Source organism: Nonomuraea dietziae (genome assembly GCF_014195505.1).
Taxonomy (GTDB): domain Bacteria; phylum Actinomycetota; class Actinomycetes; order Streptosporangiales; family Streptosporangiaceae; genus Nonomuraea; species Nonomuraea roseola.
On the sequence record NZ_JACIBV010000001.1, the window covers coordinates 1,565,879 to 1,674,228 of the forward strand.

Below are 108,350 nucleotides of genomic sequence, written 5' to 3' on the forward strand. Positions count from 1 at the left end.
GCTCGCCGTGACGCCGAACCGCTCCACCCAGGTGTGCTCGTCCGGCGGCACCGCCTGACTGGTCAGCTGGCCGCCCAGCCAGTCGTACTCCTCGGTGAGCACCACCGAGCGGCCCGCCCGCAGCAATGCGAGCGCGGCGGCCACGCCGCCCAGCCCGCCGCCGACGACGAGCGCGTCTGCCGATATCTCAACCACGTGAGGGTTACCTCTCATCATGTACGGGTGCCAGCGTCGAGCCCTCGACCAGCTCGCACGCCAGCAGTTCCTGCGGGACGCCGCCGTGCTCCAGCACCTGGGTGAGCAGCTCGACGGCCCTGCGGCCCATCTCCCGCCGGGGGATGCGGAAGCCGGCGAAGTCGATGTCGGTGGACACCGGCCTGGTGCGGGCGCCCAGCGCGACGATGGAAAGGTCGCGCGGCACGTCCAGGCCGCGGGTCCTGGCGATCTCGGCGATGGCCGCGCCGTCGGCCAGCTCCTCGGCGAACACGACGGTGGCGCCGGAGCCGAACAGCCCGTCAGCCTGCTCCAGGTGCACGCCTTCGACGCCGGTCGCGGCCACCCCTTCGGTGAAACCGCGCAGCCGGTCGGCGTAGGACTCCGCACCCTGCCCAGTCCCGACGTAGACCATGCGCCGGTGCCCGAGCGCCGCCGCCCGCTGCACCAGGGCCCGCACTGCGGGCGGGTAGTCCGCCCCGACGTACGGCACCGGCCCGCCGGCGTCGTCGCGGCGGCCGACCGAGACGAACGGAATGCCCTCGGTCAGCAGCCTGGACAGATCGTCCCTGTCGATCGTCCGGCCGAGCAGGACGCAGCCGTCCGCCAGCCGGATCCGGCTCTCCGCGCTGAAGATCCGTCGCCACTCGCCCTGCTCCACCTTGGCGCTGGTGAACAGCAGCAGGTCACAGCCCGCCTCCTCTGCGCACTCCTCGATCCCGACCAGGAAGGGGTGGTAGAAGTCGGCGCTCTCCGCGGGGAAGACGGCCTCGTAGGTGAACACGCCGTAGATGCGGTTGCGGCGTTCGACGAGGCGGCGCGCCGCGGGGTCGGCCACGTATCCGGTCTCCCTGATCACCTGAAGCACCCGGTCGCGGGTTTCGGGCGAGATCCGCACCTCGCCCTCGGCCCTCCCATTGAGCACCAGGGACACCGTCGTCTGGCTCACGCCTGCCATGCGCGCGATGTCCTGCTGCGTCAGACGCCGCCCTGAAGGAGTCACTGTGCGTATCACCCGTCGTCTTGATAATGCGTATTAGTGCGGTCATTGTGTAACCGGGCACAACGGGGCGTCAAGGGGTAATCGCTCAAGTAATTCGTATTAGCAGCGGGCTGCCCGCCGACGACGATCGCCTCCGGCGCCGTTCGTTCGGAGAACACCGCATGGCGATCGTGAGGCCTGCCGCTACGCCTGGTCGACGATGATCACGGCGCCGGGGGAGACGAGATCCGTTACCGCCGGCAGAACCGAAGACGTGGTTCCTCCTGGTTTGTCTGTTGGGCATAAGGTAAGGCGGCATGGCACTGACTCTTGTTCAGGTGAATGTCAAAGCTCGGGATGACTCGGCGCTCGGCCGGTTCTGGGCGGAGGCGCTCGGTTGGGGCGTTTCCAGCGAGGGACCCGGCGTGACCAACCTCGAGCCCGAGGGCTTCGTCTGGCCGGACCCCGCCGCCTTCTACGTCGATGTCGTCAAGGTCCCGGACCCCGAAACGGTGAAGTACCGCGTGCACCTCGATCTCGCCACCACCTCCGCGGCCCATCAGGCCGAGTTGGTCGCGCGTCTGAAGGAGCTCGGTGCGACGCCCGCCGATGTGGGCCAGGGCGACGTCCCGTGGACGGTCCTGGCCGACCCGGAGGGCAACGTGTTCTGCGTGCTGGAGCCTCGGGAGATCTACCGGGATACCGGGCCGATCGCCGCGGTGGTGGTCGACTGCGCGGACCCGCGGGCCATGGCCAGGTTCTGGGGCGAAGCGATCGACTGGACCCTGCACGAGGTGACCGACGATCACGCGACGCTGCGCTCCGCCAAGGGCGTCGGGCCGTATCTTGAATTCCTCCGCACAACGCCAGGCGCGAAGACCGTGTCGACCCGCGTCCATCTCGACCTGCTGCCGAACCCCGTTGACGATCAAGCCGCGGAGGTGGCCAGGCTGCAGACCCTCGGCGCGACGCCCGCCGACGTCGGCCAGGGCGACGTCTCGTGGATGGTCCTCGCCGACCCCGAGGGCAACCAGTTCTGCGTCCTCGGCCGGGCCTGACGCGGAGCCTTCCGTCACGGACGGCCAGGCCGGTGTTGGCCTCGGCGCGATCCCAGCGGGCCGGGATCTCGAAGGCGAGGCACGGCGCGCCCACGCCCCGGCGGGCAGGCGCGGGGGTGGCGCGGTCAGGCCTGCAGGTAGTGCAGAACGGCGAGCACCCTGCGGTGGTCACCGTCCGAGGGAGGCAGGCCGAGTTTGGTGAAGATCTGCGTGACGTGCTTCTCCACCGAGCCGTAGGAGAGGAACAACGCTTCGGCGATGGCGCTGTTGGAGCGGCCCTCCGCCATCAGCGCCAGGACCTCCCGTTCCCTGGCGGTGAGCGCGCCCAGGGCGTCGCCGCGTCTGCTGGCGCCCATGAGCTGGGTGACGACCTCAGGGTCGAGGACGGTCTCCCCCGCCGCGATCCTGTCAAGGGCGGCGAGGAAGTCCCTGACGTCGGCCACGCGCTCCTTCAGCAGGTAGCCCACCCCGCGGGCGCCGCCCGCGAGCAGCTGGGCGGCGTAACGCGTCTCGATGTACTGGGAGAAGACCAGCACGCCCAGGTCAGGGTGGTCCCGGCGGACCTGGATGGCGGCGCGCAGTCCTTCGTCGGTGTGCGAGGGCGGCATGCGCACGTCGACCACCGCGATGTCGGGACGGTGCTCGTCCACGCAGGCTCGCAGCGCCTCGCCGTCGCCCACGGCGGCGACCACCTCGTGGCCCCTGGAGGCGAGCAGCAGGCGGAGTCCGTCTCTGAGCACCACGGCGTCCTCGGCGATCACGATGCGCATGCGGCCTCCGTTTCAGATGTGCAGGGGCAGCTCGACGGTGACCACCGTAGGTCCTCCGGCCGGGCTGCGGATGCCGAGCCTGCCGTCCACCATCCGTACCCGGTCGGCGAGGCCACGCAGACCGGATCCGGCGTCCATCATCGCGCCGCCCTTGCCGTCGTCGCGCACGAGCAGGGCGAGCAGGCCTGCCCGGGTCCGTAACTCGACCGCGGCCCGCCGGGCGCCGCTGTGCTTGGCCACGTTGGCCAGCAGTTCGGCCGTGCAGAAGAAGGCGATGCTCTCGACGGCCGGCGACGGCCGCTCGGGCAGGTCGGCCTCGAGCGCCACGGGGATCGGGCTGCGCGCGGCGAGCGTTTCCAGGGCGATCTCCAGCCCCTTGTCGAGGGCGGGCGGGTGGATGCCGCGGGTCAGGACACGCAGCTCGGCCAGCGTCTCCTTGGCCTCGCGATGCGCGCCGTCGACGAGGCCGCGAGCGCGTTCGAGCCGCTCGGGGCGGTCCGCTTCGGCCAGTTCCTCCTGCGCCATGCCCAGGCGCATCGCCAGCGCCACCAGGCGGGCCGCCGTCCCGTCGTGCAGGTCGCGCTCGATCCGGCGGAGCGCGGCGGCGGCGTCGTCCACCGCCAGCGCCCGGGTCTGCTCCAGCGTGCGGATCCGAGCCGCGCCAGGGGCGGGTCCGAGCAGGGTCCTGGCGAGCCACCGCTCGGGAACCAGCGCCAGGCGCACGCCCCAGGGGGCCAGGAGCAGCAGCGCCACTCCCGCCGCACTCAGCAGCAGGGCGTCCGGCCAGGTGGTGGGGGCGATGGCGGGAAGGGCAGCGGTCCGCCACCACAGCGGGCAGCTGAGAAGGAGCAGGCCATACCCCCACAACCCCGCGGCGACCGCGAAGGCGAGGACCGCCGCCGGCAGCCGGACCAGGCCATGGATGACGGCGCGCCATCCCACGACGTCACCCAGCGCCGCCGCGAGCCGGTTGAGCGGTCCAGGCCGGGAGCGGAAAGGAGCGGGAGCCGCCACCTGTTCCCCTGCCAGCGCGCGCGCCAGCCCGCGGTTGGCGGCGCCCAGCCCCCTCGCCCCCACCACGCACAGCGCGAGGAACGGGACGCCGACGATGTTGGCCGTCGCGATGACGCCCAACAGCACGACGAGCAGGTAGAGGAGGCCGAGACCTGCCATCAGCGGCATCAGCAGCGCGTACGCCAGCTCGCGACCCGCCCGTCCCCGCACGGGAGCGGTGATCGGCACCCGCCACGACCTGAAGCCGCCTAACGCTCGCCTGTCCACGCGTACAGCTTGACCGACACCGAGCCGGGCGGACCAGCCGGTCATCCCCCGGGGGACAACCCGAAGAGGGTACGGCGGGCCTCCCGGTGGTATCGGCCGACCGGTTTCGCGAGCGTGGATACGACACGGCGAAGAAGTCGCCATCGAGACAGAGGAGTCGCGCATGCCCGGCAGGACCGGATGGCTGGTCGTCGGTGTGACCATGGCGGCGCTGGCGGGGATGACGCCATCGGCGGCCTCCGCCGCTCAGGGGGAGGCGTCAGGGAACGGCCGGCCGAGGTGGCAGGCGTGCACGGGCCAGGATCTGCCCGCAGGCATGGAATGCGCCGCCATCGAGGTGCCCGTGGACTGGGCCCGACCAGCAGGGCGGCGGATCAGGCTGGACCTGGCCCGGCTGCCCGCCACCGAGCCGGCGCGCAGGATCGGCAGTGTGCTCGGTGTCCCCGGCGGCCCGGGGGCCAAGGGCATCGAGGACCTGAAACGCGCGGCGGGCGACCTCACCGAGCTGCGCCGACGGTTCGACCTCGTCGCCTACAACCCTCGCAACACGGTGTGGATGGATCAGCTGCCGCAGGTGTGCAGGCGGCCGGGGGCCTCCCTGCACGAGCCCAGGAACCGCGGGCAGTACGAGGCGCTGTCCACGACGATGGCCAAGGCCTTCACGGCATGCGCGAACCAGGACAGGAGCGGGTTGTCCGCCCACCTCGACTCCCTGTCGGTGGCCAGGGACATGGAGGCGGTCCGCAAGGCTCTGGGCGAGGAGCGGCTGAGCTTCATGGCCAACTCCTACGGCGGGGTGCCCGCGGCCGCCTATGCCCGGCTGTTCCCGCAGCGCATCCGGGCCATGTACCTCGACGGCGTGATCAACCAGACCACGGGCTGGCCCGAGCAGGGACTGCTGGCCCTGCGTCGCATGGAGCAGGTGTTCGGCAGGTTCACCCGCTGGTGCGCGGACACCCCCGCCTGCGCGCTGCACGGCGAGGACGCGGGAGCGGTCTGGCGCGAGCTCGTCAGGGACGCCGATCGCGCGCCGATCCCGGTCACGTCCTCGCAGTTCGGAAAGGCGAAGCTGACCGGATGGCACCTGAGGAGCTTCGGCTTCTTCCCTGACCCGGGGAAGGGGAACTCCCGGTGGCTGACCTTCGCCGACGCCGTGGACAAGGGTAGGCGTGGGGACGGCTCCGGATTCGCCGACTTCGCTCTCGGCAACGCGCGCGTCTGGAGCATGCCGGGGATACTCGCGATGACGTGCGGGGACGAACGCGGCTACACCGGATACGCCCGGTTCCAGCAGGCCCGTCGGCAGGCGAGGAAGACCTCGCCGAACTTCGGAGGAGCCGCGTTCGACGCGCTGGGCTGCGCGGGGTGGCCGCTGCGGGTGGCCAACCCGTCGCGCCCGCTGCCGGTTGGCGGCCTGCCGCCGTTCCTGGGGGTGGGCAGCACCTGGGGCGACTACGCGTGGACCGAGAGCTTCACCGCGATGATCCCCGGCTCGGTCACCGTCGGCTACGACGGCCCCGGGCATGTGATGTACCTGTCGGGCAAGAAGTGCCCCATCGAGCACGCCACCAGGTACCTCACCACGCTGAGGCTGCCGGGGCCCGGCACCGTCTGCCCCGCAGAGTGAACGGGGCCGCCACAGGCGGCCGATATGTACAAGACCGCAGGTCGGGGCTGAGGAAGGATGGCGGCATGGATATCGACAAGGTCGCCTCCTTCATGGCCGGTCACGCGCGACTGCTCGACAGGCGCCGCTTCGAGTTGCTGATGGGCGAGGGCGACCCCGCCGGCGCGCTGGCCGCGCTCGAGGGTTACCGCAACGCCGACGGCGGATACGGCTGGGGCCTGGAGCCGGACCTGCGCTCGCCCGAGAGCCAGCCTGGCTCCGCGCTGCACGCCTTCGAGGTGTTCGAGCAGGCGCCGAGCCCCCGTGCGGCCGAGCTGTGCGACTGGTTGCAGACGGTGACGCGGCCCGACGGCGGCCTGCCGTTCGCCCTGCCGCTGACGGTCACGCAGGCGACGGCGCCGTGGTGGCAGGGCGCGGACCGTTCGGAGTCGTCGCTGCAGATCACCGCGGTGACGGCGGCGGCGGCCTGGCGGGTGGCCGCCCAAGACCCCGCCGTCGCCGCGCACCCGTGGCTGGCGCGGGCGAGCGCCTACTGCCTGGAAGCCATCTCCTCGCTGAAGGAACGGCCCCACGCCTACGTCCTGGCCTTCGCCGTGCGCTTCCTCGACACCCAGCCTTCGGCCTCCGACCTGCTCGACCGCCTGGGCGCGTTCGTGCCGCCCGACGGGGAGATGCACGTGGAGGGCGGCACCGAGCACGAGATGCTGCGCCCGCTGGACTTCTCCCCCGCTCCCGGTCTGCCTTCACGCCGGCTGTTCACGGCCGAGGCGGTGGCCGCCGACCTCGACCGGCTGGAGAGCCTGCAGCGGGAGGACGGCGGGTGGACCGTCGACTACGCGACGATCTCGCAGGCGGGGGCGCTGGACTGGCGCGGCGCCGTCACCGTCGACGCCCTGCGGATCCTGCGCGACAACGGCAGGCTGGGCCGGACGCCGGGGCGCGGCGCCTGACCGCCCACGCCCTCACGACATCAACGCTTCCAGGCGCGGTCGAGGAAGTCCGCGACGAGCGGGGCGATCTCGGGCAGGTTCTCCTCCAGGGCGAAGTGCCCGGTGTCGAAGACGTGCAGCTCGGCCTCCGGCAGGTCGCGCAGGTAGGCGCGGGCGCCGGGCTCGGGGAAGAACGGGTCGTTGCGGCCCCACACGACGAGCGCGGGCGGCGTGTGCTCACGCAGCCACGCCTGCCAGCGCGGATAGCTCTCGACGTTCGACTTGTAGTCGAAGGCGAGGGCGACCTGCGCCTCGGCCCGTCCCGGCTGGTCGAGGAAGTGCTGGTCGAGGGTCCAGCCGTCGGGGGCGACGAGTTCGGGGTCGCTGGTGCCGCCCTCGTACTGGCCGCGCGTGCCCTGCAGGGTCAGCAGCTCCCTGATGGTCTGCTCGGCGCCGGGCTGCTCGGGCCGCAGCGCCACGAAGGAGCGGGCGCCGTCCGACAGGCCTTCCTCGTAGGCGTTGCCGTTCTGGACCACCAGGCCCGCGATCCACTCGGGGTGACGCTCGGCCAGCCTGAAGCCGACAGGCGCGCCGAAGTCGAAGACGTACATCACGAACCTGGCCAGCCCGAGCCGCTCGAGGAAGCCCTCGGTGATGTCGGCGAGCCTGTCGAAGGTGTAGGAGAACCCCTCGGGGGCCTCGGTGTGGCCGAAGCCGGGATAGTCGGGGGCGATCACCCTGTACCTGGTGCCGAGCGCGTCGATCAGCCTGCGGTACTGGTGCGAGGCCGAGGGGAAGCCGTGCAGGAGCAGCAGGACCGGCGCGTCCAGCGGCCCCGCCTCCCTGTAGAAGACGCGCACCCCTTCGACCTCGACGAACCTGTGCGCAACGCGGGGAATGTCCATGGCAGAGATCGTACGGTCAGCCGGTCTGCACTTTTTCGGCGGCCTCGGCGAGGTCGTCGGGGGTGGGGCGTCGTCCTGGGTGAGCCTGAGCGGCCAGTAGCCGGCGAAGTCGCGCGGCGTCGCGGCCACGCGCCCCTAGAGTGAGGGGCCATGGAATCCAGTGAGCTGCTGGGCACGCGGCTGCGCCTGCTCCTCGACCTTCTCGACGACGGGGTCACGGCGCTCTATCCCAGCCTCGGGCTGGAGGGCTTCCGCCCCCGCTTCACCCCGATCCTGCGCCAGCTCGCCGCCGAGGGCCCCGCCTCCATCCGCGACCTGGCCCGCGCCATCGGCGTGACGCACTCGGCCGCCAGTCAGACCGTCGCGCAGATGGCCAAGGAGGAGCTGGTCACCCTCTCCCCCGGCGCCGACGCCCGCCAGCGCATCGTGCGGCTGACCAGCAGAGCCGAGGCGCTGCTGCCGGCCCTGGACAGGGAGTGGGCCGCCACCAGCGCCGCCGCGGCCGAGCTCGACGCCGAGCTGCCCTACCCGCTCAGCCGCCTGGTCGACGAGGCGCTGGAGGCCCTGCGCCGCCGGCCCATGCGCGACAGGATCAGCGAATCCGCCAGACGCCTGTAGCGCGGCAGGCCGGCGCCGCCGTCTGGGTGGTGTCCTCGATCAAGGCGATGGGGTGAGTGTCGCACCTCCCGATCGGGCGGGTCCCGACAGCTCGGCGATGTCCTCGGCCCCGTCACCGAGGAGTTTTTCGGCCAGATCCATCAGGGCGCGCCCTGCCGCCAGCTCGTCGCCGATCTCGGGGACGGGACGGTCCTCGGGGTTGCGGCGCGCGTGGCCGACGCTCTCGTGTCTCCTGTTGCCGAGGGCGTAGAGCACGGCGGTGGCCTCGGTGCGCTTGTCCTCGTCGTCCTCGCTGATGAGGATCTTGACGGTCCATTCCTGGGTCTTCATGACGACTCCAAATGTCACAAACGTGACGATGCGGTCATATCTCTAGCATCCACCCAGAAGCGTGATGAGCGCGAGGAGGTTCGCCGCGGGTGTGATCGGGTAGCAGCGGCGCCATGCCTACGTACGGATTCCACGCCTCGCACGAGCAGGTCTCGCCCAGGGCGCTTCTCGACGCGGTCGCGGCCGCCGAGGAGGCCGGCTTCGGCGCCGCCATGTCGTCGGACCACTTCTCGCCGTGGAGCGAGCGGCAGGGTGAGTCGGGGTTCGCCTGGTCCTGGCTGGGCGCCGCCCTCGAGCGGACGTCGCTGCCCTTCGGCATCGTCAACGCCCCCGGGCAGCGCTACCACCCCGCGATCATCGCGCAGGCCATCGCCACGCTCGCCTCGATGTATCCCGGCAGGTTCTGGGCCGCGCTCGGCAGCGGCGAGGCGTCCAACGAGCACATCACCGGCGCCCCCTGGCCGCGCAAGCAGGTACGCAACGCCCGCCTGCGCGAGTGCGTGGAGGTGATCAGGGCGCTGCTCGCCGGCGAGGAGGTCACGCACGAGGGACTGGTCACGGTGGACAGGGCCAGGCTGTGGACGCTCCCCGCCGAGGCGCCCCACCTCGTCGGGGCGGCCGTGAGCGAGGAGACCGCGCGCTGGTGCGCCGAGTGGGCCGACGGCCTGATCACCGTGGGCGGGCCGCAGGCCGAGAGTGTGGCGCGCGCCTACAGGGAGGCGGGCGGACGTGGCCCGCTGCGCGTGCAGGTGCACCTGAGCTGGGCGCCCACCGAGGAGGAGGCGCTGCGGCTGGCCCACGAACAGTGGCGCTCCAACGTGTTCGCGCCGCCGGTCTGCTGGGACCTGGACCGCGTGGAGCTGTTCGACATCGTCTCCCGAGACGTCCCGCCGGAGAAGGTGGCCGAGGTCGTGCACGTCTCCGCCGACGTGGGCCGCCACGCCGAGCTGCTGCACTCCTACGCCGAGCAGGGCTTCGACGAGATCTTCCTGCACCATGTCGGTCAGGAGCAGCGCCCGTTCATCGAGGCCTTCGCCGAGATCGTCAAGTGAGCGGCCGCCCGGTCACGGCGGCGACCCGGGCAGCCCGAGCGTTCGATGGATCATCTGGTGCATGTGTGCGCGGAAGCGGCGCATGGCGCGCGGGTCGTCGGGACCGCGCCGCTGCGCCGCCGCGTCGAACACACCGCTGAGGACGAACCCGTGCACGCACCAGATCATCGAGTTGATCGTGTAGTGCACGTCGGCGTGCTCCACGTTCGAGGCCGGGATGATGTTCTCGATGGCGAACTCGGCCAGCGGCTGGACATACTGCGCCTCGAGGCTGCTGACGTCGCTGGCGTCCGACAGCCACCGGTGCATCCACAGTGACGGCACCTCGGGATGCTCGGCGGCGAAGTCGATGTAGGCGTCGATGAACCTGTGCACCGCGGCCACCTTGTCCTCGGGCGGCGCGACCTGAAGGTCCCTGATCCGCTCCTTCACGACGGCCGCGTGCAGGGTGTGGGCGCGTTCCATGACGGCTATGTACAGGTCGCGCTTGGCGCCGAAGTGGGAGCTCACGGCCTTCGCGCTCAACCCGGCGGTCTCAGCGATCTGCCCGATGTCGGTCGCGTCGTAGCCGAGCGCGGCGAACAGCTTGGTCGCAGCGTTGAGGATGCGCTCCCGCTCACCCCCTTTTACTGACGTCATACTGGTGACCCTAGAATCCGCCGTCGTCCAGGCCAATCACGTGATCGACAAATACCGGTCAAATCGCTCCTGTAGGGCCGGTGGCCGCACAGGAGCGTGAACCGGGCTCAGAGCACGATGCGCACCAGGTTGCGGCCGCGCAGGGCGTAGAGCGCGGCCCCGTCGGGAGCGGCCGCGAGCAGCGGCTGCGAGCCGTAGGCCTGCGCGGCGAGCCCGTCGACCACGGTGGAGATCGTCATGGTCAGCGGGTCGATCCGGTAGACGCTCTCCCCGTCGGTGCCGTAGAGACGGCCGCTCGCCCGCACGATCGTGCCGGTGCGAGACTTGCTGAGCGGCACCTCCACCGTCCTGGTGACCTTCTTGCGGCGCGGGTCGAACTCGAACAGCACGCCGGTGTCGGCGATGCCGTACAGCATGGCGCCGTGGGAGACCAGCTCAGAGATCACGGTCGCGCCCTCCACCGGGACCACCGACCAGCGGACCCGCTTGGTGCGCAGGTCGAAGGCGGCCAGCTCGGCCTGCTTGGCCACCGGGGTGGTGCCGAGGCCGCCGCTGATCTCGCTGGCGACGTATGCGGTGCCAGACCTGGCGGTGACCGAGCGGATCGACTGGTTCGCGATGATGTTCCTGAACGTCTCGATCCTGTCGCCGCGCGGGTCGTAGAGGGCCAGCGCGCCGCCGTGCAGGCCGTACTCGGGCTGGGTGCCCACCAGCAGCCGCCTGCTGACGGGGTCGTAGTGGGCGTCGAGCGGGCGGTTCTGCTCCTCGCCGACGCGGGCCAGCCTGCGCAGGTCGGAGCCGTCGGGCCGCATGCCGAACAGGTAGGCGAGGGTGTAGACCGACAGGTAGACCTGCTTGCCGACGACCGTCATCGCCTTGGCCTCGCCGGGCAGGAACGTGCGGGTGCTGCCGCCGGTGGCCAGGTCGTGCACCTGCACGCCCGCCTTGCCGCTGACCAGCACCTGGTCGCGCGTCGCCGTGACCGCCATCGCCAGCTCGGGTGCGGGCGGCATGCCCGCCTGCGTGAGGTCCACGCCGGTGAGCTCGCCGGTGGCCAGGTCGTACTCCACGACCGAGCTGGTCAGCACGCCCGTCACCTTGCCGCCGCCGACGAAGATCCGGTTGAACGACGCCCCGTCGTACGGCACCGCCAGCCTGTCGAGCTTCGCGCTGTCGCGGTCGTAGCGGTAGAGCGTGCCCGAGGGCCTGGTGCCGAAGTAGACGTCGTTGTTGGGCGCGTCGATGCCGATCGCGGTGACGTAGGAGTCGCCGGGCGCGTCGACCAGCACGTGGCGCGAGGGGTCGGCGGTCTCCATGAGCATCAGGTCGCCCGTCGCCGACAGCCCCGCCGCCAGCAGCCCGCCCTCCAGCGCCAGGGTGGCCACGAAGGTGCGGTCGGCGAGCTCGGCGGGCAGGAGCTTGCGCTTGGCGCCGGTGACCCTGTCGATGGCGATCAGGTGGGCCTTGGCGCCCACTCCCGCGTAGATCGTGGTGTCGTCGACGGCGATGCTGCGCACGTACTGCTCACCCGCGACGGCCTGGCCGAAGTCGCGGGTCTGGCCTGTGGCGGGGTCGTACTCGACGACGCGGCCCCTGGGATAGGTGCCGGCGTAGATCTTGCCGTCGGGGGCGGCGTCGATGGACCAGATGAAGTTGTCAGGCCGTACGTCGGCGACCTTCGTGGCCGTGCCGGTGCGGGTGTCGACCTTGTGGATGTCGCCAGGGGTGTAGGTGCCGACGTACAGGTCGGTGCCGACCGCCGCGGCCGCCCACGTGCCGTCGCCGCTGGGCAGCTCGGTGATCGAGGTCACCTTGCGCTGCGCGGGGTCGTAGGCGCCGATCCTGGTCGGCTTGATGCCGCCGGTGCCCAGGTAGAGGCGGTCGCCGACGAACTCGGCCGCGCTGATCGAGGTCACCTGCGAGGCCGGGCCGAGGTCCTCGACGACGGGCGTCGCGCCTGCCGCGACGGGCGCGACGCCCGTCAGGCCCAGAGCCATGGCCAGGGTCAACGCCGGGACGAACCGTATCCTTCTCATCCACTTGCCTCTCGGGGGCTTATTACGGACCGGGCCGATATTGGGCCATTCGTACCATGCATGGAAACGATCGAGCAAGACCCCTGGCGCGCACATTCGCGCACGCGCCCGAGGCCCGCCATTCGCCCTATTACCGACAGTGATGGTTGCGTCACCAGAGGGGAAGGAGATGGAGCCGTTGGGGCAGGAGTCATCCGCCGTTACAGAGGGGACGATCCGCGCATGGCGAGCACTTTTCAGCGGGGCAAGGTGGAACTCGTGTTCAGCGCGATGGACGCCGACGGAGACGGCATCCTGCGCGAGAGCGATTTCGAGGCTCTCGCGCGGCGCTGGGCGTCCGTCCGCGCGGCGGGCGACGAGGAGCGCCTGAGGTCGATCATGCACGGCTGGTGGGGAACGCTCGCCGCGAGCTCCCGCGACCCCGACTCGGTCGCGGTCGAGGACGTCCTCACCGTCGTGGATCTGCTCGGCCGGATGCCTGACGCCGTCGCCGCCACCGCCGAGGTCATGTTCGAAGCCGTCGACGAGGACGGCGACGGCCGGATCTCCCCGGCCGAGTACCGGCGGATGATCGAGGCATGGAATGGCCGCTCCACCGACACCGCCGCCGTGTTCTCGCGCCTTGACGCCGACGGCGACGGCACCATCTCTCGCGCGGAGTTCGTCCTGCACTGGAGCGAGTTCTGGTCGGGCGACGACCCCGAGGCACCCGGCGCCCACGTTTTCGGCGCGCCCCCTGCCCTCTGACCCTGCCCTCTGACCGTGCCCTCCGACCGTGTCCGGTGACCGGAAGCACGGTGACCGGTGATCGGAAGCACGGTGACCGGGAAGGCCCCGCACCTAGGCGCCTCCCACTCCGGCCTTCGTCGGTCACCTCGGTGAGGGCTCAGTGTTCCCGGTAGAAGTCGGCGAGGGCGGCGAACGCGGCCTTGGGCTCCCAGGGCATGTCGGGGTAGGTCACTCCGAGGCGGTCCTCGTAGACCTTGACGATGCCGTAGCTGGCCAGGTCCAGGTCATCGCGGGGATCGCCGTCGGGGCGGTGGAGGTGGTCGCGGAGCGCGAAGGTGAACACGAAGGCGCTGTCGACGCCTCCGGCGTCGAAGACCTCCAGCAGCTCGCGCAGGTACGCGGCCTGACCGGCCTCGTCGCGGGCGTACACACCGTCCAGCCGAACAGGTGCACGGGTGTCCTTGTCGTATTCGACGATCGCCAGCCCGAGAGCGCCCCTGTCACCCGCGCCCTGGTAGCCGGCCGCGCCGAACTCGGTGATCGCGACCGGCTTCCCCTGCGCGACGAGGTCATGGACGCCTGCGGCGAAGCGGTCGGCGACCTCGGCCGACCGGTAGAGATCCATGGAGACGATGTCGAAGGGCTCCCAGTCGACGCGCTCAAGCGGTACGGAGGCGTAGGTCACCTTGCCGCCGAAGCGCTCTCGGACGAGCGCCACGGCCCTGCCGAGGAAGTCGTTGACCCGGGTGCCGACCTCCGCGACGTGCTCGCGCACGCGATGCGGCTGGCGCAGCAGCTCGATCCGCTCGTCGATGTCGCCGCCCGGCAGGAACCCCTTGTTCATCAGGCTGAGCTCGGCGCCGGCGACGAACACGACCTCGGCTCCCCGCCGCCTGAGCCGCTCCGCGCGCTCAGCGCAGTCGGCGAACAGCGACAGCATCTCGTCGTCGGTCAGTTCGAGCGGGTAGGGGGAGAACCAGACCTCGAGGCCGAGGTCGGCGGCGTGCGCCGCCGCGAGCTCGATCCTTTCCGGATCGCCTCCCATGACGCGGACCGCGGTGCAGTGCAGGTCGTCACGGATGACGCGCATCTCGCGCCTGACCGTCTCCGAGTCGAAACGCGTGTGGCCGATCACTCCGTTGTAGACGAAGCCGGTGTCGTAGCTGATGCCTTTGGCTCGCATGCCGCGCCCTCTTTCAGGCTGTTGTTACGGTACTCGACGTACCTTAGTTGCCTGTAGACAGGGATGGCAAGCAGAATGCGGGGGTACGGCCGGTACCGATCGCGGGAAGGGGCCATGACAGCGGATCCGACGAGGCAGCCAGGTGCCGGGCAGACGCGGCGACGAGGAGCCGCCCTGGAGGAGGTGATCCTGCGCGCCGCGGCGGATGAACTCACCGCGTCGGGATACGCCGCTTTCACCATGGACAAGGTCGCCGCCCGCGCAGGCACCAACAAGAACGCCATCTACCGCCGCTGGCCGAACCGCCTCACGCTCGGCATCGCCGCCTACCGGCGACTGGCCACGGCGGTCCCTCCCCCTGACACCGGTGAGCTGCGCGGCGACGTCCTCGAGTGGCTACGCCAGGCCAACCGCTACTGGAGCTCCCCCCTCGGCGCGCTCCTGCGCGAACTGCTCTCCGCGGCGGGCGGCACGTCGGAACTCCTGGCGCAACTGCAGGACCAGTCCGGCGACGCCGCAGCCGCCCCCTGGTTGACCATCCTGGGCCGCGCGGTCGCTCGCGGTGAAGCCAGCCCCGAGGCGCTCCATCCCCGGGTCGCCACCGTGGCCGGTGTCCTGCTGCGCAACGAGTTCGTCGTGCGCGGGGCGCCTACCGTGCCCGACGACGTCCTCGTCGAGATCGTCGACGAGGTGTACCTGCCCCTTGTGCGGCGACGAGGCCCGAACCCGAGCTGACCCTCCGCCGGCGCCGTGCCCCCTATCCCTCCCTCGGGCCGGTCTCAGGGACGGCTGGCGACCATCTGCTGGCGCAGCCGCCACGTCCTGCCGTCGTCCGATGACTCGACGGCGCGCCAGTGGAAGGAGCCGGGCTTGACGTCGGAGAAGATCCAACGGGTCAGCACGCCGTCGAAGGTCCCCTCCAGAACCATCTCCTCACCCTGCTGACGAGCGATGAACGGAAGGACCCAACCTCGCGCGGGGCCGATCCACGTGGAACGGATGGCCTTGATCCGCGGATCGTAGAAGCGCAGCGTCGCCCCCCATTCCCCGCTGTCGTCCCCGGTCCTGGCCCGTTCGGCCCGGCTGGGAGCCAGCCACACGTCCTGGATGGCGCGGCCGTCCAGCACCCACCCGAAGTGCCACTCCCCCAGCAGCTCCTCGCCGGCGCCGTCAGGATGGTGGTTCGTCACCGCCACGTCCCAGGAGCCGACGAGCCGGCCGAAGAAGGCCAGCTCGACAGCGGCCTCGGACCGCGGCCCGGCGCTGAGCAGCACATCAGCGAGACTCATACCCGATCACACCCTTCATCGGCAGGAGGCGGCGGGGCGGTATCCGGCCGATCACCCATGCTGGCACGCACGGCCGAGAACACGAGTCGTATGACTGTCAGAATCCGTCGTCTTCCTGCCACGCCCCGCACCGCGTCCCCGGGACGGTCCGGCAGGTCAGCCAGGAGGGGCCTGCGCGATCTGCGTCACGCGGGAGGGTCGGCGGCCGCGCGGCGTGCGAGCGCGGCGGTGGCCAGCCTGTGCAGGTCGGCGGCCTCCTGCACGGCGCGCTCTGGGTCGCGCTCGGCCAGTTCGGCCTTCAGCGCGATCACCGACAGATCGCGGCCGAGGAGGTCGTACACCTCGCCGGCCAGGCGCAGCCGCTCCTCGGCCGCCTCGAGCCTGGCCTGCGCCGTACGGCCGGATTCCGCCTCGAGCAGCAGCGTCCACAGCCACACGTGAAGGCCGTTGACGGCTACCACGCACAGCGCCGTGACCAGCGTGATGACCGCATAGGCGACAGGCGCGCCCTGCCACCAGCCGACCGCCAGCGAAACGGCGACGGCGGCGCAGCCCGTCCCGATCCGCAGCCACCTGCCGCCCAGGAAGGGAGCGGTGGCCAGCACCGAGCCGCCCACCCAGGCCCAGGTGTGCCAGCGGGTGCCGGCCAGCGGGGCCACCAGGGGCACCGATGCGGCCGCGGCGAGCAGGAAGACAGTCACCAGGCGCGCCAGGGCCCGGCTGGAGGCCTGCGGGGTGACGGCGGCGTACAGCACGCCCGCCTGCGCGGCGGTGATCGCCAGGATGCCGATCGCGGCCAGGGCCTGACGGGTCGTGCCGCCGTCCCTGAGCAGTCCGGCCCCCGGCATCACGAGCGTCGTCAGGATCGCCATGCTCAGGGTGGCGAGTGTGGCGATCCTGGCCACGCGCAGGTGCCGGGGATGCGGCACCTGCGTCCTTCTAGGCACCGGCGGCGGCGGGGAGGACGAGAACGGACGCGGCGACCAGCAGATCGACCGAGATGCACCATTCGGCGTACCAGCGCGGCACCACGCGGCCGGAGCGGTGGTGGACGTAGTCCCACGCCGCGTGCGCGGCCCACCCGGCGGCCACCAGGTAGCGGCCCAGGTCGGGGGCGAGCGCGAAGGCCGCCCCCGCGAGCAGGGCGTAGACCGCCAGGGCGCCGCCCTGCAGGGTGAGCACGCCGCGCCCGCGCAGCTCCCCGCGGAAGGCCCCGAAGATCAGGTACGCCAGGGCCAGCATCGGCAGGCCCCAGGTCACGAAGTCGGCGGCCTGCCAGGGTTCGGCGGTGAACAGGATGAAGCCGCCGCAGGCCAGGCCCACCAGGGTCGGCCAGCGGCGCAGGAGGGGATGGCCCCTGCGGGGCGTCGTGGTGGTCGCTTCCCGGATGAGCGTCGTGGTTTCCATGACCCAAGGCTCGGGCGGACGGCGCGCAAAAGGCAGATGCGGAACGCACGAATGGTTCATGCGTTTCCCATGGCGGATGCCTCGGATCATGCTCGGTCGGAGCGGTGTACCGTGATTCCTGCCATGCGTAACCACGTCGTCGCCGTCGCCGTGACCAGCGGCATGCCGACGTTCGAACTCGCTGTGCCGTGCGAGGTCTTCGGCCTCGACCGCAGCGACATCGTCGATCCGTGGTACGAGCTGCGCCTGTGCGCCGCCGAGCCAGGCCCGCTGCTGACCTCCGGCGGGCTGCAGATCCACACCCCTCACACCCTGGACGATCTTCTTGAGGCGGACACGGTCGTGGTGCCCGCATGTGCGCGGGCCGTCCAGACCAGCCCGCCGCCGTCCCTGGTGGAGGCGGTGCGCAAGGCGCACGAGCTCGGCCGCCGCATCGTCTCGCTGTGCACGGGCGCCTACATCCTCGCCGCCGCCGGCGTGCTGGCAGGGCGTCCTGCCACGACACACTGGATGAACGCCGGCGACTTCACCCACCGCTTCCCCGAGGTCCGCTTCGAACCGGCCGTGCTCTACACCGACGACGGGGACATCCTCACCTCGGCAGGCACGGGCGCCGCCGTCGACCTGTGCCTCCACCTGCTGCGCCGCGACCACGGGGCCGCGGTCGCCAACGAGGTGGCCCGCCGCATGGTCGTGCCGCCGCACCGGGAGGGCGGGCAGGCCCAGCACGCTCCGCTGCTGGTCCAGCCCGAGAACAGCGACGACCTGGCACCGGTGCTGCAGTGGGCGCGCGACCACCTGGACCAGCCGCTGACCGTCTCGCAGTTCGCCAGGACGGCGAAGCTGAGCGAGCGCACCCTCGCTCGCCGCTTCCACGACAAGCTGGGGACCACTCCCCTGCGGTGGCTCCTCCAGCAGAGGGTGCGGCTGGCCCAGGAACTGCTGGAGACCTCCGACGAGCCGGTCGAGAGGATCGCGCGCCGCACCGGTTTCAGTACCGCCGCCAACCTCCGGCTTCACTTCGGACGTGTCACCGGCATGACCCCTCAGACCTACCGGCACGTCTTCCGCGCTCGGGCCCCGGCGAGCGGCAGGGCCCCCGCCCGGCACCTGAGCGTGAAGGCCGCGGCGGGCGCGATCACGGAGAGGTCCTGCCCAGCACGTCGACGGCCAGCCGCTGCAACTGGTCCGCGAGGCGGTCGGGCGGGAACAGCCACAGGCCGAGCGAGTCGGCACCGGAGTCGAGCAGCCCCCGCAGTCGGTCTCTCACCTGGCCAGGACTGCCTGCGGCCGCGAACTCGTCGATCCAGGCGTCCTCGACGGCGAGCGGTTCGTCCTCTTCGAGAGCCGCCACGCGCCGACGGATCTCGCTGCCGTACCGGGACTGTCCCACCAGCGCCGTGTGCGCCTCCGCCTTCAGGAAGAAGCCGACCGCGTCCCGTACCGCGTCCCTCGCCGCCCGTTCGTCGTCGCTGACGGAGGCCAGGACGAAGGCCGTGATCGGCGGCGCTGCCCGTCCCGCGTCGGTGGCCACCCGCCTGGCCCAGTTCACATAGGCGGGGCTCGCGAGAACCGACAGCAGGATCCCGTCCGCCCTGCCTCCTGCGGCGCGGAGCGCCCGCTCGTTGACCGCCCCGATCCACAGCTCAGGTGGCTGCTTCGGCGGGAAGTCCAGCCGGATGCCCTCCAGATGGTGTGCGGCGCTCCCGCGGTCGACGGTGGCGCCGTTGAGCAGCTCGCGCACGACGTCGAAGGTCTCGGTGACCGCGCTCAGCGGGCGCGGGGGCAGCAGCCCCATCTGCCGCAGCCAGTGAGTGTTGCCGAGGCCCACGGCCGCCTTGACCCGCCCCGGGTAGGTCCTGGCCAGTCCTGCCAGCTCCATCGCCAGGACGGCGGGGTGCCTCGTCATCACGCTGGCCAGCCCCAGTCCCGCGGGCATGGCGCGGGTCGCGGCGAGCAGCTGCGTCAGCCCGGACATGCCGCCGGTGAAGAAGCAGTCCTCGGAGAACCACAGCTCGCCGAAGCCCAGCCGCTCCGCCAGCGCGGCTCCCTCTCTCAGCTCCTCCGGTGGCGTGAGGCTACCGAAGACGATCCCGATCGTGCCGGTGTCCATCATGCGTCCCTTTCTGGCTCCTTCTGGGGGACGGTGGCCGCGCCCTCGACGGGAGCGAGCCCCCACGACACCGGAGCCAACCGGACACCTTGTCCGCTTATTCCTCTGAGCCCGCGTCAGCGCCAAATCGGCCCTCCGGCGCCCTGGGAGAGGGCAGCGCCACGACCGGGTCGCGCCGGGGACGTGGTGTCGAGGCGCCTCTGGTGCAAGGGCAGCCAGACGCGGCAGCCGTCAGCCGGTGAAGGACTCGGGGCCGAAGCGGCCCCACGCCACGAAGCCGGCCAGGGCGAGATAGGCCAGGTTCGCCACGATCACCTTGGCCTCGCGACGGCGGAGGTGCGTGATCATCGCGCCCACCATCAGCAGCATCACACCCACGGCGGCCAACGGCACCAGAACCGGCGCGACGCCGAGCACGGCCGGCAGGATCAGGCCTACCGCGGCCAGGACCTCGAGAACCCCGATGGCCTTGACGGCGCCGGCGCTGAAGTCCTCGACCCATCCCCCGCCGGGCGCGGCGGCCAGCTTCTCCTTGGACAGGCTCAGCTTGATGGTGCCGCCGGCCAGGAAGGCGACGGCCAGCAGTCCGGCGATGATCCACAGAGCGAGGTCCATGGGGTTCTCCTTGCAGGGGTCGTAGGCGACTCCGGTTCAGCGGCCGGAGTGGGGACGGGGACTCCTCCCAGCAGTACGACGACACAGCCCCGCCGTATGTGAGGCGGCGTCGCGAGCCTCAGCCCTGCCGGCCATTCACCTGTAGGCGGCGAAGAACTCGCGGATGTCGGCGAGCAGCAGGTCGGGCGCCTCCATCGCGGCGAAGTGACCACCGCGGTCGAAGTCGGACCAGCGCACGACATTGTTGACCTTGTCCTCATCTCGGCGCAGGGCGATGTCCTGCACGGTGAACAGCGCCACGGCCATCGGCACGGGGGACGCCTCCTGCTCGCCCCATGCGTGTCCGTCCTCGTTGTAGAGCGCCGCGGAGGAGCCCGCCGTGCCGGTCAGCCAGTAGATCGTGACGTGGCCAACTCCCTCGACGAGCTGGCCCTGTGGGTGGCACTGACCGGGGTGCCCTTCACCGTCCACGACCCGCCTGAGCTGATCGAACATGTCCGCGCGCTCACCGCCCGACTCGCCGACGGGGCCGGCCTGCGGATGGCCTAACCCGGCTGGATCCGATCCAGTCGGCGCCACTGGTCGACGCTCAGCCGCAGACTCGCCGCGGCGACGTTCTCCTGCAGGTGGTCGATCGAGGCGGTGCCCGGAATCGGCAGCACGACCGGCGAGCGGTCGAGGAGCCACGCGAGCGAGACCTGCGCCGCCGTGGCACCGAGTTCGGCCGCCACGGCGGCGACCTCGGCCGTCGCCTTCGTCACCGTGGGGTGGACGGGGCGCCAGGGCAGGAAGGCGATCCCAGCGGCGGCGCAGGCGTCGAGCACGGCCTCGTGCTCGCGATCGAGCAGGTTGTAGCGGTTCTGCACGCTCGCGACGTCGATGATCTGCCGCGCCTGCTCGAGCTCGGCGACGGTGACCTCGGACAGCCCGATGTGGCCGATCTTGCCCTGGACCTGGAGCTCGCGCAGCGTTCCCAGCTGGTCGGCGAGCGGCACCGCGGGATCGATGCGATGCAGTTGGAGCAGCTCGAGCCGGTCGACCCTGAGCCTGCGCAGTCCCTGCTCGACCTGATCGCGCAGGAAGTCCGGCCGTCCGCAGAGCGTCGCCTCGTGCGGCGGGTCCGGCGGCGCGACCCCGACCTTCGTCGCGACGAGCAGGTCGTCAGGGTAGGGGTACAGCGCCTCGGCCAGGAGCTCCTCGTTGGCGCCCCACCCGTACATGTGCGCGGTGTCGATCAGCGTGACGCCCAGCTCGACGGCGCGCCGGGCCACGGCGATGGCGGCTTGCCGGTCCGGCCCTGGATCGGTCGGCAGCCGCATGGCCCCGAACCCGAGCCGCCGTACGCCGAGCTCACCCCCGATGCGGAACGTGCTCGATGTCATTGTCGGTTTCGCCCTCTCATTTACAGTTGATCACGATGACAGCGTCGCTGATCGTCATGGTCCTACGTGTCCGCGTGGCGGCGGACGTGACCGAACTGGCCACGCATCTTCGAGATGCCGAGGTGGCGGATCGTGAAACCGACCGCCGAGTGGAACGGATCGAGGGTCCGGTGCCCGGCTGCGAGCGGCAGGGCGGTCGTGGTCGTCATGGTCTCAGCAGTCATGCCCCCAATCTGGCCCGGACGGCGGCGCTCAGGGAGGCCGGGCTGAGACGGGCCCTGACAGGGCGACGATGAGCGCGCCGGAGGCCGGTAGGTTGCGGGTGTGAGCGACAACGAGTTGGGCGCGTTCCTGCGCAGCCGCCGGGAGGCCCTCAGCCCTGAAGAGGTAGGGCTTCCCCACGGGTCCCGGCGCAGGACCCCCGGGCTGCGCCGCGCCGAGCTGGCCATGATCTCGGGGATCAGCGTCGAGTACTTGGCACGGCTGGAGCAGGGCCGCGACCGTCGTCCGTCCCCGCAGGTGCTCGGCGCGCTCGCCGACGCCCTGCGGATGTCCACCGACGAGCGTTTCCACCTCAGGCTCCTGGCGAAGGCGATCGAAGGCGGCAGCTCGTACGTCTGCCCTTCGGCGCGGCCGCCGGTCGTGTCCATCCGGCCGACGGTGCGGGCGCTGCTCGACAAGCTGGAGCCGTCCCCGGCGGTGCTGATCAACCGGATGACACAGGTGCTCGCCTATACCACGGGCTTCGAGCGCCTGGCCCGCCCCAGCGGCCTCCTGGACGCGGCCGAGCCCAGCTTCCTCCGGTTCGTGTTCACCGACCCGCGCGCCCGCGACGTCTACCCCGACTGGGACGCCGTCGCGACCCAGCAGGTCGCCACCCTCAAGCACGCGGCCGGTCTCGCCGACCCGCACGTGGCCGCGCTCGTCGACGAGCTCACCATCACGGCCGGCGGACCTTTCAGCGGGCGGCTCACGACGCCGGGCGTCCCCGAGCGAGCCGGTGTCCAGCGCTGGACGCATCCGGAGGCCGGGGAGCTGCGCCTCGCGTACGAGGCTCTCGAACTCGCCGACGATCAGCGTCTGATCGCCTACCTGCCGGCGGACGAGACGTCCTCGGCCGCGCTCGATCGTCTGGCCGGCCGCCACCCCGGCACGCTCCGCGTCGTCAACGGCTGACCCACGCCGCTTCCCGGTGGACGTGCGCGTCCCCGGCTTCCACAGCCCCTCAAGCCGGCAGGGGGCCCACGCCTGGCCTTGCGGGTGATCGCCCGGCCAGACCGGGCGTTGGCGAACGGCCCGGGTGTACGGCCGCGGTCGCTCCCGGTTGCCTTATGGGGCTCCCATCTCCTATCTTGGACTAGTCGTTCCAAGATAGGAGTTCGGGAATGCCGGACGTCAAGCATTTCGATCCCGACGTTGCACTGGATCAGGTCGTGTCCTTGTTCTGGGAGCACGGCGCCGACACCACAGGGGTCGCCGACGTGGTGAAGGCGACCGGGCTGAGCCGATCGAGCCTGTATGCGACCTTCGGCGGCAAGGGGCAGCTGTACGCGGCCGCACTGCGCCGCTACCTGGAGCGACAGTCCCGCCCGGTGTTCGACGCCCTGGCCGCCGACGAGCGGGGCATGCCCGCCATCGCCGGCTTCTTCGAGCGGCTGGTGTCCGCGCGTTGCACGGGCGAGCACGCCCGCTGGGGCTGCCTGGTCACCAACGCGCACGCCGCGGCCGGACGCGAGCTCCCCGAGGTACAGCACGTGCTGGCGGCCCACCACCGGGCGTTGCGCTCGGCGATGCGTGCCGCGCTGGAGGCGGCCCGCCGGCACGGCCACCTGCGATCCGGCCTCGATACGGAGGCGAGCGCCGAGACGCTCGCACTGCTGGCCTACGCGGTCAACCTCCGCTCACGATCCGGAGCCGAGGCGGCCGAACTCCTGGCCGGCGTGCGCGCGGTCCTGGACGGCTTCACCGATGTCACCACCACCGAGGAGAACCGATGATCGATTTTCGCGTCTACGACGAGACCGACGCCCCTGAGGCCGCGCGCCCGCAGCTGGAGGCGGCCAAGAAGCGGATGGGGTTCGTGACCACGTTGAACGGGGTGATGGCCGAGTCGCCGGAGTTGCTGGCCGGATACAACGCGTTGGCCGAGCAGTTCGGCAGGTCTTCCCTGCCAGGACCGGCCAAACACGTCGTGTGGATCACCGCCAGCGTGGAGAACGGCTGCGAGTACTGCGTGGCCGCCCACTCCACCCTCGCCTTGCGCTCGCGGGTCCCCGCCGAGGTGGTCGAGGCCCTGCGAGCGGAAAAGCCGCTGCAGGACGAGGCGCTGGAGGCGGCCCGCCTGCTCACCCATGCCATGGTCGTCCAGCGCGGCTGGGTGGACGAAGCGCAGATCGAGGCCTTCATGGCGGCCGGCTACACCCGCCGCCACGTCCTCGACATCGTGCTCGGCGTCGGGATGAAGACGCTGTCGAACTACACCAACCACATCGCGCACACCCCGCTGGACCCGGCGTGGCAGGGCCAGGAGTGGAGCCGCGAGCCCGCCGGCGCCTGAGTCCCGCCCCTGGGCGATCCGACCACGGCTCGGGGTGAGTAGTGCTCGGTCTACCTGTCTTTCTCTCCTCAGCGCCCATGTGCCACGATCCTCGCGCCGGTTGGATCGAGGCATGACATCGACAGATATGGTCCAGTTGTGGTCGGTGAGCAGGGTGTACGGCTCAGGAGACCATGCGGTGACCGCGCTGGACGCGGTGACCACCGCATTCGCGCCGGGCACCTTTACCGCGGTGATGGGCCCCTCCGGCTCGGGAAAGTCCACGCTGCTGCACTGCGCCGCCGGGCGGGACCGGCCCGGCGACGGCAGAGTCGTCATTGACGGTCTGCGGGGCAGCAGGACGATGGGCGTGGCCGAGTGGGCCGCGCGGGAGCGCGGCTGGCGGATCGGCACCGTCGCGCCGGTCACGTTCGAGGACGGGCGCAGCTCGCGGCTGACCGTGGTCGCCCTGCTCAGGAACTCCCCTGCTGACATCCTGCTGACCCGTCAGGCCGTACGCGACCACGATCCATCGGCACTGGCAGGGCCCGTCTACCTCGCCACCTCCGCTGCTGTCCCGGCGGACACCGGAGCCGTCGTCGAGAAGGTCACCGACCGAATGGCCGGCATCGAGGCACATGAGGACGAGCTGGTCTGGGTCTTCGTGCTCTTCCTGGTCGGACTGTCGGTCGGCTACAGCGCCATCGCCAACACCCTGCTGATGGCCACGGCCGACCGGACAGCCGATCTGCGTGTGCTGCGGATGTCGGGCGCGAGCACCGGCCAGGTGCTGCGAACCGTCGCCCTCGAGTCGACCCTGGTGGTCGCGATCGGCGCGCTGCCCGGCATCGTGGTGGCCGTGACGGCTCTGGTCGGCATCACCGCGGGCTGACCGACATGATCGGCATGACCGTCGGCATGATCCTTCCCTGGCCCGTCATCGGCGCGGTCATCGGCATCTGCCTCCTGCTCGCCGTCGCCGCCTCGCTCGTCCCGGCCAGAGCCGCGCTCCGGCCGGCCGATCCGGCCCGACCTTCGCCCCTCGCCGACGTCGAGATCCCTGCAGGTCAGCCTGACGGATTCAGGGGATTGCCCGGCGAGTAGTCGCCGAGGCTGGTGAGCAGCTTGCGCAGCAGACCGGCGAGATCTTCCTGGTCACGGCCGCTGAGTTCGCTGAGAAGCTTCGCCTCCAGGTCGACATGGTGGACGACGACCCGGTCGATCAGCTCCCTGCCGCCCTCGGTCAACGAGATCAACACGCTGCGCCGATTGAGGGGATCGACCTCGCGGGTCACCAGCTTCCTGGCGACGAGCCGGTCGATCCGGTTGGTGATCGCTCCGGACGTGACCATCGACGACTCGACCAACTGCCCCGCGGTGAGCTGATACGGGGGCCCTGACCTGCGCAGCGTCCCCAGGATGTCGAACTCCCACAGCTGCAGGTCGTGCGTGGCGAAGTGGTCGCGAAGCTCGCGTTCGAGCAGTCGGCAGGCGCGCTGGATCCGGGCCACCACGCCCATCGGCGTGGGGTCGATGTCGGGCCGCTCGGTCCGCCACTGGTCCATCCGCCAGTCGACGTTGTCCTCCACGGGCCTGCCGCCTCCAGAACGTCTCAACGTGAAACTGTTTGACGCCATGCTAACAGACGGCTACATTCGCCAACGTTAAACATTTCAATGTTAAGGAGATGGGATGACGCAGGCTCTGAGCCGGTCCGACGTGGGCAGCGCGCCCCCGCCCGGCGGCACCCTGGGAATGACCGCGCTGACCGCGCTCGCTCCGGCCAGCTGGGGCACCACATACCTGGTCACCACCGAGTTCCTCCCGACCGGCTACCCGTTGGTGTCCGGTGTGATCCGCGCGCTGCCGGCCGGGCTGATCCTGCTCGCCGTCACGCGCAGGCTGCCACACGGCACGTGGCTGTGGCGCTCGCTGCTGCTCGGCACACTCAACATCGGCGCGCTCTTCGCGCTGCTGTTCGTCGCCGCCTATCGACTGCCGGGCGGCATCGCGGCGACCCTCACCGCCGTCCAGCCGTTGCTCGTCGTCGGCCTGGCGTTCCTGCTGCTCGGCGAGAAGCCCACACGCTGGCGGCTCGGCTGGGGCCTGGTCGGCGTGGTGGGCGTCGGGTTGATCGTGCTGCGCGGCCGGCTCTCCTTCGACCTGCTCGGCATCCTGGCCGGCATCGCGGCCGCCGGCGTGATGGCCGGCGGGATCGTCCTGACCAAACGCTGGGGGCGTCCTGAGGGCGCCGGCGCGGCGACCATCGCCGGCTGGCAGCTCACCGCCGGCGGTCTCGTGCTCGTTCCGCTCGCCCTCGCCTTCGAGGGGCTTCCGTCCGGACTGGATCTTCGGGCGGTCGGCGGCTACGCGTGGCTGTCCGTCGTAGGCGCCCTGCTTTCCTTCCTGGTCTGGTTCCACGGCATCGGCCGGCTGCCCGTGGTCGCCGTGTCGTTCCTCGCCCTGCTCTCGCCCATGGTCGCCACGGTCCTGGGCTGGCTGTTCCTCGGGGAAGCCCTCACGGCATGGCAGGGCGTCGGGTTCGTGCTCGCGCTGGCCGCGATCGCCGCCGCGCAGCTGACCCCCGAGGTCGTCCGCAACCTGGTCCGTTTCCCCGCCACCACCGAAGGAGAATGAGCGTGTCGCGCACCGTGCTGATCACCGGAGCCACCGGAACCGTGTCCACCGCGCTGATGAATGCGCTGGAAGGGGCCGATGTGCGCCTTCGTGCGCTCGTCCGCGACAAGTCCGGAGCGGACGGCCCGCGCGAGCGGGGCGCCGAGGTCGTCGTCGGCGACCTCGATGAGCCCCGCTCCCTGCCGCCCGCCTTCGAGGGCGTGCAGGACGTGTGGCTGCTCACCCCGAACAGCCCGCGCGCCCCTGAGAACAACATGAACGCCGTGTGGGCCGCACGCCAGGCCGGCGTGGAGCGCATCGTGCGCCTGTCCGCCGTCGGCGCCGCGCATGACGCGCCGAACCGCAGCGGCAGGCTGCACGCGCTGTCCGACAGGGAAACCGAACGGTGCGGCATGCGCTGGACGATCCTGCGTCCGCTCTGGTTCATGCAGAACCTGCTGAACGAGGCGGGCGACATCGCCGCCACCGGCTCGTTCTCGCTGAACATGGCCTCGGCGCGGCTCAGCATGATCGACGTGCGCGACATCGCCGCGTGCGCCGCCCGCGTGCTCCTCGACGACCCGGATCGCCACCACGGCCGGACGTACACCCTCACAGGTCCGCGCTCGCTGACGTTCGACGAGGTCGCCGGCCAGTTGGGCCTCGCTCTCGGCAGGCCCGTCACGTATCTGCCGGTCAGCGACGACGCCAAGCGCCGGACACTGCTCGGCTACGGCGTTCCGCGATGGATCGTCGACATGGTCGAGGAGTACGCGCAGGCGTACGTCTCCGGCTGGGGGGACTTCACCACCGACACGGTCGCCGACCTTCTCGGCCGCCCCCCGCGCGACATCGCCGACTTCGCCCGCGACCACGCCGCGGCGTTCACCTCGGCCGACGGCCGCTGACCCGCGCATCGGCGACGGTGTGAGCGGGCCGTCCCGGAGCCGATTCACGGAAGGAATTGAATGTTCATGCGCCAACGTGCATACTTCTGCACATGTCCAAAGTGCTCACCTCCCTGCCAGTCGGCACACGTGTCGGGATCGCCTTCTCCGGAGGCCTCGACACCTCGGTAGCGGTCGCGTGGATGCGGGAGAAGGGTGCCGTGCCGTGCACCTACACCGCTGACATCGGCCAGTACGACGAGCCGGACGTCGCATCGGTGCCCGGACGCGCCACGGCGTACGGCGCGGAGGTCGCCCGGCTGGTCGACTGCCGGGCGGCCCTCGTGGAGGAGGGGCTGGCGGCCCTCGCGTGCGGGGCGTTCCACATCCGGTCCGGTGGCCGCGTGTACTTCAACACCACGCCGCTGGCGCGGGCCGTCACGGGAACCTTGCTGGTGCGCGCGATGCTCGAGGACGACGTCCAGGTCTGGGGTGACGGCTCCACCTTCAAGGGCAACGACATCGAGCGGTTCTACCGGTACGGCCTGCTGGCCAACCCGTCCCTGCGGATCTACAAGCCGTGGCTGGACGCGGACTTCGTCAGCGAGCTCGGCGGCCGCAAGGAGATGTCGGAGTGGCTGCTCGAGCGCGGCCTGCCCTATCGCGACAGCGTGGAGAAGGCCTACTCCACCGACGCGAACATCTGGGGCGCGACCCACGAGGCCAAGGCGCTCGAGCACCTCGACGCGGGCATCGAGACCGTCGAGCCGATCATGGGCGTGCGGTTCTGGGACGAAGCCACGCAGATCGCCGCCGAGGACGTCACGATCGGCTTCGAGCAGGGACGCCCGGTGACGATCAACGGCAAGGGATTCGCCTCCGACGTCGACCTGGTGCTAGAGGCCAACGCCATCGGCGGCCGGCACGGCATGGGCATGTCCGACCAGATCGAGAACCGGGTCATCGAGGCCAAGAGCCGGGGCGTCTACGAGGCGCCCGGGATGGCGTTGCTGCACGTGGCGTACGAGCGGCTGGTCAACGCCATCCACAACGAGGAGACCCTCTCGATCTACTACAGCGAGGGACGGCGGCTGGGCAGGCTCCTTTACGAGGGCCGCTGGCTCGACCCGCAGGCGCTGATGCTGCGCGAGTCGCTGCAACGCTGGATCGGGACGGCGGTCACCGGCGAGGTGACCCTCCGCCTGCGCCGCGGCGAGGACTACTCCATCCTGAACACGTCAGGGCCCGCGTTCAGCTACCACCCGGACAAGCTCTCCATGGAGCGGACCGAGGATTCCGCCTTCGGGCCGGTCGACCGCATCGGCCAGCTGACCATGCGCAATCTCGACATCGCCGACTCCCGCGCCAAGCTCGAGCTGTACGCCGGACTCGGCATGGTCGGCACCCCGCACCCGGCGCTGATCGGTGCCGCCCCGACGACCAGCCTGGTCGGCGTGCTGCCCGAAGGCGGGGCCGAGGCGATCGCGTCCCGCGGGGAGAACCCTGACCACGACGAGCTGCTCGACCAGGCCGCGATGGAGTTCGGGACCGACTGACGGCACCGGGCTCGGCCGCCGATCGATTCGGCCAAGAGCCCGGCATGACGGCGACCAGGCCGGGCGCGCCGCCGCACGCGCGAGCGCCTCGGCGTGGCGCCGCCGGCCACCGCGCCGGCTTGCGTTCGAGCGCGCTCGAAGCCATAGCGTCGCCGCCATGACGACACAGACCTGGATGGGGATCCGCGTGATGACCGTCAAGCGGTGCCTACCGGCGTGGCCCGGACGATTCGAGCGGTGGGCCGAGATGGCCCGCAGCGCCGACTTCGAGGGCGTGCCGGCCTCGGCCCGGCCGATTTAGGCTGGCAGGCATGGCCACCGAAGATCTGATGACCAGGGCGCTCGACATGCTGGGAGACGACGGTCCGCTGTCGGTCGAGGCGATCCACCGCCTCACCGAGCCGGCCGACGTGCCCGAGTCGATGGTGATCGCCGAGGTCGCCGAGCTCCTCGACGTCTCGCCCCACACGCTGCGCTACTACGAGCGGGCCGGGCTGGTCGAGGTGGCCCGCGACGGCAACGGCCATCGCGTCTACGACGCCCAAGCGGTGCGGCGCCTGGTGTTCATCACCAGGATGCGGCTGTCCGGTATGGCGATGCGCGACCTGCAGCACTACGTCTCGCTCGTCGACGCGGGCGAGCACACCGAGCCCGAGCGGCTCGACATGCTGCTCGAACAGCGCGACACCATCCGCCGCCGACTCCGCGAGCTGACCCTTTCCCTCTCGGCGGTCGAGTACAAGATCGCCACGTACGGGGGCTCGACCGGACCGGACGTCCAGGCGTCCGGCTCCGGAACCGGCACCGGCCGTACGGCGGCGCCGCACGAGCCGTAGCGACGGGCAGAGTGAGGGACACCGCTCGGTGTCGCGCCTGCCACGGCAAGGCAGCCGACGGCACCCCTAGGCGGGTGGCTCCAGCCAGACGTAGCCGGCGGCGGCCACCAGCGAGACGAGCACGAGGGCGGCTCCGCCCGCCACCTTCTGCCATCGCGGCCGCTCCACCGAAGGGTCGCGGGCGAAGACCTGCTCCCTGACCAGGACGGCGTGGCAGGTCCCGCCGAACCACAGGCTGATCAACGCCAGCATCGGGATGATGTCCAGCTTGTTCAGCCCGTCGTCGTCGGTGAACGGCATCACCAGGAAGATGGCGCCCAACCCGAGGTAGGCCAGGGCCCACAGGCCCAGTCCGAGCGAGCGCCGCGTGACGGCGGCGTACACGAACGCCCACGGTGTGCCGTATCCGCAGCTCAGCAGCGGGATGGCCGCCCACACCCAGCTGCCCCACACCGGGCCGCCTCCCGGGGCTTGGGCCTGAGGACGCGGCGGGGTGACACCGAGGTCGGGGCCGGGGTCGGAGTCGGGGTCGGGGTCGGGGTCGGGGTCGCCGTTGAGGATGCGCATCTCCAGCGCGCGCATGGCGGGGCCAGGCTCGATGCCCAGTTCGTCGACGAGCACCTTACGCGTCTCCTGGTAGACCGCGAGCGCCTCGACCTGGCGGCCCGAGCGGTACAGGGCGAGCATCAGCTGCGCGCGCAGCCGCTCGCGCAGCGGGTACTCCTGGACCAGGCCGCGCAGCTCGGCGACGGCCTCCGCGTCGCGGCCCAGCGCGAGGTCGGCCTCGACGGCGTCCTCTGCGGCGGCGGCCCGCCGCTCCTCCAGGCGCAGGGCGGTCGCCGCGATCGGGTCGACATGCTCGACGTCGGCCAAGGCCCTGCCCCGCCACAGGGCGAGCGCCTGGCGCAGGAACACACCGGCCATCACCGGATCGCCACAGCCGCGGGCGGCGGTGAGGAGCTCCTCGAAACGGCCGGCGTCGAGCTCTCCAGGTCCGATCGTCAGGGCGTAGCCGTGCGGCCCCCTGACGATCCTGCCGGCGTCGCCCAGAAGCTTGCGGAGCTGCGACACGTACACGCGTAGGTTGTCCCCCGCCGATTTGGGGGGTTCCTCGCCCCAGAGGACGTCGACGAGGCGATCGGTGGAGACCGGCTCGTTGGGGTGGCACAGCAGCACGGCCAGCAGGAGGCGCGGCTTGCCTGCGGGAACCCGAAGCTCGATCCCGTTCTTGGTGATGCCGAGCGGACCGAGGATGCGGAATTCCATGCCCTGTTTTCCGTGGGGGAAAATGCCCTGGTGGACAGCCCTTTATACGGTCCGTTATACGGCCCGCGCAACCCTCTGCTCCTACGTTTGCGCCCAACGACGACAACTCCCGAAAGAGGTTTCGTGATGAAGCGCACGCAGGTGCTGGTTGCCACGCTCGCCACCGGTCTGATGTTCACAGCGCTCCCCGCCGCGGCCATGGCGGAGCGGGTGGATGACAGGGCGGTGTTCGCCCTGACTCAGCTCTCCGGCCCCAAGGTCGGAAAGCTCGTCGTCGGTTACGCCGTCGTCTCCGTGAAGGACCTGGAGGACACCGCGACCGTGGAGAAGGCGACCAAGGCGGTCAAGGCCCGCGTTCCGTTCAGGAAGAGCTTCAGGGTGAAGCAGAACACCTGCGCGATCGTGGCCGTGGCCGAAGGCAGGAAGGGAGCCAGGCTCCGTCTGAGCGTCACCGTCGGCGGGGCCGTGGTCAGCGCCAAGAAGGGCAAGGCGCCCTACGACGTCTACTGCAACGTCTAGTACTCCGGTGACGATTTGAGATCATGATCGGGGTCTGCGCTGGTAGTGGCAGCGTCGGGCGGTCGCCAGGCGGCGGCGCCAGCCGGCCAGCGCAGCATCTCCTCGGACGCGCCCGCACGGGTCAGCGCCCCGCTCCCGGGCCCCGGCCATCACACCGGGCACGGGGGCGAGGTGTCCGAAAGCTGACGGGCTATGGAAACGGGCGGGGATCGAGCTGATAATCCACGCGTACGGCGATGCAAACCCCCGCCTCACCTCGCCCCAAGGCACCCGGACACGTCATGACGGCTACGTCGAAAGGCAGAAGATGCGTTCGTCGAAACGTGCTGCGGCGGTGCTGTCCGCCGCAGCCCTGCTGTTCCTCCCCGCCCCGCCCGCCGCGGCCAGCACGACCTTCACCTTCAGCAACCTGCACAGCGGCAAGTGCCTGGAGGTGGCGTACGCCAGCACCGCCAACCTCGCGGACGTCGGCCAGTACACGTGCCACAGCCTGAACAACCAGAAGTGGTACATACAGTCGGCCGGCGGAGGGCGGCAGACCCTGGTCAACGTCAACAGCGGGAAGTGCCTGGACGTACTCGACTGGAGCACCGCCGACTTCGCGACCGTCACCCAGGACACCTGCGACGGTGGAGCCAACCAGAAGTGGGAGCTCGTCCAGGTCGAGATCGGCCCTGGGCAGCCGAGCAACAGGATGATGCTGCGCAACCAGAACAGCGGCAAGTGCCTGGAGATCCTCAACTACAGCACCGCGGACTTCGGTGAGGCAGTCCAGTACAGCTGCTACGAGGGCGCCAACCAGGTGTGGGCATCGCCGCAGTGGTGGTGGCCCACCTGATCCCCACCACTCCCCGACCGCAGCCCGGGTGGTAACGAGAGCTGTCGGGAACCCGGCCGGCCGCTCATGAGTTCCGGTAGTGATCGTCGCCGTGCCGAGGAGGCGAGCAGTGGCATTCAGGCGAGAGGACGAACCTCCCCCCTGGCTGTCGTCCGCGGACGAGCACGGGCTGATCGGCCCGGCCGAACGCAGATGGATCGACTCCTCGATGGCCTGGTTCGTGCGCCAGTTCGGCAAGGACATCGCCCTTGGCGACGTCGCCCTGCCGACTCCGGAGTTCTTCCACTTCCTCTCCGTGCCGACGGGGGCCGAGGAGGCGCTCAACGCCCTGGTGAGCAGGGCGCGCCGGCTGATGGCCGTCGACGTGTCCGACATCAGGGTGAGGCTCTTCACCGCCGAGGAGCACACATCCGAAGCGACAACGGTCGGGCACTACGACACAGAAGACGGCCATCACGTCATCGGGATCGATCGGCGACAGCTCGCCGATCGCACCGTCCTGACGGCCATCGTGGCGCACGAACTCTGCCATGTGCGCCTCCTCGGGGAGGGGCGCATCTCGTGGGAACGGGAGGACCACGAGCGCCTGACCGACCTGCTCACGGTCTACCTCGGGTTCGGCGTCTTCACCGCGAACGCCGCGATGAGGTTCGCGCGGGCCGCGCGCGGCTGGCAGATCATGCCCAGGGGCTACCTGAGCGACGAACTGCTCAACGGCGCGTCCAGCGACTTGAGCAGCCGGCGCCTCGGCTACCTCACCCAGCAGGAGTTCGGCTACGCGCTCGCCCGCTACTGCTGGCTGCGCGGGGAGAGGCGGCCGAGCTGGGCCGCCTACCTGGGCCCCGGCGCCCGCGCCGCCCTGACGCGGGCTCTGTCCCACCTCGCTCACGACGCGGACGATCAGGAGTTCCGCAAGCCGGCCCCTGAGATTGCTTTGAACAACGGCTGGTTCCTGCCCTTCAAGTGATGCTCCGCGTAGCGCCTGGCCCATGATCTGCCCCGCACTCCTCATGGTGACTACACAGAGTGATCGAACGAACACTATTGTGTGACTTAGCGCCCTACGGCTGTAGCGCTTGATCACTCTCTCGACAAGGAACCTTCGATGAAGATCACCGTTGCCACGCTGAGCTTGGCTCTCTTCGCCCTCGTCGGCCTGGCCTCGCCTGCCCACGCGGGCTCGACCCCTGCCTACGTCTGCATGGTCGTGAACCTGGCGGAGGACGGCACGCTGGACGGCACCTACTGCCACGAGAACGACGGCGCCCCCGCCCGCGGCACGGTCAAGGGGCCGTTCGCCGTCTGGTCGCCCTTCCAGCTGACCCGCGTCATCATCTGCAGGTCAGGTCAGGCCGACACGCCTTCCCGGATCACCGCATCCGGCTGTCACCGTCTCTTCTGAGCCGTCCTTCGCGGCGCGCCACGTCCTTGTCGAGGACGCGGCGCGCCTTCTTCGTCCGGCTGAGCCGCCGGCCGAAGCCTTGGCGTCAGCTGACGACGTGGAGAACGCCTTCATGACCATGTGCGCCGCGTGCGCGGTCGGCAAGGACAAGGACTTCGGCGGGAAGGTGGTCGGCGTCCGGGCCGCCGACGTCTCCTTCGTGCTCGACGAGCTGACGGGGACACGCCCGAGGTGGAAGGGCTCGGCTCTGATCGACCCGTCCAGGATCGCGATGGCCGGCCAGTGCGTAGGAGGCGCGAGCGCCCTGGGAACGATGGCGAAGGACTCCCGGGTGCGGGCCGGGATCGACATGGACGGCTCCACGTTCGCCGCGCTGCCGTCGGGCGGGCTGTCGCGGCCGTTCCTGTTCCTGGGTTCGCAGGCGGTGCACAGCCCGGCAGGCAAGGACCCCTCGTGGGCGCGGGACTGGAGGCACCTGACCGGGTGGAAGCGCTGGCTCGTGGTGTCGGAGGCGCAGCACGCCTCCTTCACCGACATCCCGGTGCTGGCCGACCAGCTCGGCCTCGAACACGGCGCCCGGCTGTCAGGGGCCCGCGCGCTGGAGATCACCCGGCGGTACGCCGGGGCCTTCTTCGACCTGCACCTGCGCAAGAAGGCGCAGCCCCTGCTGGACAAACCGTCGAAGCGTTACCCCGAGGTCAAGCACTGCTCACCGGAGAGGAAGACCTGCGTGTAGGACCAGACGCGTCCGGGCGGCCTCGCCGGTCATGCGACTCCTCCCTGCGTCGGTCATGAAGGGTCCGCAGGCGAGCCGGCGCGCGAGACGAGGGTGATCGCTCCCGACGGGCACACGTCGAGCGCCCGGCGCGCCTTCGCCTGGTGCCCGGGGGGCGGCGACGAATCCAGCAGCATCACCCTGCCGTCGTCGAGGTCCTGGTCGAAGACCTCGGGGGCGGTCAGCGCGCACATGCCCGCCCCGATGCAGCGCTCGCGATCCACTTCGAGTTCCATCGGCTACTCCTTGTCCCACGCGACCGGGAGCCGGTGCACGCCGTAGATGTCGGAATTGGTGCGCAGCGGCACCTCTGCTGAGGATATGGCCAGCCGCAGCGTCGGGAAACGGGTGACCAGCGCGGGAAGGGCGACGCGCATCTCCACGCGGGCCAGCTGCTGGCCGAGGCACTGGTGGACGCCGTGACCGAAGCTCAGATGTCCGGTGGCCTGACGGTGCAGGTCGAGAGTGTCGGGGTCGGCGAAGCGCTCAGGGTCGCGGTTGGCCGCCTGCGCCGAGAGGGCGACGCTCTCCCCCGCTTTGATCACGTGACCGTTCAGCTCGACATCCTCCAGTGCGGCCCGTATCCCGGTGTGGGTGATGCTCAGGTAGCGCAGCAGCTCCTCGACGGCCTGGTCGGCGAGGCCCGGGTCGGCGCGCAGGGCGGCGAGCTGGCCGGGGTGGCTCAGCAGGGCGAAGGTGCCCAGCGCGAGCATGTTGGCGGTGGTGTCGAGCCCGGCGCCCAGCAGCAGAACCCCGATGTTGGTGAGCTCCTCGTCGGTGAGCTCCTCGCGCGCGAGATCGCCGAGCAGGTCGTCGGTGGGGGTGGCGCGTTTGGCCAGGACCAGCGCGTGCAGGTACTCCTGCAGCGCGACGTAGGCGGCGTACTGCTCCTCGGGGACGGCGTCGAAGTTGTTCAGCGCCAGCGCGTGACGCTGGAAGAACTCCCTGTCGGCGTAGGGAACGCCGAGCAGCTCGCAGATCATCAGCGCGGGGACGGGCTGGGCGTAGGCCTGCACCAGGTCCACAGGCGGGCCCTGCCGCTCCATGGCGTCCAGGTGCTCGGCGGTGATCTCCTCGACGCGGGCGGCGAGACTGCGCATCCTGCGGACGGTGAACTTCCCCGTGAGCAGCTTGCGGTAGCGGGTGTGCTCGGGCGGATCGACGCCGATGAACATGCCGGGCGCGGCCGGCGGCGGCCTCTCCGCCGAGATGGCCCCAGGGAACGGCGAGTGCATGAGCTCGTGCCGCGAGCTGAAGCGGGGGTCGGCCACGACCGCGCGAGCCAGGGCGTGACTGGTCACCAGCCAGCCGACGTGCCCGTCGGGGAAGACCATCCTGCTGAGTGGGTGCTGCTCGCGCAGCTGCGCCAACTCCTCGGGCGGGTCGAACGGGCAGCCGGGAGGGCGCATGGTGGGCAGCGCGGTCACGGTGTACGGGGGCTCCGTCACGTCAGCTCCTTAGTCGCGATATTACGCGTTCCGCTCCCAGCAAAAGCTATGTTGCGTTCAATAGTTGTGTCAATCCTTGAACCTCAAGTTTCGGCATCACTCCAGATGAAAGCGCTGAGGATTGCAGTGAGCTTGTCGATGAACGCAACGCGGCATTGCAATGGACTGCCTGTGAACGCAATACCGTTCGCGCAGTCGAGCGACTGGGAGTCCGTCAGCAGGCGTCGGCCCAGCAGACCCCGGCGTGGCCTCCGACGGAGCGGTCCTGATCCGCCCTGACGGGCTCATCGCGTGGCGGGCGAGCAGCCGACGCCCCGCCGACGCCCTCCGCCGCGTCCTGGCCGGACCCGCGCCCCGGAATTCCGCTCCGACCGGTCCTGCCTCAGCCGCTGGCGGCGCGCACCAGTCTGCGCAGCGTCCAGCGCATGAAGAGCTTGGCCGCCGGGCGTACCAGTGATCCGAGCGGCAGCGACAGCTCCTCGGCCCAGATGAGCCGTCCGCCACCGATCCTGAAGATTCCGACGCCACGCACCAGCCATCCAGTGTGGGCCACCGCGACCACCGTCGGGGGCTCCCACCGGGTGACGGTCATCGTGTCGAGGAAGCCCAGCCTGCCGACCCCCGTGAAGGCGGCCAGCTCGCTGCCCACTCCGCGCCCGTCGCCCGCCACGACGCGCGCCGTGGTGAGGAACATCCACTCGGGATGACGCGGCCAGTCGGTCAGCACCTCGAACAGCCGTGCCGGAGGAAGGTCGGTCTCCACGGCCACGGCCAGGCGGGTCGGCATGATCCCCAGCCTACGCCCGCGTCCCTGATCAGCCTTCCCGCCGGCCCGGCCGGCGCCGAAGGCGGCTCCGGCGGCTCGTGCACCTCGAACTCCGCGCCGAGCATGCCGACCAGGGAGGGCATGTCTGAAGCGAGTCGGCCCCCACCTCCAGCAGGCAGGAGGGGCCGCCGATGGGTGTGAGGACGCCCGCCGTGGGGCTCACGTGCGGCCGTACGAGCGAGATCGGGGCGTAGCCGGGCTCCGCCGCGCGGCTGGAGGCGCCCACGGGCGTCGCGGTCTTCCCCGCGGAGGGCGGCAAGCCCGTGCGGGCGCCGGCCGAGGAGACCGACAACATCGTGCACTGGAGCGAGTTCGACAGGGGCGGCCACTTCGCCGCGATGGAGGAGCCCTGCCGGCCGCCGACATCAGGGCCTTCTTCAGTCGAATCTGACGACCGGCTTGCTGCCGGGCTCGGCGAAGGCGAGGAGCGCGAGGGCCTCGGCCTCGATCTCCTCGCGCGGGCCTGGGCCGAACAGCGTGACCGTCACCGTGGCGGCGGTGCGCTTCCAGATGCCGCGCACGTAGCCGTCGACCAGGACGGTGCCGTGGACCTGGCCGTTGACGGTGATGACGCGCTTGCGGTGCTCGTCGGAGATGACTCTGGTGCGGTCGTCGTGGCTGAGCACGAGGTTGTCGAACGGGGCGATCAGCCGTACGGGAGCGGGGGTGTCCTCGTCGGGGCGGGGCGCGTCGGGCAGGTCGAGCAGGCCCCCGCCGAGATCGACCAGGTCCATGCGGGCCACGGACGCGCGCAGGCCGGTCAGGCCGGACCAGGCCTGCATGTCGGCGACCGTGGCGGGGCCGAAGGCGGCGAGGTAGCGGGTCAGCAGCGCCTGAGGGTCGGGCGAGGGGTCGAGGTCGCGGCCCAGCCAGGCCTCCACGGGGGTGAGGACGGCATCGCCCGCCTTGCCCCAGACCGCGCGCGGTGGCACCTGGACCATCGGCAGCAGCCAGCGCAGGATCACCGGCGGGGCGGCGGGGTCGGCGTCGGGGAAGCGCTCGGCCAGCAGCGGCGTCATGGCCTTGACCGACAGCGGACGCTCGGTGAGCAGCGCCCTGCCCTCGGCCACCACGGCCTCGTGGTCGAGCCCCTCGAGCCTCCTGGCCGTCAGCGCGCGGGTGAGCATCGGCTGGATGAGCGGCCTGATGGCCAGGCAGTCGGCGGCGCTGACCAGGTGGACGGTGCCGCGCATGAGCGTGATGCGCACCACCTCGCGGCCGAGCAGCAGGTCGGCCAGCTCCTTCGGCTCGAAGCTCTCCAGACGCGACCACAGGCCGAAGTAGGGTGCGAAGGGCGCCTGGGCCTGCAGCCCGACCAGATGCTCGATCGCCCGCAAGGGGCTCATGGCGTGGCGGCGCAGGAGCAGCTGCCTGGCGAGAGTGGCGCGGTTGAGGGCACGCTTGCTGATCACGGGTCCACCCTAGACAGGGTCGCCGACATTCCCGATGGCGGCGGCCATGCCGTCCAGCAGGTAGGTCAGCCCGTGCTCGAAAGTGAGGTCCCAGTCGTTGTCGAGGTGGCCTCCTTCAGCTCTAGGACAGGAAGCGCAGCACCGCCAAAACGCGACGGCTGTAGCCGGCCGTGTGCGACAGGCCCAGCTTGTCGAAGACCGAGTTGACGTGCTTCTCCACCGCGCTCTGCGAGATGAACAGCGCCTCGGCGACGGAGGCGTTGGTGTACCCCTGCGCCATGTGTTCCAGCACCTCGCGCTCGCGCGGCGTGAGTTTGGCCAGCGGATCGACCTGCGGGCTGCGGGCCAGCAGCTGCCGTACGACCTCGGGGTCGAAGGCGGCCCCGCCCGCGCCCACCCGCTCCAGCGCGTCGAGGAAGTCGCCGACCTGCGCCACTCTGTCCTTCAGCAGGTAGCCGACGCCGTCGACGTCGCCCGACATCAGCTCGGTGGCGTATTTCTTCTCGACGTACTGCGACAGCACCAGGACCCTGACGTGTGGCCAGCGGCGCCTGATCTCCAGCGCGGCGCGCAGCCCCTCGTCGGTGTGGGTGGGCGGCATCCGCACGTCGACCACCACGATGTCGGGCCGCTCGGCCTCCACCGCCTCGACCAGCGCCGTGCCGTCGCCGACGGCGGCGAGCACCTCGTGGCCCTCCTCGGCCAGCAGTCTGACCAGGCCCTCGCGCAGCAGCGTCGAGTCTTCGGCAAGGATCACCCGCACGGCAGCTCCGCTCTCACCACGGTCGGCCCGCCTGAGGGGCTCGACACCGCGAACACGCCGTCGAGCGCGGCGACCCTGCGGGCCAGGCCGGACAGGCCGCCTCCCGAGGGGTCGGCCCCGCCCCTGCCGTCGTCTCGCACGCTCACGACGACCATCGTCCCATCGACGGCGACCTCCACGGTGATCAGGCCCGCCTCTGCGTGCTTGGCCGCGTTCGTCACCGCCTCGCAGACCAGGAAGTACGCGGCCGTCTCCACCTCTCGCGGCGGCCGCGACGGCAGCTCGCAGCTCACCTTCACCGGTACGGCGGAGCGCTCGGCGACGGCGGCCAGCGCCTCGCCGAGGCCGAGGCTGTCCAGGCCGCTCGGGTAGGCCCGCCACGCGACCTCGCGCAGCTCGGCGAGGGCCTGCTGGGCCTCCTCGTGCGCCTGGTCGAGCAGCTCGACGCGGCCTCGTTTCGCTCTGCCGATCACCATGGCCAGCGCCACGAGGCGCTGCTGGAGCCCGTCGTGCAGGTCGCGCTCGATGCGGCGGCGTTCGGCGTCGACGGCGGCGAGCACGCCCGCGCGGGTCTGCGCGAGCTCGGCGATCCTGCGTTCGAGCGCCTCGGTGGAGTGCGGGCCGAGCGTGCGCAGGGCCAGGCGGCGCTCGAGCGCCTGCACGCCCACGATGCCGGTCAGGTCCATGAACAGCAGCACGACGCCCACGACCGTCAGGTAGACCAGGATGGGAGGGGTCATGTACATGCCGTCGAAGGACTCTCCGCGAGCCCACCTCCACGCGATGAGCAGCGCCGTGACCGCACCGATGACAAGGAGGGCGACCACCAGGCCGCCCAGCACACCCACCGGCACCCGCAGCGCCAGATACCGCAGCGCCTGGCCCCGGGAGAAGTCGCCCACCCGCACGCCCAGCCGCCGGGTCTCCAGCCGCGCCACCCGCGAGGCGTGCTCCGCCAGGCGTGGATGGGCCAGGAAAGGGAGCGCGATCAGCTCGGCCAGGGCGCTCAGCGCTCCAAGGGTGACGCTAAGAACGACCCGCATGCCTGCCCTTGCGCCGCTCGGTCAGCCGTACGCCGACGAAGACGAGGATCGCGAGCACCACGATGCCGATCACCACGTTGGTGCCGATGCCGACGTAGCCCTCGACGAGCTGCCAGTTCTCGCCGAGGTAGTAGCCCGCCATGACAAAGATGGTGTTCCAGATCGCGCTGCCGAGCGTGGTGAAGAGAAGGAACACCCAGATCGGCATGCGCTCCACCCCTGCGGGGATCGAGATCATGCTGCGGAAGATGGGGATCATCCGGCCGAAGAACACGGTCTTCACGCCGTGCTTGGCGAAGAAGGCCTCGGTCTTCTCGATGTCGGAGATTTTGATCAGCGGCAGCCGTCGCGCGATGGCCACCACCCTGTCCCTGCCCAGCAGGGCCCCGACCAGGTAGAGGGCGAGCGCTCCGACGACCGAGCCCGCGGTGGTCCACACCAGGGCCTCGACCAGTCCCATGCGGCCCTGGCCCGCGGTGAATCCGGCCAGGGGGAGGATCACTTCGCTCGGTAGCGGCGGGAAGAGATTCTCGAGCGCGATGGCCAGCCCCGCGCCAGGCGCGCCAAGGGTCTCCATCAGGCCGGTGGCCCACCCGGCGATCCCGTCGTTAGATGTCATGCCCTGAGCCTACGAGCGATCACATGATGTGCGAATGCGGTCACCTGCCGAATTCTGAGTGTGGTAAACCACAGCTACAGCGTACGGTACGCTGTACGGCTATGCGGGAACTCCTTCGGCACGCGGCCATCTTCGAACCGGGCGACCCGCCCAGGACCGGCACCATGGCCTTCCTCGACCCCGAAGGCGGCGAGCGTGTGACCATAGCCGAGCCCGAGGGGCTGCGCGAGGCGCGCGTCACCCGCGTTCCCGTCAACGAGGCAATCGCGCAGCTCAGCAGGGCTCGCGCCGACGACAACGCCCATCCTGCCACCCGATTCTGGGGCACGGTGGCGCTGCTTGCGCTCCAGCTGGTCGCCAGGGGCCGCATCAGGCCCGGCGTCACCTCGGGCGACTACGCCGCCTGGCGGGCGGGCCCGCTCGACGCCGCCGACGTGGCCAAGATGAAGGAGCTGGCCGACGCCATGCCCGCCGCGGCCAGGGCCATCCCCCTCGAAGGGGTGCTGCTGCTGCCTGACGCCGAGGGGCTGGTCCGCGCCTTCCTCGACGCCGTCGCCGACGGGATGCCGCGCTCCCCCGGCGCGCTGCGGGCCGTCGGCGTGCCCGCCTTCTCCGCCGCCAAGCCGGTGAAGGCGCCCCAGCTGCGCGAGTGGGCCGCCGACCCCGGCGTACGGCTGTCGCTGCGTGTGGAGAGCGACGGCGACGGCCACGAGAGGTTCCGCGCGGTCGTCCAGCTGCACAGCCTCTCCGACCCCACGCTGGTCGTCGACGCCGCCGACCTGTGGGAGGGCCGCGACCCCGGTCTCGGCGCGAGGGCGAAGGTCGAGGCCCTCGTCGAGCTGCGCAGGGCGGTCAGGCGATGGCCGCCGCTCGAACGGCTGCTCGACGCCGAGGTGCCCGACGAGCTGGAGCTGACCGACGAGGAGGTCTCCGCCCTGTTGTCGGGCGCGGCCGCGGGGATCGACGTGCACTGGCCGCGCGAGCTGGTGCGCGGCGTGAGCGCGCGAGCGATGATCGACGGAGAGTCCAGCGGGCTGTTCAGCTTCAACTGGCACCTGTCGCTCGGCGACGACCCGCTGACCGCCGCCGAGATGGACCGGCTGGCCGAGGCGCACCGCCCCGTCGTACGGCTGCGCGACCAGTGGGTGCTGATCGACCCCGCGATGGCCCGCAAGGCCGCCAACCGCGAGATGAAGCCGCTGACCGGCATCGAGGCCATCGGCGCCGCCCTCACGGGCACGGCGCTGGTCGAGGAGGAGGAGATCGAGGTCTCCCCCGGCCCCGTCCTCGACGAGCTGCGCGGCAGGCTGCTGGCCGAACCGGTGGAGCAGCCGCCCGCCCTGGCCGCCACGCTGCGCGACTACCAGCTGGCGGGGCTGCGCTGGCTGGCCCAGATGACCGCGCTCGGGCTCGGTGGGTGCCTGGCCGACGACATGGGGCTCGGCAAGACGATCACGCTCATCGCCCTCCATCTGCATCGCGGCGGCGGCCCCACGCTCGTCGTCTGCCCCGCCTCGCTGCTGGGCAACTGGGAGAGGGAGATCGCCAGGTTCGCACCGGGCGTGCCCGTACGGCGCTACCACGGCACCCAGCGCACCCTGCCCGAGAGCGGATTCGTGCTCACCACCTACGGCACCATGCGCGTCGACGCGGCCAAGCTGGCCGAGCACCCCTGGGACCTGGTGGTCGCCGACGAGGCCCAGCACGTCAAGAACCACCGCTCAGGCACCGCCAAGGCGCTGCGCGAGATCCCCTCTGCCGCCCGCGTCGCCCTGACCGGCACCCCCGTCGAGAACACGCTGTCGGAGCTGTGGGCGATCCTCGACTGGACCACCCCCGGCCTGCTGGGCTCGCTGGCGCGCTTCCGCGCCAGGTGGGAGCCGCAGCCCGACAAGCTCGGCCGCCTCATCGCGCCCTTCCTGCTGCGCCGCAAGAAGTCCGACCCCGGCATCGCGCCCGAGCTGCCCCCCAAGACCGAGACCGACAGGCCCGTCTCCCTCACCAGGGAGCAGACCGTGCTGTACGAGGCCACGGTGCGCGAGCTGATGTCGGCGATCTCCGACGCGGACGGCATGGCCAGGCGCGGCCTGATCGTGAAGCTGCTCACCGGGCTCAAGCAGATCTGCAACCATCCCGCCCAGTTCCTGCACGAGAAGGACCCCGCGCTGGAGGGCCGCTCGGGCAAGCTCGAACTGCTGGACGAGCTGCTCGACACCATCCTCGCCGAGGACGGCGCCGTGCTGGTCTTCACCCAGTACGTCACGATGGCCCGTCTGCTGGAGCGGCACCTGGCCGCCAGGGGCGTGGCCACCCAGTTCCTGCACGGCGGCACCCCCGTCCCCAGGCGCGAGGAGATGGTCAGGCGCTTCCAGGACGGCGAGAGCCCGGTCTTCCTGCTCTCGCTCAAGGCGGCCGGAACCGGCCTCAACCTCACCCGCGCCGACCACGTGATCCACTTCGACCGGTGGTGGAACCCCGCCGTCGAGGACCAGGCGACCGACCGCGCCTACCGCATCGGCCAGACCAAACCCGTCCAGGTGCACAGGCTGATCGCCGAGGGCACGGTCGAGGACCGCATCGCCGCGATGCTCGAGACCAAACGGTCGCTCGCCGAGGCCGTGCTCTCCAACAACTTCACCGAACTCACCGACGCGGACCTGCTCAACCTCGTGGAGCTGCGATGACCGCCGCCAAGGGCTTCCCCGCCTTCCCTCCGCAGCGCGCCGGCGCCCGCTTCGCCACCTCGTGGTGGGGCAGGGCCTGGCTCAAAGCGCTGGAGGACACCTCCCTCGACCACACGCTGCTCGCCAAGGGCCGCGCCTTCGCCAAGACAGGCCAGCTGGGCCCCATTACGGTCAGTGAGGGCCGCATCGCCGCGGTGGCCTCGGCCGAGTACTCGGCGGTGGTGCACATCAGCCCGCTGCCCGACTGGGACCGCTTCCTCGAGCAGGTCGCCGCCAAGGCGGGCCACCTGGCCGCGCTGCTCGACGGTGACATGCCGTACGACCTGGTCGAGCTGCTGCCCGGAGTGGGCGACCTCGAGCCCGACTGCGAATGCCCCGACTGGGGTCACCCCTGCAAGCACGCCGCGGCCCTGTGCTACCAGGCCTCATGGCTGCTCGACCGCGACCCGTTCCTGCTCATGCTCATGCGCGGAATGGACAAGGACGACCTGCTCGCGGCGCTCCAGCAGGCCGCCGCCCCCTCCGGCACGCCGGTCGAGGAGGCCTACGCCCACGGGGTGCCGCCGCTGCCCCGCCTGTCGTCGGCGGAGCTTCCCGCCGCCGAGCCGCTGGAGGTGGAGCCGGCGCCAGGCGTCGATCCCGCCGCGATGCGGGTGCTGGCCGCCGACGCCGCGCTGCGCGCCCGCGAGCTGCTGACCTCGGGCGCCGCCGCAGTGCTCACCGAGTACCACGACAGGGTGCGGCTGGCCGCCGTCCACGACCTCGACATCGGGCTGCCCGCCGCCGTCCAGTCCTGGCGGTACGGCGGTGCGCACGCCCTCGACACGCTGACCACCGCCTGGACCCCGCCCAAGCAGGCCGTCGCCCGCGCCGCCTGGCAGCTGCCGGGCTTCGAGGCCGCGCGCAACCGGTGGACTCTCGGCGAGGTCCAGCTCCGTTACGGCAAGGACGGCCGGTGGTATCCCTTCGTGGCCGGGGACGGCGACTGGCACCCTGCGGGACCGGCCGAGTCCGACCCCGCCGCCGCGCTGGCCGTCGCCAGGGGAGCCGACTGAGCTGCTTTTCGCGGAGGTAGACTCGAAGACACCGAGGTCTCTTCGCGCGTTGGCATTCAGGTCGGCGTCGCCCACGGCGATTCACTGCATCGGCCCCTGAGCGGGCCTGGACAGGCGACAATGACCGATTCTCCTTCTCTCGCGACGCGAGCGACGCCCTCTTCCCAGGGCTATGACGGAAGCGCACCCTTCCCCGAGCAGGACGCGCCGGCCGAGGCCGGCCCCCTGCAGATCTCCCTGACCACCGCGATCGTGGTCGCCCCCTTCCTCGCCCTGGCCGCCGGTGTCTGGCTGGCGTGGGGCAGCGGGATCTCCCTCACCGACGTGGTGCTGTTCGCGGTGCTCTACGTCGTGACGGGGCTCGGCGTCACGGTCGGCTTCCACCGGCTGCTCACCCACCGCTCCTTCGTCGCCCGCCCGTGGCTGCGCGTCACGCTGGCCGTCGCGGGCTCGATGGGCTTCCAGGGCAACGTCGTCGACTGGGTGGCCGTGCACCGCCGCCACCACGCCTTCACCGACCGACCCGGCGACCCGCACTCTCCCTACCGCTACGGCACCCACCTGCGTGGGCAGCTGCGCGGGCTGGCCCACGCCCATCTGGGCTGGATGTTCAGCGCCGACCCGACGCCCGCCGAACGCTACGCGCCCGACCTGCTCGACGACCCCGCCATGGTGCGCGTCGCGCGCGCCTTTCCCGCGCTGTGCGCGATCTCGCTGGCGCTGCCGTTCGTGGCGGGATGGGCGATCAGCGGCACCCTGTACGGCGGGCTGACCGCCTTCCTGTGGGCAGGGCTGGTCAGGGTCGCCCTGCTCCAGCACGTGACGTGGAGCGTCAACTCGCTCTGCCACATGATCGGCGACCGGCCGCACGCCACCCGTCGCCACGACCGCTCGACCAACCTGTGGCCGTTGGCCCTGCTGTCGTTCGGCGAGAGCTGGCACAACGGCCACCACAGCCAGCCCAGCTGCGCCCGCCACGGTCTCGGCCGCAACCAGATCGACCCGTCGGCCGCCCTCATCCGCCTGTTCGAGCGCCTGCGCTGGGCCGCCGACGTGCACTGGCAGAGGGAGAGCAGACGCGGGGCCGATCGCGCCGCCTAGGGATTCGCGCCCCCGGCCTCGGGGGCCCGGAGCCGGCGTCTGTCCGGGGGGTTCGGACCTCCCCGTGCGGAAATCGGGTTGCAGATCAAGATCGGGACGCGGGACGCTCCCCCGTGTGAAGATGCACGCCGACCAGCTGACGGTGTCGATCGAGATGGTGCGCACGCTGGTGGACGAGCAGTTCCCGCAGTGGCGGCGCCTGCCTGTCAGGAGCGTCACCGGCCAGGGGACGGTCAACGCCATCTTCCGCATCGGCGACCTGTTCGCGGCTCGGTTCCCTCTCCAGCCAGGGGACATCGAGTCGACGCGGCGCCGGCTGGAGTCGGAGGCGCGGGCAGCCCGTGAGCTGGTGGGCCGCACGCGCTTTCGCACGCCCGAGCCGGTCGCGCTCGGCGAGCCGGGGGCGGGCTACCCGCTTGCCTGGTCGGTGCAGACGTGGCTGCCTGGTGTCGTGGCCACCCACGAGGACCCTGGGGAGTCGGTCGCGTTCGCCCACGACCTGGCCGGCCTCATCACCGACCTGCGCGCCATCGACACGTGCGGCCGCACGTTCGCCGGAACAGGCAGGGGAGGCGACCTGGCATCCCACGACGGGTGGATGGAGACCTGCTTCAGGCACAGCGAGGCGCTCCTGGACGTCCCCCGGCTTCGCCGCGTGTGGGCCTTCATGCGGAGTCTGCCGCGCGACGCCGTCGACGTGATGAGCCACAGTGATCTGATCCCCGGCAACGTGCTCGTGTCCGCCGGGCGGGTGGCCGGGATCCTCGACGTCGGCGGCCTCGGACCGGCTGACCCCGCTCTGGATCTCGTGAGCGCCTGGCATCTGCTGGAGGCGGGGCCGCGGCAGGTGCTGCGCGAGGAGCTCGGCTGCGACGACCTCGAATGGGAGCGCGGCAAGGCGTGGGCCTTCGAGCAGGCGATGGGTGTGGTCTGGTACTACGTCGAAAGCAACCCCGGCATGAGCCGGATGGGCCGACGCACCCTGGACCGCATCCTCGCGGACTGAGCGTCGAGCCGTCCCATCCCTTCGAGGAACGGTCGGTGTGCGTCAGGCCGTCGTCCAGGGCCGGAGCTTCTCGGGGTTCCGTACTGCCCAGATGTGCTTGATCCGGTCGCCTGCGACGTCGATCGCCAGCACCACCACGGTGACGCCGTCCAACTGCGCCACCAAGCCGGGCTGACCGTTGACCGTACGCTCCAGGATCGTCAGGCCGGGCGCCCTGGTGGCGATCTCGACGAAGACGCGCGCGATCTGCTCGCCACCCGCGATCGGCTGCAGCACGGCGCTGACGAGACCGCCGCCGTCGGCGATCCCCGTGGCGTCGGGGGCGAGGAGGCCGATGAGCGCGCCGATGTCCTTGGCCTCCCATGCCTGCTTGAAGGCTCTGACGAGGTCGGCGCGCTGGGCCGCGGGGGTCGCGGGAGCCTGCGAGGCGCGGATGCGACGGCGGGCTGAGGAGGCCAGCTGGCGGCAGGCCGCCGGCGTGCGGCCGACGATCTCGGCCACCTCGGTGAAGGAGTAGCGGAAGACGTCGTGCAGGATGAACGCGACGCGCTCGGCCGGGGTCATCGAATCGAGCACGACGAGGAAGGCCATGTTGATCGACTCATCGAGGGTCACCCGGTCGGCCGGGTCGGCCGTGGTGCCGCCCGGCAGACCGTTCGTCCACTCCGTTCGGTCGGGCAGCGGCTCCGGGATCCATTCGCCCACGTAGCTCTCGCGCCGGGCCCGTGCCGAGCCGAGCAGGTCGAGGCAGATGCGACTGGCGACCCTCGTCAGCCAGGCGCCGGGGGATTCGATGGCCTCCTGCTGCCGCCGGGACATGGCGTACCAGCGGGCGTAGGTCTCCTGAACGACGTCCTCGGCGTCGGCCAGGGAGCCGAGGAGCCGGTAGGCGAGATTGATCAGCTGACGCCGCTCGCTCATGATCGCGCTCAGGCCCGGATCGAGCCGGCCGTCTCCTGGCCCGGATGGGGTGGTCATGGTGTGGCCGGCCTTCCTTGTCGCGTCTGCCCTCACCAGATCGACGAGGCAGCCCCTCGGATTGTGAGGTCGAGGCGTCGCCTCACATTTCCGAGGGGCCGCGGGTACTGCGTCGATCACGGCCTGCCGTGGCCACTCCTGTCGAGCAGGTCGCGGACGGCTTCGATGACGGCGTCAGGCTGTTCCACGTGGAGGTGGTTGTGCGCGGCGTCCTTGAGCACGCGCTGCTCCCCCCGTGGAACGGCCGCCGCCATCGCCGCGTGCATGGCGCGCACACCCTCGAGCCCCTGACGCATCTCCTCGGGGGACATGAACTGCGCCCAGTAGGGGTTGTCGCCTCCGGCGGTGATCACGATCAGCGGGACGTCAGGCAGCCCTCCCCCGTGCCTGAGCTCGTCGTAGATCTCGGTCTCGAAATTCTCCGTCTCCCGCAGACCCGTCCGCCACGACGCGAGGTGGTGATCGATCAGCGACTCGCGCGCAGCGTCGGGCCACTGCGCGTAGATCTGCGCGTACTGTCCGCGGGCGGCCTCGATCTGCTCGGCGGTCAGGTCAGGCATGTCGGCCTCGTTCAGCTTCATCTGCTCGCTCAGCTCGGCCATCTGCTCCGGCATGAAGGCCAGGATGTCCTCGTGGCCGGGGTCCACCAGCAGCAGGCCGGCCACCTCGGCGGGGAACAGCTGCGCGTAGCGTCGCGCGTAGAAGGCGCCCAGTGAGTGGCCGACCAGCAGGTAGGGGCCTGGCACCTCGGCGGCGCGCAGGAGGCGGCGCAGCTCGTCGGCGACCTCCTCCGCCCTGCGGGGCAGCTCGACCCGGTCGCTCCAGCCCGTCCCCGCACGGTCGTAGAACACGCTCGTGGCGAACTCGGCGGCCCGCTCCTGGACGTTCAGGAAGTCCAGGCCGACCAGCCCCGCCCCCGGCAGGAACACCACGCTCGGCGCCCCCTCGCCGGAGCGGTGCAGCAGCAGGCGCCGGCCTTCCACGTCGTGCAGCCGCCCCACGGGCGGCCCCTCGAATGACTGCTCTGACATGGCTGTTCCTCCGCATCATCATTCTCAACGTGAGAACAGTATCATCTTGCGAAAGGTTGCAGTGTGAGATGATGACGCCGTGGACACGTGGGAACTGCTGACGCACCCGGTACGGCTGCGCGTCGTGCACGCCATGTCAGGCGGGCGGACGCTCACGACCTCCCAGTTGTGCGCGCGGATGCCCGATATCTCCAAGGCCACCGTCTACCGCCAGGTCGGCCTGCTCGCCGAGGGAGGCGTGCTCGAGATCGACGGCGAGCAGCGGGTGCGCGGCGCCGTCGAGCGCAGGTACCGGCTGCGCGGGGAACTGGCGCTGATCGACGCCGAGACGGCCGCGTCGGCGTCGCTGGAGGACCACCGCCGCGTGTTCGCCACCGCGATGGCCGCTCTCATCGCCGAGTTCAACGTCTTCCTCGACAGGGAGCACGACGGCTCGATCGCCGAGTCGGTCGGCTACCGCCAGCACGCGCTCTGGCTCAGCAGGGAGGAGCTCGCCGACATGATCAGCGAGCTGCGCCGGACGATCGTGGCCCGCATGGCCAACGAACCCACGCCCGAGCGCGCGCAGTACCTGCTCAGCCCGATCCTCTTCCCGCTCGAGGAGCCGGCGGCGCGGGCAGAGCAGGGGCCAGGAGTCACTCCCTGACGCTGAGGCCCAGGTTGGCGGCGATGGTGATGGCCTGGACGGGGTCGATGATCGCGCCGGCGATCTCGCAGGTGACGGGGTCGAGCGAGGTGAGGTCACTGCCCCGCAGGTCGCACCGGCTGAGATCGGCCTTGCTCAGCCACGCGCCCGACAGGTCGACGCCCCTGAGCTTCGCCCCGGCGAAGCGGGCGCCCGTCAGGTCGGCCTCCCGCATGCGCACGTCGGCGAACGTGGCGTTGCGCAGGTCGGCGCCGGGCAGCCCCACGAACGACCAGTCGCCGCCCGCGACCTTCATCAGGTCGTAGGTCGAGCCGTCGAACATGCTGCCCACGAACTTGCACCTGGTGAAGGTCGCGTCGAAGAACGACGTCCTGGTGAAGGTGCAGTTGATGAAGCCGCTCTCCTCGTGCGTGGAGGCGTTGAAGCGGCAGTTGCGGAACGTGCACTCGAAGAACTCCGCGCCCCTGCTGACCGCCTCGGTGAGATCCACGTCGACGAAGGCGACCCGCCGGTGCTGCTCGCCCGACAGGTCCTTGCTGTCCCAGTCGGCGGAGCGAACGGTGGTGTCGGTCGGCGGCGCGGGTGCGCCGTGCTTGCGGTCAGCCATCATGGGCGGAGAGCCTAGAGGGCGGCGGCGACAGTTTCTGCAGCGCCCTGAGCGTCGTGGCCAGTTCCTCCTGCACGATGCGGCTGGCCGCCTCCCTGTCGAACTTCTCGATCGCGGTGACCAGCCCCGCGTGTGAGGCGTCGCCGTGGTTGGCGTCGCCGGCGCGCAGCTTGAGCAGGTCGACCAGGTCGATCAACCCCTGTCGCAGCGCGGGCACGAACTCGGCGAACAGGTCGGTGAGCACCGGGTTGCGCGCCGCGGCCACCACCGCCGCGTGCAGCGCGATGTCGGCGTCGACGAAGGCGGCGTCGTCGCCCGCGGAGGCGGCGCGTCTGTCCGCGAGAGCCGCCTTCAACGCCTCGAGGTCGGCGGGCCTCCTGCGCTCAGCGGCCAGCCTGGCGGCCTGCACCTCGACCAGCATCCTGACCTCGTACACGTCCGCCACGGCCGCCCGCCGCAGCCGCGCGGACCACTCCTCGGCCGCCTCGGTCGCGATGACGAACACCCCGGCGCCCTGGCGGGCCTGCAGCAGCCCCGCCCCCGCCAGCGCGCGCAGCGCCTCGCGGACGGTCGACCTTCCCACGCCGAGCGTCTGGGCGAGTGTCGTCTCTCCGGGCAGTTTCGTGCCGACCGGGTAGCGCCCCGCGGCTATCTCCTCGCGGAGGTGCTGGGCGGCCTGGTCGACGAGCGGACTGGGACGGAGCATCGAAACCTCTCAGGTTGTCTGAGGAGCTGAGGTGTGCTTAATCTACCGCACATGACCTGGAATCCCCAGCGCCCGAGCCCCATGTCCTACCACCGTTACCAGTCCTTTGACCAGCGCGTCGAGGTGCCGCTCACCGAGCGGGCCTGGCCGGGAAGGCGGCTCGGACGGGCGCCGCTCTGGGTGTCGGTGGACCTCCGCGACGGCAACCAGGCGCTGGCCGAGCCCATGGACACCCCGCGCAAGCGCCGCCTGTTCGACCTGCTGGTCAGGATGGGCTTCAAGGAGATCGAGGTCGGCTACCCCTCGGCCAGCCAGACCGACTTCGACTTCGTCAGACACCTGGCCGAGAGCGACGCCGTGCCCGACGACGTGACGCTGGTCGTCTTCACCGCCGCCCGCCGCGACCTGATCGAGCGGACCTTCGCCTCCATCGAGGGGCTGCCGCGCACGGTCGTGCACCTGTACACCGCGACCGCGCCGGTGTGGCGGGAGGTGGTGCTGGGCCGTACCAGGCAGGAGGTCCGCGCGCTGATCACGGACGCGGCCGAGCACATGGCCAGGCTGGGCACGGCCGCCACCCGCTTCCAGTTCTCGCCCGAGGTGTTCAACCTCACCGAGCCCGACTTCGTCCTGGAGGTCTGCGACGGCCTCACCGAGCTGTGGGACGCCTCCCCGGGCCGTCCGGTGATCCACAACCTGCCCGCCACCGTCGAGATCGCCACCCCCAACGTCTACGCCGACCAGATCGAGTACATGCACAGGCACCTGGCCAGGCGCGAGTCGGTCATCCTGTCGGTCCACCCCCACAACGACAGGGGCACCGGCGTGGCCTGCGCGGAGCTGGCCGTACTTGCGGGGGCGCAGCGGGTGGAGGGCTGCCTGTTCGGCAACGGCGAGCGCACCGGCAACGTCGACCTGGTCACCCTGGCCATGAACCTCTACGCCCAGGGCGTGGACCCGATGCTGGACTTCTCCGACATCGACGCCGTCCGCGAGACCGTGGAGGCGTGCAACAGGCTGCCGGTGCACCCGCGCCATCCCTACGGCGGCGAGCTGGTCTACACCGCCTTCTCCGGCACCCACCAGGACGCCATCAGCAAGGGCCTGGCCCACCAGAAGCCGGACGAGCCGTGGCGGGTGCCGTACCTGCCGATCGATCCGGCCGACGTCGGCCGCAGCTACGAGGCGGTCATCAGGGTCAACAGCCAGTCGGGCAAGGGCGGCATCGCGCACCTGCTGCACACCCACTACGGCCTCGACCTGCCCGTACGGCTGCGCGCCGACTTCGCCGCCGTCGTGCAGGCCGCCACCGACGGCAGCGGCCACGAGGCCACGCCGCAGGACCTGTGGCGGCTGTTCCAGGCGACCTACCTCGAGACTCCCTCGATGGCGTGGAGCACGGCCGAGGTGGCGCCTGGCGAGCACCGCTTCACCTGCGAGCTGGGCGAGGGGACCGGCGACGGCCCGCTGTCCGCCCTCGTCGACGCCCTGCGCGGGGCGGGGGTCGACGTGGACATCGTGCACTGCTCCGAGCACGCGACGGCCGCGGGGCCCGGCAGCCCCGCGATCGCCTATGCCGCGTGCAGGGTGGTGGGCACGACCTGGTGGGGCGCAGGTCAGGACGGCTCGGTGCTGACCGCCTCGGTGAGGGCGGTCCTGTCCGCCGTCACCAGGGCGCGGCGAGGGGGCCAGGCCACGGGGCCGTGTGTCAGGTGAGGCGGTCGGGGATCGACGCGAGGAGGTCCTCGTACTGGACGAACAGGCGCGGGACAGGGGTCCCTGTCGTGGCGTGGGTGTCGGCCGCGGTGAGCGCGGTCCAGCAGGCGGCCGTGAGCCGGCGGGCGTGGGCGCCGGGCCAGGGCTGCGGGAGGAGCTCGGGGGGAAGGAGCGGGTCTGGTTCCATGGCGTGGGTGAAGGCCGCGGCGAGCTGGACGGCCATGGTCAGTTGCTCGGACCCGGTGAGGGTGTCCTGCTGTGCGAGCCGGTCGAGGCAGACCCGGGCGAAGTCGGCGAGGCGGTCGTGGCGGGCGGCGATGTCGTCCAGGGGCCAGAGGGCGGCGGCCAGGGCGGGCGGGTCCTCCTGGCCGCCGATGCGCAGGTCGGTGGTGGTGAGGCAGGTGAGCGCGTGGGCGACGCCGAGGTGGCGGGTCTGGGCTTCGACGAGTTCCTCGATGCGGTTCGCGCTGACATAGAGGCCGCTTTGGACGGGGGCGGCGCCGAGATGGCGCAAGGTGTCGCGCAGGGCGTCGCGGGAGGTCCTGCTCGACTCGGGGATGGCGAAGGCGAACAGGTGCCAGACACCGTCCCAGGGGGCGAGCCCGTGGTCCTGGCGGTAGGCGTGGCGGACGTAGGCGAGGTTGGGGGTGAGCGAGCCCGTGGCGTCGGCGACCGTCCTCAACAGGGCCTTGCGCCCGCGGCCTTCGTGGCTGAAGCGGCCCTCGGCGACAAGCCGCTTGACGCACAGGCGGACCTGCTGGTCGCTCATGCCGAGAAGGCCGGCGACGGTGTAGAGCTCACCGGCGTCGACGGTGCCGTCCTCGCGGACCAGGGCGTGCACCAGCAGCCGGGTGGGGACGGGCACAGGGGCGGCGCTGCCCGCGTCGGCCCCCGTGCCCATCGGGGTGTTCGGGTGGACGCCCATCAAACCTGCCCGCGCGTGGTCGAGACGGCCGGCGTGACGGGCCGGTGCATGGTGGTGACGGCGCCGAAGCCCATCAGGTGGCGTAGGTACGGGGTCTTCTCGGTGTGCACGGCGATGAAGCCGTGCCGTTCGTACAGGGCGCGGGCGCGCGGGTTGACGTCGATGACGTCGAGGCGGATGCGCCGGCAGGAGTGCTCGGCGGCCACGGCCGCGATCTCGCGCAGCAGGAGGCTGCCGATGCCTTTGCCCCGGTGCTCGGGGGCGACGGCGATGCCGTCCATCACGAGCTCGCCGTCGGCGGGGCGCCGTTCCATCAGGGTGAGCAGGGCCAGGCGCGGCAGTCCGCGCAGGGTCCCGTAGGCGGACAGGACGTCGCCCGCGCCGCCGCCCGTCAGGCCGCGCCCGCCGAGCTGGTAGCCGGCCACCCCTGCCACCTCGCCGTCGACGACGGCGGCCACACCCCGGTCGTGGTGGAGGTGGGCCGCGAGGAAGGCGCGGGCCTTGTCCGGCGGGTTCAGGGCGGCGCCGAGCTTCCGTCCGAACGCCTGCCAGTACAGCGCGGCCACCCGCGCCTCACTGCCCTCGGGCAGGCCCCTGAGCACCTGCGGGTCATCCGGATTGTCCGGTCTGGCTCCCGGCTTGGTCGTGTCCATCGGCGCTCCTCCTGAGCGGCGGGCCGGACGCCCGCCCATTTGCACTATCGACACTACTACGCTCATTCTCAATACGAGCGTATCAAAAACGATAGGTTGGGGTGGATATGAGCCGAGGAATGGCGACGCGGCGCCGCGGGCGTGTCCTGGTGTGGTCGTTGGCCGTCGTGCTGCTGGTGGGCGCGGGGCTCGGCGGTGTCGCGGTCTGGCAGAACACCTACGCGCTACGGGAGGAGCGCATCACCGTGCGCCACGACGGGCGGTCACTGGACGGCGTGCTCGCCCGGCCGGAGAGCGGCGACGGCCCCTTCGGCCTGGTCGTCTTCGTCCACGGCGACGGACCCATCGACGCCACGCACGACACCTTCTACCGGCCCCTGTGGGAGTCCTTCGCGAAGGCCGGCTACGCCTCGCTCTCCCTGAGCAAGCCCGGCATCGGCGCCTCCGAGGGGAACTGGCTGGACCAGAGCATGGACGACCGAGCCGGCGAGACCCTCGCCGCGATCACCTGGGCACGCGCGCGTCCCGACATCGACGCTCGGCGCATCGGTCTGTGGGGGGCCAGTCAGGCAGGGTGGGTGCTGCCCAAGGTCGCGGCCCGCGACCGCGCTGTGCGGTTCGTCATCGCGGTCTCACCGGCCGTCGACTGGCAACAGCAGGGGCGCTACAACCTCCTCGCCGGCCTGCGTGAGAACGGCGCCACCGAGGACGAGAAACACGCAGCGCTGCGACGGCGTGAGGCGAACCTGCGCCTGCTGCGGCAGGGCGCGACCTTCGAGGAGTACCGCACCGCCGTCGGCGACACCGACGGCATGACCGCCGAACGCTGGCGGTTCATCGCCAAGAACTACCGCTCCAACGCGAGCGACGACCTGCGCGCCATGCGCGGCACCCGCACGCTCCTGGTGCTGGCCGGGCACGACGTCAACGTCGACGTCGCCGACACCGAGGCCGTCTACCGGCGCATCCTGCCTCCCGCCTCCCTGACGGTGCGGCACTACCCCGACGCCACCCACTCGCTGGTCGACCACGCCGTCGAGAACTCCGAGCCGCGCCTCGCCCTCACCGCCGTCTTCGCCCCGAGACGCCTGTACGCGCCCGGCTTCCTCGCCGACCAGCGCCGCTTCGTCGAGCAGATCACCGACCGCAAGGCGACCGACTGACCATCGCGACCACGTCTCCTCGTCAGCTACCTTTCTGGCCCTCATGCGGCCTGACGCATGTGTGTGCGGCGGCCTCACCGGCGCCCGTATGAGGCAAGATCGCTCCATGCGTCCGAGCCGCGATCCCTTCGTCCTGCTCTTCGCCGGGGCCGTCGCACTTGCCTCGCTCCTGACGCTCATCGAGGCGAGCACTCCCGGCCTGTCCTTCTGGGCGCTGGCGCTGGCGCTGTACTGGGTGGCGCTCGCCATCGCCACCGCCTGGTTCGCACGGGTGAGGGAACCTGGCACCGCCAAGCGAGCGTGGAAGCCCTGGATGTTCGTCCCGGTCGCGCTGGTGCTGGGCACCGTGCTGCTGGTCGGACTCGACGCGCCCCTACACGCGCGCTTCGCCCTGTCCGAACCGAGCCTGGAGCGCCACGCCCGGTCCGTGCGCGACGACCATGACAGCAACCGGTGGTGGGGCCTGTACCGGGTGGACCACGTGGAGAAGATTCCAGGGGGAGCGAGGTTCACGGTCACCTCGCTCACGATGGACTGGCAGAGCTACGGCTTCGCCTACAGCCCCGATCGGGCACCGGAAGAGGGCCGGTACGAACACTTCAAGGGCCCCTGGTACATCTGGAGCGAGGGACCCTGAAGGCGCCGAACAGGCGGGCCGATCCACTCGTGCACCGCGCGTCCCCGAGATCGTTGACTGGGGCCTCGGCTAGCGGGTGGCGAGGAGCGCGTAGCGTTCGTCGTCGATGGGCTTGCCCCACAGACGCGGGTCGGTCAGCGGCTCCACGCGAAGGCCGGTGACGAGGTCGCGCAGCGCGAGCGACAGCGTCGCCGCCGTGACCCCGCCCGACCACGGTGTCGCCTCGGCCGAACCCGTGCCCCAGCGGCCCTCGACGAGCACGAGCCTGCCGCCTGGGCGCACCAGGTCGCGCCAGCGGCGCAGCGCGGCATGGGGATCGGGCATGGCCCACACCACGTGCCTGCACAGCAGCACGTCGAAGCGCGCCTCACCCACAGGCGGGTCGGCCGCGTCGCCGGTGAGAACCTCGACGGGCAGCCCCGCCACCTTGGCCCTGGCCAGCTCGACCATGCGGGGCGACAGGTCGACCCCGGTGACCGTGTGACCCTCCTCGGCCAGCAGACGCGCCAGCGTGCCCGTGCCGCAGCCGACGTCGAGCACGCGCGAGGGCGGCTCGGGCAGCCAGGAGAGCAGGCGCTCACGCCAGGCGGCGCGCACCTCGGGATCGAGCAGGCCGTGGTCGGCCTCCTGGTCGAAGGTGGCAGCGGCGCTGTCCCAGTAGTCCGTCGTCATGAGGGCACTGTGCCAGGCGGCACCGACAGAACGGCGTCCGCTCTCAGGGCGGTCCGAGGAGCCAGGAGGTGACGAGCGGGGGCGGCGCCTCACTTCCGGGCGAGCCGCCGCAGTGGGCCCTGGCCGTACGAGACCGCCGTGAGAGCAGCGCGCCTCACGTGTCCGAGCACGGGCCCGCGGGCATGGTGCCCGCGATGATGGCGTGGAGCCCGTGCTCGAAGGCCGCGTCTCCCCCGGCGGAGGAGCCCTCCCTCAGCGCCACGACCAGTGGCGCCTCGACGTCGCCGCCCAGGAGATCGATCAGGGGGTCGAGCGGGGCGGTGCCGGGTGGCCGCGCGGCCTGCTCCTGCAGGACGAATCCCGTGACGTAGTGGCTGATCGCGGTGATCGTGCGCAGCGCGAGCACGGGCGTGAAACCGTGGGCCAGCATCGCCGTCAGCTCCTCGTTGAGCCGCCTGATCGGCTCCTGGCCCAGGCCGGTGGCGTTGGCGACGACGCGAGCGCCGTCGCGGTGGGCCAGGAGCGACCTGCGGTAGGAGCGGCCGCGTCTGGCCAGCCAGTCCTGCCAGGACTCACCCTCCTCGGGCGGCCCCATCCCCGCCGACAGGACGATGGCGCCCGCCATGCCGTCCAGCAGGTCCTGCTTGGTGCGGATATGCCAGTACAGGGCGGGTGAGCGCACGCCGAGCTCCGCGGCCAGGCGGCGGACCGTCAGGCCCTCCAGCCCCACCTCGTCGAGGAGGCGCAGCGCCGCGTCGATCAGCTTCTGCGGGGTCAGCCCCGCCCTCCTGTTCTCACCCATCGACCAGCCACCTTAGCACTGCTAAGCTCTCCTTAGCGTTGCTAAGGAGAGTCATGATCACTGCGTTCTCCGCCGACGGCACCGAGGTCAGGGCCTCGGATCAGGGTGAGGGCCCGATCGTGCTGGTGCTGCACGCGGGGCTCGACGACGGCTCACAGTGGGGTGAGGTCGCCGCGCGGCTCGCGCCGCGCTTCCGCGTCGTGCGCGTCCATCGCCGGCAGTACCGGCTGGACCTGACCCCGCCGAGCACGATCGCCCAGGAGGTCGAGGACGTGCTGGCGGTCGTGGCCGCGCTCGGCGGCGGGCCCGTCCTGCTCGTCGGGCACTCCTCGGGCGGCGTGGTGGCGTTGGAGGCCGCGCTCGCCTCCCCCGCCGCCTTCGGCGGGCTGGTCCTCTACGAGCCGCCCGTCGTGGTCGGCACGTCACTGGGCGGCGCGGCGACCGCGGCGGCCCAGGCCGCCGTCGCGCGCGGCCGTCCCGGCAGGGCGCTCCAGATCTTCCTGCGCGATGTCGTACGGCTGCCGCCATGGCAGGCCGGGCTCATCAGGCTGGTCCTTCCCTTCTCCCCCCGGCTGCGGGCGCTGGTCCCCCGGCAGATCGACGACCTCCAGGCCATCGACCGGTCGGGCCGACGCCTCGACGCCTACGGAGCCGTCGGGGCGCCCACCGTGCTGCTGGGCGGCGGTACCAGCCCCGCGCATCTCGGCGAGCGACTCGACGCCCTGGCCGGGGTGCTGCCGGCGGCCGAGCGCGTGACCCTGCCAGGGCAGGGCCACGGCGGCCACCTGCGCGCCCCTGGCCAGGTGGCGCGCGTGATCGAGGAGCACGCCCTGCGGGTCCTGTAGGCGGGCGCGACGGCCCCTTGAGGTCGAGCGTCGCGCCCGGCTCCTTCCTCAGGCAGTGCCCCTCGGACCAGGGCCTCGGACCAGGGCCTCAGACGGTGGCGTCCCACGGGTCAGGTGGGGTGAAGGTGGAGGTGACGGGGACGAAGCGGGACTCCTCCGCCGAGGTCAGGATCGCGGTCATGACCTCGACGACGTGCAGCGCCAGCTCGCCCGACGCCCGGTGCGGCCGGCCCTCGGCGATGGCCTGCGCCATCTCCAGCACGCCGAGGCCGCGGCCCGCGGTGGCGCCCTTCACCGGCAGGTCGGTCCAGTCGGGTGCTCCGGTGGGGCGCAGCCGTACAGGGCCGGTGAAGTCGTTGGGGTTGGGCGCCGCGAGCGTCGCCTCGGTGCCGGTGAGCTCCAGGAAGTCGCCGCGCGACAGCGGCGAGTCGAAGGAGAACACGGTCGTGGCCCGCTGGCCTCCCGCGAACTCCAGCAGGGCGTTGACGTGCGTGAGCACCTCCACGTCGAAGACGGTTCCCGCCAGCGGGCCCGAGCCGATCCGCCGCTGCGCGTGCGCCCTGCTGCCGTTGGCGGCCACCCTCGTGACCGGCCCGAACAGGACGGCGAGCGCGGTCAGGTAGTAGGGGCCCATGTCGAACAGGGGGCCCGCGCCCGGCTTGAAGAGGAACTCGGGGCTCGGATGCCAGCGCTCAGGGCCCGGCCCCTGCAGAAGGGTGATGGCCGACAGCGGCCTGCCGATGTCCCCCGCCGCGACACTGCGGGCGACGGTCTGCAACCCCGCGCCGAGGAAGGTGTCGGGCGCGCAGCCGACCCTGACCCCCGCCGCCTCGGCCGCCTCCAGCAGCTCGCGGCCGGCGGCGGGCTCGAGGGTCAGCGGCTTCTCGTTGTAGACGTGCCGTCCCGCCGCGATGACCTGGGCGGCGACCTCGGCGTGCGCGGCCGGAACCGTGAGGTTGACGACGATCTCGACGTCGGGGTGGTTGACGACCCGCTCGACCTCTCCCGCGACCGGCACGCCGTACTCCTTGGCGACGGCCCGCGCGCGGTCCACGTCGAGATCGGCGCAGGCGACCACGCGGACGTCGGTGAAGGAGGTCAGGTTGGTGAGGTATTGGTGACTGATGTTGCCGCAGCCGACGATGGCGATTCCCGTCATCGGCCCTCCACCGAGCGCAGGTAGGCGAGGGAGTCGGCCAGCGCGTCGAAGATGTCCGTGGCGCAGCTGTCGAGCTCGACCACGCGCCTTGCCCGCGGGGCGGCGGCCAGGATGTCGGGGATGGGCAGCGTGCCGGAGCCGACCGCGGTCATCGGCTCGCCGAGAGTGGCAGGGCCGTCCTTGACGTGCAGGAACTGCACCCGTTCGCCCAGCCTGCCGAGCAGCGAGGGCACGTCGGCGCCGCCGACCGCGGCCCAGTAGACGTCCACCTCCAGCACCACGGCGGGGTCGAGCAGGTCGGCCAGGACCTCCAGCGCGTGACGTCCGCCGACCCGCGAGGCCAGCTCCCAGTGGTGGTTGTGGTAGCCGACGGTGACGCCGTGCTCGGCTCCCCACGCGGAGGCCGCGTTCAGCGCGTCGGCGGTCCTTCCGATCCCCTCCTGCGTCGTGAACTCCTCCGGCCGCACCATCGGCACGATGAGCGTGCCCGCGACCTTGAGATAGTCGTCCCTGTTCGGCCCGAGCAGGGGGGCGTGGGCGGAGGGGACCTCGAACCCGTCCACAGGGGTCAGATCGAACGGTTCGACCGCCTCGTACCCGAGCGAGGCGAGTCTGGAGAGGGTGGCGGCTGGGTCGGCGGCCAGATGGTCTCTGAGGGTGTAGAGCTGCACGGCATAAGACCTCATGGTGATGAACGCTAACTATGCCGGGTGTGTGGTGCAATGTCCCCATGACGGTCGAGGACCCCGAGATCGACCTCCTGACGGAGGCCTTTCTCCGCCAGCCCGCGCGCTACACCAGTCATCAGGTGGCCGCGATGGCGGGCGTGCCGGTCTACCGTGCCCGCCGCTACTGGCGCGCGCTCGGATTCGCGAACGTCGCCGACGAGGCGGTGGTCTTCACCGACGCCGACGTGGAGGCGCTCAGGACCCTGGTCAACCTGGTCGGCGACGGGTGCTACGACGAGGAGCACATGCTGCTGGTCACCAGGGCGCTCGGCAGGGCGACGGCCGCGCTGGCCGAGTCGCAGGCCGAGCTGGGCGCCGAGACGCTCGACCAGGCGGGCGTGCCGCTGTCCGCGCGCCCGACGGCGTGGAGGGCGCGCGCCGACCGCGTGGTGCCCTCCCTGGAGCAGCTGCTGGTCTACACCTGGCGGCGTCAGCTGGCCTCCGCCGCGGGGCGCATCGTGGACCAGGAGGTCGGCACCGTACGGCTGGCCGTCGGCTTCGCCGACATGGTGGGTTTCACCAGGATGAGCAGGCAGATCCCGGAGAAGGAGCTGGCCGGGCTGGTCGAGCGGTTCGAGGGCCGCTCCGCCGACGTCGTCACCTCCTCCGGCGGCAGGGTGGTGAAGACCCTGGGCGACTCGGTGCTGTTCGTCGCCGACTCCGCGGCCGTGGCGGCCGAGATCGCGCTGCGGCTGATCCAGGTGCACGCCCCCGACAGGGCGATGCCCGACCTGCGCGTCGGGCTGGCGCTCGGTCCGGTGATCAGCAGAATGGGCGACGTGTTCGGCACCACCGTCAACCTGGCCAGCAGGCTGACCTCGCTGGCGCCCGCGGGCGGGGTCCTGGCCGACCCCGAACTGGCGGGCGGCCTGGTCGGGAGCGCGGCCTTCGCCCTGACCCCCGCCGAACCGATGACGGCCAAGGGCCTGGGCGAGCTGCGCCCCTCCCTCCTGCGCAGGGCGGGCCGTCCGTAGCTAGACCTGTGCGGGCTCGGTCAGCACGGGCTCGAGGAAGGTGAGGGTGCCCTTCTCGGTGTCGAGGCGGGCGCGCACGCCGATCGGGTAGGTCTGCATGGCGACGTTGTGGCCGATGTCCGCGCCCGCCAGCACGGGGACGCCCAGGTCGCCGAGGCGCTCGACGAGCATGCGCTCGACGTCGCGCGGGTCGCCGCAGTCGGTGAACGTGCCGAGCACGATGCCCGCGACGCCGTCGCTGTAGGTGGCCCTGCGCAGCTGGGTGACGTAGCGGTCGAGGCGGAACAGCTCCTCGTCGACGTCCTCGAGGAAGAGGATCCCGCCACGGGCGGGCAGGCTGGTGTCGGTGCCGAGGGAGGCGGCCAGCAGGGTGACGGTCCCGCCGAGCGTGATGCCCTCGGCGACCCCCGGGACGACGGTCCTGAAGCCCGGGAAGGTCAGCTCCCTCACCTCTGCGGGGGTGAAGAGCAGCCGCATGAGCTGGTCGAAGTCATACTCCCCAGGGCCCTGGTAGAAGCCGCCGCACGCCACCATCGGGCCGAACAGCGACACCCAGCCGAGTTTGACGGCGACGGCCTCCAGCAGCGCGGTCACGTCGGAGTAGCCCACCACGACCTTCGGTCTCGCGGGGTCGACGACGCTCCAGTCGACGAACTCGAGCGTGCGCTGCATGCCGTACCCCCCGCACGCGCAGAAGACGGCGGCGAAGGCGGGGTCGGCCAGCGCGGCGGTGAGCTCCGCCGCGCGGGTGGCGTCGTCTCCTGCCAGGTAGTCGTACTCGGTGCCGCCCATGCGTGCTGCGCTGAAGACCTCGGGCTTGAGGCCGACGTGCTCCATCGCGAGCAGGCCGCGTTCGAGGTTGACCTGGTTGGGCGGGCCGCTGGCGGCGATCACCGCCACACGGTCGCCGGGGCGCAGGGCAGGCGGGCGGATCACTCGGTTACCTCCAGGGGGATCGCGGTGGGGCGGGTCGATCGTGCCGCACTCGCCGAATGGTGTCGACAGCGACCCGCCATCCCAAGGGTCGTGAACGCTTGTGAGCCTGACCGCGCACGGTTTCGAGGCTCCCTCAGGGCGCTCGGAGGGCCGGTTCAGTAGCCGATCGTGAAGCGCCGCTGGACGAAGCGGGGCAGTTCCGCCTCGTCGACAAGGGCGACGGCGGCATCCTCCGAGGAGATGCGGCTGCGTCCGTCAGCGTCGACGACCGGCTGGTCGCCGCCGATCCGGAACCGGCCGGTGCGCTGGCCGGGCGCGATGTCCTCCGCCGGGCTGAAGTAGGTCCAGAGCCGGTTGGACGTGCGCAGGACGTTCAGGGCGTCCCGGTGCCCGCGTACGGCCGCGGCGTACGCCCTGGGCAGCCCGAGCTGATCGAGGCTCTCGTGCAGGATGTCGTCGGAGTCGGCCGGCACGAGGCCAGGCTCGATCTCCAGGCTGCCGGCGCCGCCGATCACGATCAGCCTGGTCCTGGGGTGGCTCTCCAGCGCCTTGAGCAGGGCTCGGGCGGCGGTGGCGTAGACCGTGGGATCGGCGATCGAACGCGCCACGGTGTCGGCGAAGTCTTTGGCGGCGTTGCCGGGCTGGAATCCGCTGATCAGTACGTCCAGCCCGGGCAGGACCGCGGCGATGCTCCCGGCGTCGAGGACGTCGATGCTCCTCCAGACGACGTTCTTCCGCTCTTCGCTGATCCGGCCGGCGTCGCGGGTGAACGCCGTGACGTGGTGCCCTCTGTCGAGCGCCTCGGTGACGACGCGGCTTCCGATGCCGCCCGTGGCTCCGATGATTCCGATGTGCATGGGCCCCCCTGCGTGGTCGAGCGTGGCGCGAGAAAACTATACGCCGTGAAGTTTCTTCACGGCAACCAGTCCGGTGACGGGGTAGAGTGACTGCTGTGGAAGGCACGGGAGGGCGCCGGGCACGGCTGCGGGCCGAGACGACAGCGGAGATCAGGCAGGTCGCGCTCAAGCTGATGGCCTCGGGGGGACCTGATGCGATCACGCTGCGGGCCATCGCCCGCGAGATGGGCATGACCGCCAATGCCATCTACGGCTACTTCGCCACCCGCGACGATCTGGTCACCACGCTGATCAACGAGGTCTACACCACCCTGGCCGACGCGGTCGACGCCGCTTGGGCCGACGCGCCCGCCGCGGATCCAGCCGGCCGGATCCGGGCCTGGGCGCGAGCCTTCCGCGGCTGGGCCCTGGCCAACCCCGAGGGATTTCGCCTCATCTATGGCGACCCCGTGCCCGGTTACCAAGTCCCCGAGGGCGGTGCGGCCCCGGACGCCGCGTACCGGGTCTGCACGGGCATCGCCGCCCTCGCAGCGGCCGCCTGGCCGCACGCCGGTCCGCTCTACGCCGACAGCGACTTCCAGTGGTCCGACTTCGACGCCGGGCTTCTGGACAAGCTCCGCCCTGCCTTCCCCGACCTGCCCCCGGCCGGCGTGGCGCTCGCGCTGCGCATCTGGGGCCACCTGCACGGCCTGGTGTCGCTGGAGATCTACGGACATCTGCGCACCCAGACGATCAGCCCCGACAAGCTCTTCCGAGAGGAGCTGGCTCAGCTCATCCGGTCGCTGGGCATCGACTCCTAGAGGTGCGAACCCCGAGCGCCGAGGTGGCTCCTCCCTCTAGTCGCAGGTGCCGGGGTTGACGGAGGAGACCTTCCAGTCGGCCCCGGGGAAGGGCGACATGAAGGAGGTCAGCAGATCGAGGGCGTAGCCCGGCGTCTGACCTCCCGCGTCGAGCAGCGAGACGACCTGTGGCCCGTCGGCTCCGCGCAGCGTCAACGCGCCGCCTCGCCGGGCGGGCACCAGACCGGGCTTGGCCTCGACGCCCACGCAGGCCAGCGGCACGCTGCCCGCCTTCACCGCCTGCCTGGAGCTGATCGGCCGCATCCGCTGGTCGTAGCGGCGCAGCCACAGCGACGTCACCGGCCCGATCCGCACGCTCTCGTCGAAGACGTCCGCCCCGACGCTCCTGGTGACCTTCACGTCCATGCGGACGTCGGGGCGCAGGTCCACGCCGGCCGTGCGCAGGACGAGCCGGTCGTAGCCGCCTTCGAACCCTGGTGAGACGAACCCTGCGGCGGGCGGCGCCGACACCCCGAAGGGCAGCTTGCCGGGGCGGACCCTCAGCCACGACATCCCGTGGACGGCGAGCGTCAGATCGTCGATCCTGCTGCGGCCCATGCCGAAGCTGCCGTCGAGCTGGTAGGCGAGGAACCCGCCCGCGTACGGCACGTCCTTGCGGGCCGAGACCTTCCGCGCGGTGACGGGCGCCAGGTCCAGCCCCGTGCGGGCTCTCAGCAGCCTGGTGGGCGACGGCTTGGAGACCAGGTCGATGGACAGGTCGGGGTTGAGCCTGGCGGTGGTCTCCTGCGCCAGGTCCTCGACTTCGAGCACGGTGTCGAGCAGGCCGCCCTGCGGCGGCTGGTACACCTTCTCCACCAGCGCGGCCTGGACGGCGAGCAGGCCGTCGAGGGTGCCGGCGTCGGCCTTGTAGGTGAGCCGGGGAAGCTGGAGACCGCTGGCGTTGGTGTCGGCGTCGATGCCGAACACGGCGGGGACGTCGGTGAAGCGGAGCAGGCCGGTGGCCCCGCCCATGGTCACGGCGGCTTCGAGCCGCCTGACAGGGGCGGAGTTGCGGACGCGCACCCGGGTCTGCCCGCCGTACAGGCCGGTGACGGAGACGGCGGAGGGCACGGGGTCGATCAGCACGCGCCCGCGCAGACCGCCCCTGTCAGTCTCGGCGCGGACGTCGAGCGTGCCGAACGTGGCGGGCGGCAGGATCGTGTAGGCCGCGGTGACGGACCTGCCCTCGACCCCGATGGGACCGACGGTCATGCTGGTGATCGCGGAGGGCAGTCCCGTGAGAGTGGCGCTGGCCCTGATCGGCACGGGAGCCAGGATCGAGCTGTCGAGGTAGAGCGCGAGCCTGCGTCCCTCGGGGTGGAAGCCCTGGAAGGTGAAGGTCTTCTTCGCCAGGTCGACGCTCACCTTGCCGGGCAGTCCGCGCACGTCGACGTAGCCCTTGAGCCCCGGCCTGTCGCGGGTGCCGCCGTCGACGAGGGAGAGGCCTCCGCGCACGTGCGGGGCGTCGGGGACGGCGGCGCTGTCGCCGAGCCAGATCCGTCCCTTGAGCGCGACCTGGCCCGCCTCGTAGATAAGCCTGCCTGACGAGGTCGAGACGGCGACGCGGCCGGGCGCGGGGCCGAGGGCGGCCATGGCGCCCCACCGCCTGCCGTCCGAGGTGCGCAGGTCGGCGTCGAGCGTGACGGGACGGCGGGCGGCGCGCACGTCGGCATGGAAGCCCGTGCGGCCGGGGTCCATGGCGAGGTCGGCGGCGCGCAGCCGGTCGAGGCGGGCGCTGGCGTCGAACCTGCCGGTGGCCGCGTCGTAGTGGGCGGCCAGGTGGGGCCCTTCGGGGGCGGTGGCGTCCGGGTGGTTGGCCACCGCGATCGTCGCCGACCCGAGGGGACCCGACAGCCCGCGAAAACCCACCACCTCGGCGGCGGCGGACGCCGTGCCCTGAGCCGGGGCGTCCCTCTGGGCGGGGGTACCGGTCTGAGCCGGGGTGGCGGTCTGAGCCGGGGTGCCGGTCGGGGTGGCGGTCGGGGTGGCGGTCGGGGTGGCGCTCGCCTGGCCGGGGGTTCCCCAGGTGGCCTGCCAGCGAGCGGGGACGCCGACGGCGCTGACGGCGGCGCGCAGGTCGCCCGCCCTCGCCGAGACGGTCACCGAGCTCACGGGGGCGTCGGCGGTCCAGTCCAGCCGCCTGCCCACGCTGTCGGCCACCGCCGACACCTTCCCTCGCACGCCCCGCACCCCTGCCCGCAGCGTCCCCTGGCCGCTCGCCGCATGCAGGTCCACGCGCGCCAGCCTGGCGGGGCTGCGCACCTCGAGCGAGGTCCTGGGCCCGAGCTCCCACGAGGCCCGCACGCTGCCGCGCACCCCGCGCACGCTCGCCTCCACGCTCAGGCCCGAGGTGGGGTCGGCGTAGGCGGCGCGCAGGCGGTCGATGGCGCCGCCCGCCGAGTAGACGGCCCTGCGGGCGCCGGGATCCAGCTCGGCCTCGATGGTGGCGGGCGTGTTGGAGATCTCCAGCCTGGCCAGGTGCCTGCTGTCGATGCTGGCCGCGCCGACGAACGGCCTGCCGCCCGAGCCCAGCCTCAGCTTGACGCGCGGCGCGGCGCCGTACGTGACGTCGAACCCTGCGACCCCCGCCAGCCTGGCCGAGACGCCCAGCCGCGCCCCTTCCTTGATCATGGTGACGTGGTCGCCCGCGAGTCCGGCGATCGCGCCGCCGCCACGCTGCAGGAGCAGGGAGCAGCCGCCGAGCGGGGAGCTGGAGGTGTGGACGACGCGGTTGGCCTCGGCGTCGTGCTCGATCGTCATCGTGGCGGGCAGCCCCGTGAGGCTCGCCTGGACGAGCGTCCGGTCGCGTGCGGCGTCGTAGAAGGTCAGCTGCGCGGCCTTGGGCCTGGGCGCGCCCGAGGCCACCGACAGCCCGCCCGAGCGGGCCGTGGCGCGGAACTCGCGGGGCAGCCGCGTGATCGACAGCGCCGCCGCTCTGGACAGCCGTCCCTCGTCGTAGAGGTAGTCGTGGAAGGTGGCCGAGGCGATCGGCGCGGCGGCGGCGAAGCGGACCTCGCCAGGTTTGGTCAGCTCGGCGGTCAGTTCGGCGCCCATCCTGTCGACGGTCACCTGCGTGAACCTGCGGCCTCCTGTGACGGCGAGGGCGTCGAGGCGCGCGGGCGTGGAGGCGGTGGCGGTCAGCGTGCTCCTGTCACCGTCGATGGCGGCGTGGGCGGCGAAGCGCTCGGTCGCGGGCGTCTGCCTGAGGCTGAGCAGCGCCTTGCCCTCCAGCCCCGCGATGGTCGCGACGGAGGCTCCGGGGTCGCTGCGCCGTACGGTGGCCCTGACGTCGATTCTGCCCTCGGCGAGGGCGGCGAGGTCGACCGTGAACAGGCCGGAGTCGCGGGCCGACAGCGACGTGCCGCGGCGGTAGCCGTCGAAGCCGACCTTCACCACCCGTCCTTCGCCGATGCCGTACTCGGCCCACACCTGCGCGCTGACCGGGTCACCCAGCTGGACGACGGTCAGGCCGATGCCCACGCTGCCGCCCTCCGCCTTGCGCGGCACCAGCGTGGCGGTGAGGTCGGGCAGGCCGTCGCCCGTGACGTCCGCCTGGACGGGGGTGGCCACCGGCCGCGCCGACGAGCACGCCGCGGGCAGCCGTTCGCCGGCCGCGCACAGCCTGAAGGTGACCAGCGGCACCCGCTCGCGCCCGCCCGTCAGCGCGCGGACGCCCTTCACCGGCAGCAGTCCGAGGCCCTCGCCGGGGTCGGCGGGCAGGATGGCCTCCGTCGAGGGGCTGTCGGCGCCCATCCGCCGCTTCGCCTCCTCCGCCACCTTCCCCGCCAGCTCGGGACCCTCCGGGATGGTGACCTCCGGCTTGCCCGGCCCTTCGGGCTTCTGCTCCCCCACGCGCGTCGCCAGCGACGGCTTGCCGGCCGGGGCGGCGGGGGCCGCGCCTGGCACCTCCACCCGCGCCACCGGCTCGATGCGCGGTCTGCCCTCCTTCGGCACGGCGTGAGCCACAGTGGGCACGCCGAAGACCAACGCGCAGGCGAGCAGGACGCAGGACAGCCGCGACATGACGGGCATTCCCCCGGGAATGTGGTTGCGCAATTACGAAAGGTAAGAGCCGACCATATCTCTCCACAGCCCGTCAAGGCCGGATTTACACGGACATCCCGGTGAATACGGTGAGCGTTGTCAGCTCGTGCCTGGTCACGTCGGCGAAGCGCTCCCCGAGCGCGTCCGCGATCATCGCCAGCTTGTCCTCCGGCAGGGTGAGCTTCCTGGCGATGCGTCCCGGCGCGCTGCCGCCGTGCCAGGCGATCACCACGCGTCCGCCGGGCCTGAGCACCCTGCGGAACTCCTTGAGGCCCGCGCCGAGGTCGGGCCAGAGCGCGACGTTGTTGACCGACACGACCCTGTCGAAGACGCCGTCGCCGAACCCGATCGCGTCGGCGGCGCCGATCCGCAGATCCACCCGCCTGTCGGCGCGGTGGCGGCGGCCTGCGAGGTCGCGCATGTCCGGCGAGGGGTCCACGCCGCAGATGCGCGCGGAGGGCCCCTTCGCCAGCTCCCTGACGAGCCCGCCCGGCCCGTAGCCGACCTCCAGCACGTGGTCGCCCTCCCCCGCGTCGATGAGGGCGACCAGCTCGCGCTGCTCGTTGGTGAGCAGCATGAACAGGCCCGCCAGCCGTCCCGCGAGACCGCGTGGCTGCGCGAAGGGGGAGGTGATCGGCCGGTCGAAGGCCCAGGGCGTGCTCTCCATTCTTCGACTGTACGTCACCCCTTGACAAAAAAATTTGTCGGTGAGACGCTCCTGCCATGAAGAAGACGGAAACCCTGCAGGCGCCGGGCGCGCGGCTCTACTACGAGGTCCAGGGCTCGGGCCCGATCCTGCTGATGATCCCCGGCGGCCCCACGGACGCGGGCATCTTCGCCGCCGTGACCCCGCTGCTGGCCGAGCACTTCACCGTGGTGCCCTACGACCCCCGCGGCAACTCCCGCAGCGTCCCCGACGACCCTGCTCTCGAGCAGGACATCGACGTGCACGGCGACGACGCCGCCCGCCTGGTCGCCGAGCTGGGCGGCGAGCCCGCCTACGTCTTCGGCAGCAGCGGCGGCGCCCAGATCGCCCTGAACCTGGCCGCCAGGCACCCCGATCTTGTCCGCGTCGTGGTGGCGCACGAGCCGCCGTGCGTGCGGCTGCTGCCCGACGCCGACCAGGTCGCCGCGGGCATGGAGGAGGTGGCCTCCACCTACGAGCGCGAGGGTGTGCCCGCAGGCATGCAGAAGTTCAACGAACTCATCGGCATGAGTGAGGAGGATGCCCCGCAGGGGCCGCCGAGCCCCGAGCAGCAGGAGATGTTCGGCCGCCTCATGGGCAACCTCGGCTACTTCCTCGGCAAGGGCGTGCGCCCGATCAGCTCCTACAGGCCCGACTTCGAGGCGCTACGGTCGGGCTCGCCGAGGATCGTGGTTGGCATCGGCGAGAGCACCGAGGGGCAGTTGGCCCGCCGTAGCGCGATCGCGCTGGCCGAGCAGGCGGGCCTCGAGCCCGTGGTCTTCCCCGGCGGCCACGGCGGCTTCGCCGACGCCCCCGAGGCGTTCGCGGCCAGGCTCGCCGAGGTGCTGCGCGCCTGACCGCGCGGTCCCTGAGCTCGCGCGGTCAGGAGACCGAGTTGCGGTTGAGCGCGCGGTCGCTGAGCTCGCGCGGCCAGGAGACCGAGTTGCGGTAGGGCGGCATGAAGCGCCGCCTCGGCATCTGGTCGGCCAGCACGCCGCCGTCCATCCGCCCCTCCACCCCGTCGGCGATCATGTGCTCGGCCGTCCGCTGCGACAGGAAGAACGGCGCGTCGCAGTTGACCACCATGACGTGCCGCCAGGAATCGACGGTGATCTCGTTGAAGTGTTCGAGGCGGGCGGTGCCCGCGTTGTTGACCAGCACACCGATCGGGCCGTGCTCGCGGCGCACGCCGTCCACGAGCTCTGCCAGGGCCCGGGTGTCGGCCAGGTCCGCGAGCACGTCGGCGCCGGCGCGGTCCACGGTGACGACCTCGTAGCCGTCCCCGGTCAGGCCGGCGGCGATGGCGCGGCCGATGCCCCTGGCCGCGCCCGTCACGACGGCGAGCGTCATCCGCTCGCGCTGACGGCCGGCCGTACGCTCGACGAGCGGCGTCAGGCGGCTCTGACGCGCTACTACGTGGCGGCGGGGGTCAGCGGGCTCGCGGTCGGCGTCCACACCACCCAGTTCGAGATCCGTACGGCGGGCCTGCTGGAGCCCGTCCTCCGCCTGGCAGCCGACGTCGTCGCCGAGTCCCGCGGGGCGCCGGTCGCGGGGGAGCCGGCGGGTCCCCTGGGGTCCGGCCGGTTCCAGCTGATCGCGGGGGCGTGCGGGCCTGTCGGGCAGGCGGTCCAGGAGGCCGAACTGGCCGCCCGGCTCGGCTACGACGCGGTGCTGCTGTCCCCTGTGGTCCCTGGAGCGTCGGAGGCCGACCTGCTGGAGCGCGCCAGAGCCGTCGGCGAGGTGCTGCCCGTCGTCGGGCTCTACCTGCAGACGGCGATCGGCGGCCCTGTCCTTTCCCGGCGGTTCTGGCGCGAGCTGGCCGAGCAGCCCTCGACGGTCGCCGTCAAGGTCGCCGCCTTCGACCGCTACCGCACGCTCGACGTCGCCCACGGCGTGGCCGGCTCGGGCCGCGCCGACCAGGTCGTCCTCTACACGGGCAACGACGACCACATCATCGGTGACCTGCTCGCCGAGCTGCCGGGAGGGCTCAAATTCTCCGGCGGCCTGCTCGGACAGTGGGCCGTGTGGACCAGGGCGGCGGTTGACATGGTCGCGGGGCTGGCGAAAGATCCGGAACTGTGAGCGGGCAGGGCCGCGGCGCTCACCGACGCCAACGCGGCCGTCTTCGACGCGGCGAACGGCTTCGCCGGCTGCATCGCCGGCGTCCACGAGGTGTTGCGCAGGCAGCGACTGCTGGAGGGGATCTGGTGCCTCGACCCGGACGAAGGGCTCTCGCCAGGGCAGGCCGAGGAGCTGGCCAGGGTGAGCGGCGCCTACCCGTGGCTGACCGACGACGACTTCGTCTCGGAGCACCTCGATGAGTGGCTCGGCTGACAGCGGCGTGCTGGTGAGCGTCCCGCCCGGCCTGCGGGAGCAGTTCTTCCCCGACCCCTCCGGCCTGCTCGCGCTCGGCAGCGTGCGGCTGCTCGACGACCACGCGGGCCTGGCCGACGCCCTTCCTGGCACCGGCGTGCTGGTCACCAGCTGGGGCGTCCCCCCGCTCACCGCCGATCTGCTCGACAGGGCGCCCGGGCTGCGCCTGGTCGCGCACACCGGCGCGACCGTCAAGCCGTTCGTGACGGACGAGCTGTGGTCGCGCGGCGTCCAGGTGACCCAGGCCGGATCGGGCATGGCGCGCTCCGTCGCCGAGGTCGCGCTGGCCTTCACGCTGGCGCTGCTGCACCAGGTGCACCGGTTCGACCACGCCCTGCGCGGCGGCCTGCCGTGGCAGTCCGCCGAGCGGGCCCCCGCCAGGCACGAGATCATGGGCTGCCCGATCGGCGTGATCGGCGCCTCCCGCACCGGCAGGGCCTACATCGACCTGGTCCGCGCGCTGGGCGCCGGCGTCAGGATCGCCGACCCCTACCACGAGGACGCCATCCCGCTCGACGACCTGCTGGCCACCAGCAGGATCGTCGCCGTCCACGCCCCTTCGCTGCCCGAGACCAGGCACCTGCTCGGCGAGCGGGAGCTGGCCCTCATGCCCGACGGCGCGGGCCTGGTCAACACCGCCAGGTCCTGGCTCGTGGACGAGCGGGCGCTGCTGGCCGAGCTGCGCTCGGGACGCATCGACGCGGCCATGGACGTCTACGACGAGGAGCCGCTGCCCGAGGGCCACCCCTTCCGCTCGCTGCCGAACGCGCTGCTCACGCCGCACCAGGCGGCGGGAACCGTCGAGTGCAGGCGCAGGCAGGGCGACGTGGTGGTCTCGGAGATCGCCCGCTTCGCCGCTGGACTGCCGCTGGAACACGCCGTCACCCCCGCGCTTCTCGACCGGATGGGATAGGGGCTGAAGCCCGGGGTCGCCAACGAAGGAGCACCAGATGACCACCTACCGCGCCGCCACCCCCGCCGACGAGCCCGGCCTCCACGCCCTGTGGGCCGTCTGCTTCGCCGCCCCCCAGCTCCTGCCCCTCTACCGGAGCGATCCTGACCGCCTGCCCCGCACCATGGTGGCCGAGGGCTCGGACGGCGTGGAGGCGGTCGTCTACTGGCTGCCGCGCCGCGTGCGCAACGCCGAGGGCGGGATCGACCTGGTGGGCGGCGTGGCCAACGTCGCCACCCGTCCCGACGCGCGCGGTCGCGGCCACATCAGGAGCCTGCTGGGTATGGCGCTGGAGAGCATGTCCGAGGCGGGCTGCGACTGGTCGCTGCTGTTCACCGGCAGCCCCGGCGTCTACGAGAGCTCGGGCTACAAGGTCTTCTCCCAGTCGCTGACGCGCGGCCCGCTCGCCGCCGCGACACGCGACACGTCCGGCGTGCGGCGGGCCTCGGTCGCCGAGTGGCCGCTCCTGGCCGAGCTGTACGACAGGCACAACGCCCACCGGCCGCTCACCACGGTCCGCTCGCCCGACGACTGGCGCCACAGGGTGCCGGCCCACTACGACGACTCCGTCGACCTGCGTCTGGCCGAGGGCTCGGGCTACGTGGCCCTGCGCTGGCACGACACCTCGGTGGAGGTGCTGGAGGCGGCGGGCCACCTGCCCGAGCTGTTCTCGTGGGTCGCCGCCGAGGCCGCCGCCCGCGGCGTCACCCGGGCCGAGGCCCGCCTCACCCCCGGCGAGCCCGCGCTGCCCTTCCTGTTCGCCGAGCTCGAGACCGTCGCCGACACCAGCGGCATGGCCCGCCCACTGGCCGTCGACCCCTCCCCCACTCTCGCCTCGCCTTCGGCGATCCACTGGGTCGCCGACTACTTCTGACGGCCCAGCCGCTATCGTCGATCCGCGACCGCGCCCCCCACCGAGAGGATGCCCCGCGCCCGTGGATCTCGGCCTCGTCGGACAGGCGGCGGGACTGTTCGCCGTCACCAACCTCGACGACCTGGTCATCCTGGCCCTGTTCTTCGCCAGGACCTCCGGGCGTCCAGGCTCAGCCGCGCGGATCGTCGCCGGGCAGTATCTCGGCTTCGCGGCCATCCTCGCCTTCGCCGTGGCCGCCGCCTTCGGCGCCGCCCTGCTCCCTCCCGCGCTCCTGCCCTACCTCGGCCTGCTCCCCCTGGCCCTCGGGCTGAAGGCGGCCTGGCAGGCGTGGCGCGAGCGTGGGAGCCCCGAGGAGAGCACGGTCGAGGACGGCGCGGCGGGCCCGCTCGCGGTGGCCGCCGTCACCTTCGCGAACGGCGGCGACAACATCGGCGTCTACGTGCCCGTCTTCGCCACGGCCGGTACCGGCGCCATGACCGGCTACGTGCTCGTCTTCCTCGCCCTGGTCGCCGTCTGGTGCGCGGCGGGCCGCTTCCTCGCCACCAGGCCGTTCGTCGCCAGGACGCTGGCGCGCTGGGGTCACGTCGTGCTGCCCGTCGTCCTGGTCGGCCTCGGCCTGCTCATCCTCGTCGAGGGCGGGGTCCTGTAGCGCGCTACAGCGGCAGTGAGCCACCCGGCTTCAGCGCCTTCATCGCGATCTGCGAGGTGAGCTTGTCCAGGCCGGGAAGGCGTCCGAGCTTCTCCAGGCACAGGCGGCTGTAGGCCTCCATGTCCGTCACCGCCACCCTGAGCACGTAGTCGGGGCGGCCGAACATGCGCAGGCACTCGATGACGTCCTCCACCTGCATGACCGCCGTCTCGAAGGCCGTCACCGTCTCGGCGTCCTGGCCCTCGAGCTCCACGAAGGCCAGCACCTGGAAGCCGCGTCCGACCGCTCCGGCGTCCACAACCGCGCGGTAACCGGTGATCACTCCCGTCTCCTCCAGGTTGCGCACCCGGCGCAGGCACGGCGACGGCGTCAGCCGTACCCGCTCGGCCAACTCGATGTTGCTGAGCCGTCCGTCCTCCTGCAGTAGACGGAGAATTGCGCGATCTGTGGCATCCATGGCAATAGATGCTAACCACTGCGGAAATCGCCGCAAGTATTGACATCGGATATCCCGACCCCTGAAATAATCTCTCGACATGACCACCGACGCGTTCATGAGCGGCACCCAGGCCCTGGTGCACCTCCTCAAGGACCAGCTCGCCGCCGACCGCAGGGCGGGGCTGGACACGGGCGCGATGGTCTCCGGCTATCCTGGCTCGCCGCTGGGCGGTTTCGACCAGGAGCTGGCCAGGTCGACACCCGAGGGCGTCGTGCACCGTCCAGGCCAGAACGAGGAGCTGGGCGCCACGGCGGTGTGGGGCAGCCAGCTGGTCACCGCGCTGCCGGATCCCCGCAAGGCGGGCGTCCTCGGCGTCTGGTACGGCAAGGCCCCCGGCGTCGACAGGGCGGCCGACGCGTTCAGGCACGGCAACTTCGTCGGCGCGCACCCCGAAGGCGGGCTGATCGCGCTCTGCGGCGACGACCCCACCTGCAAGTCCTCCACGCTGCCGAGCGCCACGGAGAGCACGCTCGTCGCGCTCGGCATGCCCGTGGTCTACCCCGGCACCGTGCAGGAGCTGCTCGACCTGGGCAGGCACGCGATCGCCGCCTCGCGGGCCAGCGGCCTCTGGGTGGCGATCAAGGCGGTGGCCAACGTCGTCGACGCCACCGCGACGGTCAACCTCGACCCCGAGCGGATCAAGCCCGTCATGCCCGAGGTGATGTGGCAGGGCAGGCCGTACCGGCACACACCCGACGCGACGCTGCTCACGCCGTACTCACTGGACATGGAGCGCACCCTGGTCGGGCCGCGGCTGGAGCTGGCCCGCGCCTACGCCCGCGAGAACGGCCTGAACCAGATCACCTGCGCCGCGCCCGAGGCGCGGCTCGGCGTCGTCGCGGCGGGCACGGCCTACTACGACGTGCGCGAGGCGCTGAGGAAGCTCGGCGTCGGCGACGAGGTCCGCCTGCTGAAGATCGGCATGCTCTGGCCGCTGGAGCCCACGGTGGTCAAGGAGTTCGCCCGCGGCCTCTCCGAGATCATCGTGGTCGAGGAGAAGGCGCCGCTGCTGGAGGGCCTGGTCAAGGACGTCCTGTACGGCACGCCCGACGCGCCCGCGGTCACCGGCAAGGCCGTCATCCCGCAGCACGGCGGCGTCGACGCCGACCTGGTCGCCAGGGTGCTCGCCGACCGGCTCTCCATCGACCTGCCGCGCCCGCGCGAGCCGCTGAAGCTGCTCGGCCCCTCCCGCACGCCGTTCTTCTGCTCGGGCTGCCCGCACAACCGCTCCACCGCCGTCCCTGAGGGCTCGGTCGTGGCCGCGGGCATCGGTTGCCACACCATGGTCGTGCTCAACCCCGAGGGCAAGGGCGAGCTGACGGGGCTCACCCAGATGGGCGGCGAGGGCGCGCAGTGGATCGGGCAGGCGCCCTTCACCGGCACCCGTCACATCTTCCAGAACCTCGGCGACGGCACCTTCCACCACTCGGGTTCGCTGGCCATCAGGGCGGCGGTCGGCGCCGGTGTGAACATCACCTACAAGCTCCTGTACAACAGCGCCATCGCCATGACCGGCGGCCAGACGATCACCCCCGCGCTGTCGGTCGCGGCGCTGACCAGCTGGCTGGAGCTCGAGGGCGTGCGCAAGGTGATCGTCACCACCGACGAGCCCTCCCGCTACAAGGGCGTACGGCTGTCGCGCATCGCCACCGTGCGCGACCGCGCCCACCTGGAGTCCGCGCAGCGCGAGCTGGCCGCGATCGAGGGCGTCACGGTCCTCATCCACGACCAGCAGTGCGCCGCGGAGAAGCGGCGGCTGCGCAAGAAGGGCGACCTGCCCGACCCGGTGAAGCGCGTGGCGATCAACCAGCGGGTGTGCGAGGGCTGCGGCGACTGCGGGCAGAAGTCCGAGTGCCTGTCGGTGCTGCCTGTCGAGACCGAGTTCGGCCGCAAGACCGAGATCCACCAGTCCTCCTGCAACAAGGACTACTCCTGCGTCGAGGGCGACTGCCCGTCGTTCCTCACGATCGTTCCAGGCGCGCGCAAGCGCGCCGCCGTCCCCGCTCCCCCCGCGATGCCCGCGCCCGACGTGGTCGTCAGAGACGCCACGATCAGGCTCGTCGGCATCGGCGGCACCGGCGTGGTGTCGGTCGCTCGGCTGCTCGGCAAGGCCGCGATGCTCGACGGCCGCCAGTCGCGCGGCCTCGACCAGACCGGCCTCGCGCAGAAGGGCGGCACGGTCGTGTCCGACCTGCGCCTGTTCGACGGCGACGAGGACCGCTCCGCCCAGGCCACCGCGGGCTCCGTCGACGCCTACCTCGCCCTCGACGTCATCGGCGGCACCGACCCCAAGCACCTGCGCACCGCCTCCCCCGAGCGCACGGTGGCCGTGGTCTCCACGCACCTGTCGCCCACGGGCGCGATGGTGCTCGACCCCTCGCAGCACGTCACCGACCTCGGCCCCCAGCTGGCCGCTCTCGAGTCGCGCACCCGCTCGGTCGTCGCGCTCAACGCCGAACGCCTGGCTCAGGCGCTGTTCGGCGACCACATGCAGGCCAACACGATCGTGCTGGGCGCGGCCTGGCAGCGCGGGCTGATCCCGCTGTCGCTGGAGTCGATGGAGAAGGCGCTCGGCAAGTCCGCCACCGCCTTCCACTGGGGGCGCGCGGTGATCTGCGCTCCCTCGGCGGTCGAGGCGCTGTTCACCGTCCCCGAGCCCGCCGCCCCCTCGGCCGAGGTGCTGCGGCGGATCGCCTTCGCCGACGGCGAGCTGCACAGGCTGCTGGCCGTACGGGTGCCCGACCTGGTCGCCTACCAGAGCCCGCGCTACGCGCTGCGCTACCTGGAGGCCGTGCGCGAGGTCCACTCGCGCGCGCCGGGCGCGATCACCGAGGCGTACGCCACCCAGCTGCACAGGCTGATGGCCTACAAGGACGAGTACGAGGTGGCCAGGCTGCACCTCGACCCGGCCGAGCGCGCCAGGATCGCCGCCGAGTTCGGCCACGGCGCCCGCGTCGCCTACAACCTGCACCCGCCGGTGCTGCGCGCGCTCGGGATGAAGCGCAAGCTGAGCCTCGGGCCGTGGTTCGACCCCGCCTTCAAGGCCTTGTACGGCCTGCGCACGCTGCGCGGCACCAAGCTGGACGTGTTCGGTCTGGGCGAGGTGCGCAGGACCGAGCGGTCGCTGCCGGAGGAGTACACCCGTGACGTGCTGCGTGCCCTGGCCTCGGGGGCCTCGGAGGAGACGGTCATGGAGCTGGTGCGGCTGCCCGAGGTGATCCGCGGCTACGAGCACGTCAAGCTGCGCGGGGTCGCCGACTACCGCGCCCGCGCCGCGGCCCTGCTGGATCGGTCCGCCTAGCGGGAGGCGCCCGCACGTCGGGCGCCTCGCAGGATGACGACCATGAAGGTCAGGCCCGCGCCGATGCTCAAGGCGTGCTGAACGACGGCGACCATCGTGTACTCGGCGGTCACGCCCATGTGGGCGCCACGAGCGGGGTCGAGGCCCAGCGACCCGCCCAGCGCCCAGTAGAGGCAGACCAGGCCCAGCCCGGCGGCCACGGCCGTCGCCATGGTGACCGGCGTCGACGAGCGGGCAGGGCCGTCCCCGACCTGGCCGAGGAAGGCCTGCGGCCATCTCTCCCTCAGGTAGATCGGCAGGGCTACGGCCAGCCCCACGGCCATCCCTGCGAAGCCGAGCGCGAGGAAGACCGTCTCCCCCTGGGGAGCCGATGTGGAGCCTTCGCCTCCGCCCAGGTCGACCCCGAGTGCGCCGAGGACACTGCTGATCACCATGTGGGGAAGCATCGGAACCAGGAGGCCACCTCGTCGCCCGGCCAGCCTCATCCGCATCGTCCGCAGGGCCCCTGGTCTGGCGGTGGCGCGGACCGGCCCTGCCGCGCTGCGCCGTGCGACGGCAGGGTGCTTTCATGGAGGAGATGGCGTTTCCCGATCCAGAGCGGACACATGCCGCGCTGGTGACCAGCGGAGACGGAGGTTACGCCATGGAGCTTCTCCTACGGCCGGGGGCGCGCGCCGACGCGGCTGACTGCGGAAGGATCTGCTTCGAAGCGTTCGACCAGTTGGCCCGCGAACACGGCTTCGTGGGCGACTTTCCCAGCGTGGAGGCCGCGACCGGGCTGATGGACACGCTTCTGGGCCACCCGGGGTTCTACAGCGTGACCGCCGAGCTGGACGGCCGGATCGCCGGCAGCAACTTCCTCGACGAGCGTTCGAGCGTCGTCGGCGTCGGGCCGATCACCGTCGATCCGGCCTGCCAGAACGCCGGCGTCGGCCGCCGGCTCATGGAGGATGTCATGCGCCGGGCCGACGAGCGGCAGGCGCCGGGCATCCGGCTGCTGCAGTCGGCCTACCACTGCAGGTCGTTCGCCCTGTACGCGGGCCTGGGCTTCCAGTTCCGCGAGACCCTGGCCTGCCTGCAGGGCCCGCCGATCGGGCGCACCGTCGCCGGCTACACGGTACGGCCGGCGACGGACGCGGACCTGGCCGCCTGCAACGAGGTGTCCAGGCGCGTCCACGGCGTCGACCGCGGCGGCGAGGTGAGCGACGCGCTCAAGCAGGGCACGGCCCGTGTCGTCGAGCACGAGGGCCGGGTGACCGGTTACGCCACGGATCTGGCCTTCTTCGCCCACGCCGTGGGAGAGACGATCGAGGACGTCAAGGCGCTCATCGCCTCGGCCACGGCTTTCGGCGGCCCTGGCATCCTCGTGCCCGCGAGCGACGCGGCGCTGCTGCAGTGGTGTCTGCGCCACGGGCTCAAGGTCACCCAGCTCATGACCTTGATGACCGTCGGGCTCTACAACGAGCCCGCCGGGGCGTACCTGCCCAGCATCCTGTACTGACGCCGGCACCGAGCCCGCTGAGACGCGGCCTCGCGCGGGGGTGTCGGCACGCCCGGCCACCCGCCGTCGGCCCGATCCAGGTGAACCTGGCGGGACGGCACGCTCTTGTTGGGCATTCGGCGTACAAGGGGTCCATCGCCCGGCAGTATGGCTGGGAGCCTTTCCGGCGCAGACCGGATATCGGCGCACGACGGCACGTCCGGAGCTGACAGGGAGATTCCATGCGCGCGGTTCCCCCCATCGCGGCGGTCCTCACCTTCCTTCTCGCCTGCACGATCGCCCCTTGGCCTGCCGCCGCGTCCACGGTGGCCCTGCCGGGCGGCAAGGCCACCTATGTCGTCTCGCAAGGACACCTGAAGGGCGCGTCCAACCAGAACTGGGTACGACTCGGCAGCTACCGCTTCTCCGCCGACGGCACGGTGACCGCGGCCCTGTATCTGTGGTGGCAGCGCCATCCCGAGGCCAGGCAGGGCACCGGCACCACCCCCGACGCGGGCTGCACCACCAAGGCGGGCGGCTCCGCATCGCGCCCCCGTACCTGCGAGGTGCTCACCGCCGGGGGCTTCACCGGCGCCCCCGACGAGAACCGCACCGGGACGTACACCGTGTCAGGGAACGTGGTGAGCATCCGGTGGAAGATCGCCCAGACGTGGACCGAGCAGTGGTTCGTGCGGCCCTCCTCCGACGGCACGCTCGCCCGTCTGGACCTCAAGCACAGCACGCTGGCCACGCACGGTTACGGATACGGCAGCAACGCGGCGCTCGGCACGCGGCGTGCGATGAGCTCGGTGAAGGCGTTCTCCGGCACGCTCAGACAGGATCTGACGAGCTGGGCGGGAGGCAAGATCGTCAACTCCAGCGGCCAGCGGTTCGGCCACTCCGCCTTCCGCGCCTGCGCCAGCACCACCTGGTGCCTGACCTACCTGCAGCCGTCGTCCTCGGGCGCGTGCCAGAAGTCGGGCGGCTGCCCCAAGTACGGTGGCGGGACGAAGGCGAACGTGAGCTCCATCCAGTACTACCTCACGAAGGTCTCCAGTTCCGATCGCCGCGACACGTTGTGGCACTGGTGCACCTGCCTGGCGATGGAGCGCGGCCAGTTCTGCTACACGGGCAACTCCCACGTCAAACCGCTCATGCAGATCATCGACGACAGGGGCGCCTTCCGCGGGTGGGTCGGCGCCGAAGCCTCCTTCTCCACCGGTGCCAGGGGCGCGGACATGCTGGCCGTCTTCCGCATCACCGACTTCCGCTGACCAGCCGCCCTGGAGCCGCGTCCCCGGGAGTCTCGGCAGGCTCACCTCGCCCTGGTCGACTCCCTGGACGGCGGCGCGGCTCAGGCGTGCCAGAGGGCGGCGAGCCGCCGGGTGGCCAGCCCGGACGGCACGGCGCGCAGCGACGCGTCGCGTAGCCACGCGGTGAGGCCGGTCCGGGAGGTCAGCCGCGACTGCCGGGACGCCGCCCGCATCATGCGGTTGGCGCTGGGCCTGCGCTCGGCGTCGTAGCGCAGGAGCCGCTGGACGACGTCCGCGGGCCCGGCGCCGGTCAGGTGGCGGGTCAGCGCGGCCGCGTCCTCGAAGGCCTGGCCGGCTCCCTGGCCGAGGTCGGGTGGCATGGCGTGCGCGGCGTCACCGAGCAGCGCGATCCTGCCGGCCGCGAACGAGGGCAGAGGTTCGGCCAGGCAGGTGATCGGGTCAACGTAGATGTCGGCGGGCGGGGTGGCCTCGATCAGCGCCGTGACGAGCGGGTGCCAGTCGGCCATCAGGGACAGCATCTGCCTGCGCGCCTCGTCCACGCCGGGCGGCGGCCCGTGCAGGGCGGAGTCGGTGAACCAGTACAGGCGGGCCTCGCCGACGGGGAACAGGCCGAACATCGCCCCGCTACGGCGGTCGACCAGCTGGCAGGCGAGCAGGTCGGTCCCCATTCCGGGAGGGCGGGGCAGCATGCCACGCAGGTCCATCCGGCCGGTCCGCCGCAGCCCTGGGTGGCCGGGCATGAGCTGTCCGCGCAGCGTGCTGCCGATGCCGTCGGCCACGATCACGGCGTCCGCCCGTGCGACGGGGTCGCCGTCGCTGATCACGCTGACGCCGGTGGGATCGGGCTCCAGACGCTCGACGGGGGTCGCGGTTCGCACCAGGTCGGCGGGCAGGGGGGCGCGTAGCGCCCGGTGCAGCTCCGCCCGGTCGATGAGGGCGGGCGTCCCGATCTCCTGCTGCGCCTGGATCGCGTCGGTGACCAGCAGCGGCCGTCCGCGCCAGTCCCGCAGTCCGGCGCGGGCGGCATGCATGACGTGCCCGCGAACGTCTTCTGCCAGCCCCAGCGCGTCCAGCGCGCGCAGCCCGTTGGGCATGACCACGATCCCGGTGCCCGCCTCCCTCAGCTCGGCGCCCCGTTCGAAGAGGGTCACCTCGTGGCCCAGGCGATGCAGCCCCACCGCGGCCGTCACTCCCCCGAGCCCGGCACCGACCACAACGATCCGCATGAGACCCTCCTCGCCTATTCACTACGATCGTACTACTACGACTATTGGTTTAACATGGCCCTGTGCCGCCCACCAATCCGGCCCGTCGCCGAGCCCTGACCGATGCCGCCATCGAGCTGCTGGCGTCCTCTGGCGCGCATGGCCTGACCCACCGCGCGGTGGAGAAGGAAGCGGGCCTTCCGCAGGGGACGGCCTCGAACTACTTCCGCAGCAGGGAGGCGCTGCTGGTGGCCGCCGCGGAGCGCATCGCCGAGCTGCATCACGCCGACACCGACCGCGCCACCGAGCAGCCCGCGACGCTGGTCGACCTGCTGACGCGATCGCTGCTCACAGCGGCGACCACACTGCGCACCCGCTATCTGGCGATCTTCGAACTGCGGCTGGAGGCCGCGCGCCGGCCGGTGCTCGCCTCGGTGCTCGCGGGCCTGCAGGACACGTCGCTGCAGATCACCGCCGGACACCACGACAACCTCGGCCTCGCCATCCCGCGAGAGAGGATCCCCGCCCTGATCGCGCTCTACGGGGGTGCGCTGTTCAGCCTGGTCACCGCGCCGCCGGGGAGCGTCAACAGGGACGTCGTCCAGGAGGTCGTTCAGGTCGTCGTGCACGGCTGCGCCCGCCACGAGGACAACCCTCGACCGGCACGGCAGGGCCCCGAACGCTGACGCGGCCTCCGGCCCCACCAGGCGACCGAACGACCGCGTGATCAGGCGAGCGCCGACGCGGTCTGCCGCGCGACCCCGCCCGAAAAGTGCCGAAGGTATGAGATTCTCGGAACCGTTGATGTTGGTGTGGCACGAGAGGCGTGACTCACGTGGCGGGGTTGGAGATTTACTTTGACGGGCTCGAAGACTGCGCGACCAGGGCCAAAGGGGTCGCCAACCAGTTCAAGAGCCTGGCCGACGAGGCTCCGCCGAGCGTCGGAGCCTCCTGTTTCGGAGACCTCGAGGGCTTCTCCGACAAGCTGGTCAAGGCCGTCAACGACCTTGAGGCGAAGATCGAGGCCGAGACGCGCCACGCCCAGCAGAACCTGACCAAGGTGGAGGCGGCCATCTACAAGGTCGTCGACAACGTTCGCAAGGCCGACCCGTCCCCCGGTCCTCGGACGGAGCAGGCGTGACGGACCAATACTTCAGCGCCATCCAGAGCCTCATCGACGACCTGACCGCTGACCAGGCCGAGATCTCGAAGATCTCGAAGCGCTGGCGGGCGCTGGCCACCACCATCACCACGGAGACCGGTGCCGTCAGGCGCGCGGTCAACACGGTGAACAACGCGTGGAACGGCGGCGCGGCCGAGAGCTTCGCCACCTACATGGCCGAGTACCCCAAGGCAGGCACGGCACTGAGCAGCGCTCTGACCAGCTGCGCCGGCAAGCTGGATGCCGCGGCGACCGCGCTGGAGACGGCCAAGGGCAAGGTCCAGGCGCTCTACCGCGAGAAAAGCGCCTGGCTGGACGCGCAGCGCAACGACCCCGAGACCACCGCGATCTCGCTGACGAGCATCAGGGCCCAGGTGTCCGACGCCCTCGAGCGGGCCAAGGCGCCGACGGCCGAGGCGACCCAGGCCATCAAGAACGCGACCGACGAGATCGGCAAGTACCTCGGCGAGGTGCAGTTCTTCTCCGCCATCCCGGCGCCCGGCGACCGGGACTTCGTCCCCGGCAACAATCCCACGATGCGCTGGATCCCCGACCCCGATTTCCTGCCGCGCACCTCGACCACCCAGTCGGCGTCCTACAACGGGGACAGCACGCCGGTCGGCGCCAACGGGTACGGCGCGAACGGATCAGGCGGTGGCGCCGGAGGTGGGGGTGGCGGCGGCGCGGGCGCGCCCTCGCTGGCGGTCCCGCCGAACGCCAGCAGCCTGGCGTCCAACCCGCGCGCCCAGGCCGTCATCGACTACGCGCTCAAGCAGATCGGTGACCCGTACGTGTGGGGCGCGACAGGGCCCCACTCCTTCGACTGCTCAGGGCTGACGCTGCGCGCGTACGAGTCGGCGGGGACCCGCATTCCGCGAGTCGCCCACGATCAGTGGATGAGCGGGCCCCGCGTCCCTGACGGCAATGCGCAGCCAGGCGATCTCGTCTTCTTCGACAACGACGGCGACGGCATCGCCGACCACGTGGGCATCGTGCTGGACCCCAAGGAGGGCACGATGATCCACGCGCCCAGAACGGGCTCCGACGTCAAGATCGCCCCCTACAGTGGCACTCCCCTCGGCTTCACCAGGCCGGGAAACAGCTGACCATGGCCCCGGCCCGCACCCTCAGCCGGCTCCCGCGTTCCACCCGGGGAGGGCATGGGGTTGTCACCTGTGCGGTCCGAGGGGGCATGATCTCCTCATGACCCGAGGCACCGTGAAGTTCTGGAAGGCCGAGAAAGGCTGGGGAGCCATCTCCTCCCCCGATCTTCCCCCTGGCCGCGACGCGTTCGTTCACTTCAGCGACATCCTCGGCGAGGGCTACAGGGAGCTGCACGAAGGCGACGCCGTGGAGTTCGACCTCGTCGAGCGCTCCCAGGACAGCTTCGACTACTGCGCCACCAACGTCCGCAGGCTCTGACCTACCGTCCGAGCGCCTTGCCGTAGGACCTGCTCGTCGGCTCGTCGACGTACTTGCCGTACGCCGGGATGGGTGCGTATCCCGCGCTCTCGTACAGCGCGATCGCCTCGGGTTGCCGGATGCCCGTGGTCAGCCTGAGGCGCGTGTGGCCGAGCTCGGCTCCCAGCGTCTCGAGCGCCTTCAGCAGCGCCCTCGCCGCCCCTCGCCCCCTGTGCGACGGCAGGACGTACATCCGCTTGACCTCGCCGGTGCGGTCGTCCACCTGCTGGAGGGCGGCGCAGGCGATCGGGCGCCCTTCGTCCACCGCGACCAGGAAGCGGGCGGCGGGGTCCACGCCCGAGCGTCCCTCCGGCCCGTAGCGCGCGACGAGCTCGGCGAAGGCCGCCTCGAGCAGGGCCTGGAGCTGGGCGTCGGCGAGCGGACGTTCCTCGATGAGCACGGTGGAACTCTACACAGGAGCCACCTAGTGCACTGGTCGGACCAGTAGGTAGGGTTCGACCATGGACTACGAGCGGTTGTTCCGCCTTGACGGGCGTCGGGCGGTTGTCATCGGGGCGGGCAGCGGCATCGGCAGGCAAGCCGCCCTGGCGCTGGCCGCCCACGGCGCGCAGGTGGTCTGCGCCGACCGCGACCTGCCCGCGGCCGAGGAGAGCGCGCGAGGCTGCGGCGGCTCCGCCGTCCTGCTCGACGTGCTCGACACCGAGGCGGTGCGCGAGACGGCCGCCGCCGCGGGCGCCGTCGACGTGCTGGTGTTCACCGCCGCCACCAACGTCCGCAAACGGCTGCTCGACTACTCGGGCGAGGAGTTCCAGCGCGTCGTGGACCTCAACCTGCGCGCCTCCTTCGAGGTGCTGAGGGCCTTCGGCGCCGGCATGGTCGAGCGGGGAACCGGCTCGATCATCGGCTTCGCCTCCATCAGGGCGGCGGTGACCGAGCCCGGCCAGGGCGTCTACTCGGCCACCAAGGCGGGCCTGGTCCAGCTGCTGCGGACCGCCGCCGCCGAGTTCGGTCCCTCGGGCGTGCGGGTCAACGCGATCGCGCCCGGGGTGGTCGAGACGCCGCTCACCAGCCAGATCAAGAACGATCCCGCCTGGTACGACGCCTACGCCGCCAAGTCGGCGCTCGGCAGGTGGGCGCGGCCCGAGGAGATGGCCGGCGCCGTGGTCTACCTGGCCTCCGACGCGGCCACCTTCGTGACGGGCTCGGTCCTGTACGTCGACGGCGGCTGGACCGCCGTCGACGGCAGGTTCAATCCGCCGAACTGAGCCTCACCTGCAGCGACGTGCCGTGGACCGTCTCGAACTCCAGCACGGTCCTGCCGCCGGTGATCCGCGCCCGGCACGGGCCCTGCGCCCTCCACCTGCCCTGGACGGTCACCCGCAGCAGGTGAGGATGGCTGGGGCGGGTCAGCCACGGCCGTGACCACGGGCTGTAGTGGCCGACGTAGCGGCCCCGCTCGTACTGGTCGTGGTCGATGCCGTTGTACAGGCGAAGGTCGGGATCGGCGACCGCGAGGACGAGGTCGTCGCCGTCGCGGCGGGTCATGAGCAGCGAGGGCGTGTCGACCTCCAGGACCGGGCCCGCCAGCCGCACTCGCTCGAAGACGGCGTAGCCGGTGATCCCGGTGGCGCGGTCGGTGACCACGTGCGCGAGGTCGTCCGCCCTGACCACCTCGTACGGCACGTCGGCGGCGAAGGCGGCCATGCGCTCGGCGGTGGTCTCGACGACCATGGCGTACTCGTAGGAGCCCGCGCGCGGTGCGCGGCCGTGGCTGATCCACGCGGTGGAGAAGTCACCGCTCGTGGGCGCCTCGGTGGCGTTGTGGCGTGAGGCCTGGGTGGAGCGGGTGAGCCCGGCCCGCTGTCCCGGTGCCAGGTAGTAGCCGATGTTCTTGTCGTCGAGCAGCCAGCGAGGCCGCAGGTCGCGGTTGTCGTAGGGGAAGGGGACCTGCTCGCCGTCCATCACGACGGCGCCCGTCCTCCTGGTCTGGAACAGGGTGGTCTCGGTCTCGTGCGTGCCGTCGGCGTTGGTGATGCCGGTGCCGAGGGCCACGATCCTGTCGTCGAACAGGAACACCGACTTGCGAGCCCTGTGGGTGCCCTCGTACTTCGGGTGCTCGTGCAGGTCCATGGCGAACAGGCCGTGCCGTCCGTCGATGGCGCAGGAGCCGCCGAAGCGGGAGTCGGTCAGCAGCATCTCCTCGATCGCCCCTGTGAGGTCTCCCTTGAGCGCGTCGAGCGGCTTGTGGATCGTGGTCGTGCCCGGCCTGCGGTTCCAGTCGTAGCCGGCGTGGGAGTAGCCGCTGTCGAGGTTGGTGCCGCGGTGCACGACCTGGATCTGGCCGTAGGTGTTGTACCTGCCGTACCAGTTGGCGCCGACGTAGATCTCGGTGGACCACAGGTAGCGGTTGTGTCCTCGGACGGTGACCTGCCAGTCGCCGCGCCTGTGGACGGTGAGCGCGGCGTAGTTGAGCGCCCAGTTGCCCGTCGGCGAGGGCTCGGCGACGACGCCCCTGGCGGCGAGCTTCGCGGCCAGCTCCTTCTGCTGCGGGGTGGGCGAGGCCGGCAGCAGCCTGAGGAAGGCGGCGCCGATCTCGTCGTCGATCGGAGCCAGCCACTGGAAGGGCACGATCGACAGCGCGGTGGTGCCGATGGGGTTGCGGCCGCTGAGGGAGATCGGCCACTGCGTCCTGCCGGCGTAGACGCGCTGCATGAGCAGGGCCTTCTTGAGCCAGCCGAACGCCTCGGTGGAGATGGCGAACCCGCCGCCGCTCATGACGTAGACCAGCGGGGCGAGGCCGGCGAATCCGTCGCGCACGTAGTCGGGGAAGAAGCCGACGTGGTGGAAGGCGGTGCCGTCGACCTTGATCCCGTCCTGGATGCCGTCGGTGGGCAGCAGGGCGATGTTCAGCCAGTCGCGCAGGGCCTTCAGGTAGGCGACCTGCTCGGCCTCGGTGTCGCGCAGCAGCACGGTCGCCAGCAGGCCGCGGAAGGTGGTGTTGAAGATGTCCATGATGGAGCCGTGGGCCATGCGGTGCTTCCAGCCGCGGAAGATCCTGCCCAGCCCGGTCAGCCAGTCGAGGTCGGCGCGCACCTGCTCGAACAGGCCGGCCTCCCTCAGGGCGTCGCGCATGAGGTAGACGGAGTCGTAGTAGCCGCGCACGTCGTAGCCGAGGTGGTGGATCGTCCCCTGGCAGCTGCCCCTGGTCCAGCCCTGCTCGCGCAGGTGGGCGACGATCTTCAGGTAGAGCGCGGCGAGGGCGGGCCTGTCGGGCGGGCTGGCCTGGTGGGCCTGGGCGATCGTCTTCATCAGGTCGGTGCAGGAGCGCAGGGTGACGGGGTTGACGAACGCCCTCAGCTCGGCGGCGATCTCGACGGGGTAGATCTGCGACTGGTAGGCGTGGACGGGACGGCCCATGAGCGCCTCGGTCTGCGCGGTGAGCGCCGGCACGTCCGGCCTGACCTGCGCGATGAGGTACTCGTCGTGATAGCGGGTGAGCAGCGCCCGCAGCGCCGCGCTCTCCTCTGACGTCGGCGGCCTCACCTGCGGCCTGTGCTCGGCGAGGAGCCTGTCGAACAGGTACAGGGCCTGCCAGTGCTGGTTGTCGTACTCGTCGCCCTCGGCGGCGATCTCGGGCAGCTGGTAATCCCTGCACGGCGCGTCGGGCCGCAGCGGCACGTTGAGCATCAGCTGGTCCAGGTGCAGGCTCCCGGTACGGCGTGGCGCGACGATCCGCAGCGTGTCCATGTCGGGCCTGGGCCTGCCGCGCATGTCGTAGGCGTAGCGCACCCATGCCGTCCGCCAGCCGGTGTAGTTCAGGTGGAACTCGAACCACAGGTCGGTCCTGTCGCCCCTGCCGAACTCGAAGCGCACCACGTCGTCGACAGGGGTCTCGTTGTGGATCCACACGCAGAAGGCGTCCACGAGCCCCTGCCACGCCTGGTCGTCACCCGGCCTGTAGGGGTCGGCCGCCCACCTGAGCGGCGCTCTGACGGTGATCACCGCACGCCCCTGGTGGTCCCAGCGCAGCGACCTCGTCCCGCAGACGGAGGTCTTGTCGCTGATGGTCAGGCCCTCGCCGGTGAAGTGCGGCGGCACGGCCGTCTCCAGCAGGAAGACCGGCGGGTCCATCGCCATGGCCCGCTGCTCCAGGTCGGCGGACAGGGCCGTGCCGGGAATCGCGGGCAACAGCACCGCGCCCTTGAGCACCGTTCTGCGTGAGATATTCGCCATGATCGCCATAAAACGCGAAAACTATCTTCACGTCCATCCGCTTCGGCCATGACGAGGGTCAGGGACGGATGATCGCCATCCTGGTCACCGTGAACTCCTCGATGGCGAAGCGCGGGCCCTCGCGGCCGATGCCCGAGTCCTTGACGCCCCCGTACGGCATGTTGTCCGCGCGGAAGCCAGGCACCTCGTTCACCACCACGCCACCGGCCTCCAGCCGCTCGATGGCGGCGAAGGCCGTGGCCAGCGACCTGGTGAAGACCGAGACGTGCAGGCCGTACCTGGAGCGGTTGACGGTCTCGAAGGCCTCCTCCAGATCGGCCACCGCCCGCACGCACACCACGGGCCCGAAGATCTCCTCGTCCCACACCTCCACGCCGTCGGGCACGTCGGCCAGCACGGTCGGCGTGATCACCCGCCCGCCGGCCGGCGCCGGCCCGGTGACCAGCCGGGCGCCCGCCGACACCGCCGACTCCACCCAGCCGAGCACCCTGCTCGTCGCGCGCTCGTCAATCAGCGGCGCCACCCTCGTCTCCGGCAGGCGGGGGTCGCCGACGACCACGTCCTTCATCCGGGCGGCCAGCAGGTCGAGGAAGTCGGCGCGCACCGCCTCCTCGACCACGACTCGCTGCACCGAGATGCACGCCTGACCCGACGCGTAGTACCCGCCGCGCACGACCGCGTCGGCGGCGGCCTCGAGATCGGCGTCGGCCGCGACCACCAGCGCGGCGTTCGACCCCAGCTCCAGCACCACCTTGGTCGGGGCGGCGTTGCGCGCGATGGCGTGGCCGGCGGCGGCGGAGCCGGTGAAGGAGACGGCGCCGATCCTGCGGTCCTCCACCAGCGCCCTGCCCACCTCCACGTCGCCCGTGACGAGCTGCACCGCCGCGGCGGGCACAGCGCCGACCGAGCGCAACACCTCCACCAGCAGCAGCGTCGCCAGCGGGGTGGCGGGGGCGGGCTTCACGATCACCGGGCAGCCGGCCGCCAGCGCGGGCGCGATCTTGTGGGCGGCCAGCAGCAGCGGGTAGTTGAAGCCGGTGATCCCGACGACCACCCCGATCGGCCTCCTGGTCCAGAACCCGACCAGCCCCTCCCCCGCGGGCAGCAGGTCGAGCGGCACGGTCTCCCCGTGCAGCCTGGCCACCTCCTCTGCCGCCGTGGCCAGCGTGACCAGCGTTCTGGCGACCTCCACCCTGCAGTCGACCAGCGGTTTGCCGGTCTCCAGCACGAGCAGGCGCTCGAACTCCTCCCTGCGCGCCAGCAGCGCGTCGTGCGCGCCCATCAGCGCGGCGCGGCGGGCGTGCGAGGGCGTCCTGGCCATCTCGCCCGCCACCGCGAGCGCCTCGTCGAGGGCTCTGCCTGCCAGCTCGACGGTCCCGACGGGGGCCCGGCCCACCGTGCTCCCGTCGTAGGGGAAGACCACCTCGGCCGTCTCCTCGACCGGCAGCCAGCCTGCCCCGATCGGCAGCCCTTCTCTCATCGTCCGCTCCGTGCGCTAGGGAAGACATCCAGGTAGGCGGGGGCGCCCTCCCTGCCGGTGGCGTGGAGGACGGCGTGGGCCACGGCCCTGCTGAACACGTCGGCCGCCGCGGCCAGCACGTCGTGCAGTCCCGTGTCGTCGGGGCCTGGCAGGCCGCAGGTCGACATGGCGAAGATGGTGTCGCCGTCGACCATCGTGTGCGCGGGCCTGATCGCCCTGGCCAGGCCGTCGTGCGCGACGCCCGCGAGCTTGCCGCACTGGGCCTTGGACAGCGTGAGGTCGGTGGCGACGACGCCGATCGTGGTGTTGAACGACGGCGCCTTCTGCGGGCTCCATCGCTCGTACTCGCCGGTGTCGGGCTCGCCGACGTGGTCGAACTCGCCCGGCAGGCCGTACCTGACGCCGGACAGCAGGCCACTGCGCGGGTCGAGGACCGAGCCCGCGGCGTTGACGACGGCCAGGGCGGCGACGGTGACCCCCGAGGGCAGGACCGCGCTCGCCGTCCCGACCCCTCCTGCCAGCCCGCCCGCCACGGCGCCCGTACCCGCGCCCACCGACCCGTTGACCCGGGGAGGGGACGCCGCCCCGTCCGAGGGAAGCCCTCCGGAGAGGGCGCCCGGTGAGGAGAGCGCCGCGTCGTAGGCGGCGGCGCCCATCGCGGCGTCGGGCGTGGCGCGGAAGCTCCCGCCCCGCCCGAGATCGTAGATGACGGCGCCTGGCACGATCGGCACCACCCCGCCCTCGACGGGGAAGCCCGTCCCCGCATCGGCCAGCCGCTCCATGACACCGCACGCGGCGCTCAGCCCGTAGGCGCTGCCGCCGGTCAGCACGATCGCGTGGACGCGTTCGACGAGGTTGCGCGGGTCGAGGAGCTCGGTCTCGCGGGTGCCGGGCGCCGCGCCGCGCACGTCCACGCCCGCGACCGCGCCGCCCTGCGGGGCCAGCACCACGCTGACCCCTGTCCTGTAGCCGTCGCCGACCCGCTGGGCGTGCCCGACCCTGAGCCCCTCGACGTCGGCCAGCGAGTTGGTCGGCCCCCGCCTCATCGGGAGCCGTCCGCGCCGGTGAGGAAGCGCCGCGCGGCCTCGGCGAAGACGCGGGTGCAGCGGACGATCTCCTCGACCTCGACGAACTCGTCGGCCTGGTGGGCGATCCACTTGCCGCCTGGCCCGTAGACCACCGAGGGGATCCCGCCCCAGTGCGTCAGGACGGTGCCGTCGGTGGAGCCCGGCACGCCGCCGTACACCGGCTCCTCACCCGTGACCGCGGTGTGCGCCGCGGCGAGGGCGGTGACGACGGGGTGCTCGACCGGCACCTCGACGGGCGGCCTGTCCACCAGGATGGCCACCCGCGACTCGATGCCGTCGAAGGAGGCCAGCTCCTCGACCCTGTCGGCCACCTCCTTGTGGGCGACGCCGGGAACGGTGCGCACGTCGACGAAGACGGAGGCGACCGCGGGGATGACGTTGACCTGCTCCTGGCTGCCCGCCTGGACGACGGTCGGTGTGACGTACACCTCGCCGAGGTGCTCGTGCGCGGGGTGGGCGGCCTGCAGCTCCTCCTGGTAGGCGCGCAGGGCGACCAGGAGGGCGCCCACCGCCTGGATCGGGTTGCGCCCGTGCTGCGGCATCGCGCCGTGCGCCATCTTGCCGGTGAAGTCGACGCGCAACCGCAGCGCCCCCTTGGCGACCGCGCAGATCTCCCCCGCCTCGGGCTCGGCCACGATCGCCGCGTCGACACCCTCCGAGAGGGCGGAGTTGACGAAGTGGTGGGCGCCGATCATCAGGCCCTCCTCGTCGGCCAGCGCGCACACCTTGATCCGGCCGGGGAAGGGTCCCGCCAGCTGCAGCGCCCTGGTGGCGTACATGACGGCGGCCAGACCCGACTTCATGTCGGCGCTGCCGCGCCCCCACAGCCTGCCGTCGCGGATCTCGCCGCCGAACGGGTCTACGGTCCACTCCGACAGGTCGCCCTCGGTCACCACGTCGGTGTGACCCTCGAACATCAGCGTCGGGCCCTCGCCTCCGCCGCCCTCGACCACGGCGACGACGTTCGGCCTGCCGGGGGCGGCCTCCTCGACCACGACCTCCCAGCCCCACGCGCGCATCCTCGCCTCGACCAGGTCGGCGGCGGGCTGCTCGCTGCGCCCGCGGGCGGGGTCGTTGGTGCTCGGGACGCGGACCAGTTCCTGGGTGAACTCCACGACTCCCTGGGCATCGATCTCGATCACAGCAGTCCCTCCAGAGTGGGTACGGCCTGCAGCAGCGTCCGCGTGTAGTCGTGCTGGGGACGGGACCACACGTCGTCGACGAGGCCGCGCTCGACGACGACGCCGCGGTGCATGACCGCGACGGACTCGCACACGTGCCGCACGACGGAAAGGTCGTGCGAGACGAAGACCAGGGTGAGGCCGTGCGTGTCGATGAGGTCGGCCAGCAGGTTCAGGATCTGGCCGCGCACGGAGACGTCGAGCGCGCTGACCGGCTCGTCGGCCACCAGCACCTTGGGGTTGGGCGCGAGGGCGCGGGCGATGGCGATGCGCTGGCGCTGCCCGCCCGAGAACTGGTGCGGGTAGCGGTCGGCCGCCGACGCGGGCAGGCCGACCTCGGTCAGCAGCTGGGCCACGCGGTCGCCGACGGGCCTGCCGAGGGCGACGAGGGGCTCGGCGACGATGTCGCGGACCCTCATCCGCGGGTCCAGCGAGCTCATCGGGTCCTGGAAGACGATCTGCAGGTCGTCGCGCAGGAAGCGCAGCTGACGTTCGCCGAGCCCGGTGATCTCCCTGCCCTCGAAGCGGACCGAGCCGCTGGTGGGCCTGTCGAGCCCGCACAGCAGGCGCAGCAGGGTGGACTTGCCCGAACCCGACTCGCCGACGATCCCGAACCGCTCGCCGCGCCCGATGTCGAGCGACACCCCGCGCAGCGCCTCGACGCCGGGTTTGAAGCGCGAGGCGCGGTAGACGCGGGTGAGGTCGCGGGCCTCAATCACGGGGGTGCCAGCAGGCGTAGGCATGGCCCTCTCCTGTCAACGCTGGGTCGCTCTCGCAGGCCGGCGAGGCGTGGGCGCACCTGTCCCTGAAGGGGCAGCCCGAGGGGAACCTGGAGGGGACGGCGCCGGGGATGATGGGCAGGCGGGTGCCTCGGGGCGTGAGCTTCGAGGCGGCCAGCAGGCCCTCGGTGTAGCGGTGGCGGGGGTTGGTGAACACCTCGCGCAGGGGGCCGCTCTCCACGACGCGCCCGCCGTACATCACGAGCACCCGCGAGCAGACGGAGGCGACGACGGCCAGGTCATGGGTGATGAACAGCACGGCGGGGGCGAGCTCGACGATCAGCTCCAGCATCTGCTTCTGGACGGTCACGTCGAGCGCGGTGGTGGGCTCGTCGCAGATGAGCAGCGAAGGCTCGTTGGCCAGCGCGATGGCCAGCATCACCCGCTGCCGCTGGCCGCCCGACAGCTGGTGCGGGTAGGCGCGCGGAGCCTCGACTCCCACCCGCCCTAGCAGGTCGAGCGCGCGCTCCCTGGCCTCGGCGCGCGGCACGCCGTGCAGCGTCATGACCTCCGAGACCTGCGCGCCGACCCGCATGGTGGGGTTGAGCGCGGTCATCGGCTCCTGGAAGACCATCGACACGACCCTGCCCCGCAGGCCCTTCACCCGCTTGTCCGGCACGCCGAGCAGCGGCTGGTCCTGGAGCGTGGCCGAGCCCGTGGCGCTGACGCCCTCGGGCAGCAGCCCCATCAGCGAGAGCGCGGTGAGCGACTTGCCCGAGCCCGACTCGCCGATCAGGCCGACGCGCTCGCCCGGCGCGATGCCGAACGACACCTCCCGCACCAGCTCCACGCCGTCGGCCCTGACGGTGAGTGCCTCAACGCTCAGCACGGATCCTCCTGAGCTTGGGGTCGAGGTGGTCGCGCAGGCCGTCGCCGAGGAGGTTGAAGCCGAGGACGGCCAGCGCGATCGCGAGCCCTGGCCACAGGGCCAGGCGCGGCGTGGAGAACAGCAGTTCCTGCGCCTCCTGCAGCATCCTGCCCCACGAGGGGGTCGGCGGGCGGGTGCCGAAGCCGAGGAACGACAGCGCGGCCTCGGCCAGGATGGCGATGGCGAAGGAGACCGACGCCTGCACGATGAGCATGGAGCCGATGTTGGGCAGGACGTGCCGCAGCGCGATGGCGGGGCCGCGCCGTCCCGCGGCGCGGGCGGCCATGATGTAGTCGGTCACCATGACCTGCATCGTCGCCGCGCGCGCGATGCGGGCGAAGGCGGGCACCGTGGCCACGCCGATCGCGATCATCGCGGTGAGCGTGCCCGCGCCGTAGACGGCGCCGAGCATGACCGCGAGCAGCAGCGCGGGAAAGGCGAAGACCAGGTCGTTGACCCGCATGATCAGTTCGGAGAGCCAGCCCCGCGGCGTCATGCCGGCGAGCATGCCCAGCGGCGTGCCGATCACGGCGGCGATGCCGACCGCGACGATGCCGACGTACAGCGTGGTGCGCGCGCCGACCATGAGCTGGCTGAGCGTGTCGCGGCCGAACTTGTCGGTGCCGAGCAGGTAGTCGCCGCCGGGCGGGGCGAGCCGGTGGGCGGCGTCCACGAGCGTGGGGTCGTGCGGTGTCCAGACGAACGACACCAGCGCGGCCACCACGGTGAGGCCGACCAGGACGGCGCCGATGACCAGGTTCCCTCTCATCGCAACCTCGGATCGAGGACGGCGTAGGCGACGTCCACCACGAAGTTCACCAGCAGGACGGCCACGACGAGCACCATGACCACCCCCTGGACGAGCAGCAGGTCGCGCTGGGCCACGCCGTTGAGCAGCAGGTCGCCGAGCCCAGGGATGACGAAGACCCGCTCGACGACGACCGCGCCGATCAGCAGCGTGGCCAGCTGGAGCCCGAGCACGGTGACGACCGGGATGGCCGCGTTGCGCAGGCCGTGCCGCCACAGCGCGCCCATGCGCCCCCTTCCCTTGGCGCGCGCGGTGCGCAGGTAGTCCTCGCGCATCACCTCGAGCACCGCGCTGCGCACGTACCGGGTGAGCACCGCGCCCTGCACCAGCCCGAGCGACAGCCACGGCAGCAGCAGCGACTGGAACCACAGTGAGGGGTCCTCCGTCAGCGGCACGTAGCCGCCCGACGGCAGCGCCTGGGCCTGAACCGCGAAGACGAAGACCAGCAGGATGCCCGCGAGGAAGGCCGGGACGGCGATGCCGACCTGGCTGGCGGCGCTGATGAGCGCCCCGAGCGGGTTGCGGTGGTGGACCGCCGCGAAGGTGCCTGCGGGGACCGCGACGATCAGGGCGATCACCATCCCGCCGACGACCAGCGTGAGCGTGACGCCGAGGCGCTCGCCGATCTGCTGGCCGATGGGCGAGCTGGTGACGTAGGAGACGCCGAAGTCACCGGCGGCCAGCCCGCCGATCCAGTCGAGGAACTGGGTGAGCGGCGGCCGGTCGGTGCCCCACTGCCTGCGCAGCGCCTCGATCGCCTCGGGAGTGGCGTTGACGCCCAGTGCGACCTCGGCGGGGTCGCCTGGCAGCAGCGCCATGAAGGCGAAGACGACCACACCCGCGGTCGCGGTGCTCGCCAGAAGCACCGCGACGCGCTTGGCCAGGTACGAGATCACCGCTTGGTGAGGGCCGTGAAGTCGAAGGCCTCGGAGATGCCGTTCTTCGGCAGCCCGCCGGTGATGTCCTTCTTGGCCACGATGAGGTTCGGGAAGAGGAACAGCCAGTCGGCGGCGGCGTCCTCGGACAGCAGCTTGGCTGCCGCCTTCAGGTCGGCGGCCTGCTCCTGCTCGGTGCCGGAGTCGGCGGAGGCCAGCAGCTTGCCGAACTCGGGGTTGTCGTAACGGAAGTAGTACGACTTGTCAGCGAAGATGCCCATGTCGCGGGGCTCGACGTGGTTGATGATGGACAGGTCGTAGTCGCCCTGCTTGAACACCACGTCCAGCCATCTGGCGGGGAACTCCAGCGGATCGATCTCCGCGGTGATCCCGACCTGGGCCAGCTGCGACTTGACCACCTGCGCCGCGGCGACCGCGTAGGGCAGGTTGGGGATGCGCATCTTCACGTTGTGTGTCTTGCCGCCGAGCAGTTCCTTGGCCTTGGCGACGTCGTAGGGGTAGTCGCCGGTGCGGTCCTCGTACCAGGGGTCGGTGGGCGGCACCATGCTGCCGATGAGCTGGCCGCGCCCCGCCCAGGCGGTGTCGAGCAGCGCCCTGTGGTCGATGGCGTGGCGGACGGCCTGCCGTACCTTCTTGTCGTTGAAGGGCGGGCGGGAGTTGTTCATCGACAGCACCACCTCGCCGTTGGTGGTGCCCTCGACGACCTGGAAGCGGTTGGTGTCGGCGAACTGCGCGAGCGACTCGGGCGCCTGGACCGCGGAGATGATGTCGATGCCGCCGGTGAGCAGCGCGTTGTTCATCGCCGTGGCGTCCTTGAAGTACTTCAGCGTGATCTGCGGGACCTGCGGCTTGGTCCCCCAGTACTTCTCGTTGGCGGTGAGCTGGATGGAGTCGCCGCGCTTCCACGAGCCGAGCTGGTAGGGGCCGGTGCCGACCGGCTTGTTGGCCAGGTCGGCCACTCCCGTGCGGCTGAACATCGCGCCGAGCCTGGTGGCCATCGAGTAGAGCCAGCCGTTGCTCGGCTGCTTCAGCGTCACGACGGCGGTGGAGTCGTCCTTCTTCTCCACCTTGTCGACGACGTCCATCTGACTCTTGATCTTCAGCTTCCAGTCGCTCTTCACCCTGTTGATGGAGAAGACGACGTCGTCGGCGGTGAACGGCGCGCCGTTGGTGAAGGTGACGCCCTTGCGCAGGGTGAAGGTGTAGGTCTTGTTGTCGGGCGAGACCTCCCACTTCTCCGCGAGGAGGGGCTGGATCTTGCCGTCCTGGTCGAGCTTGACCAGGCCCTCGTAGACGTTGACCAGCAACGCCTGGGGGATGGCAGCGCCCTCCGTGGCGGTGAAGTCGAGGTTGGCGGGCTCGGCGACGAAGCCCACCGCGAGCGGCTTGGTCGCGGTCGTGGGGGTCGCGGCGGAGCCGCCACCGCAGGCCGCGCTGAGAAGGAGGCCGCCGAGGGCGACCCAGGTGCCGATGCGCCTCATGCCTTAAGCCTCCTGGCTAGTGCACTGGTCTGACCAGTAGGCTACGCACACTGCCAGCCCAGGACTTTCCGGTCAAGAGGGGGCGTGATGGGCGGACCTCGGTTCCAACCTGTACGGACTGTCCGTGCTTACGAGCGCATCGTCGAGCAGATCGAGCAGGCCGTCGAGAGCGGTGAGCTGCGCCCTGGCGAGCGGCTGCCGAGCGAGCGCGACCTGATGGTGCAGTTCTCGGTGAGCCGTTCCACGGTGCGCGAGGCGCTGCGGGTCCTGCAGGCGCGCGGGATGGTGCGCTCCAGGCCTGGCGATCCGAACGGCGCGGAGGTGCTGCCCTTCACCCCCGCCGCGCTGCACAAGTCGATGACGACGCTGGCCAGGGTCGACGAGCTGTCGCTGGCCGAGCTCGTGCAGTTCAGGATGGTGCTGGAGGGCGCCGCCTACCTGCTCGCCGCCAGGCTCCACACCCCCTCGCAGCTGGCCGACATGGACGCGGCGATCGCGCGGATGCGGGCCGCCGAGGGCGAGGAGGCCTTCGGCGCGGCGGACGTGGACTTCCACGACGCGGTGGCGCGGGCCAGCGGCAACAAGCTCATCCTGATCTGCAGCGACGTGGTGCGCTCCATCGTGCTGAACCTGATCGCCGACAAGATCAGGGCTCCCGAGCTGCGCAGCCGCAGCATCGCCCACCACGAGGAGGCGCTGGCCGCGGTCAGGGCCGGCGACGGCCCGCTGGCGGCCAGGCTGGCCCGCCAGGCGCTGAGCGACTTCTACTCGCCCTATCTGCCGGAAGGCGCGCTCGACGAGCTCCTGGAGTAGGCGGGCAGCCTGACCAGGAAGACCGCGCCCCTACCGGGAGGGGAGGCGGCGCTGATCGTGCCGCCGTGCGCCTCGACCAGCGCGGCGGCGATCGACAGGCCGAGACCCGTGCCGCCTGAGTCGGCCCCGCGCGCGGGGTCGGCGCGGTAGAAGCGCTCGAAGACCCTCTCGGCCGCGCCGGGCGGCAGCCCCGGCCCCTGGTCGGCGACCTGCACCACGGCCTGCCCGCCCGACAGGCCCACACCGACCGAGAAGGGCGTGCCCTCGGGGGTGTGCCTGAGCGCGTTGCCGACCAGGTTGCCGACCACCTGGGTGAGCCGTCCCTCGTCGCCGAGCACGACGACCTCTCCCTCGCCGCCGTCCAGCCGCTCGAACGTGACCTGGCGGTCGGGAGCGAGGGTCCTGGCGTCGATGACGGCGCCCGCCGCCAGGCTCAGCAGGTCCACGGGGCGCCGGCCCGAGCGGGCGGCGCTGGTCGAGCCTGGCCAGCAGCAGCAGGTCGTCGACGAGCAGACCCATGTGCGCGGCCCTGTTCTCGATGCGGTCCATCAGCCAGGTGGTCCTGTCGAGGTCGGGCGCGCCCTGCCTGAACAGCTCGGCGAACCCCCTGATCGAGGTCAGCGGGGTGCGCAGCTCGTGCGAGGCGTCGGCGACGAACCTGCGCATCAGCTCCGCCGAGCGCCCCGCCGTGTCGGCCGCCGCCTCCCGCTCCCTGACCGCCCTCTCGATCTGGGCCAGCATCCCGTTGAGCGCGCGCCCCAGCCTGCCCACCTCGGTACGGCGGTGCAGTTGCGGCACGCGTCTGGACAGGTCTCCCCCTGCGATCGCGACGGCCGTCGCCTCGATCTCGCCGAGGGGGCGCAGGCTGCGCCGTACGAGCCAGTAGCAGGCCAGCCCCAGGACCACGAGCACGCCGCCGCCCACGCCCGCGACGATCACCACGAGGCGGGAGACGGTGCGGTCGATGTCGGCAAGGCTGATCGCCACGATCCTGGTCGTCCTTTCGGGACCGCCCACCGCGACGGCCCGCCACTCGGGGCCGCCGGGCTGGAGCGAGCCCACGCTGAAGGGCCTGCCCGCCATGCCCGCCGCCTGCTCGGAGGTCAGCCTCGGCAGGTCGGGCCGGTCGGCGTCGATCGACTCGGCGACGGTCCTGACCACCTCACCCCCGTCGTCGAGCAGCACCATGTGGAACAGGCCAGGCAGCCGCAGCGGCCTGGGCGGCTCGGGCCGCGGGCCCTCGCCGAGGCTCATGGGCCTGCCCGCCGCCGTCAGCTGCTGGTCGACCCGCTCGACGAGATAGCCGCGCAGCAACTGCACGGCGAACCCACCGGTCAGCGTGATCGCCAGGGTGACCAGCAGCAGGGTGGTGGAGACCAGCCTCAGCCACAGCGGCAGCGCCTTCACCGGCGGGGTTCCCGCAGGACGTAGCCGACGCCGCGCAGCGTGTGCAGCAGCCGAGGCTCGCCCCTGTCCAGCTTGCGACGCAGGTAGGAGACGTAGGACTCCACGACACCCGCGTCACCGTCGTAGTCGTGCGACCAGACATGGTCGAGGATCTGCGCCTTCGACAGCACCCTGCCCGCGTTGAGCATGAAGTAGTGCAGGAGCTTGAACTCCGTCGGCGACAGCGACACGGGCACACCCGCCTTGCGCACCTGGTGCGCCTCCTCGTCCAGCTCCAGGTCGCCCACCTCCAGCCGGGACGGCGCCGCCTCCCCGCCCCTCGTACGGCGCAGCACCGCCCTGATCCTGGCCAGCACCTCGTCGAGGCTGAACGGCTTGGTCACGTAGTCGTCGCCGACCCGCAGCCCCGCCACCTTGTCGTCGTGGGCGTCGCGGGCGGTGAGGAAGAGCACGGGCACCCGCCTGCCGCCGGCCCGCAGCCGGTCGGCGATGGCGAAGCCGTCCAGGTCGGGCAGCATCACGTCGAGGATCACCAGGTCGGGCCTGGACTCCTCGGACAGGCGCAGGGCCTGCCTGCCGTCCGCCGCCGCCTCGACCTCGAATCCGGCCAGGCGGAGGCTGGCCGACAGCAGCTCCCTGATGTTCGGCTCGTCGTCGACGACCAGCAGCCTGGCCTCGGGCGGTCTATCGCCTGGCACCCGCGCCGCCTCCCTGGCTGATGGAGGTGGCGTGCACCGAGCCGTCCTCGCCCTTGTCCCCCTGGACCACGACCGTGGCGCCTGCCACCAGATCGGCGACCTCGCCCTCCTTGGTGACGCGCACGGCCGTCTCGGCCGTCGTCTTCACGGTGATGGACGAGCCGTCCGCAGCCTTCAGGATCACCTTGTCCTTGTCGACCTTCTCGACCGTGCCGACGGTGGCGCCGCCGAGCATACCCCGCTGTCCCTGCTGCCCAGGCTGGCCCTGCTGCCCCTGTTGCCCCTGGCCCGCGCCCGGTTGCCCGCCGTACCCCGGCCTGGCCCCTGGCTGACCCGCGAGGCCCGCGAGGCCCGCGGCCGAGAAGGGCGCGCCCAGCGTCTTCTGGGCCTGGATGCCGATGATCACCCCCACCACCAGCACGAGCCCCGCGCCGAGCCCGAGCGTGAGCTTCGAGGCCCGCGGCCTGGGCCGGGCCTGGAACTGCTCCTCGAACGGTGACTGATCGAGCACGACGTTCTCCTTACTCATGGCGCAGCGCCTGGATGGGGCGGAGCTTGGCGGCCCTGTTGGCCGGATAGCTGCCGAAGAACAGCCCGATGCCGACCGAGACGCCCAGCGCGAGCACGACCGAGGACGGCACCAGCACGGGCTCGATCCCCGCGATCGTGAAGCGGGTGCCCACGAAGGCGACCAGCACCCCCGACAGGCCGCCGACCAGGCTGAGCAGTGTGGCCTCCAGCAGGAACTGGCCGAGGATCGCGCTCCTCGGCGCGCCGATCGCCTTGCGGATGCCGATCTCCCTGGTCCGCTCGGTGACGGTGACGAGCATGATGTTGGTGATCCCGATACCGCCCACCAGCAGCGAGATGGCCGCGACCGCGCCGAGCAGCACGGTGAACGTGCCGGTCGCCGCGCTGACCGTCTCCTGCAACGTGGCCTGGTTGAGGATGCGGTAGTCGGCCTCGGTGGCGGAGGTGACGCCGTGCCGCTGGTTGAGCACGGTGGTGACCTCCGCCTGCGCCGTCTCCGTCGCCGCGGCCGAGGTGGCCTGCACCACGATCGAGCCCAGCGAGCCGAACCCGGTCAGGCTCTGCTGGACGGCCGGCAGCGGCGCGATCGCCACGTCGTCGCCGTCCTGCATGCCGCTCGAGCCCGACTCCTTCAGCACGCCGACCACGGTGAAGGGCACCCCTGACACGCTCACCGACCTGCCGACGGGGTCGGTCCGGCCGAACAGCGCCTCGGCGACCGTCCTGCCGATCACCATCACCTTCCTGGCGGCGCGGACGTCGTCGTTGACGAAGTACGTGCCCGCGGTGACCGGCTTGTTCATCGCCTCGAAGTAGCTGGGGTAGGTGCCGACCAGCTGGGCGATCGAGTGGCTCGCGCCCTCGTGGACGGCGGCGACCGCGTTCGAGGTCACCACCGGCGAGACGCTCTTGATCGAGGACAGTTCGGTCAGCGCCCTGGCGTCCTGCACGGTGAGCTCCCTGGCCTGCGTGCGCGGCCCGGCCGAGCCCTGTCCCCCGCCGGGGGCCGCCGCCGCCTCCGGAGAAGGAAGGGGAGATGGTCAGCGTGTTGGAGCCGAGGCGCTGGATGTTCTGCTGGATGCTCTGCGAGGAGCCCTCGCCGACGGCGACCAGGAGGATGACCGCGGCGACGCCGATGAGGATGCCGAGCGTGGTCAGCGCGCTGCGCAGTTTGTTGGCCGCCAGGCCGCGCAGGGCGAAACGGAGGGTCTCCAGCTGGTTCACCTGGCCCGCACCCCGCTCGGCGCCTGCTCCGGGCCGGCCACGGGGGCCTGGCGGCGGTCTTCGATGATCTCGCCGTCCACGAGCCTGACGACCCGCTTGGCGTGCGTGGCCACGTCGTCCTCGTGCGTGATGATCACGATGGTTCTGCCCGCCTCGCTGAGCTGGTCCATGATGTCCAGCACGTCGCGGGTGGAGGCGGTGTCGAGGTTGCCCGTCGGCTCGTCGGCCAGCAGCAGCGAAGGGGCGGTCACCAGCGCCCTGGCCACCGCCACGCGCTGCTGCTGCCCTCCGGACAGCTCGTTCGGGTCGTGGTAGACCCGATCGGCCAGGCCCACCCGCTCCAGGGCGGCCAGGGCGCGCGACCTGCGCTCGGCCACGCCGACGCCGCCGTAGGTGAGCGGCAGCTCCACGTTGGCCAGCGCGCTCATCCTCGGGATGAGGTTGAACGACTGGAAGACGAAGCCGATCTTGCGGTTGCGCAGGATCGCGAGCTGGTGCTCGTCCAGGGCGCCGACGTCGGTGCCGTCGATGAGGTAGCGGCCGCCGCTGGGGATGTCGAGGCAGCCGAGGATGTTCATCAGCGTGGACTTGCCCGAGCCCGACGCGCCCATGATGGCCACGTAGTCGCCGCGTTCCACGTCGAGGCTGACCCCGCGCAGCGCGCGGACCTGGGCGTCCCCCTCGCCGTAGGTCTTGACCAGGTTCTCCACCCGGAGCACGGGCGGGCTCATCGGCCGCCGCCAGGAATGCCGCCGGTGATCCCGCCGCCGGGGAACCTGTTCGGCTGCCGCTGCTGCTGGTCGGAGGTGCCCGTGGCCGCGGGCGGGACGAGCAGGTCGCCCTCGGCGACGCCCGACCTGATCTCGGTGGTGGCCGTGCCCTTCACCCCGACCTCCACCGGGGTGCGGACCTGCCGGCCGTCCTTCAGGAGGGTCACGGTGCTCTGGCCGCCGGCGGTGGTGACGGCGGAGGAGGGCACGGTCACCACGTTCTCCGCCGTGCCGGTGACGACCTCGACGGTGGCCGTCTGGCCGAGCCTGACCTGGTCGGGCACCTCCGTGAGGGAGATCGTCACCGGGTACTGCACGACGTTGTCGCTGGTGGCCGCCACGGGCTCGATCTGGGTGATCTTGCCGGTGGCGGTGACGCCCGACAGCGCGTCGAAGCTGACGGAGGCGGGCGTGCCGACCTTGAGCTTGGTGACGTCCGACTCGGTGAAGGCGCCGACGAGCTTGAGCCTGCCCGTGTCGGCCAGCTCGATGAAGCCGGTGGCCGCGCTCTGACCGGTCGAGGCGTCGGAGCCGCCGCTCGAGCCGTTGGAGGAGCCACCTTCGGCGCCGTTGAGCGCGGTGACCGTCCCCGCGAAGGGGGCTTTCAGGACGGTGCCCTCGACCTCGCGCAGGGCCGCCCTGTAGGCGTTGCGCGCCTTGACGTAGGCGGCGTAGAGCGCGGTGGTGGCGGTGCCGTCGTCGACGGCGGCCTCGTAGGAGGCCGCGGCCGAGGCGAGGGTCTCCCTGGCGGCGTCGTCGTCGAGCCTGGCGAGGATCTCGCCCTTGGCGACCTTGTCGCCCACCTTGACGTAGATCCTTTCCACGGTGCCGGTGGAGCCGAACGCCAGCGAGCGTGACAGGGCGCTCTCCACGGCGCCCGAGGCGGTCACCGAGGCGGTGACCGTGCCTCTCGTCGCGGTGACCGTGCGCACCACGGCGTCGGCCGGGGACCCGCCCGCTCCCAGCGCGGAGTAGGCGAACCCGGCCCCGCCCAGCAACGCGACCGCGAGGATCCCGTTCGTTATCAGGCCCCTGCGCCTGGTCGACAGCTTCACAGGCCGTGACCCTCGCACACCATCCTTGGCTCCAGCCTCACGAAGCCTGGGTGTTTGCTGAGAGGCCGCGCCCTTCGCCCGGCGCGCTCAGGCAACCTCCAGGTTCCCGGCAGCCTTCTCCGAACCTGGCACGCCAGGATGGGCCGCCATGAGACCGACGTATGTTCGCACGGGCGTCCTGGCCGTGGCCGCGGCCGCGCTGGTGGGCACCGGCGTGCTGTTCGCGCTGACCGACGAGCCCGCACCCCAGGTCACCGTACGGCTGGCGGCCGCCCAGCGCGGCACGGTGACGGCGGCGGTCTCGGCGACGGGCAACACCAGCGACGGCTCCAGCCGCGACCTGTCGTTCGGCGCGCAGGGGAGGGTCACGGCGCTGTCGGTGAAGGCGGGCGACCGGGTGCGCAAGGGGCAGGTGCTGGCCAGGATCGACTCGGCGGCCGCCATGGAGGCCTACACCGCCGCCAAGGCGGACGTCGCCGCGGCGCAGGACGCGCTGGAGGAGGCCCAGGCGACCGACTGCGCACCGCCCTCGGACACCTCGTCGGGCGCCGCAGGTTCCGCGCGGGCGGCCGGTTCGCCGGGGACGGGGGGCTCCTCGGCCGCGGGCGGCGGGTCCGTGGCGAGGGTGGCGTGGGCGGGGTTCACACCCTCGCCCGACCCGGTCGCGCGTCCGGGTGGCTCGCCCCCGCCCACGGTATTCGAGCAGCCGGCGCCCACCGTGACGGTCACGGTGACCGAGCCCGCGCCCTCCGTCACGGTGACCGTCACGGCTACGGTGACGGCCACCGTCACCGCCACCCCCTCGCCTTCGGGCAGCCCGTCAGGAAGGCCGACCACAGATCCGACCACAGAGCCGACCACAGAGCCGGGCACAGAGCCTGGCACAGAGCCTGGCACAGAGCCTGGCACGGGGCCGGGCGCCGATCCGGCGGCCACCGGCAGGCCGGACGCCTGGCCCAGCGCGCGGCCCAGCCCCACCTCGAGCCGCACCGCCGGCCCTGCCGTGAGCCTCACCCCTGCGGGAACCCGCGCCACGACCCCGAGCGGCAGGCCGACCGGCGCCGCCAGCGGCAAGCCCACCGCCACCCCCGGCGGCAGGCAGAGCGCGGGCCCGAGCGGCAGGACGACCCCGGGGGCCCGGACCGACTCCCGGCGCGGGGACCTGTCCGAGACGCCCTGCGGCATGAGCGAGGAGCAGGCCGAATCCGGCCTCGCCAAGGCGCAGGCCGCCATGGAGCAGGCCGCCGACGCCGTCAGGGGCACCAGGATCGTCGCCCCCGCCTCGGGCACCGTGCTGTCGGTGGCGGGCGCGAAGGGCGACACCGCGGGCACCGGCGCCTTCATCACTCTCGGCGACCTGGACGAGCTGCAGGTCCAGGCGCTGTTCACCGAGTCGGACGTCAACAGCCTCCGCCTCGGCCAGCAGGCCGTCATCACACTGGCCACCCGCCAGGGCGAGCGGTACTCCGGGACCGTCACCCACCTCGCCCCCACCGCCACGACCACGGGACGCCTGGTGCGCTACGCCGTGACGATCACCTTCGACGACCCGCCGAAGGACCTCCTGCTCGGGCAGACCGCGACCGTCACCGTGACCACGGGCGAGGCCGACGACGCGCTCTACGTTCCCGCCCAGGCCGTCAAGACCGGCAAGGACGGCACCGCGACGGTGACCGTGCGAACCGGGTCGGGTGAGAAGGAGCAGCGGGTCACGACGGGGGTGCGCGGCGACCAGTACGTGCAGGTCAAGGAGGGGCTGACGGCCGGCGACAGGGTCGTGGTCGGGCAGGTCGGAAGCGGCGGGTTCCCCGACGGCAGCTGGCCCGAGGGCTGACAGCCAACGCTCAGCTCGCCGGCAGCTTTCTGCCTGGAAACAGGTTTGTCATCTTTTGCGGGCATGCTGACGCCGTGACATTCGACCTGCGGGGACGGCTCGACCGGCTCCGCCTCATGGCTCCCTCGATCGGGCAGTGCGCGGTCGCCGCGGCTCTGGCATGGCTGGTGGCCAAGGACCTGCTCGGCCATCCGCGCCCGTTCTTCGCGCCCATCGCCGTGGTGCTGTGCGTCGGCGTGGGCCTGGGCGCGCGGCTGCGCAGGGTGGCCGAGCTCGTGGTCGGGGTGGGGCTCGGCGTCGGGGTGGGCGACCTGCTGGTCTCCCAGATCGGCTCGGGCGCCTGGCAGATCGCGCTGGTGGTCGCGCTGGCCATGGTGGTGGCGGTCTTCCTGGACAGGGGGACGCTGATCGTCCTGCAGGCGGGCTCGTCGGCGGTGCTGGTGGCCACCCTGCTGCCGCCCTCGGGCACCGGCGGCCTCGACCGGATGGTGGACGCCCTGCTCGGCGGTGTCCTCGGCATCGCCGCCTTCGCGCTCATGCCGGCGAGCCCGGCCGCCGTCGTCCGCAGGCACGCCTCGGCGGTGTTCGAGGCCCTGGCCGCGGCGCTCGACGGCACGGCGCTGGCCGTCGAGCGCGCCGACCCCGACCTGGCCGCCGAGGCGCTGGAGGAGGCCAGGGGCACACAGGGCGCAGTCGAGCAGTTCTCCGAGGCGCTGCAGACGGGCAGGGAGATCGCCACCATCTCGCCGGTGCGCCGCCGTCACCGTCGCCTGCTGCTGCTGCGGTACGAGAACGCGGCCAGGCCCGTCGACCACGCGCTGCGCAACACCAGGGTGCTGGCCCGCCGCGCGCTCGTCGCCCTCGACCAGGGCGCGAGCGTCCCCGTGGGGCTGGCACCCGCCCTCCGGCAGCTGTCGGCGGCCGTGCTGCTCCTGCGCGACGAGCTCGCCTCCGGCGGTGAGCCGGCGGGCGCCAGGGAGGCGATCGCCGCCGTGGCCGCCGCGCAGACCGGCGACAGGACGGGGTTCTCCGCCGACGTGATGACGGCCCAGCTCCGCTCGATCATCGTGGACCTGCTCCAGGCCACGGGCGCCGACCGCGAGAGCGCCGCCGCCTCCCTCCCGCCCCTGGAAGACTGACGACTGACAACTGACCGGCCGGAGGGTGCGGGAGAGGGCGTCAGAGGAGGCCGGCGTCGGCGAGGTGCTTGCCCACCCGCCTGGTCTCCTCCTCGTTCAGCGGGATCTGCGGCACGGCCGTCGTGGGATGGTCGATGACTCCGCGCAGGTGCAGCGCCGCCTTGAAGGCGCCGAGCGCGGACGACCCGCCGCCCATCCTCGGCAGCCCCACCGTCACCAGCTCGAACAGGTTGATCAGCCGCTCCTGCTCATCTTTCGCCGCCGCCCAGTCCCCCGCCCTCGCCGCGGCGAACAGGCGCGCGTAGCCGTGCGGGTCCACGTTCCCCAGCCCCGGAACGACCCCGTCGGCGCCCATCCACAGCGCGCAGTCCACGGTGACCTCCGAGCCCGTGAGCACGCTGAAGGACGAAGGCCGCGAAAGGATGAGCGAGCGCAGCCCGCCGTCGTCGCCGCTGGAGTCCTTCACCCCCGCCAGCACCCCTGAGGAGGCCAGCTCCAGCAGCAGGTCGCGGCCGAGCTTGGTGTGCACGGAGACCGGAAGGTCGTAGGCGTAGACCGGCAGTTCCGCCACCTCGGCGATCGTCCGGAAATGGAGGGCGATCTCCGCCGGATGGGTGCGCGCGTAGAACGGCGCGGTGGCCACGATGCCGTCCACGCCAGCCACGACCGCCGCGCGCACGTGGTCGAGCACCCTGAGCGTGGTCATGTCGATCACGCCTGCCAGCACCGGCACCTGTCCCGCCACGTGCCCCACCACGGTGTCCAGCACGGCCCTGCGATGCCCGTCGGGCAGGTAGGCGGCCTCGGAGGAGGAACCGAGCACGAACAGGCCGTCGACGCCGCCGTCCATCAGATGGTCGACCAGCCGGGTCAGCGACGGCCCGTCCACGTCGAAGGAGGGTGTCAAGGGGGTGCACACCGGAGGGATCACGCCGGTCAGCTTCACGAGCTCTCCATCGCTTGGTTGATCAGTTCGACATCGGTGGCCCCTTCGGGCACCGGGTGGTGACAGCGGAACAGGTGCCCGCCCGTGCCTGTCGGCCCGGGCATCGACGACGCGCACCGGGCGTCGGCCTTCCAGCAGCGCGTGCGGAAGGGGCAGCCGCTGGGCGGGCGGGTGGCCGAGGGAACCGCCCCGCCCAGCGGGATCGGGTTGATCGGCGACAGCAGCCCCGGCGTCGCGGAGAACAGCGCGCGCGTGTAGGGGTGCCGTGCCCGATGGGGGACGGCGAGCGCCGGCGTCTCCTCGACGATCCGCCCGAGGTACATGGTGACGACCCTGTCGCTCATCCGCCTGACGGTCTGGATGTCGTGCGAGACGAAGACCATCGCCAGGCCGAACCTTTCCTTCAGGTCCAGCAGCAGGTTGAGGATCTGGGCGCGGACCGAGACGTCGAGCGCGCTTGTGGGCTCGTCGGCGATCAGGAGGGCCGGTTCGAGGGCGAGCGCCCTGGCGATGGCCACCCGCTGCCGCTGCCCTCCCGACAGCTGGCCCGGCAGGAGGTCGGCGCTGGAGGCGGGCAGGCCGACCAGGTCGAGCAGCTCGGCGACCCTGGCGTCCCTGCCTGGCCGTCCGTGGACGGTGAGTGGGTCGCGCAGGATCTGCCTGATCGGCAGCCGCCTGTTGAGCGCGGTCGAGGGGTCCTGGAAGACCATGCCGACGCTGGCGCCGAGCAGCGGGCGGCGGCGCGACTCGGGCATCGCCCACACGTCCTGCCCGCGGAAGGAGAGCGTGCCCGAGGTCGGCCGCTGCAGGCCGACCAGCACCTTGGCCAGCGTGGACTTGCCGCACCCCGACTCCCCCACCACGCCGACGGTCTCCCCCGCCGCCACGGTCAGGTCGGCGCCGGTGAGCGCGTGGACCCGGTCGCGGGAGAACAGCCCGCCCGTGCGGGCTCTGTGCACCACGTGCACGTCGGTCAGGGAGATCATGCGGGTACCTCCACCTTCGCGGGATGGTGGCAGGCCACCCCTTCGAGGAGCGCGGGAGCGTCGGTGTGGCACACCTCGGTGGCCATCGGGCAGCGGTCGGCGAACCTGCACCCCACGGGGAAGTCGGCGGGCGAGGGGACGACGCCGCGGATCTGGGTGAGCCGCTCGGCCCCCGCCTCCAGCGACAGGACCGAGCCCAGCAGGCCGCGCGCGTAGTGGTGGCGTGGGTTGCCGACGAGCGCGGCCGTGGGGCCGGTCTCGACGATCTGCCCGCCGTACATGACGGCGACCCTGTCGGTGACGTCGGCGACCAGCGCGAGGTCGTGGGAGACCAGCACGAGCGCGAAGCCCAGCTCGGCGCGCAGGCGCAGCAGCAGCTCGATCACCTGTGCCTGGACGGTGACGTCGAGGGCGGTGGTCGGCTCGTCGGCGATGATCAGCTTGGGGTCGCGGGAGAGCGCCATCGCGATCAGCACCCGCTGGCGCTGGCCCCCCGACAGCTCGTGCGGGTAGGCCGACAGCGTGCGCGGCGGGTCGAGCCCGACGAGTTCGAGCAGCTCGGCGGGGCTGCGGGTGCCGCCCCGCCGCACGACCTGCTTGAGCTGGGACCTGATGGTCATCGCGGGGTTGAGCGAGGAGAGCGCGTCCTGGTAGATCATCGCCATCTCGTGGCCCATGAGCCGCCGCCTGGCGCCTCTGGAGAGCGTCAGCAGGTCGCGGCCCTCGAACAGCAGCGTTCCGCCGACCTTCGCCTCGCGCGGCTGCAGGCCCATGATGGTCAGCGCGGTCAGGGACTTGCCGCAGCCCGACTCACCGACCAGGCCGAGCACCTCGCCTGGCCGTACCTCCAGCGAGATGCCGTCGACGATGTCGACCTCGTCGAAGGTGATCCTCAGCCCGGCGACCCGGAGGATCGGCTCGCCGGTCGGCAGCGGTCGGGCCCGTTCGGCCAGACGCCTGGCCGCCTCGGCCAGGCCGGGCAGCGCGGTGAGC

The 108,350-nt window shown here is 71.7% G+C and carries 116 protein-coding genes and 3 pseudogenes (2 of these 119 running past the window's edge); 54 read left to right on the top strand and 65 right to left on the bottom strand.

Annotation, left to right across the window (positions count from 1 at the left end; genetic code table 11):
• Positions 1–195, bottom strand: partial view of an FAD-dependent oxidoreductase gene (locus FHR33_RS07625; protein ID WP_312895407.1) — the start only. 1,410 nt of this gene lie to the left of the window's left edge; the window shows 195 of its 1,605 coding nt (coding positions 1–195); its start codon is at positions 193–195; its stop codon lies off the left edge, out of view.
• 7 nt (positions 196–202) lie between these two features.
• Positions 203–1,228, bottom strand: coding sequence for a LacI family DNA-binding transcriptional regulator (locus FHR33_RS07630; protein ID WP_312895408.1), 1,026 nt, complete (start codon positions 1,226–1,228; stop codon positions 203–205).
• A 284-nt stretch (positions 1,229–1,512) separates the two neighbouring features.
• Between FHR33_RS07630 and FHR33_RS07635 the strand changes: the two genes are divergently transcribed.
• The gene (locus FHR33_RS07635; protein WP_183645280.1) at positions 1,513–2,253 is read left to right on the top strand and encodes a VOC family protein; all 741 of its coding nucleotides are present in this window, start codon (positions 1,513–1,515) and stop codon (positions 2,251–2,253) included.
• 125 nt (positions 2,254–2,378) lie between these two features.
• Here the strand turns inward: FHR33_RS07635 and FHR33_RS07640 are convergent, their stop codons facing one another.
• Together FHR33_RS07640 and FHR33_RS07645 are read right to left on the bottom strand one after the other, a co-directional pair.
• Positions 2,379–3,023 (bottom strand): response regulator, encoded by a 645-nt coding sequence (locus FHR33_RS07640; RefSeq protein WP_183645281.1) that lies wholly within the window; start codon positions 3,021–3,023, stop codon positions 2,379–2,381.
• A 12-nt stretch (positions 3,024–3,035) separates the two neighbouring features.
• Positions 3,036–4,304 carry a sensor histidine kinase gene (locus FHR33_RS07645; protein ID WP_221240991.1) on the bottom strand — a complete coding sequence of 423 codons (1,269 nt, stop codon included), beginning with the start codon at positions 4,302–4,304 and terminating at the stop codon, positions 3,036–3,038.
• Between the two features lie 163 nt (positions 4,305–4,467).
• On the opposite strand from FHR33_RS07645, the gene FHR33_RS07650 reads away from it, so the two are divergent.
• Complete coding sequence (locus FHR33_RS07650; RefSeq protein ID WP_183645283.1) at positions 4,468–5,931, top strand: alpha/beta fold hydrolase; 1,464 nt, start codon at positions 4,468–4,470, stop codon at positions 5,929–5,931.
• Positions 5,932–5,996: 65 nt separating this feature from the next.
• Complete coding sequence (locus tag FHR33_RS07655) at positions 5,997–6,881, top strand: hypothetical protein (protein ID WP_183645284.1); 885 nt, start codon at positions 5,997–5,999, stop codon at positions 6,879–6,881.
• Positions 6,882–6,901: 20 nt separating this feature from the next.
• Here FHR33_RS07655 and FHR33_RS07660 read toward each other — a convergent pair whose 3' ends face one another.
• The gene (locus tag FHR33_RS07660) at positions 6,902–7,765 is read right to left on the bottom strand and encodes an alpha/beta fold hydrolase (RefSeq protein ID WP_183645285.1); all 864 of its coding nucleotides are present in this window, start codon (positions 7,763–7,765) and stop codon (positions 6,902–6,904) included.
• Positions 7,766–7,915: 150 nt separating this feature from the next.
• Between FHR33_RS07660 and FHR33_RS07665 the strand changes: the two genes are divergently transcribed.
• Complete coding sequence (locus tag FHR33_RS07665) at positions 7,916–8,383, top strand: MarR family transcriptional regulator (protein WP_183645286.1); 468 nt, start codon at positions 7,916–7,918, stop codon at positions 8,381–8,383.
• Positions 8,384–8,422: 39 nt separating this feature from the next.
• On the opposite strand, the gene FHR33_RS07670 is transcribed toward FHR33_RS07665, so the two are convergent.
• Entirely contained in the window at positions 8,423–8,713 is a 291-nt protein-coding gene (locus FHR33_RS07670; RefSeq protein ID WP_183645287.1) for a DUF1876 domain-containing protein, read from the bottom strand.
• A 113-nt stretch (positions 8,714–8,826) separates the two neighbouring features.
• Here FHR33_RS07670 and FHR33_RS07675 point away from each other — a divergent pair, with 113 nt between their 5' ends.
• Positions 8,827–9,765, top strand: coding sequence for a TIGR03885 family FMN-dependent LLM class oxidoreductase (locus FHR33_RS07675; protein WP_183645288.1), 939 nt, complete (start codon positions 8,827–8,829; stop codon positions 9,763–9,765).
• Positions 9,766–9,777: 12 nt separating this feature from the next.
• Here FHR33_RS07675 and FHR33_RS07680 read toward each other — a convergent pair whose 3' ends face one another.
• Together FHR33_RS07680 and FHR33_RS07685 are read right to left on the bottom strand one after the other, a co-directional pair.
• Positions 9,778–10,404, bottom strand: a complete 627-nt coding sequence (locus tag FHR33_RS07680) for a TetR/AcrR family transcriptional regulator (protein WP_183645289.1) — start codon at positions 10,402–10,404, stop codon at positions 9,778–9,780.
• A 107-nt stretch (positions 10,405–10,511) separates the two neighbouring features.
• On the bottom strand, positions 10,512–12,440 hold the full coding sequence (locus FHR33_RS07685) for a PQQ-binding-like beta-propeller repeat protein (protein WP_183645290.1): 1,929 nt from the start codon (positions 12,438–12,440) through the stop codon (positions 10,512–10,514).
• Between the two features lie 222 nt (positions 12,441–12,662).
• On the opposite strand from FHR33_RS07685, the gene FHR33_RS07690 reads away from it, so the two are divergent.
• A complete protein-coding gene (locus FHR33_RS07690; protein WP_183645291.1) occupies positions 12,663–13,187 on the top strand; it encodes an EF-hand domain-containing protein in 525 nt (174 codons plus the stop codon).
• Between the two features lie 139 nt (positions 13,188–13,326).
• Here the strand turns inward: FHR33_RS07690 and FHR33_RS07695 are convergent, their stop codons facing one another.
• The gene (locus FHR33_RS07695; protein WP_183645292.1) at positions 13,327–14,352 is read right to left on the bottom strand and encodes a glycoside hydrolase family 113 protein; all 1,026 of its coding nucleotides are present in this window, start codon (positions 14,350–14,352) and stop codon (positions 13,327–13,329) included.
• Between the two features lie 114 nt (positions 14,353–14,466).
• Here FHR33_RS07695 and FHR33_RS07700 point away from each other — a divergent pair, with 114 nt between their 5' ends.
• Positions 14,467–15,087, top strand: coding sequence for a TetR/AcrR family transcriptional regulator (locus FHR33_RS07700; protein WP_183645293.1), 621 nt, complete (start codon positions 14,467–14,469; stop codon positions 15,085–15,087).
• Between the two features lie 44 nt (positions 15,088–15,131).
• On the opposite strand, the gene FHR33_RS07705 is transcribed toward FHR33_RS07700, so the two are convergent.
• The 3 genes from FHR33_RS07705 to FHR33_RS07715 form a co-directional block, all read right to left on the bottom strand.
• Positions 15,132–15,641, bottom strand: a complete 510-nt coding sequence (locus tag FHR33_RS07705; RefSeq protein ID WP_183645294.1) for a hypothetical protein — start codon at positions 15,639–15,641, stop codon at positions 15,132–15,134.
• A 185-nt stretch (positions 15,642–15,826) separates the two neighbouring features.
• Positions 15,827–16,570 carry a histidine kinase gene (locus tag FHR33_RS07710; protein WP_183645295.1) on the bottom strand — a complete coding sequence of 248 codons (744 nt, stop codon included), beginning with the start codon at positions 16,568–16,570 and terminating at the stop codon, positions 15,827–15,829.
• A 10-nt stretch (positions 16,571–16,580) separates the two neighbouring features.
• The gene (locus tag FHR33_RS07715) at positions 16,581–17,048 is read right to left on the bottom strand and encodes a hypothetical protein (RefSeq protein ID WP_183645296.1); all 468 of its coding nucleotides are present in this window, start codon (positions 17,046–17,048) and stop codon (positions 16,581–16,583) included.
• A 123-nt stretch (positions 17,049–17,171) separates the two neighbouring features.
• On the opposite strand from FHR33_RS07715, the pseudogene FHR33_RS07720 reads away from it, so the two are divergent.
• Positions 17,172–18,125 (top strand): annotated as a pseudogene (locus FHR33_RS07720) (GlxA family transcriptional regulator); the annotation flags it as partial.
• Between the two features lie 61 nt (positions 18,126–18,186).
• Here FHR33_RS07720 and FHR33_RS07725 read toward each other — a convergent pair.
• From FHR33_RS07725 to FHR33_RS07745, 5 genes are all read right to left on the bottom strand, one after another.
• Complete coding sequence (locus tag FHR33_RS07725) at positions 18,187–19,164, bottom strand: LLM class flavin-dependent oxidoreductase (protein WP_183645297.1); 978 nt, start codon at positions 19,162–19,164, stop codon at positions 18,187–18,189.
• Positions 19,165–19,392: 228 nt separating this feature from the next.
• A complete protein-coding gene (locus FHR33_RS07730) occupies positions 19,393–19,776 on the bottom strand; it encodes a DoxX family protein (protein WP_183645298.1) in 384 nt (127 codons plus the stop codon).
• Positions 19,777–19,911: 135 nt separating this feature from the next.
• Complete coding sequence (locus tag FHR33_RS07735; protein WP_183645299.1) at positions 19,912–20,271, bottom strand: hypothetical protein; 360 nt, start codon at positions 20,269–20,271, stop codon at positions 19,912–19,914.
• A 50-nt stretch (positions 20,272–20,321) separates the two neighbouring features.
• On the bottom strand, positions 20,322–21,158 hold the full coding sequence (locus FHR33_RS07740) for an aldo/keto reductase (protein WP_183645300.1): 837 nt from the start codon (positions 21,156–21,158) through the stop codon (positions 20,322–20,324).
• Positions 21,159–21,220: 62 nt separating this feature from the next.
• The gene (locus FHR33_RS07745; protein WP_221240992.1) at positions 21,221–21,382 is read right to left on the bottom strand and encodes a YceI family protein; all 162 of its coding nucleotides are present in this window, start codon (positions 21,380–21,382) and stop codon (positions 21,221–21,223) included.
• A 100-nt stretch (positions 21,383–21,482) separates the two neighbouring features.
• On the opposite strand from FHR33_RS07745, the gene FHR33_RS07750 reads away from it, so the two are divergent.
• The 5 genes from FHR33_RS07750 (at position 21,483) to FHR33_RS07770 (ending at position 24,798) form a co-directional block, all read left to right on the top strand.
• Entirely contained in the window at positions 21,483–22,334 is an 852-nt protein-coding gene (locus tag FHR33_RS07750; protein WP_183645301.1) for a helix-turn-helix domain-containing protein, read from the top strand.
• 257 nt (positions 22,335–22,591) lie between these two features.
• Positions 22,592–23,155, top strand: coding sequence for a TetR/AcrR family transcriptional regulator (locus FHR33_RS07755; RefSeq protein WP_221240993.1), 564 nt, complete (start codon positions 22,592–22,594; stop codon positions 23,153–23,155).
• Positions 23,152–23,715 (top strand): carboxymuconolactone decarboxylase family protein, encoded by a 564-nt coding sequence (locus FHR33_RS07760; protein WP_183645303.1) that lies wholly within the window; start codon positions 23,152–23,154, stop codon positions 23,713–23,715. Before FHR33_RS07755 ends, FHR33_RS07760 begins: the two co-directional genes overlap by 4 nt.
• 112 nt (positions 23,716–23,827) lie before the next feature.
• Positions 23,828–24,586, top strand: coding sequence for an ATP-binding cassette domain-containing protein (locus FHR33_RS07765; protein ID WP_183645304.1), 759 nt, complete (start codon positions 23,828–23,830; stop codon positions 24,584–24,586).
• Between the two features lie 5 nt (positions 24,587–24,591).
• On the top strand, positions 24,592–24,798 hold the full coding sequence (locus FHR33_RS07770; RefSeq protein WP_183645305.1) for a hypothetical protein: 207 nt from the start codon (positions 24,592–24,594) through the stop codon (positions 24,796–24,798).
• Here the strand turns inward: FHR33_RS07770 and FHR33_RS07775 are convergent.
• The gene (locus tag FHR33_RS07775) at positions 24,762–25,310 is read right to left on the bottom strand and encodes a MarR family winged helix-turn-helix transcriptional regulator (protein ID WP_312895409.1); all 549 of its coding nucleotides are present in this window, start codon (positions 25,308–25,310) and stop codon (positions 24,762–24,764) included. The two genes, FHR33_RS07770 and FHR33_RS07775, sit on opposite strands and share 37 nt — an antisense overlap.
• Before the next feature lie 76 nt (positions 25,311–25,386).
• Here FHR33_RS07775 and FHR33_RS07780 point away from each other — a divergent pair, with 76 nt between their 5' ends.
• The 5 genes from FHR33_RS07780 to FHR33_RS07800 all read left to right on the top strand — a co-directional run bounded on the left by FHR33_RS07780 (position 25,387) and on the right by FHR33_RS07800 (position 29,589).
• Positions 25,387–26,331: an EamA family transporter gene (locus tag FHR33_RS07780; RefSeq protein WP_183645306.1), complete on the top strand. Its 945-nt coding sequence runs from the start codon at positions 25,387–25,389 to the stop codon at positions 26,329–26,331.
• A 2-nt stretch (positions 26,332–26,333) separates the two neighbouring features.
• A complete protein-coding gene (locus FHR33_RS07785; protein ID WP_183645307.1) occupies positions 26,334–27,218 on the top strand; it encodes an SDR family oxidoreductase in 885 nt (294 codons plus the stop codon).
• A gap of 92 nt (positions 27,219–27,310) precedes the next feature.
• Complete coding sequence (gene argG, locus FHR33_RS07790) at positions 27,311–28,753, top strand: argininosuccinate synthase (RefSeq protein WP_183645308.1); 1,443 nt, start codon at positions 27,311–27,313, stop codon at positions 28,751–28,753.
• Between the two features lie 157 nt (positions 28,754–28,910).
• Positions 28,911–29,054 (top strand): hypothetical protein, encoded by a 144-nt coding sequence (locus tag FHR33_RS07795; RefSeq protein WP_183645309.1) that lies wholly within the window; start codon positions 28,911–28,913, stop codon positions 29,052–29,054.
• 10 nt (positions 29,055–29,064) lie between these two features.
• The gene (locus FHR33_RS07800; protein ID WP_183645310.1) at positions 29,065–29,589 is read left to right on the top strand and encodes a MerR family transcriptional regulator; all 525 of its coding nucleotides are present in this window, start codon (positions 29,065–29,067) and stop codon (positions 29,587–29,589) included.
• Between the two features lie 66 nt (positions 29,590–29,655).
• Here the strand turns inward: FHR33_RS07800 and FHR33_RS07805 are convergent, their stop codons facing one another.
• On the bottom strand, positions 29,656–30,855 hold the full coding sequence (locus FHR33_RS07805) for an AfsR/SARP family transcriptional regulator (RefSeq protein ID WP_183645311.1): 1,200 nt from the start codon (positions 30,853–30,855) through the stop codon (positions 29,656–29,658).
• A 126-nt stretch (positions 30,856–30,981) separates the two neighbouring features.
• Here FHR33_RS07805 and FHR33_RS07810 point away from each other — a divergent pair, with 126 nt between their 5' ends.
• The 5 genes from FHR33_RS07810 (at position 30,982) to FHR33_RS07830 (ending at position 34,350) form a co-directional block, all read left to right on the top strand.
• Positions 30,982–31,374, top strand: a complete 393-nt coding sequence (locus FHR33_RS07810; RefSeq protein WP_183645312.1) for a hypothetical protein — start codon at positions 30,982–30,984, stop codon at positions 31,372–31,374.
• 307 nt (positions 31,375–31,681) lie between these two features.
• Complete coding sequence (locus FHR33_RS07815) at positions 31,682–32,212, top strand: RICIN domain-containing protein (protein WP_183645313.1); 531 nt, start codon at positions 31,682–31,684, stop codon at positions 32,210–32,212.
• 109 nt (positions 32,213–32,321) lie between these two features.
• Entirely contained in the window at positions 32,322–33,179 is an 858-nt protein-coding gene (locus tag FHR33_RS07820; RefSeq protein WP_183645314.1) for a hypothetical protein, read from the top strand.
• Positions 33,180–33,317: 138 nt separating this feature from the next.
• Entirely contained in the window at positions 33,318–33,614 is a 297-nt protein-coding gene (locus tag FHR33_RS07825; RefSeq protein ID WP_183645315.1) for a hypothetical protein, read from the top strand.
• A 97-nt stretch (positions 33,615–33,711) separates the two neighbouring features.
• Positions 33,712–34,350: an alpha/beta hydrolase gene (locus FHR33_RS07830; protein ID WP_183645316.1), complete on the top strand. Its 639-nt coding sequence runs from the start codon at positions 33,712–33,714 to the stop codon at positions 34,348–34,350.
• 53 nt (positions 34,351–34,403) lie between these two features.
• Here the strand turns inward: FHR33_RS07830 and FHR33_RS07835 are convergent, their stop codons facing one another.
• Together FHR33_RS07835 and FHR33_RS07840 are read right to left on the bottom strand one after the other, a co-directional pair.
• Complete coding sequence (locus FHR33_RS07835) at positions 34,404–34,625, bottom strand: ferredoxin (RefSeq protein WP_183645317.1); 222 nt, start codon at positions 34,623–34,625, stop codon at positions 34,404–34,406.
• Between the two features lie 3 nt (positions 34,626–34,628).
• A complete protein-coding gene (locus FHR33_RS07840; RefSeq protein WP_312895410.1) occupies positions 34,629–35,837 on the bottom strand; it encodes a cytochrome P450 in 1,209 nt (402 codons plus the stop codon).
• A gap of 244 nt (positions 35,838–36,081) precedes the next feature.
• Here FHR33_RS07840 and FHR33_RS53195 point away from each other — a divergent pair, with 244 nt between their 5' ends.
• On the top strand, positions 36,082–36,294 hold the full coding sequence (locus FHR33_RS53195) for an aromatic-ring hydroxylase C-terminal domain-containing protein (protein WP_350655376.1): 213 nt from the start codon (positions 36,082–36,084) through the stop codon (positions 36,292–36,294).
• Here the strand turns inward: FHR33_RS53195 and FHR33_RS07845 are convergent.
• The 5 genes from FHR33_RS07845 to FHR33_RS07865 all read right to left on the bottom strand — a co-directional run bounded on the left by FHR33_RS07845 (position 36,220) and on the right by FHR33_RS07865 (position 40,500).
• Complete coding sequence (locus FHR33_RS07845; RefSeq protein WP_221240996.1) at positions 36,220–36,624, bottom strand: SRPBCC family protein; 405 nt, start codon at positions 36,622–36,624, stop codon at positions 36,220–36,222. The genes FHR33_RS53195 and FHR33_RS07845 overlap by 75 nt on opposite strands.
• Before the next feature lie 416 nt (positions 36,625–37,040).
• Positions 37,041–38,075, bottom strand: a complete 1,035-nt coding sequence (locus tag FHR33_RS07850; RefSeq protein WP_312895411.1) for a winged helix DNA-binding domain-containing protein — start codon at positions 38,073–38,075, stop codon at positions 37,041–37,043.
• Positions 38,076–38,196: 121 nt separating this feature from the next.
• Entirely contained in the window at positions 38,197–38,838 is a 642-nt protein-coding gene (locus FHR33_RS07855; protein WP_183645318.1) for a response regulator, read from the bottom strand.
• A complete protein-coding gene (locus FHR33_RS07860) occupies positions 38,829–39,881 on the bottom strand; it encodes a sensor histidine kinase (RefSeq protein ID WP_183645319.1) in 1,053 nt (350 codons plus the stop codon). Before FHR33_RS07860 ends, FHR33_RS07855 begins: the two co-directional genes overlap by 10 nt.
• Positions 39,865–40,500 (bottom strand): DedA family protein, encoded by a 636-nt coding sequence (locus tag FHR33_RS07865; protein WP_221240997.1) that lies wholly within the window; start codon positions 40,498–40,500, stop codon positions 39,865–39,867. The genes FHR33_RS07860 and FHR33_RS07865 overlap by 17 nt, the downstream gene beginning before the upstream one ends.
• 101 nt (positions 40,501–40,601) lie before the next feature.
• Here FHR33_RS07865 and FHR33_RS07870 point away from each other — a divergent pair, with 101 nt between their 5' ends.
• The 4 genes from FHR33_RS07870 to FHR33_RS07885 all read left to right on the top strand — a co-directional run bounded on the left by FHR33_RS07870 (position 40,602) and on the right by FHR33_RS07885 (position 46,346).
• A complete protein-coding gene (locus FHR33_RS07870; RefSeq protein WP_183645320.1) occupies positions 40,602–43,184 on the top strand; it encodes an SCO1167/SCO6262 family helicase in 2,583 nt (860 codons plus the stop codon).
• Entirely contained in the window at positions 43,181–44,239 is a 1,059-nt protein-coding gene (locus FHR33_RS07875) for an SWIM zinc finger family protein (RefSeq protein WP_183645321.1), read from the top strand. Before FHR33_RS07870 ends, FHR33_RS07875 begins: the two co-directional genes overlap by 4 nt.
• Before the next feature lie 120 nt (positions 44,240–44,359).
• Positions 44,360–45,340, top strand: a complete 981-nt coding sequence (locus tag FHR33_RS07880; protein WP_183645322.1) for an acyl-CoA desaturase — start codon at positions 44,360–44,362, stop codon at positions 45,338–45,340.
• 121 nt (positions 45,341–45,461) lie between these two features.
• Entirely contained in the window at positions 45,462–46,346 is an 885-nt protein-coding gene (locus tag FHR33_RS07885) for an aminoglycoside phosphotransferase family protein (RefSeq protein ID WP_183659940.1), read from the top strand.
• Between the two features lie 42 nt (positions 46,347–46,388).
• Here FHR33_RS07885 and sigJ read toward each other — a convergent pair whose 3' ends face one another.
• On the bottom strand, positions 46,389–47,324 hold the full coding sequence (gene sigJ, locus FHR33_RS07890; RefSeq protein ID WP_183645323.1) for an RNA polymerase sigma factor SigJ: 936 nt from the start codon (positions 47,322–47,324) through the stop codon (positions 46,389–46,391).
• A gap of 116 nt (positions 47,325–47,440) precedes the next feature.
• Positions 47,441–48,355, bottom strand: a complete 915-nt coding sequence (locus FHR33_RS07895) for an alpha/beta fold hydrolase (protein WP_183645324.1) — start codon at positions 48,353–48,355, stop codon at positions 47,441–47,443.
• Positions 48,356–48,434: 79 nt separating this feature from the next.
• Between FHR33_RS07895 and FHR33_RS07900 the strand changes: the two genes are divergently transcribed.
• Entirely contained in the window at positions 48,435–49,001 is a 567-nt protein-coding gene (locus FHR33_RS07900) for a helix-turn-helix domain-containing protein (protein ID WP_183645325.1), read from the top strand.
• Here FHR33_RS07900 and FHR33_RS07905 read toward each other — a convergent pair.
• Both FHR33_RS07905 and FHR33_RS07910 read right to left on the bottom strand, forming a co-directional pair.
• Entirely contained in the window at positions 48,991–49,611 is a 621-nt protein-coding gene (locus FHR33_RS07905; RefSeq protein WP_246451706.1) for a pentapeptide repeat-containing protein, read from the bottom strand. The genes FHR33_RS07900 and FHR33_RS07905 overlap by 11 nt on opposite strands.
• Positions 49,601–50,314, bottom strand: coding sequence for a FadR/GntR family transcriptional regulator (locus FHR33_RS07910; RefSeq protein ID WP_183645326.1), 714 nt, complete (start codon positions 50,312–50,314; stop codon positions 49,601–49,603). Before FHR33_RS07910 ends, FHR33_RS07905 begins: the two co-directional genes overlap by 11 nt.
• Before the next feature lie 51 nt (positions 50,315–50,365).
• Between FHR33_RS07910 and FHR33_RS07915 the strand changes: the two genes are divergently transcribed.
• Positions 50,366–52,030: a 2-isopropylmalate synthase gene (locus FHR33_RS07915; RefSeq protein ID WP_183645327.1), complete on the top strand. Its 1,665-nt coding sequence runs from the start codon at positions 50,366–50,368 to the stop codon at positions 52,028–52,030.
• On the opposite strand, the gene FHR33_RS07920 is transcribed toward FHR33_RS07915, so the two are convergent.
• A complete protein-coding gene (locus tag FHR33_RS07920) occupies positions 52,023–52,955 on the bottom strand; it encodes a PaaX family transcriptional regulator C-terminal domain-containing protein (protein WP_246451707.1) in 933 nt (310 codons plus the stop codon). The two genes, FHR33_RS07915 and FHR33_RS07920, sit on opposite strands and share 8 nt — an antisense overlap.
• Positions 52,955–53,608 (bottom strand): GNAT family N-acetyltransferase, encoded by a 654-nt coding sequence (locus tag FHR33_RS07925; RefSeq protein WP_183645328.1) that lies wholly within the window; start codon positions 53,606–53,608, stop codon positions 52,955–52,957. The genes FHR33_RS07920 and FHR33_RS07925 overlap by 1 nt, the downstream gene beginning before the upstream one ends.
• A gap of 119 nt (positions 53,609–53,727) precedes the next feature.
• Here FHR33_RS07925 and FHR33_RS07930 point away from each other — a divergent pair, with 119 nt between their 5' ends.
• Positions 53,728–54,771 carry an alpha/beta hydrolase family protein gene (locus tag FHR33_RS07930; RefSeq protein ID WP_183645329.1) on the top strand — a complete coding sequence of 348 codons (1,044 nt, stop codon included), beginning with the start codon at positions 53,728–53,730 and terminating at the stop codon, positions 54,769–54,771.
• A gap of 106 nt (positions 54,772–54,877) precedes the next feature.
• A complete protein-coding gene (locus tag FHR33_RS07935; RefSeq protein ID WP_183645330.1) occupies positions 54,878–55,408 on the top strand; it encodes a hypothetical protein in 531 nt (176 codons plus the stop codon).
• 69 nt (positions 55,409–55,477) lie between these two features.
• Here FHR33_RS07935 and FHR33_RS07940 read toward each other — a convergent pair whose 3' ends face one another.
• Together FHR33_RS07940 and FHR33_RS07945 are read right to left on the bottom strand one after the other, a co-directional pair.
• Complete coding sequence (locus FHR33_RS07940; RefSeq protein WP_183645331.1) at positions 55,478–56,080, bottom strand: class I SAM-dependent methyltransferase; 603 nt, start codon at positions 56,078–56,080, stop codon at positions 55,478–55,480.
• Between the two features lie 154 nt (positions 56,081–56,234).
• Complete coding sequence (locus tag FHR33_RS07945) at positions 56,235–56,882, bottom strand: TetR/AcrR family transcriptional regulator C-terminal domain-containing protein (RefSeq protein ID WP_183645332.1); 648 nt, start codon at positions 56,880–56,882, stop codon at positions 56,235–56,237.
• Between the two features lie 53 nt (positions 56,883–56,935).
• Here FHR33_RS07945 and FHR33_RS07950 point away from each other — a divergent pair, with 53 nt between their 5' ends.
• On the top strand, positions 56,936–57,727 hold the full coding sequence (locus tag FHR33_RS07950; RefSeq protein WP_183645333.1) for an alpha/beta fold hydrolase: 792 nt from the start codon (positions 56,936–56,938) through the stop codon (positions 57,725–57,727).
• A gap of 88 nt (positions 57,728–57,815) precedes the next feature.
• Here the strand turns inward: FHR33_RS07950 and FHR33_RS07955 are convergent, their stop codons facing one another.
• The gene (locus FHR33_RS07955) at positions 57,816–58,886 is read right to left on the bottom strand and encodes a Gfo/Idh/MocA family protein (RefSeq protein ID WP_183645334.1); all 1,071 of its coding nucleotides are present in this window, start codon (positions 58,884–58,886) and stop codon (positions 57,816–57,818) included.
• Positions 58,883–59,572: a sugar phosphate isomerase/epimerase family protein gene (locus FHR33_RS07960; protein WP_183645335.1), complete on the bottom strand. Its 690-nt coding sequence runs from the start codon at positions 59,570–59,572 to the stop codon at positions 58,883–58,885. Before FHR33_RS07960 ends, FHR33_RS07955 begins: the two co-directional genes overlap by 4 nt.
• Positions 59,573–59,616: 44 nt before the next feature.
• On the opposite strand from FHR33_RS07960, the gene FHR33_RS07965 reads away from it, so the two are divergent.
• A complete protein-coding gene (locus FHR33_RS07965; protein WP_183645336.1) occupies positions 59,617–60,588 on the top strand; it encodes an adenylate/guanylate cyclase domain-containing protein in 972 nt (323 codons plus the stop codon).
• Here the strand turns inward: FHR33_RS07965 and FHR33_RS07970 are convergent, their stop codons facing one another.
• Both FHR33_RS07970 and FHR33_RS07975 read right to left on the bottom strand, forming a co-directional pair.
• Positions 60,589–61,524: a S66 peptidase family protein gene (locus FHR33_RS07970; RefSeq protein ID WP_183645337.1), complete on the bottom strand. Its 936-nt coding sequence runs from the start codon at positions 61,522–61,524 to the stop codon at positions 60,589–60,591.
• A 155-nt stretch (positions 61,525–61,679) separates the two neighbouring features.
• Positions 61,680–62,381, bottom strand: coding sequence for an NAD(P)-dependent oxidoreductase (locus tag FHR33_RS07975; protein WP_183645338.1), 702 nt, complete (start codon positions 62,379–62,381; stop codon positions 61,680–61,682).
• 95 nt (positions 62,382–62,476) lie between these two features.
• Here FHR33_RS07975 and FHR33_RS07980 point away from each other — a divergent pair, with 95 nt between their 5' ends.
• On the top strand, positions 62,477–63,181 hold the full coding sequence (locus FHR33_RS07980; RefSeq protein ID WP_183645339.1) for a TetR/AcrR family transcriptional regulator: 705 nt from the start codon (positions 62,477–62,479) through the stop codon (positions 63,179–63,181).
• Positions 63,182–63,217: 36 nt separating this feature from the next.
• Here the strand turns inward: FHR33_RS07980 and FHR33_RS07985 are convergent, their stop codons facing one another.
• Both FHR33_RS07985 and FHR33_RS07990 read right to left on the bottom strand, forming a co-directional pair.
• Entirely contained in the window at positions 63,218–67,243 is a 4,026-nt protein-coding gene (locus FHR33_RS07985; RefSeq protein ID WP_183645340.1) for a hypothetical protein, read from the bottom strand.
• 85 nt (positions 67,244–67,328) lie between these two features.
• Positions 67,329–67,931, bottom strand: a complete 603-nt coding sequence (locus FHR33_RS07990; RefSeq protein ID WP_183645341.1) for a class I SAM-dependent methyltransferase — start codon at positions 67,929–67,931, stop codon at positions 67,329–67,331.
• 56 nt (positions 67,932–67,987) lie between these two features.
• Here FHR33_RS07990 and FHR33_RS07995 point away from each other — a divergent pair, with 56 nt between their 5' ends.
• Positions 67,988–68,806 carry an alpha/beta fold hydrolase gene (locus FHR33_RS07995; protein WP_183645342.1) on the top strand — a complete coding sequence of 273 codons (819 nt, stop codon included), beginning with the start codon at positions 67,988–67,990 and terminating at the stop codon, positions 68,804–68,806.
• Positions 68,807–68,831: 25 nt separating this feature from the next.
• Here FHR33_RS07995 and FHR33_RS08000 read toward each other — a convergent pair whose 3' ends face one another.
• Positions 68,832–69,299: an SDR family NAD(P)-dependent oxidoreductase gene (locus FHR33_RS08000; protein WP_183645343.1), complete on the bottom strand. Its 468-nt coding sequence runs from the start codon at positions 69,297–69,299 to the stop codon at positions 68,832–68,834.
• Positions 69,300–69,365: 66 nt separating this feature from the next.
• Between FHR33_RS08000 and FHR33_RS08005 the strand changes: the two genes are divergently transcribed.
• The 5 genes from FHR33_RS08005 to FHR33_RS08020 all read left to right on the top strand — a co-directional run bounded on the left by FHR33_RS08005 (position 69,366) and on the right by FHR33_RS08020 (position 72,797).
• On the top strand, positions 69,366–70,031 hold the full coding sequence (locus tag FHR33_RS08005) for a dihydrodipicolinate synthase family protein (RefSeq protein ID WP_221240999.1): 666 nt from the start codon (positions 69,366–69,368) through the stop codon (positions 70,029–70,031).
• A 93-nt stretch (positions 70,032–70,124) separates the two neighbouring features.
• Entirely contained in the window at positions 70,125–70,283 is a 159-nt protein-coding gene (locus tag FHR33_RS49035; protein ID WP_221241000.1) for a hypothetical protein, read from the top strand.
• The gene (locus FHR33_RS08010) at positions 70,267–71,235 is read left to right on the top strand and encodes a hydroxyacid dehydrogenase (protein WP_183645344.1); all 969 of its coding nucleotides are present in this window, start codon (positions 70,267–70,269) and stop codon (positions 71,233–71,235) included. Before FHR33_RS49035 ends, FHR33_RS08010 begins: the two co-directional genes overlap by 17 nt.
• 37 nt (positions 71,236–71,272) lie before the next feature.
• The gene (locus FHR33_RS08015; protein WP_183645345.1) at positions 71,273–72,148 is read left to right on the top strand and encodes a GNAT family N-acetyltransferase; all 876 of its coding nucleotides are present in this window, start codon (positions 71,273–71,275) and stop codon (positions 72,146–72,148) included.
• Positions 72,149–72,209: 61 nt separating this feature from the next.
• Positions 72,210–72,797: a cadmium resistance transporter gene (locus tag FHR33_RS08020; RefSeq protein WP_183645346.1), complete on the top strand. Its 588-nt coding sequence runs from the start codon at positions 72,210–72,212 to the stop codon at positions 72,795–72,797.
• A 4-nt stretch (positions 72,798–72,801) separates the two neighbouring features.
• Here the strand turns inward: FHR33_RS08020 and FHR33_RS08025 are convergent, their stop codons facing one another.
• Positions 72,802–73,254, bottom strand: coding sequence for an Lrp/AsnC family transcriptional regulator (locus tag FHR33_RS08025; protein ID WP_183645347.1), 453 nt, complete (start codon positions 73,252–73,254; stop codon positions 72,802–72,804).
• A gap of 79 nt (positions 73,255–73,333) precedes the next feature.
• Here FHR33_RS08025 and FHR33_RS08030 point away from each other — a divergent pair, with 79 nt between their 5' ends.
• The gene (locus FHR33_RS08030; RefSeq protein WP_183645348.1) at positions 73,334–76,597 is read left to right on the top strand and encodes an indolepyruvate ferredoxin oxidoreductase family protein; all 3,264 of its coding nucleotides are present in this window, start codon (positions 73,334–73,336) and stop codon (positions 76,595–76,597) included.
• On the opposite strand, the gene FHR33_RS08035 is transcribed toward FHR33_RS08030, so the two are convergent.
• Positions 76,594–77,031 (bottom strand): hypothetical protein, encoded by a 438-nt coding sequence (locus tag FHR33_RS08035; RefSeq protein WP_183645349.1) that lies wholly within the window; start codon positions 77,029–77,031, stop codon positions 76,594–76,596. The two genes, FHR33_RS08030 and FHR33_RS08035, sit on opposite strands and share 4 nt — an antisense overlap.
• Before the next feature lie 209 nt (positions 77,032–77,240).
• On the opposite strand from FHR33_RS08035, the gene FHR33_RS08040 reads away from it, so the two are divergent.
• Positions 77,241–78,098 (top strand): GNAT family N-acetyltransferase, encoded by an 858-nt coding sequence (locus FHR33_RS08040; protein ID WP_183645350.1) that lies wholly within the window; start codon positions 77,241–77,243, stop codon positions 78,096–78,098.
• Positions 78,099–78,319: 221 nt separating this feature from the next.
• Positions 78,320–79,351 carry a hypothetical protein gene (locus FHR33_RS08045; RefSeq protein WP_183645351.1) on the top strand — a complete coding sequence of 344 codons (1,032 nt, stop codon included), beginning with the start codon at positions 78,320–78,322 and terminating at the stop codon, positions 79,349–79,351.
• 80 nt (positions 79,352–79,431) lie between these two features.
• On the opposite strand, the gene FHR33_RS08050 is transcribed toward FHR33_RS08045, so the two are convergent.
• Complete coding sequence (locus tag FHR33_RS08050; RefSeq protein ID WP_183645352.1) at positions 79,432–80,577, bottom strand: FAD-dependent oxidoreductase; 1,146 nt, start codon at positions 80,575–80,577, stop codon at positions 79,432–79,434.
• A 62-nt stretch (positions 80,578–80,639) separates the two neighbouring features.
• On the opposite strand from FHR33_RS08050, the gene FHR33_RS08055 reads away from it, so the two are divergent.
• The 4 genes from FHR33_RS08055 (at position 80,640) to FHR33_RS08070 (ending at position 83,140) form a co-directional block, all read left to right on the top strand.
• A complete protein-coding gene (locus FHR33_RS08055; protein WP_183645353.1) occupies positions 80,640–81,242 on the top strand; it encodes a TetR/AcrR family transcriptional regulator in 603 nt (200 codons plus the stop codon).
• Positions 81,243–81,400: 158 nt separating this feature from the next.
• Entirely contained in the window at positions 81,401–81,697 is a 297-nt protein-coding gene (locus tag FHR33_RS08060; protein WP_183645354.1) for a hypothetical protein, read from the top strand.
• Positions 81,694–82,824 carry a bifunctional WXG100 family type VII secretion target/C40 family peptidase gene (locus FHR33_RS08065; protein ID WP_183645355.1) on the top strand — a complete coding sequence of 377 codons (1,131 nt, stop codon included), beginning with the start codon at positions 81,694–81,696 and terminating at the stop codon, positions 82,822–82,824. The genes FHR33_RS08060 and FHR33_RS08065 overlap by 4 nt, the downstream gene beginning before the upstream one ends.
• A gap of 97 nt (positions 82,825–82,921) precedes the next feature.
• Positions 82,922–83,140 carry a cold-shock protein gene (locus FHR33_RS08070; protein ID WP_183645356.1) on the top strand — a complete coding sequence of 73 codons (219 nt, stop codon included), beginning with the start codon at positions 82,922–82,924 and terminating at the stop codon, positions 83,138–83,140.
• 1 nt (position 83,141) lies between these two features.
• On the opposite strand, the gene FHR33_RS08075 is transcribed toward FHR33_RS08070, so the two are convergent.
• Positions 83,142–83,579, bottom strand: coding sequence for a GNAT family N-acetyltransferase (locus tag FHR33_RS08075; protein WP_183645357.1), 438 nt, complete (start codon positions 83,577–83,579; stop codon positions 83,142–83,144).
• Positions 83,580–83,640: 61 nt separating this feature from the next.
• Here FHR33_RS08075 and FHR33_RS08080 point away from each other — a divergent pair, with 61 nt between their 5' ends.
• Complete coding sequence (locus FHR33_RS08080; protein WP_183645358.1) at positions 83,641–84,405, top strand: SDR family NAD(P)-dependent oxidoreductase; 765 nt, start codon at positions 83,641–83,643, stop codon at positions 84,403–84,405.
• Here FHR33_RS08080 and FHR33_RS08085 read toward each other — a convergent pair.
• Genes FHR33_RS08085 through FHR33_RS08125 form a run of 9 tightly spaced genes read right to left on the bottom strand, consistent with a single transcriptional unit; the run spans position 84,389 to position 95,954 of the window.
• Positions 84,389–87,373, bottom strand: coding sequence for a chondroitinase family polysaccharide lyase (locus tag FHR33_RS08085; RefSeq protein WP_183645359.1), 2,985 nt, complete (start codon positions 87,371–87,373; stop codon positions 84,389–84,391). The two genes, FHR33_RS08080 and FHR33_RS08085, sit on opposite strands and share 17 nt — an antisense overlap.
• Positions 87,374–87,431: 58 nt before the next feature.
• The gene (locus FHR33_RS08090) at positions 87,432–88,853 is read right to left on the bottom strand and encodes an aldehyde dehydrogenase family protein (RefSeq protein WP_183645360.1); all 1,422 of its coding nucleotides are present in this window, start codon (positions 88,851–88,853) and stop codon (positions 87,432–87,434) included.
• Positions 88,850–89,899, bottom strand: a complete 1,050-nt coding sequence (locus FHR33_RS08095; RefSeq protein ID WP_183645361.1) for a P1 family peptidase — start codon at positions 89,897–89,899, stop codon at positions 88,850–88,852. Before FHR33_RS08095 ends, FHR33_RS08090 begins: the two co-directional genes overlap by 4 nt.
• Positions 89,896–91,083 (bottom strand): M20 family metallopeptidase, encoded by a 1,188-nt coding sequence (locus FHR33_RS08100; RefSeq protein WP_183645362.1) that lies wholly within the window; start codon positions 91,081–91,083, stop codon positions 89,896–89,898. Before FHR33_RS08100 ends, FHR33_RS08095 begins: the two co-directional genes overlap by 4 nt.
• The gene (locus FHR33_RS08105; RefSeq protein ID WP_183645363.1) at positions 91,080–91,865 is read right to left on the bottom strand and encodes an ABC transporter ATP-binding protein; all 786 of its coding nucleotides are present in this window, start codon (positions 91,863–91,865) and stop codon (positions 91,080–91,082) included. The genes FHR33_RS08100 and FHR33_RS08105 overlap by 4 nt, the downstream gene beginning before the upstream one ends.
• Complete coding sequence (locus FHR33_RS08110) at positions 91,834–92,730, bottom strand: ABC transporter ATP-binding protein (RefSeq protein ID WP_183645364.1); 897 nt, start codon at positions 92,728–92,730, stop codon at positions 91,834–91,836. Before FHR33_RS08110 ends, FHR33_RS08105 begins: the two co-directional genes overlap by 32 nt.
• Positions 92,717–93,538, bottom strand: coding sequence for an ABC transporter permease (locus tag FHR33_RS08115; protein ID WP_183645365.1), 822 nt, complete (start codon positions 93,536–93,538; stop codon positions 92,717–92,719). Before FHR33_RS08115 ends, FHR33_RS08110 begins: the two co-directional genes overlap by 14 nt.
• The gene (locus FHR33_RS08120; protein WP_183645366.1) at positions 93,535–94,473 is read right to left on the bottom strand and encodes an ABC transporter permease; all 939 of its coding nucleotides are present in this window, start codon (positions 94,471–94,473) and stop codon (positions 93,535–93,537) included. The genes FHR33_RS08115 and FHR33_RS08120 overlap by 4 nt, the downstream gene beginning before the upstream one ends.
• Positions 94,470–95,954, bottom strand: coding sequence for an ABC transporter substrate-binding protein (locus FHR33_RS08125; protein ID WP_183645367.1), 1,485 nt, complete (start codon positions 95,952–95,954; stop codon positions 94,470–94,472). The genes FHR33_RS08120 and FHR33_RS08125 overlap by 4 nt, the downstream gene beginning before the upstream one ends.
• 87 nt (positions 95,955–96,041) lie before the next feature.
• Here FHR33_RS08125 and FHR33_RS08130 point away from each other — a divergent pair, with 87 nt between their 5' ends.
• Positions 96,042–96,767 carry a FadR/GntR family transcriptional regulator gene (locus FHR33_RS08130; RefSeq protein ID WP_183645368.1) on the top strand — a complete coding sequence of 242 codons (726 nt, stop codon included), beginning with the start codon at positions 96,042–96,044 and terminating at the stop codon, positions 96,765–96,767.
• A 30-nt stretch (positions 96,768–96,797) separates the two neighbouring features.
• Here FHR33_RS08130 and FHR33_RS49925 read toward each other — a convergent pair whose 3' ends face one another.
• Complete coding sequence (locus FHR33_RS49925; protein WP_512766751.1) at positions 96,798–97,400, bottom strand: histidine kinase dimerization/phospho-acceptor domain-containing protein; 603 nt, start codon at positions 97,398–97,400, stop codon at positions 96,798–96,800.
• On the opposite strand from FHR33_RS49925, the gene FHR33_RS53740 reads away from it, so the two are divergent.
• Entirely contained in the window at positions 97,285–97,653 is a 369-nt protein-coding gene (locus tag FHR33_RS53740) for a hypothetical protein (RefSeq protein WP_512766306.1), read from the top strand. The two genes, FHR33_RS49925 and FHR33_RS53740, sit on opposite strands and share 116 nt — an antisense overlap.
• On the opposite strand, the pseudogene FHR33_RS53745 reads toward FHR33_RS53740, so the two are convergent.
• Positions 97,551–97,850, bottom strand: a pseudogene (locus tag FHR33_RS53745) (HAMP domain-containing protein); the annotation flags it as partial. The gene FHR33_RS53740 and the pseudogene FHR33_RS53745 sit on opposite strands and share 103 nt — an antisense overlap.
• Here FHR33_RS53745 and FHR33_RS49935 point away from each other — a divergent pair.
• On the top strand, positions 97,732–98,070 hold the full coding sequence (locus tag FHR33_RS49935; protein WP_246451708.1) for a hypothetical protein: 339 nt from the start codon (positions 97,732–97,734) through the stop codon (positions 98,068–98,070). The pseudogene FHR33_RS53745 and the gene FHR33_RS49935 overlap by 119 nt on opposite strands.
• Positions 98,071–98,170: 100 nt before the next feature.
• Here FHR33_RS49935 and FHR33_RS08140 read toward each other — a convergent pair whose 3' ends face one another.
• The 6 genes and pseudogenes from FHR33_RS08140 to FHR33_RS08160 all read right to left on the bottom strand — a co-directional run bounded on the left by FHR33_RS08140 (position 98,171) and on the right by FHR33_RS08160 (position 102,452).
• Positions 98,171–98,872: a response regulator transcription factor gene (locus tag FHR33_RS08140; RefSeq protein ID WP_183645369.1), complete on the bottom strand. Its 702-nt coding sequence runs from the start codon at positions 98,870–98,872 to the stop codon at positions 98,171–98,173.
• Positions 98,859–99,383: a hypothetical protein gene (locus FHR33_RS08145; protein ID WP_183645370.1), complete on the bottom strand. Its 525-nt coding sequence runs from the start codon at positions 99,381–99,383 to the stop codon at positions 98,859–98,861. The genes FHR33_RS08140 and FHR33_RS08145 overlap by 14 nt, the downstream gene beginning before the upstream one ends.
• A gap of 10 nt (positions 99,384–99,393) precedes the next feature.
• Positions 99,394–100,353 (bottom strand): ABC transporter permease, encoded by a 960-nt coding sequence (locus FHR33_RS51630; protein WP_312895416.1) that lies wholly within the window; start codon positions 100,351–100,353, stop codon positions 99,394–99,396.
• 115 nt (positions 100,354–100,468) lie between these two features.
• Positions 100,469–100,627, bottom strand: a pseudogene (locus FHR33_RS52475) (ABC transporter permease); the annotation flags it as partial.
• A complete protein-coding gene (locus tag FHR33_RS08155; RefSeq protein WP_183645371.1) occupies positions 100,624–101,358 on the bottom strand; it encodes an ABC transporter ATP-binding protein in 735 nt (244 codons plus the stop codon). The pseudogene FHR33_RS52475 and the gene FHR33_RS08155, both read right to left, overlap by 4 nt.
• Positions 101,355–102,452 carry an efflux RND transporter periplasmic adaptor subunit gene (locus FHR33_RS08160; protein ID WP_183645372.1) on the bottom strand — a complete coding sequence of 366 codons (1,098 nt, stop codon included), beginning with the start codon at positions 102,450–102,452 and terminating at the stop codon, positions 101,355–101,357. The genes FHR33_RS08155 and FHR33_RS08160 overlap by 4 nt, the downstream gene beginning before the upstream one ends.
• A 148-nt stretch (positions 102,453–102,600) precedes the next feature.
• On the opposite strand from FHR33_RS08160, the gene FHR33_RS08165 reads away from it, so the two are divergent.
• Positions 102,601–104,286: an efflux RND transporter periplasmic adaptor subunit gene (locus FHR33_RS08165; protein ID WP_183645373.1), complete on the top strand. Its 1,686-nt coding sequence runs from the start codon at positions 102,601–102,603 to the stop codon at positions 104,284–104,286.
• A 74-nt stretch (positions 104,287–104,360) separates the two neighbouring features.
• Complete coding sequence (locus tag FHR33_RS08170; RefSeq protein WP_312895417.1) at positions 104,361–105,425, top strand: FUSC family protein; 1,065 nt, start codon at positions 104,361–104,363, stop codon at positions 105,423–105,425.
• A gap of 40 nt (positions 105,426–105,465) precedes the next feature.
• On the opposite strand, the gene FHR33_RS08175 is transcribed toward FHR33_RS08170, so the two are convergent.
• The 3 genes in view from FHR33_RS08175 to FHR33_RS08185 are tightly spaced (each overlapping or abutting the next) and all read right to left on the bottom strand, a layout consistent with a single transcriptional unit that may run on beyond the window.
• The gene (locus FHR33_RS08175) at positions 105,466–106,371 is read right to left on the bottom strand and encodes a dihydrodipicolinate synthase family protein (protein ID WP_312895418.1); all 906 of its coding nucleotides are present in this window, start codon (positions 106,369–106,371) and stop codon (positions 105,466–105,468) included.
• Positions 106,368–107,357, bottom strand: coding sequence for an oligopeptide/dipeptide ABC transporter ATP-binding protein (locus tag FHR33_RS08180; RefSeq protein WP_183645374.1), 990 nt, complete (start codon positions 107,355–107,357; stop codon positions 106,368–106,370). Before FHR33_RS08180 ends, FHR33_RS08175 begins: the two co-directional genes overlap by 4 nt.
• Positions 107,354–108,350 carry the 3' portion of a dipeptide/oligopeptide/nickel ABC transporter permease/ATP-binding protein gene (locus FHR33_RS08185; RefSeq protein ID WP_183645375.1) on the bottom strand. The gene runs 899 nt beyond the window's last position, so 997 of the gene's 1,896 nt are visible here — the last part of the coding sequence; its start codon lies beyond the right edge, outside the window — the gene reads right to left on this strand; its stop codon occupies positions 107,354–107,356. The genes FHR33_RS08180 and FHR33_RS08185 overlap by 4 nt, the downstream gene beginning before the upstream one ends.

Bases quoted from the DNA above. Each gene is read 5' to 3' on its own strand.
- FHR33_RS08070 (WP_183645356.1), top strand. From the start codon at position 82,922: ATGACCCGAGGCACCGTGAAGTTCTGGAAGGCCGAGAAAGGCTGGGGA.
- FHR33_RS07735 (WP_183645299.1), bottom strand. From the start codon at position 20,271: ATGTTCGATCAGCTCAGGCGGGTCGTGGACGGTGAAGGGCACCCCGGT.
- FHR33_RS07955 (WP_183645334.1), bottom strand. From the start codon at position 58,886: ATGACGGGAATCGCCATCGTCGGCTGCGGCAACATCAGTCACCAATAC.
- FHR33_RS07725 (WP_183645297.1), bottom strand. From the start codon at position 19,164: ATGATGGACACCGGCACGATCGGGATCGTCTTCGGTAGCCTCACGCCA.
- FHR33_RS07795 (WP_183645309.1), top strand. From the start codon at position 28,911: ATGACGACACAGACCTGGATGGGGATCCGCGTGATGACCGTCAAGCGG.
- FHR33_RS07650 (WP_183645283.1), top strand. From the start codon at position 4,468: ATGCCCGGCAGGACCGGATGGCTGGTCGTCGGTGTGACCATGGCGGCG.
- FHR33_RS08180 (WP_183645374.1), bottom strand. From the start codon at position 107,357: ATGATCTCCCTGACCGACGTGCACGTGGTGCACAGAGCCCGCACGGGC.
- FHR33_RS08015 (WP_183645345.1), top strand. From the start codon at position 71,273: ATGACCACCTACCGCGCCGCCACCCCCGCCGACGAGCCCGGCCTCCAC.
- FHR33_RS07920 (WP_246451707.1), bottom strand. From the start codon at position 52,955: ATGGGCGTCCACCCGAACACCCCGATGGGCACGGGGGCCGACGCGGGC.
- FHR33_RS07675 (WP_183645288.1), top strand. From the start codon at position 8,827: ATGCCTACGTACGGATTCCACGCCTCGCACGAGCAGGTCTCGCCCAGG.
- FHR33_RS07915 (WP_183645327.1), top strand. From the start codon at position 50,366: ATGACCTGGAATCCCCAGCGCCCGAGCCCCATGTCCTACCACCGTTAC.
- sigJ (WP_183645323.1), bottom strand. From the start codon at position 47,324: ATGACCACCCCATCCGGGCCAGGAGACGGCCGGCTCGATCCGGGCCTG.
- FHR33_RS07685 (WP_183645290.1), bottom strand. From the start codon at position 12,440: ATGAGAAGGATACGGTTCGTCCCGGCGTTGACCCTGGCCATGGCTCTG.
- FHR33_RS07745 (WP_221240992.1), bottom strand. From the start codon at position 21,382: ATGACTGCTGAGACCATGACGACCACGACCGCCCTGCCGCTCGCAGCC.
- FHR33_RS07885 (WP_183659940.1), top strand. From the start codon at position 45,462: ATGCACGCCGACCAGCTGACGGTGTCGATCGAGATGGTGCGCACGCTG.
- FHR33_RS07815 (WP_183645313.1), top strand. From the start codon at position 31,682: ATGCGTTCGTCGAAACGTGCTGCGGCGGTGCTGTCCGCCGCAGCCCTG.
- FHR33_RS07880 (WP_183645322.1), top strand. From the start codon at position 44,360: ATGACCGATTCTCCTTCTCTCGCGACGCGAGCGACGCCCTCTTCCCAG.
- FHR33_RS07635 (WP_183645280.1), top strand. From the start codon at position 1,513: ATGGCACTGACTCTTGTTCAGGTGAATGTCAAAGCTCGGGATGACTCG.
- FHR33_RS08155 (WP_183645371.1), bottom strand. From the start codon at position 101,358: ATGAGCCCGCCCGTGCTCCGGGTGGAGAACCTGGTCAAGACCTACGGC.
- FHR33_RS07960 (WP_183645335.1), bottom strand. From the start codon at position 59,572: ATGAGGTCTTATGCCGTGCAGCTCTACACCCTCAGAGACCATCTGGCC.
- FHR33_RS07865 (WP_221240997.1), bottom strand. From the start codon at position 40,500: ATGACATCTAACGACGGGATCGCCGGGTGGGCCACCGGCCTGATGGAG.
- FHR33_RS07950 (WP_183645333.1), top strand. From the start codon at position 56,936: ATGATCACTGCGTTCTCCGCCGACGGCACCGAGGTCAGGGCCTCGGAT.
- FHR33_RS07805 (WP_183645311.1), bottom strand. From the start codon at position 30,855: ATGGAATTCCGCATCCTCGGTCCGCTCGGCATCACCAAGAACGGGATC.
- FHR33_RS07925 (WP_183645328.1), bottom strand. From the start codon at position 53,608: ATGGACACGACCAAGCCGGGAGCCAGACCGGACAATCCGGATGACCCG.
- FHR33_RS07905 (WP_246451706.1), bottom strand. From the start codon at position 49,611: ATGATGGCTGACCGCAAGCACGGCGCACCCGCGCCGCCGACCGACACC.
- FHR33_RS07940 (WP_183645331.1), bottom strand. From the start codon at position 56,080: ATGACGACGGACTACTGGGACAGCGCCGCTGCCACCTTCGACCAGGAG.
- FHR33_RS07665 (WP_183645286.1), top strand. From the start codon at position 7,916: ATGGAATCCAGTGAGCTGCTGGGCACGCGGCTGCGCCTGCTCCTCGAC.
- FHR33_RS07740 (WP_183645300.1), bottom strand. From the start codon at position 21,158: ATGACATCGAGCACGTTCCGCATCGGGGGTGAGCTCGGCGTACGGCGG.
- FHR33_RS07935 (WP_183645330.1), top strand. From the start codon at position 54,878: ATGCGTCCGAGCCGCGATCCCTTCGTCCTGCTCTTCGCCGGGGCCGTC.
- FHR33_RS07640 (WP_183645281.1), bottom strand. From the start codon at position 3,023: ATGCGCATCGTGATCGCCGAGGACGCCGTGGTGCTCAGAGACGGACTC.
- FHR33_RS07705 (WP_183645294.1), bottom strand. From the start codon at position 15,641: ATGAGTCTCGCTGATGTGCTGCTCAGCGCCGGGCCGCGGTCCGAGGCC.
- FHR33_RS07910 (WP_183645326.1), bottom strand. From the start codon at position 50,314: ATGCTCCGTCCCAGTCCGCTCGTCGACCAGGCCGCCCAGCACCTCCGC.
- FHR33_RS07780 (WP_183645306.1), top strand. From the start codon at position 25,387: ATGACGCAGGCTCTGAGCCGGTCCGACGTGGGCAGCGCGCCCCCGCCC.
- FHR33_RS08115 (WP_183645365.1), bottom strand. From the start codon at position 93,538: ATGAGAGGGAACCTGGTCATCGGCGCCGTCCTGGTCGGCCTCACCGTG.
- FHR33_RS08090 (WP_183645360.1), bottom strand. From the start codon at position 88,853: ATGAGAGAAGGGCTGCCGATCGGGGCAGGCTGGCTGCCGGTCGAGGAG.
- FHR33_RS07930 (WP_183645329.1), top strand. From the start codon at position 53,728: ATGGCGACGCGGCGCCGCGGGCGTGTCCTGGTGTGGTCGTTGGCCGTC.
- FHR33_RS08000 (WP_183645343.1), bottom strand. From the start codon at position 69,299: ATGACGCTCGCCGTCGTGACGGGCGCGGCCAGGGGCATCGGCCGCGCC.
- FHR33_RS07825 (WP_183645315.1), top strand. From the start codon at position 33,318: ATGAAGATCACCGTTGCCACGCTGAGCTTGGCTCTCTTCGCCCTCGTC.
- FHR33_RS08165 (WP_183645373.1), top strand. From the start codon at position 102,601: ATGAGACCGACGTATGTTCGCACGGGCGTCCTGGCCGTGGCCGCGGCC.
- FHR33_RS08030 (WP_183645348.1), top strand. From the start codon at position 73,334: ATGACCACCGACGCGTTCATGAGCGGCACCCAGGCCCTGGTGCACCTC.
- FHR33_RS07860 (WP_183645319.1), bottom strand. From the start codon at position 39,881: ATGCGGGTCGTTCTTAGCGTCACCCTTGGAGCGCTGAGCGCCCTGGCC.
- FHR33_RS07800 (WP_183645310.1), top strand. From the start codon at position 29,065: ATGGCCACCGAAGATCTGATGACCAGGGCGCTCGACATGCTGGGAGAC.
- FHR33_RS07945 (WP_183645332.1), bottom strand. From the start codon at position 56,882: ATGGGTGAGAACAGGAGGGCGGGGCTGACCCCGCAGAAGCTGATCGAC.
- FHR33_RS08045 (WP_183645351.1), top strand. From the start codon at position 78,320: ATGCGCGCGGTTCCCCCCATCGCGGCGGTCCTCACCTTCCTTCTCGCC.
- FHR33_RS08025 (WP_183645347.1), bottom strand. From the start codon at position 73,254: ATGGATGCCACAGATCGCGCAATTCTCCGTCTACTGCAGGAGGACGGA.
- FHR33_RS07810 (WP_183645312.1), top strand. From the start codon at position 30,982: ATGAAGCGCACGCAGGTGCTGGTTGCCACGCTCGCCACCGGTCTGATG.
- FHR33_RS07690 (WP_183645291.1), top strand. From the start codon at position 12,663: ATGGCGAGCACTTTTCAGCGGGGCAAGGTGGAACTCGTGTTCAGCGCG.
- FHR33_RS07655 (WP_183645284.1), top strand. From the start codon at position 5,997: ATGGATATCGACAAGGTCGCCTCCTTCATGGCCGGTCACGCGCGACTG.
- FHR33_RS07670 (WP_183645287.1), bottom strand. From the start codon at position 8,713: ATGAAGACCCAGGAATGGACCGTCAAGATCCTCATCAGCGAGGACGAC.
- FHR33_RS08105 (WP_183645363.1), bottom strand. From the start codon at position 91,865: ATGCCTACGCCTGCTGGCACCCCCGTGATTGAGGCCCGCGACCTCACC.
- FHR33_RS07700 (WP_183645293.1), top strand. From the start codon at position 14,467: ATGACAGCGGATCCGACGAGGCAGCCAGGTGCCGGGCAGACGCGGCGA.
- FHR33_RS07870 (WP_183645320.1), top strand. From the start codon at position 40,602: ATGCGGGAACTCCTTCGGCACGCGGCCATCTTCGAACCGGGCGACCCG.
- FHR33_RS07895 (WP_183645324.1), bottom strand. From the start codon at position 48,355: ATGTCAGAGCAGTCATTCGAGGGGCCGCCCGTGGGGCGGCTGCACGAC.
- FHR33_RS08130 (WP_183645368.1), top strand. From the start codon at position 96,042: ATGGGCGGACCTCGGTTCCAACCTGTACGGACTGTCCGTGCTTACGAG.
- FHR33_RS07875 (WP_183645321.1), top strand. From the start codon at position 43,181: ATGACCGCCGCCAAGGGCTTCCCCGCCTTCCCTCCGCAGCGCGCCGGC.
- FHR33_RS07660 (WP_183645285.1), bottom strand. From the start codon at position 7,765: ATGGACATTCCCCGCGTTGCGCACAGGTTCGTCGAGGTCGAAGGGGTG.
- FHR33_RS07680 (WP_183645289.1), bottom strand. From the start codon at position 10,404: ATGACGTCAGTAAAAGGGGGTGAGCGGGAGCGCATCCTCAACGCTGCG.
- FHR33_RS07990 (WP_183645341.1), bottom strand. From the start codon at position 67,931: ATGGAGAGCACGCCCTGGGCCTTCGACCGGCCGATCACCTCCCCCTTC.
- FHR33_RS08035 (WP_183645349.1), bottom strand. From the start codon at position 77,031: ATGGTGATCAGCAGTGTCCTCGGCGCACTCGGGGTCGACCTGGGCGGA.
- FHR33_RS07695 (WP_183645292.1), bottom strand. From the start codon at position 14,352: ATGCGAGCCAAAGGCATCAGCTACGACACCGGCTTCGTCTACAACGGA.
- FHR33_RS07845 (WP_221240996.1), bottom strand. From the start codon at position 36,624: ATGCCGACCCGCCTGGCCGTGGCCGTGGAGACCGACCTTCCTCCGGCA.
- FHR33_RS49935 (WP_246451708.1), top strand. From the start codon at position 97,732: ATGTCGGCAAGGCTGATCGCCACGATCCTGGTCGTCCTTTCGGGACCG.
- FHR33_RS07730 (WP_183645298.1), bottom strand. From the start codon at position 19,776: ATGGACCTCGCTCTGTGGATCATCGCCGGACTGCTGGCCGTCGCCTTC.
- FHR33_RS08125 (WP_183645367.1), bottom strand. From the start codon at position 95,954: ATGAGGCGCATCGGCACCTGGGTCGCCCTCGGCGGCCTCCTTCTCAGC.
- FHR33_RS07835 (WP_183645317.1), bottom strand. From the start codon at position 34,625: ATGGAACTCGAAGTGGATCGCGAGCGCTGCATCGGGGCGGGCATGTGC.
- argG (WP_183645308.1), top strand. From the start codon at position 27,311: ATGTCCAAAGTGCTCACCTCCCTGCCAGTCGGCACACGTGTCGGGATC.
- FHR33_RS07760 (WP_183645303.1), top strand. From the start codon at position 23,152: ATGATCGATTTTCGCGTCTACGACGAGACCGACGCCCCTGAGGCCGCG.
- FHR33_RS07715 (WP_183645296.1), bottom strand. From the start codon at position 17,048: ATGGAAACCACGACGCTCATCCGGGAAGCGACCACCACGACGCCCCGC.
- FHR33_RS07985 (WP_183645340.1), bottom strand. From the start codon at position 67,243: ATGTCGCGGCTGTCCTGCGTCCTGCTCGCCTGCGCGTTGGTCTTCGGC.
- FHR33_RS53740 (WP_512766306.1), top strand. From the start codon at position 97,285: ATGTGCGCGGCCCTGTTCTCGATGCGGTCCATCAGCCAGGTGGTCCTG.
- FHR33_RS08095 (WP_183645361.1), bottom strand. From the start codon at position 89,899: ATGAGGCGGGGGCCGACCAACTCGCTGGCCGACGTCGAGGGGCTCAGG.
- FHR33_RS08040 (WP_183645350.1), top strand. From the start codon at position 77,241: ATGGAGCTTCTCCTACGGCCGGGGGCGCGCGCCGACGCGGCTGACTGC.
- FHR33_RS07770 (WP_183645305.1), top strand. From the start codon at position 24,592: ATGATCGGCATGACCGTCGGCATGATCCTTCCCTGGCCCGTCATCGGC.
- FHR33_RS07965 (WP_183645336.1), top strand. From the start codon at position 59,617: ATGACGGTCGAGGACCCCGAGATCGACCTCCTGACGGAGGCCTTTCTC.
- FHR33_RS07975 (WP_183645338.1), bottom strand. From the start codon at position 62,381: ATGCACATCGGAATCATCGGAGCCACGGGCGGCATCGGAAGCCGCGTC.
- FHR33_RS08050 (WP_183645352.1), bottom strand. From the start codon at position 80,577: ATGCGGATCGTTGTGGTCGGTGCCGGGCTCGGGGGAGTGACGGCCGCG.
- FHR33_RS08010 (WP_183645344.1), top strand. From the start codon at position 70,267: ATGAGTGGCTCGGCTGACAGCGGCGTGCTGGTGAGCGTCCCGCCCGGC.
- FHR33_RS08080 (WP_183645358.1), top strand. From the start codon at position 83,641: ATGGACTACGAGCGGTTGTTCCGCCTTGACGGGCGTCGGGCGGTTGTC.
- FHR33_RS07995 (WP_183645342.1), top strand. From the start codon at position 67,988: ATGAAGAAGACGGAAACCCTGCAGGCGCCGGGCGCGCGGCTCTACTAC.
- FHR33_RS07765 (WP_183645304.1), top strand. From the start codon at position 23,828: ATGACATCGACAGATATGGTCCAGTTGTGGTCGGTGAGCAGGGTGTAC.
- FHR33_RS08085 (WP_183645359.1), bottom strand. From the start codon at position 87,373: ATGGCGAATATCTCACGCAGAACGGTGCTCAAGGGCGCGGTGCTGTTG.